Annotated in this window: 106 protein-coding genes, 1 tRNA gene and 2 pseudogenes (1 of these 109 only partly in view); 45 read left to right on the plus strand and 64 right to left on the minus strand. The window is 66.6% G+C overall.

From position 1 onward, the window contains the following. On the plus strand, positions 1–560 hold a 560-nt coding region (locus tag ABD301_RS12985; RefSeq protein ID WP_344310206.1), incomplete at its 5' end, for an AAA family ATPase. 258 nt (positions 561–818) lie between these two features. Further along, a complete protein-coding gene (locus ABD301_RS12990; protein WP_163568623.1) occupies positions 819–1007 on the plus strand; it encodes a DUF3073 domain-containing protein in 189 nt (62 codons plus the stop codon). A gap of 136 nt (positions 1008–1143) precedes the next feature. On the opposite strand, the gene ABD301_RS12995 is transcribed toward ABD301_RS12990, so the two are convergent. After that, on the minus strand, positions 1144–1335 hold the full coding sequence (locus tag ABD301_RS12995; protein ID WP_163568622.1) for a hypothetical protein: 192 nt from the start codon (positions 1333–1335) through the stop codon (positions 1144–1146). 90 nt (positions 1336–1425) lie between these two features. Between ABD301_RS12995 and ABD301_RS13000 the strand changes: the two are divergent. The 3 genes and pseudogenes from ABD301_RS13000 to ABD301_RS13010 form a co-directional block, all read left to right on the plus strand. After that, positions 1426–1842 (plus strand): annotated as a pseudogene (locus tag ABD301_RS13000) (Scr1 family TA system antitoxin-like transcriptional regulator); the annotation flags it as partial. A 107-nt stretch (positions 1843–1949) separates the two neighbouring features. Then, positions 1950–2069: pseudogene (locus ABD301_RS13005) on the plus strand (DUF397 domain-containing protein); the annotation flags it as partial. 158 nt (positions 2070–2227) lie between these two features. Next, complete coding sequence (locus tag ABD301_RS13010) at positions 2228–2866, plus strand: biliverdin-producing heme oxygenase (protein WP_344310208.1); 639 nt, start codon at positions 2228–2230, stop codon at positions 2864–2866. On the opposite strand, the gene ABD301_RS13015 is transcribed toward ABD301_RS13010, so the two are convergent. The 3 genes from ABD301_RS13015 to purF all read right to left on the minus strand — a co-directional run bounded on the left by ABD301_RS13015 (position 2863) and on the right by purF (position 6833). Continuing rightward, positions 2863–4071, minus strand: a complete 1209-nt coding sequence (locus ABD301_RS13015) for an alpha/beta hydrolase fold domain-containing protein (RefSeq protein WP_344310210.1) — start codon at positions 4069–4071, stop codon at positions 2863–2865. The two genes, ABD301_RS13010 and ABD301_RS13015, sit on opposite strands and share 4 nt — an antisense overlap. 177 nt (positions 4072–4248) lie before the next feature. Continuing rightward, on the minus strand, positions 4249–5313 hold the full coding sequence (gene purM / locus ABD301_RS13020) for a phosphoribosylformylglycinamidine cyclo-ligase (RefSeq protein WP_344310212.1): 1065 nt from the start codon (positions 5311–5313) through the stop codon (positions 4249–4251). After that, on the minus strand, positions 5310–6833 hold the full coding sequence (gene purF, locus ABD301_RS13025) for an amidophosphoribosyltransferase (protein WP_279580457.1): 1524 nt from the start codon (positions 6831–6833) through the stop codon (positions 5310–5312). The genes purM and purF overlap by 4 nt, the downstream gene beginning before the upstream one ends. Positions 6834–7323: 490 nt before the next feature. On the opposite strand from purF, the gene ABD301_RS13030 reads away from it, so the two are divergent. The 3 genes from ABD301_RS13030 to ABD301_RS13040 all read left to right on the plus strand — a co-directional run bounded on the left by ABD301_RS13030 (position 7324) and on the right by ABD301_RS13040 (position 9032). Next, complete coding sequence (locus ABD301_RS13030; RefSeq protein WP_163568619.1) at positions 7324–7863, plus strand: cupin domain-containing protein; 540 nt, start codon at positions 7324–7326, stop codon at positions 7861–7863. Beyond that, the gene (locus tag ABD301_RS13035) at positions 7860–8267 is read left to right on the plus strand and encodes a rhodanese-like domain-containing protein (protein WP_163568641.1); all 408 of its coding nucleotides are present in this window, start codon (positions 7860–7862) and stop codon (positions 8265–8267) included. Before ABD301_RS13030 ends, ABD301_RS13035 begins: the two co-directional genes overlap by 4 nt. Positions 8268–8672: 405 nt before the next feature. Beyond that, positions 8673–9032, plus strand: a complete 360-nt coding sequence (locus ABD301_RS13040; protein WP_163568618.1) for a hypothetical protein — start codon at positions 8673–8675, stop codon at positions 9030–9032. Here the strand turns inward: ABD301_RS13040 and ABD301_RS13045 are convergent. The 6 genes from ABD301_RS13045 to ABD301_RS13070 all read right to left on the minus strand — a co-directional run bounded on the left by ABD301_RS13045 (position 9029) and on the right by ABD301_RS13070 (position 17198). Continuing rightward, positions 9029–9691: an SCP2 sterol-binding domain-containing protein gene (locus ABD301_RS13045; protein ID WP_163568617.1), complete on the minus strand. Its 663-nt coding sequence runs from the start codon at positions 9689–9691 to the stop codon at positions 9029–9031. The two genes, ABD301_RS13040 and ABD301_RS13045, sit on opposite strands and share 4 nt — an antisense overlap. 73 nt (positions 9692–9764) lie before the next feature. Continuing rightward, positions 9765–10349, minus strand: a complete 585-nt coding sequence (locus tag ABD301_RS13050; protein ID WP_344310216.1) for an SIMPL domain-containing protein — start codon at positions 10347–10349, stop codon at positions 9765–9767. Between the two features lie 66 nt (positions 10350–10415). Then, positions 10416–12299 (minus strand): vWA domain-containing protein, encoded by a 1884-nt coding sequence (locus tag ABD301_RS13055; protein ID WP_344310218.1) that lies wholly within the window; start codon positions 12297–12299, stop codon positions 10416–10418. Continuing rightward, positions 12296–13363, minus strand: a complete 1068-nt coding sequence (locus ABD301_RS13060) for an AAA family ATPase (protein ID WP_344310220.1) — start codon at positions 13361–13363, stop codon at positions 12296–12298. Before ABD301_RS13060 ends, ABD301_RS13055 begins: the two co-directional genes overlap by 4 nt. A gap of 60 nt (positions 13364–13423) precedes the next feature. After that, positions 13424–15217 carry an APC family permease gene (locus ABD301_RS13065; RefSeq protein WP_344310222.1) on the minus strand — a complete coding sequence of 598 codons (1794 nt, stop codon included), beginning with the start codon at positions 15215–15217 and terminating at the stop codon, positions 13424–13426. Between the two features lie 73 nt (positions 15218–15290). Continuing rightward, the gene (locus ABD301_RS13070) at positions 15291–17198 is read right to left on the minus strand and encodes a metallophosphoesterase family protein (RefSeq protein ID WP_344310224.1); all 1908 of its coding nucleotides are present in this window, start codon (positions 17196–17198) and stop codon (positions 15291–15293) included. 341 nt (positions 17199–17539) lie between these two features. Here ABD301_RS13070 and ABD301_RS13075 point away from each other — a divergent pair, with 341 nt between their 5' ends. Then, positions 17540–18418 (plus strand): methyltransferase domain-containing protein, encoded by an 879-nt coding sequence (locus tag ABD301_RS13075; protein WP_344310225.1) that lies wholly within the window; start codon positions 17540–17542, stop codon positions 18416–18418. Between the two features lie 44 nt (positions 18419–18462). Here ABD301_RS13075 and ABD301_RS13080 read toward each other — a convergent pair whose 3' ends face one another. Continuing rightward, positions 18463–18891, minus strand: coding sequence for a nitroreductase family deazaflavin-dependent oxidoreductase (locus ABD301_RS13080; protein ID WP_163568611.1), 429 nt, complete (start codon positions 18889–18891; stop codon positions 18463–18465). Positions 18892–19014: 123 nt separating this feature from the next. On the opposite strand from ABD301_RS13080, the gene ABD301_RS13085 reads away from it, so the two are divergent. Further along, a complete protein-coding gene (locus ABD301_RS13085) occupies positions 19015–20220 on the plus strand; it encodes a cytochrome P450 family protein (RefSeq protein WP_344310227.1) in 1206 nt (401 codons plus the stop codon). Here ABD301_RS13085 and ABD301_RS13090 read toward each other — a convergent pair. From ABD301_RS13090 to purS, 7 genes are all read right to left on the minus strand, one after another. After that, a complete protein-coding gene (locus tag ABD301_RS13090) occupies positions 20198–20521 on the minus strand; it encodes a sterol carrier family protein (protein ID WP_313885677.1) in 324 nt (107 codons plus the stop codon). The genes ABD301_RS13085 and ABD301_RS13090 overlap by 23 nt on opposite strands. Positions 20522–20553: 32 nt before the next feature. Then, positions 20554–21237, minus strand: a complete 684-nt coding sequence (locus tag ABD301_RS13095) for an aquaporin (protein WP_163568609.1) — start codon at positions 21235–21237, stop codon at positions 20554–20556. Continuing rightward, complete coding sequence (locus ABD301_RS13100; protein WP_279580433.1) at positions 21234–22334, minus strand: GTP-binding protein; 1101 nt, start codon at positions 22332–22334, stop codon at positions 21234–21236. The genes ABD301_RS13095 and ABD301_RS13100 overlap by 4 nt, the downstream gene beginning before the upstream one ends. Before the next feature lie 569 nt (positions 22335–22903). After that, positions 22904–24709 (minus strand): DEAD/DEAH box helicase, encoded by a 1806-nt coding sequence (locus ABD301_RS13105; RefSeq protein ID WP_344310230.1) that lies wholly within the window; start codon positions 24707–24709, stop codon positions 22904–22906. A 296-nt stretch (positions 24710–25005) separates the two neighbouring features. Beyond that, positions 25006–27270 carry a phosphoribosylformylglycinamidine synthase subunit PurL gene (purL, locus tag ABD301_RS13110; protein WP_344310231.1) on the minus strand — a complete coding sequence of 755 codons (2265 nt, stop codon included), beginning with the start codon at positions 27268–27270 and terminating at the stop codon, positions 25006–25008. After that, positions 27267–27944, minus strand: a complete 678-nt coding sequence (gene purQ / locus ABD301_RS13115) for a phosphoribosylformylglycinamidine synthase subunit PurQ (RefSeq protein ID WP_344310233.1) — start codon at positions 27942–27944, stop codon at positions 27267–27269. The genes purL and purQ overlap by 4 nt, the downstream gene beginning before the upstream one ends. After that, on the minus strand, positions 27941–28192 hold the full coding sequence (gene purS, locus ABD301_RS13120; protein WP_163568606.1) for a phosphoribosylformylglycinamidine synthase subunit PurS: 252 nt from the start codon (positions 28190–28192) through the stop codon (positions 27941–27943). Before purS ends, purQ begins: the two co-directional genes overlap by 4 nt. Before the next feature lie 155 nt (positions 28193–28347). On the opposite strand from purS, the gene ABD301_RS13125 reads away from it, so the two are divergent. Further along, a complete protein-coding gene (locus ABD301_RS13125; protein ID WP_344310235.1) occupies positions 28348–29739 on the plus strand; it encodes a S28 family serine protease in 1392 nt (463 codons plus the stop codon). 252 nt (positions 29740–29991) lie between these two features. On the opposite strand, the gene purD is transcribed toward ABD301_RS13125, so the two are convergent. Next, positions 29992–31221 (minus strand): phosphoribosylamine--glycine ligase, encoded by a 1230-nt coding sequence (gene purD, locus ABD301_RS13130; RefSeq protein ID WP_344310236.1) that lies wholly within the window; start codon positions 31219–31221, stop codon positions 29992–29994. Between the two features lie 244 nt (positions 31222–31465). Here purD and ABD301_RS13135 point away from each other — a divergent pair, with 244 nt between their 5' ends. Then, complete coding sequence (locus ABD301_RS13135; RefSeq protein ID WP_163568605.1) at positions 31466–32509, plus strand: glycerophosphodiester phosphodiesterase family protein; 1044 nt, start codon at positions 31466–31468, stop codon at positions 32507–32509. A gap of 2 nt (positions 32510–32511) precedes the next feature. Here the strand turns inward: ABD301_RS13135 and ABD301_RS13140 are convergent, their stop codons facing one another. From ABD301_RS13140 to ABD301_RS13150, 3 genes are all read right to left on the minus strand, one after another. Then, positions 32512–33450 carry an FAD-dependent oxidoreductase gene (locus ABD301_RS13140; RefSeq protein WP_344310237.1) on the minus strand — a complete coding sequence of 313 codons (939 nt, stop codon included), beginning with the start codon at positions 33448–33450 and terminating at the stop codon, positions 32512–32514. 720 nt (positions 33451–34170) lie between these two features. Then, the gene (locus ABD301_RS13145; protein WP_344310238.1) at positions 34171–34983 is read right to left on the minus strand and encodes a lipase family alpha/beta hydrolase; all 813 of its coding nucleotides are present in this window, start codon (positions 34981–34983) and stop codon (positions 34171–34173) included. Positions 34984–35105: 122 nt separating this feature from the next. Further along, positions 35106–36395 (minus strand): adenylosuccinate synthase, encoded by a 1290-nt coding sequence (locus ABD301_RS13150; protein ID WP_344310240.1) that lies wholly within the window; start codon positions 36393–36395, stop codon positions 35106–35108. A gap of 80 nt (positions 36396–36475) precedes the next feature. On the opposite strand from ABD301_RS13150, the gene ABD301_RS13155 reads away from it, so the two are divergent. Both ABD301_RS13155 and ABD301_RS13160 read left to right on the plus strand, forming a co-directional pair. Continuing rightward, entirely contained in the window at positions 36476–37369 is an 894-nt protein-coding gene (locus ABD301_RS13155) for a diacylglycerol/lipid kinase family protein (RefSeq protein ID WP_344310243.1), read from the plus strand. A 93-nt stretch (positions 37370–37462) separates the two neighbouring features. Next, the gene (locus ABD301_RS13160) at positions 37463–39787 is read left to right on the plus strand and encodes a MinD/ParA family ATP-binding protein (RefSeq protein ID WP_344310245.1); all 2325 of its coding nucleotides are present in this window, start codon (positions 37463–37465) and stop codon (positions 39785–39787) included. 405 nt (positions 39788–40192) lie between these two features. Here the strand turns inward: ABD301_RS13160 and ABD301_RS13165 are convergent, their stop codons facing one another. The 3 genes from ABD301_RS13165 to ABD301_RS13175 are packed head-to-tail and all read right to left on the minus strand — an operon-like array spanning position 40193 to position 42633. Continuing rightward, positions 40193–40510, minus strand: a complete 318-nt coding sequence (locus tag ABD301_RS13165) for a thiamine-binding protein (protein ID WP_163568596.1) — start codon at positions 40508–40510, stop codon at positions 40193–40195. A gap of 39 nt (positions 40511–40549) precedes the next feature. Then, on the minus strand, positions 40550–42064 hold the full coding sequence (locus ABD301_RS13170; protein WP_344310247.1) for a glycerol-3-phosphate dehydrogenase/oxidase: 1515 nt from the start codon (positions 42062–42064) through the stop codon (positions 40550–40552). Next, positions 42061–42633 (minus strand): TetR/AcrR family transcriptional regulator, encoded by a 573-nt coding sequence (locus tag ABD301_RS13175; protein WP_344310249.1) that lies wholly within the window; start codon positions 42631–42633, stop codon positions 42061–42063. The genes ABD301_RS13170 and ABD301_RS13175 overlap by 4 nt, the downstream gene beginning before the upstream one ends. A gap of 17 nt (positions 42634–42650) precedes the next feature. Between ABD301_RS13175 and ABD301_RS13180 the strand changes: the two genes are divergently transcribed. Both ABD301_RS13180 and ABD301_RS13185 read left to right on the plus strand, forming a co-directional pair. Beyond that, positions 42651–44204: an FAD-binding oxidoreductase gene (locus ABD301_RS13180; protein WP_279580424.1), complete on the plus strand. Its 1554-nt coding sequence runs from the start codon at positions 42651–42653 to the stop codon at positions 44202–44204. A gap of 34 nt (positions 44205–44238) precedes the next feature. Further along, positions 44239–45111, plus strand: coding sequence for a diacylglycerol/lipid kinase family protein (locus tag ABD301_RS13185; protein WP_344310252.1), 873 nt, complete (start codon positions 44239–44241; stop codon positions 45109–45111). Here ABD301_RS13185 and ABD301_RS13190 read toward each other — a convergent pair. Further along, a complete protein-coding gene (locus ABD301_RS13190) occupies positions 45108–45770 on the minus strand; it encodes a tetratricopeptide repeat protein (RefSeq protein WP_344310254.1) in 663 nt (220 codons plus the stop codon). The genes ABD301_RS13185 and ABD301_RS13190 overlap by 4 nt on opposite strands. 67 nt (positions 45771–45837) lie before the next feature. On the opposite strand from ABD301_RS13190, the gene ABD301_RS13195 reads away from it, so the two are divergent. Then, complete coding sequence (locus ABD301_RS13195; protein WP_163568595.1) at positions 45838–46338, plus strand: MarR family winged helix-turn-helix transcriptional regulator; 501 nt, start codon at positions 45838–45840, stop codon at positions 46336–46338. A gap of 38 nt (positions 46339–46376) precedes the next feature. On the opposite strand, the gene ABD301_RS13200 is transcribed toward ABD301_RS13195, so the two are convergent. Beyond that, complete coding sequence (locus ABD301_RS13200) at positions 46377–46586, minus strand: hypothetical protein (protein ID WP_279580421.1); 210 nt, start codon at positions 46584–46586, stop codon at positions 46377–46379. Between the two features lie 96 nt (positions 46587–46682). Then, positions 46683–47081, minus strand: a complete 399-nt coding sequence (locus ABD301_RS13205) for a nitroreductase/quinone reductase family protein (protein ID WP_344310256.1) — start codon at positions 47079–47081, stop codon at positions 46683–46685. A 76-nt stretch (positions 47082–47157) separates the two neighbouring features. On the opposite strand from ABD301_RS13205, the gene ABD301_RS13210 reads away from it, so the two are divergent. After that, on the plus strand, positions 47158–47769 hold the full coding sequence (locus ABD301_RS13210; protein WP_163568592.1) for a TetR/AcrR family transcriptional regulator: 612 nt from the start codon (positions 47158–47160) through the stop codon (positions 47767–47769). 29 nt (positions 47770–47798) lie between these two features. Here the strand turns inward: ABD301_RS13210 and ABD301_RS13215 are convergent, their stop codons facing one another. The 4 genes from ABD301_RS13215 to ABD301_RS13230 form a co-directional block, all read right to left on the minus strand. Next, the gene (locus ABD301_RS13215; RefSeq protein ID WP_163568639.1) at positions 47799–48338 is read right to left on the minus strand and encodes a mycothiol transferase; all 540 of its coding nucleotides are present in this window, start codon (positions 48336–48338) and stop codon (positions 47799–47801) included. A gap of 122 nt (positions 48339–48460) precedes the next feature. Continuing rightward, positions 48461–49312 (minus strand): NAD-dependent epimerase/dehydratase family protein, encoded by an 852-nt coding sequence (locus tag ABD301_RS13220; RefSeq protein WP_344310259.1) that lies wholly within the window; start codon positions 49310–49312, stop codon positions 48461–48463. A gap of 15 nt (positions 49313–49327) precedes the next feature. Next, the gene (locus ABD301_RS13225) at positions 49328–49453 is read right to left on the minus strand and encodes a hypothetical protein (protein ID WP_279580419.1); all 126 of its coding nucleotides are present in this window, start codon (positions 49451–49453) and stop codon (positions 49328–49330) included. 244 nt (positions 49454–49697) lie between these two features. Continuing rightward, complete coding sequence (locus ABD301_RS13230) at positions 49698–49898, minus strand: hypothetical protein (RefSeq protein WP_344310262.1); 201 nt, start codon at positions 49896–49898, stop codon at positions 49698–49700. Positions 49899–50302: 404 nt separating this feature from the next. Between ABD301_RS13230 and ABD301_RS13235 the strand changes: the two genes are divergently transcribed. The 3 genes from ABD301_RS13235 to ABD301_RS13245 all read left to right on the plus strand — a co-directional run bounded on the left by ABD301_RS13235 (position 50303) and on the right by ABD301_RS13245 (position 52395). Continuing rightward, positions 50303–50524, plus strand: a complete 222-nt coding sequence (locus ABD301_RS13235) for a hypothetical protein (protein ID WP_163568590.1) — start codon at positions 50303–50305, stop codon at positions 50522–50524. A gap of 119 nt (positions 50525–50643) precedes the next feature. Beyond that, positions 50644–51768 carry a hypothetical protein gene (locus ABD301_RS13240; protein WP_344310264.1) on the plus strand — a complete coding sequence of 375 codons (1125 nt, stop codon included), beginning with the start codon at positions 50644–50646 and terminating at the stop codon, positions 51766–51768. A 54-nt stretch (positions 51769–51822) separates the two neighbouring features. Further along, positions 51823–52395, plus strand: a complete 573-nt coding sequence (locus ABD301_RS13245; RefSeq protein ID WP_344310266.1) for an NUDIX hydrolase — start codon at positions 51823–51825, stop codon at positions 52393–52395. A 239-nt stretch (positions 52396–52634) separates the two neighbouring features. Here the strand turns inward: ABD301_RS13245 and ABD301_RS13250 are convergent. Both ABD301_RS13250 and ABD301_RS13255 read right to left on the minus strand, forming a co-directional pair. Then, a tRNA-Ser gene (locus ABD301_RS13250) sits at positions 52635–52723 on the minus strand. A gap of 122 nt (positions 52724–52845) precedes the next feature. Next, positions 52846–53259, minus strand: coding sequence for a MarR family winged helix-turn-helix transcriptional regulator (locus ABD301_RS13255; RefSeq protein ID WP_279580417.1), 414 nt, complete (start codon positions 53257–53259; stop codon positions 52846–52848). A 61-nt stretch (positions 53260–53320) separates the two neighbouring features. Between ABD301_RS13255 and ABD301_RS13260 the strand changes: the two genes are divergently transcribed. The 10 genes from ABD301_RS13260 to mgrA all read left to right on the plus strand — a co-directional run bounded on the left by ABD301_RS13260 (position 53321) and on the right by mgrA (position 61523). Further along, complete coding sequence (locus ABD301_RS13260; RefSeq protein WP_163568585.1) at positions 53321–53767, plus strand: MarR family winged helix-turn-helix transcriptional regulator; 447 nt, start codon at positions 53321–53323, stop codon at positions 53765–53767. Then, a complete protein-coding gene (locus ABD301_RS13265) occupies positions 53764–54267 on the plus strand; it encodes a GNAT family N-acetyltransferase (RefSeq protein ID WP_344310269.1) in 504 nt (167 codons plus the stop codon). The genes ABD301_RS13260 and ABD301_RS13265 overlap by 4 nt, the downstream gene beginning before the upstream one ends. Positions 54268–54355: 88 nt before the next feature. Continuing rightward, entirely contained in the window at positions 54356–55168 is an 813-nt protein-coding gene (locus ABD301_RS13270) for a CoA transferase subunit A (protein ID WP_344310271.1), read from the plus strand. Further along, entirely contained in the window at positions 55165–55914 is a 750-nt protein-coding gene (locus tag ABD301_RS13275) for a CoA-transferase subunit beta (protein WP_344310273.1), read from the plus strand. Before ABD301_RS13270 ends, ABD301_RS13275 begins: the two co-directional genes overlap by 4 nt. Positions 55915–55925: 11 nt before the next feature. After that, positions 55926–56651, plus strand: a complete 726-nt coding sequence (pcaH, locus tag ABD301_RS13280; RefSeq protein WP_279580413.1) for a protocatechuate 3,4-dioxygenase subunit beta — start codon at positions 55926–55928, stop codon at positions 56649–56651. Continuing rightward, positions 56641–57207: a protocatechuate 3,4-dioxygenase subunit alpha gene (gene pcaG, locus ABD301_RS13285; protein ID WP_344310275.1), complete on the plus strand. Its 567-nt coding sequence runs from the start codon at positions 56641–56643 to the stop codon at positions 57205–57207. Before pcaH ends, pcaG begins: the two co-directional genes overlap by 11 nt. After that, the gene (pcaB, locus tag ABD301_RS13290) at positions 57182–58531 is read left to right on the plus strand and encodes a 3-carboxy-cis,cis-muconate cycloisomerase (RefSeq protein WP_344310277.1); all 1350 of its coding nucleotides are present in this window, start codon (positions 57182–57184) and stop codon (positions 58529–58531) included. The genes pcaG and pcaB overlap by 26 nt, the downstream gene beginning before the upstream one ends. Beyond that, positions 58524–59657, plus strand: a complete 1134-nt coding sequence (gene pcaDC, locus ABD301_RS13295) for a bifunctional 3-oxoadipate enol-lactonase/4-carboxymuconolactone decarboxylase PcaDC (protein WP_163568583.1) — start codon at positions 58524–58526, stop codon at positions 59655–59657. The genes pcaB and pcaDC overlap by 8 nt, the downstream gene beginning before the upstream one ends. Beyond that, on the plus strand, positions 59650–60429 hold the full coding sequence (locus ABD301_RS13300; protein WP_163568582.1) for an IclR family transcriptional regulator domain-containing protein: 780 nt from the start codon (positions 59650–59652) through the stop codon (positions 60427–60429). Before pcaDC ends, ABD301_RS13300 begins: the two co-directional genes overlap by 8 nt. A 53-nt stretch (positions 60430–60482) precedes the next feature. Next, entirely contained in the window at positions 60483–61523 is a 1041-nt protein-coding gene (gene mgrA / locus ABD301_RS13305; protein WP_344310281.1) for an L-glyceraldehyde 3-phosphate reductase, read from the plus strand. A 43-nt stretch (positions 61524–61566) separates the two neighbouring features. Here mgrA and ABD301_RS13310 read toward each other — a convergent pair whose 3' ends face one another. The 4 genes from ABD301_RS13310 to ABD301_RS13325 are packed head-to-tail and all read right to left on the minus strand — an operon-like array spanning position 61567 to position 65380. Further along, positions 61567–63171: an amidohydrolase gene (locus tag ABD301_RS13310; RefSeq protein ID WP_344310283.1), complete on the minus strand. Its 1605-nt coding sequence runs from the start codon at positions 63169–63171 to the stop codon at positions 61567–61569. Then, positions 63168–64595, minus strand: a complete 1428-nt coding sequence (locus tag ABD301_RS13315; protein ID WP_344310285.1) for a sodium:solute symporter family protein — start codon at positions 64593–64595, stop codon at positions 63168–63170. Before ABD301_RS13315 ends, ABD301_RS13310 begins: the two co-directional genes overlap by 4 nt. Beyond that, entirely contained in the window at positions 64592–64840 is a 249-nt protein-coding gene (locus ABD301_RS13320; RefSeq protein ID WP_344310287.1) for a DUF3311 domain-containing protein, read from the minus strand. The genes ABD301_RS13315 and ABD301_RS13320 overlap by 4 nt, the downstream gene beginning before the upstream one ends. A 54-nt stretch (positions 64841–64894) precedes the next feature. Continuing rightward, positions 64895–65380, minus strand: coding sequence for a MarR family winged helix-turn-helix transcriptional regulator (locus ABD301_RS13325; protein ID WP_163568579.1), 486 nt, complete (start codon positions 65378–65380; stop codon positions 64895–64897). 210 nt (positions 65381–65590) lie between these two features. Here ABD301_RS13325 and ABD301_RS13330 point away from each other — a divergent pair, with 210 nt between their 5' ends. Beyond that, entirely contained in the window at positions 65591–66223 is a 633-nt protein-coding gene (locus ABD301_RS13330; RefSeq protein ID WP_344310290.1) for an MBL fold metallo-hydrolase, read from the plus strand. Positions 66224–66262: 39 nt separating this feature from the next. Here the strand turns inward: ABD301_RS13330 and ABD301_RS13335 are convergent, their stop codons facing one another. From ABD301_RS13335 to ABD301_RS13350, 4 genes are all read right to left on the minus strand, one after another. Continuing rightward, positions 66263–67237: an aldo/keto reductase gene (locus ABD301_RS13335; RefSeq protein WP_163568578.1), complete on the minus strand. Its 975-nt coding sequence runs from the start codon at positions 67235–67237 to the stop codon at positions 66263–66265. A gap of 34 nt (positions 67238–67271) precedes the next feature. Next, complete coding sequence (locus ABD301_RS13340) at positions 67272–68135, minus strand: SGNH/GDSL hydrolase family protein (protein ID WP_344310292.1); 864 nt, start codon at positions 68133–68135, stop codon at positions 67272–67274. 111 nt (positions 68136–68246) lie between these two features. Then, a complete protein-coding gene (locus ABD301_RS13345) occupies positions 68247–69014 on the minus strand; it encodes a CPBP family intramembrane glutamic endopeptidase (protein ID WP_344310294.1) in 768 nt (255 codons plus the stop codon). A gap of 17 nt (positions 69015–69031) precedes the next feature. Further along, positions 69032–71017 carry a putative bifunctional diguanylate cyclase/phosphodiesterase gene (locus ABD301_RS13350; RefSeq protein ID WP_344310296.1) on the minus strand — a complete coding sequence of 662 codons (1986 nt, stop codon included), beginning with the start codon at positions 71015–71017 and terminating at the stop codon, positions 69032–69034. Positions 71018–72370: 1353 nt separating this feature from the next. Here ABD301_RS13350 and ABD301_RS13355 point away from each other — a divergent pair. Both ABD301_RS13355 and ABD301_RS13360 read left to right on the plus strand, forming a co-directional pair. Further along, a complete protein-coding gene (locus tag ABD301_RS13355) occupies positions 72371–73345 on the plus strand; it encodes an NAD(P)H-quinone oxidoreductase (protein ID WP_344310298.1) in 975 nt (324 codons plus the stop codon). Between the two features lie 268 nt (positions 73346–73613). Beyond that, positions 73614–75008 (plus strand): MFS transporter, encoded by a 1395-nt coding sequence (locus ABD301_RS13360; RefSeq protein WP_279580406.1) that lies wholly within the window; start codon positions 73614–73616, stop codon positions 75006–75008. Between the two features lie 59 nt (positions 75009–75067). Here the strand turns inward: ABD301_RS13360 and ABD301_RS13365 are convergent, their stop codons facing one another. The 4 genes from ABD301_RS13365 to nadA form a co-directional block, all read right to left on the minus strand. Beyond that, positions 75068–78313, minus strand: coding sequence for an AfsR/SARP family transcriptional regulator (locus tag ABD301_RS13365; protein WP_344310301.1), 3246 nt, complete (start codon positions 78311–78313; stop codon positions 75068–75070). 211 nt (positions 78314–78524) lie between these two features. Then, a complete protein-coding gene (gene nadC / locus ABD301_RS13370; RefSeq protein ID WP_163568570.1) occupies positions 78525–79391 on the minus strand; it encodes a carboxylating nicotinate-nucleotide diphosphorylase in 867 nt (288 codons plus the stop codon). Then, positions 79388–80962 carry an L-aspartate oxidase gene (locus ABD301_RS13375; protein ID WP_163568569.1) on the minus strand — a complete coding sequence of 525 codons (1575 nt, stop codon included), beginning with the start codon at positions 80960–80962 and terminating at the stop codon, positions 79388–79390. The genes nadC and ABD301_RS13375 overlap by 4 nt, the downstream gene beginning before the upstream one ends. Further along, entirely contained in the window at positions 80959–81984 is a 1026-nt protein-coding gene (gene nadA, locus ABD301_RS13380; RefSeq protein ID WP_425551933.1) for a quinolinate synthase NadA, read from the minus strand. The genes ABD301_RS13375 and nadA overlap by 4 nt, the downstream gene beginning before the upstream one ends. Positions 81985–82041: 57 nt before the next feature. Here nadA and ABD301_RS13385 point away from each other — a divergent pair, with 57 nt between their 5' ends. Together ABD301_RS13385 and ABD301_RS13390 are read left to right on the plus strand one after the other, a co-directional pair. Next, positions 82042–82740 carry an NUDIX hydrolase gene (locus tag ABD301_RS13385; RefSeq protein WP_425551944.1) on the plus strand — a complete coding sequence of 233 codons (699 nt, stop codon included), beginning with the start codon at positions 82042–82044 and terminating at the stop codon, positions 82738–82740. 186 nt (positions 82741–82926) lie between these two features. Next, positions 82927–86214 carry a GH92 family glycosyl hydrolase gene (locus ABD301_RS13390; protein ID WP_344310308.1) on the plus strand — a complete coding sequence of 1096 codons (3288 nt, stop codon included), beginning with the start codon at positions 82927–82929 and terminating at the stop codon, positions 86212–86214. A 57-nt stretch (positions 86215–86271) separates the two neighbouring features. Here ABD301_RS13390 and ABD301_RS13395 read toward each other — a convergent pair whose 3' ends face one another. Next, positions 86272–87186 carry a serine hydrolase gene (locus tag ABD301_RS13395; RefSeq protein ID WP_344310310.1) on the minus strand — a complete coding sequence of 305 codons (915 nt, stop codon included), beginning with the start codon at positions 87184–87186 and terminating at the stop codon, positions 86272–86274. Positions 87187–87270: 84 nt separating this feature from the next. Between ABD301_RS13395 and ABD301_RS13400 the strand changes: the two genes are divergently transcribed. Beyond that, complete coding sequence (locus ABD301_RS13400) at positions 87271–87858, plus strand: bacterial proteasome activator family protein (RefSeq protein ID WP_163568561.1); 588 nt, start codon at positions 87271–87273, stop codon at positions 87856–87858. Here ABD301_RS13400 and ABD301_RS13405 read toward each other — a convergent pair. Then, positions 87855–88643, minus strand: a complete 789-nt coding sequence (locus tag ABD301_RS13405; RefSeq protein WP_344310312.1) for an HAD family hydrolase — start codon at positions 88641–88643, stop codon at positions 87855–87857. The genes ABD301_RS13400 and ABD301_RS13405 overlap by 4 nt on opposite strands. Positions 88644–88694: 51 nt before the next feature. Here ABD301_RS13405 and ABD301_RS13410 point away from each other — a divergent pair, with 51 nt between their 5' ends. Both ABD301_RS13410 and ABD301_RS13415 read left to right on the plus strand, forming a co-directional pair. Continuing rightward, entirely contained in the window at positions 88695–89597 is a 903-nt protein-coding gene (locus tag ABD301_RS13410; RefSeq protein ID WP_163568560.1) for an LLM class flavin-dependent oxidoreductase, read from the plus strand. Then, the gene (locus ABD301_RS13415; RefSeq protein WP_344310315.1) at positions 89582–90493 is read left to right on the plus strand and encodes an LLM class flavin-dependent oxidoreductase; all 912 of its coding nucleotides are present in this window, start codon (positions 89582–89584) and stop codon (positions 90491–90493) included. Before ABD301_RS13410 ends, ABD301_RS13415 begins: the two co-directional genes overlap by 16 nt. A gap of 86 nt (positions 90494–90579) precedes the next feature. Here the strand turns inward: ABD301_RS13415 and ABD301_RS13420 are convergent, their stop codons facing one another. The 8 genes from ABD301_RS13420 to ABD301_RS13455 all read right to left on the minus strand — a co-directional run bounded on the left by ABD301_RS13420 (position 90580) and on the right by ABD301_RS13455 (position 99216). Continuing rightward, complete coding sequence (locus tag ABD301_RS13420; protein ID WP_425551945.1) at positions 90580–92073, minus strand: potassium/proton antiporter; 1494 nt, start codon at positions 92071–92073, stop codon at positions 90580–90582. 198 nt (positions 92074–92271) lie between these two features. Further along, on the minus strand, positions 92272–93099 hold the full coding sequence (locus ABD301_RS13425) for an LLM class flavin-dependent oxidoreductase (RefSeq protein ID WP_344310319.1): 828 nt from the start codon (positions 93097–93099) through the stop codon (positions 92272–92274). Between the two features lie 71 nt (positions 93100–93170). Next, positions 93171–93992, minus strand: a complete 822-nt coding sequence (locus ABD301_RS13430; protein ID WP_163568558.1) for an LLM class flavin-dependent oxidoreductase — start codon at positions 93990–93992, stop codon at positions 93171–93173. A gap of 1 nt (position 93993) precedes the next feature. Continuing rightward, entirely contained in the window at positions 93994–94815 is an 822-nt protein-coding gene (locus ABD301_RS13435) for an LLM class flavin-dependent oxidoreductase (protein ID WP_344310322.1), read from the minus strand. A gap of 51 nt (positions 94816–94866) precedes the next feature. Then, positions 94867–95724, minus strand: a complete 858-nt coding sequence (locus tag ABD301_RS13440; protein ID WP_344310324.1) for an HAD family hydrolase — start codon at positions 95722–95724, stop codon at positions 94867–94869. Then, positions 95721–96986: a serine--tRNA ligase gene (gene serS, locus ABD301_RS13445; protein WP_344310326.1), complete on the minus strand. Its 1266-nt coding sequence runs from the start codon at positions 96984–96986 to the stop codon at positions 95721–95723. The genes ABD301_RS13440 and serS overlap by 4 nt, the downstream gene beginning before the upstream one ends. Positions 96987–96988: 2 nt before the next feature. Beyond that, positions 96989–97654 (minus strand): hypothetical protein, encoded by a 666-nt coding sequence (locus ABD301_RS13450; protein WP_344310328.1) that lies wholly within the window; start codon positions 97652–97654, stop codon positions 96989–96991. Next, the gene (locus tag ABD301_RS13455) at positions 97651–99216 is read right to left on the minus strand and encodes an FAD-dependent monooxygenase (protein ID WP_344310330.1); all 1566 of its coding nucleotides are present in this window, start codon (positions 99214–99216) and stop codon (positions 97651–97653) included. Before ABD301_RS13455 ends, ABD301_RS13450 begins: the two co-directional genes overlap by 4 nt. Positions 99217–99297: 81 nt before the next feature. Here ABD301_RS13455 and ABD301_RS13460 point away from each other — a divergent pair, with 81 nt between their 5' ends. Then, the gene (locus ABD301_RS13460; RefSeq protein ID WP_163568551.1) at positions 99298–100014 is read left to right on the plus strand and encodes a TetR/AcrR family transcriptional regulator; all 717 of its coding nucleotides are present in this window, start codon (positions 99298–99300) and stop codon (positions 100012–100014) included. On the opposite strand, the gene ABD301_RS13465 is transcribed toward ABD301_RS13460, so the two are convergent. The 4 genes from ABD301_RS13465 to ABD301_RS13480 all read right to left on the minus strand — a co-directional run bounded on the left by ABD301_RS13465 (position 99968) and on the right by ABD301_RS13480 (position 105329). Further along, positions 99968–101020 (minus strand): alpha/beta hydrolase, encoded by a 1053-nt coding sequence (locus ABD301_RS13465; protein WP_344310334.1) that lies wholly within the window; start codon positions 101018–101020, stop codon positions 99968–99970. The genes ABD301_RS13460 and ABD301_RS13465 overlap by 47 nt on opposite strands. A gap of 5 nt (positions 101021–101025) precedes the next feature. Beyond that, positions 101026–102021, minus strand: a complete 996-nt coding sequence (locus tag ABD301_RS13470) for an LLM class F420-dependent oxidoreductase (RefSeq protein WP_344310336.1) — start codon at positions 102019–102021, stop codon at positions 101026–101028. Further along, on the minus strand, positions 102018–103691 hold the full coding sequence (locus ABD301_RS13475) for a class I adenylate-forming enzyme family protein (RefSeq protein WP_344310338.1): 1674 nt from the start codon (positions 103689–103691) through the stop codon (positions 102018–102020). The genes ABD301_RS13470 and ABD301_RS13475 overlap by 4 nt, the downstream gene beginning before the upstream one ends. Before the next feature lie 690 nt (positions 103692–104381). Continuing rightward, entirely contained in the window at positions 104382–105329 is a 948-nt protein-coding gene (locus ABD301_RS13480) for a TerD family protein (RefSeq protein WP_344310340.1), read from the minus strand. Between the two features lie 284 nt (positions 105330–105613). On the opposite strand from ABD301_RS13480, the gene ABD301_RS13485 reads away from it, so the two are divergent. From ABD301_RS13485 to ABD301_RS13505, 5 genes are all read left to right on the plus strand, one after another. Next, positions 105614–107050, plus strand: coding sequence for a GuaB1 family IMP dehydrogenase-related protein (locus ABD301_RS13485; RefSeq protein WP_163568545.1), 1437 nt, complete (start codon positions 105614–105616; stop codon positions 107048–107050). Further along, on the plus strand, positions 107050–107745 hold the full coding sequence (locus ABD301_RS13490) for a DNA alkylation repair protein (protein ID WP_344310343.1): 696 nt from the start codon (positions 107050–107052) through the stop codon (positions 107743–107745). Before ABD301_RS13485 ends, ABD301_RS13490 begins: the two co-directional genes overlap by 1 nt. A gap of 3 nt (positions 107746–107748) precedes the next feature. Next, complete coding sequence (locus ABD301_RS13495) at positions 107749–108099, plus strand: metallopeptidase family protein (RefSeq protein ID WP_163568544.1); 351 nt, start codon at positions 107749–107751, stop codon at positions 108097–108099. Positions 108100–108160: 61 nt separating this feature from the next. After that, complete coding sequence (locus tag ABD301_RS13500) at positions 108161–108889, plus strand: AIM24 family protein (protein ID WP_163568543.1); 729 nt, start codon at positions 108161–108163, stop codon at positions 108887–108889. A 102-nt stretch (positions 108890–108991) separates the two neighbouring features. Next, positions 108992–111550, plus strand: a complete 2559-nt coding sequence (locus ABD301_RS13505; RefSeq protein WP_344310346.1) for a protein kinase domain-containing protein — start codon at positions 108992–108994, stop codon at positions 111548–111550. On the opposite strand, the gene ABD301_RS13510 is transcribed toward ABD301_RS13505, so the two are convergent. From ABD301_RS13510 to ABD301_RS13525, 4 genes are all read right to left on the minus strand, one after another. Next, positions 111547–112161, minus strand: a complete 615-nt coding sequence (locus ABD301_RS13510) for a histidine phosphatase family protein (RefSeq protein ID WP_344310348.1) — start codon at positions 112159–112161, stop codon at positions 111547–111549. The genes ABD301_RS13505 and ABD301_RS13510 overlap by 4 nt on opposite strands. Then, positions 112158–113105: a prephenate dehydratase gene (gene pheA / locus ABD301_RS13515; protein ID WP_344310350.1), complete on the minus strand. Its 948-nt coding sequence runs from the start codon at positions 113103–113105 to the stop codon at positions 112158–112160. Before pheA ends, ABD301_RS13510 begins: the two co-directional genes overlap by 4 nt. A 130-nt stretch (positions 113106–113235) precedes the next feature. Then, positions 113236–113874 (minus strand): sortase domain-containing protein, encoded by a 639-nt coding sequence (locus ABD301_RS13520; RefSeq protein ID WP_344310351.1) that lies wholly within the window; start codon positions 113872–113874, stop codon positions 113236–113238. Further along, positions 113871–115343, minus strand: the 3' portion of a protein-coding gene (locus ABD301_RS13525) for a hypothetical protein (RefSeq protein WP_344310353.1). The gene runs 657 nt beyond the window's last position; the window shows 1473 of its 2130 coding nt (coding positions 658–2130); its start codon lies beyond the right edge, outside the window; it ends in the stop codon at positions 113871–113873. Before ABD301_RS13525 ends, ABD301_RS13520 begins: the two co-directional genes overlap by 4 nt.

The raw sequence follows: 115343 nt of genomic DNA on the forward strand, positions 1-115343 counted from the left end.
CGCTCGACGGGGTGTCGCGCCGCCGTCAGAATCAGCCAGCCATGAGCGTATATCTGGTGACAGGCGTGTCCGGGTCTGGCAAGTCGACCCTCGCGCAGGCCCTCAACGACCGCGGCATCGCGGCAATCGACACCGACGAGGACCAGGAACTGGCCCGCTTCGTCGACGCGGCGGGTGCCGTCGTACGCCGTCCTGACGAACCTGATCGCGAGTGGCTGGCCGCGCACCACTGGGCCTGGAACCCCGCGCGGCTCGACGAGTTGCTCGCCGCGCACCGCGACGAGACGCTGTTCCTGTGCGGCAACGCGGACAACGCGACCGACTTCGGGGACCGCTACGCCCAGGTGTTCCTGCTGGCGGTCGACGAGGTCACGATGCTGCGGCGGCTGGCCGATCCGAGCCGTACGAACGACTACGGGCTGGTCGGCGACACCGGGGAGCTGGTGAAGCGGTGGCGGCCCGGGTTCCAGCGCCGGCTGCTCGCGGTTGGCGCGATCCCGATCGACGCCAACGCTCCACTGCCCACCGTGATCGACAGCCTTCTCGGGCATATTTATTAACTCAGTAACATTGTTGTACGAGTCAGTGGCCGCCCGAGGACGAGAAGCGGGCTGGGTGAACTCGCCCGGATCTGAGGTTTCCGCCGGTCACCCCAGGCCCGTACGGGCGGATTCGAAGGTGACCACCGTCGCTTCGGACCCTAAGCGGCCAGTCGGGATGTCAACGCGCGCGCGCTCGGGGTACGGTATAGACACGAGTGATGCCATCTGAAAGGGGCCGCTGGTCGGCCCCATACTTCTGTTTGAGGGGGTCGAGCCATGGGGCGCGGCCGAGCAAAGGCCAAGCAGACGAAAGTCGCGCGAGAGCTGAAATATAGCTCGCCGAACACCGATCTTGAGGCGTTGCAGCGTGAGCTGTCCAACGGTGACGACGGTGGCGGGCGTGGCGGGTCCCAAGACGAGTCGGATGACGCCGACGACGATCGATGGGCCTCCTCAGACCGTTGAGTGACTGACCGGTTCCGGCCGGTCAAGAATGCTGAACGGGTTCACTGATGGATGAAAAGACGACAGGCGCAGTGCTTCACGGCGATGCACCTGTCGTCTCTTCTGCCATGTCACAACGGCAGTGTCTGCGTTCGTACTAGTCGACGGCGTCGTCGCCCAACTCACTCAGGGCGACGGTCGCCGTCTCGACGAGCCTGCGTAGCGCCACAGAGCTGGCGCACAGGTCGAATCCGTCGGTGCCACCGAACCGGATCTCGACCTCGTCGCTGTACCTGTGAACGAGACACTCGATGCTGGTCTCGTCGTGTCGCATCGCCCAGGCGCTCACGTATACAAACGTGTCATCGTGCTGCCCTCCCCCGGCTCACCAGGTTTCCCAGTGGTGGTGGTCGGCAAGGACCGGCCGCGGCTGGTGAAGGTGCTGGAGGGCCGATCCAGCCTGTCCACCGAGGAGCTGGAGGCGCTGGTCGACTTCCTCGGCGCCCAACCGGACCGCCGCGCCGAGATCCTGCTGCTGGGCATCGACGCCCGCAAGCGCTCCGGCCCCAGCCCGTACACCGACCTCGCCCCAGGCTCCTTCCAACGCCTCGCCCAACGAGAAGCCCTCGCCAGCGACATCTGGGCGTACGAGCGCGGAGTCTTCCCGGCTTACCTCCAGTCACCTGACTACGTCGAGGCACTTATGGACGCGGCGGACGGGATCTGGTGGGAGTCATCGGACTCCGAACGGGCGAAGCGGGTCGCCTTCCGACTCGAGCGGCAACGAACCGTCTTCCATCCGGAGCGGCCAAAGCAGGTCGACGTCTTCTTCAGTGACGACACGCTGATCGCCGAGGTCGGTGGGCCTGACGTGATGCGGCGGCAACTGCGACACGTCCTGACGGCTGGTTCAAGAACACTCGCAGCAGCGGCGGAAGCGACAACTGCGTCGAGGTTCGGCTCGCCACCGACGAGGTCGGCGTACGCGACTCAAAGAACCGGACGGCCGGCGCCCTGCACGTCACCCTCAGCTCCTGGGGGCACTTCACCACGGCCCTGAAATCCAACCGCCTGACCGCCTGACATTCAGTGCGGCACGGCCGTCGACTCCGTCTCCTGGCTGACCCGGCTCATTCACGTCACGACCCTCGGCTTGGCCGCGGTCCGCCAACAGAAGTAAGGCTACCCTTATCGAGCGGCGGGCCTTACGATGACGAGGCGGACAACGTCGGGAGGCTGTTATGCCGGAGCGTTTTTCCGAGGTGTTGCGGGCAGCGATCAGGCAGGTGCACGAGCAGGCCAACGGGGCCGCGTACATTGGAAAACTGCTGTCCGGAGAATTGGCGTTGGCCGACTTCGCGGAGCTGGCTACGCAGCACTATTTCCTTTACACCGCACTGGAAGAAGTGGCCGATTCGATGCGGCACGACCCTGTGGTCGGACCGTTCGTCATCGACGGGCTACGGCGCGTACCAGCATTGGCCGAGGATTTGGACTTCTTACTCGGCCCGCACTGGGCAACGACCATAGAACCCAACGCTGCCACCAAAAACTACTGCCAGCGGTTGCGTACGGTAGCGCGGCGCTGGCCGGGCGGATTCGTCGCTCATCACTACACCCGCTATCTCGGCGACATCGCCGGCGGCCAGGTTATCCGGGCCAAACTCCGGACGCAGCACGGGATCACCGGCGCTGGCGCGAAGTTCTATGCTTTCGACACTATTGGAAACACGGTGTTGTTTCGCCGGCATTATCGGACCCTGTTGGATTCCACCGGCTGGGACGAGCTCGAACGCGCCCAGGTGATCGCCGAGACGAAATACGCTTTCGCGTTGAACGAAGCCGTTTTCGCCGAGCTGGACCGGGACCTGGCCGGCTAGCCGACTCGCTCCGCCGGCGACTTTTCCCGCGAGCGTACGAATGCACCCGCACTGCGCAGCGCAGTCGCGGCTTCCGGGAGAAACGACCAAAAGAAGTGAAAAGTGTGCGTCGGCACCGGATAAAGCTCCAGGCGTACGTCCACACCACACTCGGTCGCCCGGTCGGTCAGCATGCGGGCATCTTGCAGCATAGTGTCGCCCGTCGCGGCCTGGACGAGCATGGGCGGCAAACCGGTCAAGTTGGCGTGCAGCGGACTCACCCGCGGATCGTCGATGGGCACACCGCCCAAATAGGAGTCGACATAGCCGGTCACCAACTCCCGGATAGGGACCGCTGTTCGCGCTGACGATGGCATTCGGCTGGGCATGGTCAGGTCGAGCCACGGACACAGCAAAACAGCGGCCGACGGCAGCGGGATTCCCTCGTCGCGCAGCCGGATCATCAACAACAGAGCCAAACATGCGCCTGCGGAATCCGCGGCGACGACGAGCTGGTCTGGCTTATGGCTGGTCAGAAGCCAGCGATAGACCGAAACCGCGTCATCCAGTGCGGCCGGGAAGGGATGCTCCGGCGCAAGCCGGTAGTCGGGAATCACAGCGGTCGTCCCGGTTTCGGCGATCAATGCCGCCACCAGCGCCCGATAGCCAAAAGCCGATCCCAGCACGAAACCGCCGCCATGCAGGAAAAGCAGCTCGGTCGTGCCGGCCGGCAGCGCCGGGGTGAGGCGCAGGCCGGGCACGCCACCGGCGCTGACCGGCAGCACTTCCACGTCGGAGGACAACGGAAACTGCGCGTGCATCCGCTCGTTTGCCGCTCGTACGGCGCAAAGATCGCCGGCGTCCCGGCCAGCGGCGACGATCGGGTCGAGCAGAGTGACCATCCGGGCGTCCAGCTCGCCGCCAACCGCACGAGTCGCTTTCAGACCGCGATCAAGCTCGGCGAGCACGGTGCGCGCGGAGTCCAGGAGCGCCTCACCGGCCAGTGTCAGCTCGACGCGGTGGGTCGAGCGATGGAAAAGCTGACAGCCCACCACCCGCTCCAGCGACCGGATCTGCCGGCTGAGCGCGGGCGCCGACACGTACAAACGCTCGGCGGCGCGGGCGAAATTGAGATTGTCGGCGACCGCGACAAACGCCCGCAGGTGCTTCAGGTCGACGGCGTCGGCGCCGGGCGCGAAGGGCAGGACAGCGGGCGGCTCTGGCATGGGAGCCAGTATCGCCCATCGCGCGGCCGGCCGGTCTTGCGTTTCCGGTACGACTGCCGTGCCATCGACACCTTAAGGGAACACGTGTCCCGTCGTTACAATCGGAATCCGATTGTCACAATAGGAGGCGGCTGACCTGCGGTGATGGGGCTGGCGGTGACAGTCGGGCAAAAGCACCTAAGGTGCGTACGAGCGGACCATCCGGGCTTCGCCGGTGCCGGCGACGATCTCGCCGCACGCCCATGCCGGCACGTGCCGGGCGGTGAGCACCGCGAGCGCGCGGTCGGCCTCGTCGGCGGAGACCACCGCGACCATGCCAACGCCCATGTTGAACGTACGCTCCATCTCGTCCTGCTCCACCCGGCCGCGACCGGCGACCAGTTGGAAGACCGACGGGACCTGCCATGTCGAGCGATCCACCACAGCGTCCACGGTGGGCGGAAGCACCCTTACGAGGTTGCCGGCGAGGCCGCCGCCGGTGATGTGGGCGAGCACCCGCACCTGCGTCTCGACGATCAGCTCGAGGCAGTCCTTCGTATAGATCCTGGTCGGCGTCAACAGAACTTCGCCGAGCGGGCGGTCGTCGTCGAGATCGTCCACCGTGGAGTCCAACGGCATTTCCGCGCCGCTCAACAAAACATGCCGGACCATCGAGAATCCGTTGGAATGCAAGCCAGACGAACCCATCGCGATGACCACGTCGCCAACCCGCACCGAGTCGGGCTTCAACACGTTGTCCGCGTCGACCACGCCGACCGCGGTGGCGGCCAAGTCGTACTCGTCCGGCTTCATCAGCCCGCCGTGCTCGGCCGTCTCGCCGCCGACCAGCGCGCAACCTGCCTGCTGGCAGCCTTCGGCGATGCCCGCGACGATGGCGGCGATCCGCTCCGGCACGACCTTGCCGCAGGCGATGTAGTCCTGAAGGAAAAGCGGCTCGGCGCCGCACGCGACCAGGTCGTCGGTGACCATCGCGACCAGGTCGATCCCGACGGTGTCGTGCAAACCGGTCTGCTGCGCGATGGCGAGCTTCGTCCCCACCCCGTCGGTCGAGGAAGCGAGCAGCGGCTTGCGGTAGCGGCTGGTGTCGAAGGCGAACAGGCCGGCAAATCCACCCAGGTCACCGACCACCTCGGGGCGGTGGGTGCGACGCACGGCCGAGCGCATCAGCTCGACCGCGCGGTCGCCGGCGTCGATATCGACACCGGCCTGCGCGTACGTGGCGCCCTGCTCCGGCCCGCTCACGGCCGGCGGAGCGCGTCGGCGCCACCGGGACTCGCGGTCAGGGTCGGCAGCGCTTGGCCATGCGGCGCCGGCTGCACCCTGCTGCCGATGCCCTCCAGCAGGTGTTTGCCGATCATGTTGTCCTCCGGCAGCGGAATGGGATAGTTGCCGTCGAAACACGCCATGCACAGCCGGTTCGCCGGCTGCTCGCTCGCGGCCACCAGGCCGGCCAGCGACACATAGCCGAGCGAGTCCGCGCCAATCGAGGCGCGGATGCCGTCGTTGTCGAGGCCGTTGGCGACCAGCTCAGCGCGGCTCGCGAAGTCGATGCCGTAGAAGCACGGCCAGGTGACGGGCGGGGACGAGATGCGTACGTGCACCTCCAGCGCGCCGGCCTCGCGAAGCATCCGTACGAGCGCGCGCTGGGTGTTGCCGCGGACGATCGAGTCGTCGACGACCACCAGCCGCTTGCCGCGGATCACGTCCCGCAGCGGGTTCAGCTTCAGCCGGATGCCGAGCTGGCGGATCGACTGGGACGGTTGGATGAACGTCCGGCCGACATACGAGTTCTTCACCAGGCCGAGGCCATAGGGAATTCCGGAAGCTTCGGCGTATCCGACCGCCGCCGGGGTGCCGGACTCCGGAACCGGGATCACCAGGTCAGCTTCGACCGGGTGCTCTTTTGCCAGCGTACGGCCCACTTCGACGCGGGTGGCGTGCACTCCGCGGCCGGCGATGGTGGTGTCCGGGCGGGCCAGATACACGTACTCGAACAGGCAGCCCTTGGGCTTGGGGTTGGCGAACCGCTCGGACCGCAGGCCGTGCTCGTCGACGGCGATCAGCTCGCCCGGCTCGACCTCACGCACCACGCTCGCGCCAACGATGTCCAGCGCGGCGGTCTCGCTCGCGACCACCCAACCGTTCTCCAGCCGGCCCAGGACGAGCGGGCGCACACCCTGCGGGTCACGTGCCGCGTACAGCGTCTGCTCGTCCATAAAGACCAGGCTGAAAGCGCCTCTGACAGTGGGGAGGACCTTCAGCGCGGCGGCCTCGACGGACAGGTCCGGGTCGCCGCACAGCAGGGTCGCGAGGATCGCGGTGTCGCTGGTCGCGTCCGGGCCGCTCATCTGGACGCCGCTCATCTCGACCGCTTTCGCGGCCAGCTCAGCGGTGTTGACGAGGTTGCCATTGTGCGCGAGGGCGACCGTTGTTCCGGTCGTGGTCGAGCGCAGGGTCGGTTGCGAGTTCTCCCAGGTGGGGCCGCCGGTGGTGGAATACCGGTTGTGGCCCACTGCCAGGTAGCCGTTGAGGCTGGTCAGAGTCGTCTCGTCGAAGACCTGCGAGACCAGCCCAAGCTCCTTGTAGACGACGACTCGGGACCCGTCGCTGACCGCCATGCCGGCGGCCTCCTGGCCGCGGTGCTGCAACGCGTACAGGGCGAAATAAGTGAGCTTGGAGACCTCTTCGCCGGGTGCCCACACCCCGAAGACGCCACACGCGTCCTGAGGGCCGCGCTCCTGGGGGTCTAGATCGTTGGTCAGCCGGCCATCGCCCCTTTTGCGGGCGCCACTGCCTGTGGCCACGAACGCGCTCCTGACTGGATTTGTGGCGGGGGAAGCGTGCGAGATCAAGTCTACGCTGCCGGCCTCTTCCGGTCGTATCGGCGCAGCTACACCCCCCGCCACTCGCTGTGACGTTGTGTTGTCCGCATTGCCGCGATGCGTGCGTTGGACGCACGCATCGCGCCGATGCGGACAACCTGGGCGTACGGAGGGTGACGGGTTTGGGTGTCCCGGAATGTGGGCTGACCGTACGGCCGCTGGACGGCGGGAGGTCGGCGGTGCTTTCATGGGAACGTGACCAGTTGGCCAACCACCCCGCAGGCAGTGCGCAGGCTGCCCCGCGAGTTCTGGGTGTCGCGCCGCGGCCACCTCTTCGACGAGTGCTGTCCCTGACGAGGACCACGCCGTCCACCTGAGGTCATCGGACCCGGTGGTGGCACCCTTTTCGTCAGTCCTGGAGCAAACCGTCGTGTCCCCCGTGCATCTTGAGCCCTATCTGCTCTCTCCCTCCGTCCTCACCCGTACGGCCATCAACCAGCGAGTCGCGGCGCTCGCCGCGGACACCGACCGGTGGCAGTCGCTGCTGCACTACTCGACCGACGAGCGGTGGTACGCACAGCTGGAAAGCAACCCGTACTACGACGCGTGGCTGCTGTCATGGACTCCTGGCCAGACCACCGAACTGCACGACCACGGCGGCTCCTCCGGCGCGTTTACCGTGCTCACCGGCAGTTTGCGGGAGGTCGTACTGGCCGCCGGACTGCCCCGGCACGTGGACCGGCCGGCCGGCTCGACGGTCACCTTCGGGTCGAAATACATCCATGACGTCGGACACGCTGGCCACGGTCCAGCGGCCAGTCTGCACGTCTACTCGCCGCCGCTGTCGACGATGAACTACTACGCGATCGACCGCGGCGAAGTCCTGCGTACGCGTACCGAGGCCACCGAAACGCCCGAACGCGGCTGGCCGCGGCACCCGGCGCTGGCCACGCTCACGGCGGTGTCCTGACCGTGACCCGTACGATCGACGACCTGCTCGCCGAGTCGAGAGCCCGGCTGGACCGGCTGTCCCCGGATGAGACCTTCACGGCGGCCGCCCACGGCGCGATCCTGGTCGACATCCGACCCGCCGCCCAACGGCTGGTCTCCGGCGAGGTGCCGGGTGCGCTGATCGTCGAGCGGAACGTGCTGGAATGGCGTTTCGACCCGGCCTGCGACGCGCGGCTGCCGGTGGCCGTCGACCACGACATTCAGGTGATCGTGCTCTGCGAAGAGGGCTACACGTCAAGTCTCGCGGCGGCCGCCCTTAAGGACATCGGTTTGCACCGCGCGACCGACGTGGACGGCGGTTTCGTGGCGTGGAAGGCAGCCGGACTGCCGACTCAGATGTCGTCCCAGCGGGTCGCCTCGTAAATCTTCGCGAGCAGTTCCATCGCACGGTCATCGATCGGCAACGTCAGATCGTCCACTCTAGGCCAGCCGCGCGGACCCCATGCGGCGCGAAACTGTCGTACCCCTTGGGCAGATTTGCCCCCACCCAGTGACGGGTGGGGGGCGGGTTCGAGGACCAATGTTCAACTAAAAATTACAGTTTGCCTCTCGACCCACCCCCCGCCCGTTCAAAGGGAGGGGGAAAGAAAAACAGACACGTACGACAATTTGGCGCCCCATCGGCGTGTCGGGGACTGCGCGGGGCGAGCGCCCACCCAAATTCTGACGCGCGTAGGGGCCGCGTCTGCCACCATCGTCGGTGTTGTGTCGTGCAGGCGAGTTTCACTGGACCACGGCGTTGGCCAGGTCCTTCACAGAGGAGGGTCGATGGCACTCGGGCCGGTGTTGGTGTTTGGTGTCGATCCCGCAAAGATTCCGGGCGACTGGGATCCTGAGCCGGTCATAGCGGCCATCGCCCGCGGTCACGCCCGTTTCGCCGACCACGCCATCGAGGCCGACCTGTGTTTGGTGGCAGTCGACGAGGACTCCGAGGCAGCGGTCGTTCGAGCACTGGCCGACAAGGAATACACCTGCGTGGTGATCGGCGGCGGGATCCGCAAACACGAGCCATATCTTGAGTTCTTCGAGAAGGTGGTCAACCTGGTTCGGCTGCATAAGCCCGGCGCCGCCATCGCTTTCAACAGCAGCCCCGAAGACACCGTCGACGCGGCACTGCGGTGGCTTTAGGTTCGGGGTGAGGGCAGGTCGAAGTAGGTCATCATGCCGGCGGCGAAGCCCAGGTCGCCCCTGACTTTCAGTTTGCCGGTCATGAAGAGCACCGGTGCGGACGCATTCTTGGTGATGAGCTTGAGAAAATCGGCCGGGCCGATGGTGATGGTGACGCGCGGGTCGGCCGTACGGCCACGGGCGGCATGGCAGGTGCCGGCGCTGATGACGCTTTCATAGCGGTCGTAGCCGTCATCTTCGGTTGGACTGCCAGCGAACCGGAAATGCACCACGGCGCGCGCCTCACCGGCGCGGTCGGGGCGAAAATGTGACTGCATCCGGCGGAAGATCTCGTCCAGCACCCGGCCGCGCAGCAGCGGGTGGGACATCACCGAGTCGACCTGCCCCTTGGACGCATGCGCGATCAGGTCGGCGAAAATCTCCGGGTCCATAGTGGACAGCTCCAGGTCCGCGCCACCGGCGGCCAGCCGGTCGAGCTGGCTGAGGGCACGGACGAAGTCGGCCCGGGTCAGCCCGCGCGGGTCGATGCCGGCGGCCAGCGCGTTCAGGTCCAGCTGGGCGATCCGCTCGTCTGCCGGGTCCAAGCCCGCCAGCAAGTCGACCAGCTGGGTCGGGGTCAGGCCCGCGAGCGCCGCCGCGGTGAGGTCGGTGCCGGCCATCTACGTCTCCGTACGCAAGAGTGTGAAACAGCGCACAACCGAACTTACTCAAGAGTAGATAAGCCCGCAAGATCTAAAGGAGGTGCCAGGTCGTCTCGCAGGTCGCGGACACGCTGACCAGCTCCGGCTCCAGGCTGAGGTTGCTCACGTCCACCGCCTGACCGCCGCCGTAGGCCATCATCCGCGGCTGGAACCCGCCGCCTTGGTCCACCAGCTTCACCAGCGGACCGAGCTGGGCGCCGAGCGATGTCGCATAACCCTCGGCCGTGACCCGGGCGTCGGTGAGCGCCGCGCCCTGAGCCTCCCGCCGAGCGTCGGTCGAGTCGGCCAGCAGCCAGTGCGGCCCGTCCAGCTCGGCCGGCTCCAGCGCCGCCAACCGACCCACCAAGTCAGGCAACTGAGTCAGATCACGGAACACCAACACATACCGCTGTTGGGCGACACTGCCGACCCGACGATTTTCCTCCCACTGCTCAGAAACGCTCAGTAGCCGACTGGCCACTCGTACGCCGACCACCTGCATCGCCGGTTCCACGTCGCCCAGCCGGGCGTTGAGTGCGGTCACCGCCTCCGCCCGGGTGGTGCCCGCACCCTGGAAACTCACCGTCAGCCTGGCCCGGTCGGCGAGTCGCTCCACCTGACCGGTCCCCGTCGTCACGATTTCCGCCATCCGACCAGCCAACCGTGCCGCCGGTACCGCCCGCAACCCGGCCCGAGGTTTTCGTCAGCGGACGCGAAAGACCGGGCCACGAGGGGTGAAGGGGAGGCCGACGCCTGCTGGTACGAGGAAAGCGTGCTCGCGTCTTACCCGTACGACATCGCATTCGCCGTCGGTGATGACCAGAATCGGACCGTCTGCGGGAAAATCCGGTGCGTGCTCCAGCAAGTTGACGCCAGGCTGCAGCACTGTGCCGCCCCGACCTCGCACCTTGACCCGGCCGGCGATGTCCTCGACCGGCAAGTAGCCGGCGTCGTACGCGACCGCGTCACAAAAGACGACACGAGCCGCCGGCACGTCCCGGCTCATCGCGTACGAGGCGATGGCGCCCAGCGCCTTGCCGAGCAACTGGGTGTCCATCGACCCGGAAGTGTCCAGCACGACACCGAAAGTCGGCCGTTTGGCGAGTTCCTCCGGGCGGCGCCGGCCGGGTCGCGGGATGTCCGGGGTGGACGCCTGGCGGCGGGAGGCGCGGGCGTACGAACGGACCGGCAGCGGTGGGCGTACATGCTCGTCGAACCAGCGAGCCAATCGGGCATCCCAGGCCAGCGGCGGATGTTCCAGTGCCCGAATTTCCTGTTCCAGCCCAGCTGGCAGCAGCCCCCGACCGTTGGTGTGGTGATATTCCAACCCGGTCGCCAAAGCTCGTCGATAGAAGTCGTCGAGGTTCGTCGCTCGAACCCGATCCGTGCGCTGCCAAGGCAGTGGCGCCGACACGTCCCGGCGCGACCCGCGCCGCTGGGCGGCCTCCGGCGCGGAAAGCCAATCCCCTAGGACATCTCCGGCCTTCCGGCCGCCGAAAGTCGTCAGTTTGCGGGCCCTGCGCAAGTCGGTCGCGAGCGTGTCGTAGACAGATTCCGCTGACAGGCCAGCCAAACTCGGGTCATAAAGCGACTGTTCCGGAATATGCCCGACAGCCATTTCCACCAACCAGCCGTTGATGACATAGTCGCAGGCCACATTCCACAAATAATGATCGCGGCCATCGGCACGATCACCATGCCGCAGTGCCGCGTGCAACATTTCGTGTGCCAGCACGAAACGCCATTCCTCCGCCGACAAAGCCGCACGCGGATTGATATAGACCTCGCCATATTCGGCATTCACCGCGGCCACCGTGATGTCCCACGACCGGGCGATTTCCGGGTCGTCGACCAACGTCAACCCAGCCGCGACGGCACCCAGCAACGGGTACGACGACACGAACCAATTAAGCGCGCGATCCCATTCCCGCATGGTCTTGCGGCGTACCGCCGATCCGCGCTGCTCAGCGGCCTGCTCGACGGCGGCCGCGACCGCATCGGCCAGGCCTGCTGCGAAAAGGTCCGGGTACGAGACAGGGCGCCAGGCCGACGGCGTCGGCGGACGGTGATAGTCGTCGGCGACTTCCAAGCAGGGCCGCGCACCCGCGGTGCCACAGCTGCGAAACTCGCTCGGAATGCCGGAGACTCGCCACTGCTCCAACAGAGTTGTCTCGTCTCCTCCCGGAAAAGCCGGCAGCCAGACCAGCGGCCGGCCGATCCGGGCCGCGTCGGCAAATCGGTTGACCGCCACATCGCAGGCGGCCGCATAAGCGGCGTCGACGGTGTCGTCAGGCTGGACCACGGCTGATTCGGTCAGCCTCGAGCGGTCCAGGTGACCGAGCCCGAGATGCAGCAGCAGGTGGGTGAAAACCCAGGCCCACTCGGCCGGCTCGCCGTCGATTTCGGTGTTGCGGCTGATACACCCGGCCGTGTCGACAATCGCGAATCCGCGCCGCAGCGAATCGCTTTCACGAACCGTGACGTACCGCGCGAGCCGGGCCAACGCCGGATTTCCGGTCGCCTGCTTCCATCCGTCGTCGGCGGCCTTCGCCCGGCGCTTGGCCGCTGCGGTCTGGTTGGTTGTCACGCCCGAGCGGCGACCAGCCGCGGCAGGTCGCGCGCGGCCTCCAGCAGGAACCAGGACGGCAACGCCGGGCTGCCATCTTCCGCGTTCGCGTTCGCGATCGCGAGTTGCGCTATCTCCAGCGAAATCTCGGCCAGCTCCACCAGCAATGTCTTGGCGCGAAAGGCGAACCGATGCGCGGTCGGCGACGCGTGCCTTTTGTCGGCCGGAAGTTCCCGGGCCAGCCGAGCCCGAAAAGTCTCGGCCAGGAAATAGAGCAGATCCCGGTCCTGCGGCGCGGCCGGCCAGCGGGCGTCACCCTTGAGGATCGCCTCGAAGTCGTACGCGTGCCGGACAGTCTTGAGATAGGCCCGAAAAGCCGCCGCGTGGGTGGGCGTCAGCGTCGCGTAACCGAGCATCGCGATGGTCTCGTCGGACACCTCCGGCCCGTACGAGTGCAGGGTGTCGGACAGCATGTGCCACGACCGTGGCGTGGAGAACGGTTCCTCGGTTTTGGGTGGTGCACTCCACAAATGGTCCGGCCGCTGGGTGAGGTAGTCGACGATCCATGCGTGAATGCCGTTGTTGGCCGCCCACTTGAGCCAATCCGCCGCATCGGCCCGCAAATGGACGTGCACCAGCCGGTTCACCAGCGCGGACGCCATTGGCCGAGCCAACGCCTGGTCAGTAGCCCGGTTGCCGGCACCTATCACGATCGACCCGGCCGGCAGCTCGTACGAACCGATGCGGCGATCCAGGATCAGCGAATAGAACGCTTTCTGGACATCCGGCGAAGCGGCGTTCAGCTCGTCCAGGAAAAGGCAGTACGGCTCGTCCCGGGCGATCTGCTCGGGCGGACAGAACCGGCTCTTCCCGTCCACGATCTGCGGCACGCCGATCAAATCCTCCGGCGCGAGCTGCGTTCCCAACAGCGACACGCATTCCAGATCGAGTGAGGCGGCGAATTGGCGTACCAATGAGGATTTCCCGATTCCGGGAGCTCCCCACAGAAACACCGGACGGACCACGGCGACGTTCACCAGCACCTCCGGCAACTGGGCCGGGGTGACGGTCGTTACGGACTGCACGGGGTCTGACTGGGGTCGCTCATACGTCCATGATCCCGCAGCCGTGCAACTTGATTTCAGTTAGGTTAGCCGGAACCGCAGACGGCACACGACCGCACACGTACGGCGACCGACCGCGCGAGCCACCACCGCACCGCGCCGGTTGCGCAGGATCCGCTCCCAGAGCCGCGTCGGCTCGATTTCCCCGATCAGCACGACAACGCGCCCTTCGGGCAGTGACTTCACATATCGTACGATCGGTTCGTCGATGGTCCGATGCGCGGAGTCGAGCATCACCAACGGCACGTCCGGCCGCCATTGCTGCCACCGCTCGGCAAATTTCCGGTTGGCTTCGGTCTCATCGTCGAAAGCGACATGCAAAGCCACCACGCGGTCACCCATCGACATCGCGGTGGACAGACTTTCGGCCGCCAGCCGGGTAATCGACACCACTGGCACGACCACCACACAGCCGGTCCGGCGCGGCTGCGCCGGCATCGCATCGACATCGATCGCCGCGCCAATCCGCTGGTACGCGCGACGGACAACGGTGAAGCCGACCACCAGCAGCGGCAACACGAGGACGATCAGCCAGCCGCCTTCCAGGAATTTCGAGGCGGTCACGACAAGAAGCGCGGCCGCGGTCATCGCCGCACCGAACACCGAGAAGGCCGCTTTCCACCGCCAGGCGCGGCCGCGGACCTCCCGCCAGTGCCGGAACATCCCCACCTGACACAGCAGGAATCCGACGAAAACCCCGATCGCGAACAGTGGTACCAAAATGTTGACGTTTCCGGCGGTGCCGATCAGCAGTGCGCCGCTCAGCGCGGCCAACACGAACACACCGTACCTATGCACCATCCGGTCCGCGCGCAGCCCGAAGACATGTGGCAGGAAGTCATCAGCGGCGAGTTTCGCGGCTAGTACGGGCAAACCACCGTACGAAGTGTTGGCGGCAAGCGCCAGCAAGACCACTGTGGACAGTTGGACGACGACGTAACCGACGCCGTTTCCCAGCGATCCCTCGGTGACCAGCGACAGGATCGTACGACCCGCGACCGGTCGGGCGCCGTACCGGTCGATCACCACAGCGAGGCTGATCAACAGCACGCCAAGCAGCAGACCCAGGCCGGCCTCGGCCGTACGTGCCCGGCGCTGCCGCGGTTTGCGGAAGGACGGCGTCGCGTTGGCGATCGCCTCCACCCCGGTCAGCGCCGCGCAGCCGTTGCCGAATGCGGCCAGTACGAGCAGAATGCCGACCGATCCGACCGTCACCGGCTGGGTCGGCGCCGGTAGCGGATGCACCGGACCACCATGAATCAGCCCGATCCCCACAACAATCAGGACCGCCACCACGAAAACCGCCGCAGGGAGCGCGAAAAGTCGAGCACTCATGGCGATTCCGCGCAGGTTGATCGCGGCGATGACCAACAAAACGACCACACACAACTCAGGCGTCCATGCCAGCAATGCTGGGAAAGCCGAGGTCAGCGCGGCCACGCCGGCGGCCACCGAGACGGCGACGTTCAGCACGTAGTCGATCACCAGCGAAGCGGCCGCCACCAGGCCCGCCGAGCGGCCGAGGTGCCGGGTAGCGACGGTGTACGCGCCGCCGCCGTCCGGAAAGGCCGCGATCACCTGCCGGTAAGTGGCGACCAGCAACAAAAGCAGCAGAACGATGGCGATCGTCACCGGGATGGTGGCGCCCATGCCGACCGAGCCGGCGGCCGCCAGCACCAGCACGATCGCCTCCGGCCCGTACGCGACCGAGGCAATCGCGTCGAGCCCCAACCCGGCGATGCCGGTGACCGAGGTCAGCCGGTGTTTCTCGTGGTCCCGCACCTGCTCGGCAGGCTTGGTCAAAATGGCCGTCACCAGGTCATGGTCGGTCGTTCCCGGCCGCTCTCAGCAGGGCCTTGACGGATTCTTTACGGCGGCGCGGATTTCCTTACGGGTTCCTGACATCCGATGTGGGCGCGCTCACCCGCTGGTTGGGCAACACGTCGTACGGATCCTCGATCAGACCAGTCTTCACCGAATAACCGTCGAAGGCATTCTTCGCCAGCCGGCCGCCAGGCAGCAGCAGGAACTTGGACGGTTTGTCGATGCACACCGGGAAAATCGTCAACACGCCGTCGGCGGCGATCCGGAGCCGGAGGAAGTTCTTGTACGACGGCATGCGCAGCGCGCAGAACAGTTCGTTGTAGTTGGCACCGAAACCGGTCGCCGTCAGGAAGTAAATCGCACAGCAAGCCAATCCGGCGACGAAGCCTGCGACGGTCACCCAGGCCAGATAGGCGGTGACGAAAAACGCGCCGGAGGAGTGCGGCGCCACCATCCCGGCGACCCACTGGAAAGCGCCTTGCACGGCGAAAAACGCCGCAGCCTGTAGCACGGAATGCAGGATTGTCAGGACCAGCCGTACCGGCCATCGCTGGTCGACTGGCACGGTCCAGCAACAGAACAGCAAAATGGCCACGATGATCCAGACGCCCGGCGAAGTCGCCAGCGCGCCGGCGAATTCGAGCACCCCGTACGCCGGGCCAGCCCCCGCTCTGGGCGGCGGACAGGACGCCGTGTTGGGCGCACACAGCGGCGCGATCCTCGCCAACACCTGGCCGAAACTCACCTCGAAGGCGGCCGCGGCACGCAGGGCATGCCCTTCGATCAGGGTCGCCAGCAAGTAGATCCCGCAGAAGAACAGGCCGAGCGGCCAGTTGGTGAACATTCGCCAGAGCACCTGGATGCTCAGGTTTCGGGACACTTTCCGGGACGGATACGTGTGAAGGAGGTTCGCGTATTCGGCACCTGGCGGCGCGGCTGGCTCGGCAGGAGCCTGCGCGGCCGTCCACTGTGGACGACGCTTGCTCATCCGGCGGAACGAGCCGGACAGGTCCAGCCGCGGCCAGAACCGCCATAGGTCATGAGTGGACAGCAAATACGCGCCGCCACCACCGGCCGTCACGTACTGCACCTGTTCCTCGGGTTTGTCCACCTCGTCGATATACCGGCTGTAGTGGTGTAAATCTCCCGAAAGGCACAGCCGCAGCCGGCCGCCACCGCACACCTGCTCGCGGAAAAACCGCAGCACCGACAGCTGTTCCTGGTCAGACATACGCGCCGCCAGCACCCAGAACGGCGACGGAAGCACCAGGATGACGCTGTCCGTCGGCTGGATCTGCGGCGCGACCACGGTGGCGAAGAAATCCCGCTGCGCGAAATCCAGCCGGCCGTCCAGCGCGGTGTCGGCGCCAAGCACCCACCAACCGCGCGGCAGCCGGCGGGCGAAATAGGAATGCCGCTGGTTCATCGTGCGGGCGCCGAGCCAGTGGCCGGGGCTGAACAGCTCACTGAACGCGTCGAGCCCGTCGTACCAGTCGTGGTTGCCCGGGATCGCCACCACTTCGAGGTTCGGATCGACCTCGTCGGTGTGCTCCGCGAGTGCGTACGGGCGGAGGGTGCGGTCGAGATACTGCGTCTGCGACGGCGTCGGATAGACCTCGTCGCCGCCGAGCACCAACAGCTGGCCGCGCGGACAGTCCTGCCCGGCGAGCGGCAGCGTCGGCTCGGCGAGGGCGTACGCGACCGCGTACGTGGCGTCGAAGCCGTCACCGATGTCGGCGGCGAAATCCAGCCAGTACGGATCGTCGCCGGCCGGCTCGACCGGCGGCGTATCCCAGTCGTCGGCCGGCGGGAACAACGCGGCCTGGGTCACGCGGCGATCCGAATAGCCGCGCATCAGCGCTGTCACACCGGCCGCGAAGCCGGACTTGGCCAGCACGATCGGGTCGGCCCACGACACTGGGGCGCGCGGTCGGAACTCTGGGGCGATCTCGTCTACCGAGCGGGACGGCACGTCCTCATCCTGCCATTTTGGTGGCGAGTTCGTGCGCCCCGGCGTCCCAGATCCGCACAATCGGATTCCGATTGTCACAGTCCCGCAGGTTTGCCCAGCTCAGGGCCCTGCTCTTGGGACAATCGGAGTCCGATTGCGCAGTCAGAACTGAGCGCGCGCTTACTTACGTGACGTCCAAAACCCACGTACCCACCCCCCGCCCTTCAAAGGGAGGGGGCCAAGAATTCCACCCCGGTACGACAATTTCACGCCGTAGCACGTACTGGACGCCACCCAGCCACACCTTCGCGCCGCCGCAGGCACTGCGACAATAGACTCAGCGGCGACAGGGAGGTCTGGGCGTGACGGAGGATGCGGGACAGCGACGGCGTGGACGGCACTCGGCGGCGCCGGTGAAGACCAGCCGGCACTCAGCTCCGGCTCTGGCTCAGGTCCCAGCTCCGCAGCCGCAGTTGCCGCAGCAGCAGCGGTCTGACGAGCGCTACACACCAGGCCTCGCTTCTCGGGCGGTGGCCTTCATGGCCGGCCGGCGGGCCGAGACGCACGCGCGCTTCTTCCTACCGCATCTCGCGCCTGGGCTGAATGTGCTGGACCTCGGCTGCGGACCGGGCACGATCACCCTTGGGCTGGCCGCCGCGGTGGCGCCAGGCGCGGTTCTGGGCATCGACGCGGGGTCTGAACAGCTGGAACTCGGGCAGCGGGCAGCGACCGCGGAGGGCGTCACGAACGTACGGTTCGACCAGGCGTCGGCGTACGCCGTTCCGCTCGCCAACGACTCTGTGGACCGGGTCTTCTCGCACGCACTTTTGGAGCATCTGGCCGAGCCCGAGCGAGCGATGGCCGAGGCCTACCGGGTGCTCGCTCCCGGCGGCGTCATAGGGGTCTGCTGCCCGGCCTGGGACGGCTTCCTGCTGGCGCCTGGATCAGAGGAGGTCGACGCCGCGATCGCGCGTTATCGGAAGTTACAAGCCGCCAACGGCGGAGATCCGCTGATCGGGCGGCGGCTCGGGACGCTGCTGGGTGGGGCCGGGTTCACCCAGGTGCGGCTGGACGCGCGCTACGAAAGATACGTCGACGCGTACCGGATCTCGGAATATCTGGCCGAGCAGCTGGACACCGAGGGCGAGTCGTCGCATGCCGACACGCTCCGCCAGTGGGCCACCCAGCCGGCGGCCATGTTCGCGCAGGCCTGGGTGTCCGCCACCGCCCGCAAACCGTAGGCCATCCGATTGGGACGCTGAACGTCCCAACCGGAAAGCTGAACCTACTTGCGGGTGAGGATGACGACCGGAATGTCGCGGTCGGTCTTGGTCTGGTAGTTGTCGTAGTCCGGCCAGATCTTCGCCAGGCTGGGCCAGAGCCGCTTCTTCTCCTCCGGGTTGGCCGTCCGCGCCGTCGCCTCGAAGACCTCGTCCTTGACCTGCAGCTCCACGTCCGGGTTGGCCACCAGGTTGTCGTACCAGAGCGGGTTCTTCGGCGCGCCGCCCTTGGAAGCGACCAGCGTGTAGTCGTCGCCATCGCGGCCGTAGATGAGCGCCGTACGACGCCGTACGCCGGACTTGCGCCCGACCACCGTCAGCAACAGCGTCGGCACGCCCTGCCAGTCGTGGCCCTGCTCGCCGTTGCTGTCCACGTACTGCTTGATGTGATCCGCCACCCAGCCACTCGGGCTGTCAACGACTTCTTCGGCCATGGAGGTGTCCTTTCTGGGGCGTTTGATCCTTCGTCCAGAAAGTAACCAACATCTGGGCCTACCGCTTTATGCCGGCGCCCGGGCAAGATTGGTGACGCTTCGTAACATATAGAGGGGACCGTCGTGGCTCAGCCGGTAACACAGGAACAGCTCATCCAGGATCCGCACCCGATCTACGCGAAGCTTCGCGAGGACGCTCCGGTGAGCCCGATGCAGATGATGACCTTCAGCGGGCGTGGCTGGGTGGTCACCGGATACGCGGAGGCCCGCGAGGCGTTCACCCATCCGGCGCTGTCCCGGGACGGCAACAAGTATTTCGGTGCCCTGGACACCGGGCTGGACGAGCGCGTACGCGCCGCGATGAACCACCACATGCTCAACTCCGACCCGCCGGACCACACCCGGTTGCGCCGAATGGTCGTCAAGGTCTTCACCGCCCGGCGGATCGCCGCGCTGGCGCCGCGGATCACCGAGATCGCCACCGAACTGCTGGACGCCGTCAAACCCGGCGAGCCTGTCGACATCATCGACGCTTTTGGTTTCCCACTGCCGATCCGGGTCATCTGCGAGCTGCTCGGCATCCCGTCGCGGGATCAGGACGCCTTCCGCGAATGGTCGAACGTCATCGTCGCCGGAGCCTTCGCCGGCGACAAGCTGCCGGTCGCGGCCAAGGCGATGACCGACTACATCCACGAACTACTGGCCCGCAAGCGTACGAACCCGGCCGATGACCTGCTGTCCGACCTGATCGCGGTACGCGACGAGGGCGACGCGCTCACCGAGGACGAGCTGACCTCGATGGTGTTCCTGCTGCTGATCGCCGGCCACGAGACCACCGTCAACCTGATTGGCAACGGCCTCTACCTGCTGCTCACCCACCCGGACCAGCTGGACCGGCTACGCGCCGACCGCGACCTGGTGCCGTCGGCGATCGAGGAGGTGCTGCGCTACGAGGGTCCGCTGCGCTCGGCGCTACCCCGGTTCGCCACCGCCGACCTCGAGCTCGGCGGCGTCACCATCAGCCATGGCGACATCGTGATGATCTCGCCGCTGGCCGCCAACCGTGACTCGGACCGGTTCGACGACGCCGAGACCTTTGACGTCGGCCGCGGCCACACCCAGCATGTCGCCTTCGGGCACGGTCTGCACTTCTGCCTCGGCGCGCCGCTGGCCCGGTTGGAGGGGAAAATCGCGCTGGAGCTGATCCTCGAACGGTTCGGCACGCTGGAGCTCGCGACCGAACTCGATCAGCTGGTCTGGCGGCCCAGCGGGCTGATGCGTGGGCTGGCCGCGCTGCCGGTCTCGGTCACACTGGCAGCCAGTCGCTGAGGTCCGCCCGGTTCCCGCTGGCCGACACCTTGCCCTGGGCGTAGCCGTCGGCGAAGGTCAGCCGCCCGGTGGCCATCAACAGCCAGGTCACCGGGTCGGTCTCGACCACGTTCGGCGGGGTGCCGCGGGTGTGCCGCGGCCCCTCGCCGCACTGGATCGCGCCGTACGGCGGCACTCGTACCTCCACCGCGTGCCCTGGCACCTTCTCCGCGAGTACGGCCAGCAGGTGCCGGGTGGCCCGCCGCTGAACGTCCTTGTCCGGCGTTTCGTCCCGGTCGAAGGCGGCTTCCGTTTCGGTCACGGATTCCGGGTCTACGGGACGACGAGGTGGCATCAGACCAGACTATCGACCCGCTCTTTGGCAGGGAAAAGTGCGCGCGTCAACACCACCGCCAACGCAGCGCCGATGAGCTGGGCGATCACGAAGCCGGGCACCGAGGCCGGCGAGATGCCGGCGAAGCTGTCGCTGAAGACTCGGCCGATCGTCACCGCCGGGTTGGCGAAACTCGTGGAGGCCGTGAAGAAATAGGCCGATCCGATGTAAGCACCGACAGCTGGCGCGGCGAGGTTCAGCCGGTTCGTACGCGCCAGCGCCGCGATCAGGAGCAGCAGGCCGGCGGTTGCGACAATTTCGGAAAGCCACAGCGACGGTGACAGTCGTACTTTTGTGGAGATGCTGACGGGCGCCGCTCCGAACATCGAATTCGCCAGAATCGCACCGAAAATCGCGCCGGGAACCTGGACTGTGACGTACGCGGCCACCTCCGACCATTTCAGACCACCGCCACAGGCGTCCACAATAGACACAACCGGATTGAAGTGAGCGCCTGACACCGGGCCGAAAATCAGAATCAACACGAAGAGGCCAGCTGCCGTTGCCGCCGCGTTTTCCAGCAGTTGCAGACCAACGTCAGACGGGCTGAGTTTGGCGGCCATGATACCGGAGCCCACGACGACCGCGACCAGAAGTGCCGTTCCCAGGAATTCGGCCAGCAACCTGCGCTGCAGCGTGGTCATCCGGCGGTTGCCGGCATGCGATGAATCGGTCGCGGGTAGCCTGGTTTGAAGGCGTACGACTCGCGTATGAGGTTGGCGGAAGTCGAAAACGTGGCGTCCGCGGAGGCGACGGCCGCTGCCACCGCGGCATCGAGTTCGGCTGGCTCGCAGGCGACTCTCGCGTTCACCAAAGCGGTCGCCGCGACTTCGGAATGCGTACGCGCGGCTCTCGCGTCGACTTCTGGTTTGTCGTCCGCGCTGATGAGGCTGAGTTTGCTGAACGCGTCCCCAGCCGTCACCGACACCTTCACATGACCGATTGTCCAGCCGCCTTTTTCGGCCCGGCCGGAGAGATCACGCAGGACCGCGTCGGCCCAGTCAGCGGAGCCGAATCCAGCCGGCATGCGCAGCTGGAAACTTTGGTTCAGCCAGGCAAGTTGAGCTTCGGCATTGGCATACCGGTCGTAATCGACATCGAGGTCGATCGCCGAATCGCTGGTCCCCGCGAGCTGGTTGATCAGTTCGTCGAGACCTTCGCCCGTACGAGCCGAGTAGAACACGATCGGCTTGCCTGGATAGAGCTTCGTCAACTCGTTTCGGAGTTCTTCTTTGCTTTCCAGCAAATCAGATTTGTTGACGGCGATGACGTCCGCCTCGACGAGCTGCTGGCGGAACAGGTACGCGAGATCGGACTCACTGTCACTGAGCGCCACCGACCGACGGATTTCGGCGTAGCGGAACGGATCCAGCACCGTCACCAGCGGCGCGACGCGGAACCGGTCGCCATGCAGCTGTTTCATCGGGCGTACAACGGTGGCCTGCAGGTCCGTGCAGCTGCCGACCGCTTCGGCCAGGACCGTGTCCGGTTTCGCTTGTTCCACCACGGCGTTCATGACGTCGAGCAGGTCATCGAAGCGGCAGCAGAAACAGCCGCCGGTGACCTCGCCGATGCCGGTCGCGGCCGGGCCGGCCACCTGAGTGTCGACCAGGTCGGTGCCCTGGTCGTTGGTGATGATCGCGACCCGCCGGCCCTGGTCCTCCCAGCGCCGGGCGAGTGCCGCCAAAGTCGTCGTCTTGCCAGCCCCAAGGAAGCCAGTCACCGCTGCGAACGTCAACATGCTCTGAGACCGTACTGGCAATCTGTGCAGAAGAAAACGATTTCTCACGACCTTGACCGGCCACCTGGCCTGGCTACGGCAACGGCCCGTCGACTGCCTGGGGCCAGCGAACCGCACGCAGAACATAGGTGCGGCGCGAAACTGTCGTACCCCTCCGGCAGATTTGCCCCCACCCAGTGACGGGTGGGGGGCGGGTTCGAGGACCAATGTTCAACTAAAAATCAAGGTCCACCTCTCAACCCACCCCCCGCCCGTTCAAAGGGAGGGGGAAAGAAAAACAGACACGTACGACAATTTCGCGCCGTCAAGCGCCCTTGACACCAAACCCAACCCACGCCAGCCCAGCCACACCAATCCCCACCACGTCCGCGCGGCGACCGGAGGTCGCCCAGGTTCGTGGCGGTGGGGTGCCCGCTCTTTGGGCGCCCCGGCGACGCGAACCGGACGCGCCGCCGCAGGAACTGCGGCCAGAGGCACTGCGGTGGGGTGCCCGCTCTTTGGGCGGCCCGGCGACGCGAACCGGACGCGCCGCCGCAGGCACTGCGGCCAACAGCACTGCGGCCATCCAACTAGTGGGTTTTCTTGTGGCGTGGCTTCTTCACCCGGGTGGTGGGCGCTGGGCCACTGTCGCGGCGCCGGGAGTCGGAGCCACGGGAGTCGGAGCCACGGGATGGGCCGGACGGACGGGCGGACCGTACGCCGGGGCTGATCCGCAGTTGGCGGCTGCCGATCCGGGCCGTACCCAGGCGGCGAAGCATCTCGGCGGGCAGGCCGGCGGGCAGGTCGACGAGGCTGTGGTCGGACATGATCTCGATCCGGCCGATCTGGTTGCCGGACAGGCCGGTCTCACCGGTGATCGCGCCGACGATGTTGCCCGGCTTGACGCGGTGGGTGTGACCGATGGCGATCCGGTACGTCTCAGTGTCCCCGCTCGACATTTCGCGGCGGGCCGGTTCGGCGGCTGGTTCCGGGTCCTCGGCCAGCAGCAGCGGCGCGTCGCCGTGCACCATCCGGGCCAGCGCGGCCGCGATCCGGGCCGGTGGCACGTCGTGTTCGGCCTGGTAGTCGGTGATCAGCGCCTCGTACGCGGTGAGGTCCTGGCCATCGAGCACCTCGGTGATCCGGGCCGCGAACTTGGCCTGCCGGCTCGCGTTGACCTCGGCCACCGTCGGCAGCGTCATCGGCTCCAGCGGCTGCCGGGTGGTCCGCTCGATCGAGCGCAGCATGTGCCGCTCGCGCTGCGCGACGAACAGGATCGCCTCGCCGGAGCGGCCGGCCCGGCCGGTGCGGCCGATCCGGTGCACGTACGACTCGGTGTCGTGCGGGATGTCGTAGTTCAGTACATGGCTGATCCGGTCCACGTCCAGACCGCGGGCGGCCACGTCGGTGGCGATCAGGATGTTCAACCGGCCTTCACGCAGCGACGCGATGGTCTGCTCGCGTACCGGCTGTGACATGTCACCGTTGATCGCGGAGGCCGCGAAACCACGGGTACGCAGCTTCTGCGCCAGGTCCTCGGTGGCCTGCTTGGTGCGGACGAAGACGATCATGCCGTCGTACGGCTCGACCTCGAGGATCCGGGTCAGCGCGTCCAGCTTGTGCATCCGGCTGACGGTCCAGTACCGCTGCCGAGTGGTGGTCAGCGTGGAGGTCTTCGACTTGATCGCGATGTCCGCCGGGTCGTTCAGGTGCTCGGCGGCGATCTTGCGGATCATCGACGGCATGGTGGCCGAGAACAGCGCCACCTGCCGGGTCGGCGGGGTCGCCGACAGGACTTTCTCCACGTCCTCGTGGAAACCCATCCGGAGCATCTCGTCGGCCTCGTCCAGGACCAGGCAGTCCAGGTTGGACAGGTCCAGCGAGCCACGCTCCATGTGGTCCATCACGCGACCGGGCGTACCGACCACAACGTGGACACCCCGGCGCAGGCCCTGCAGTTGCGGCGGATACGGCGCGCCGCCGTAGATCGGCAGCACGCTGAAGCCGGGCAGCTGGGCAGCGTACTTCCCGAACGCCTCGGCGACCTGGATGGCCAGCTCGCGGGTCGGTGTGAGGACCAGCGCGAGCGGCGCGCACCTGCCGGCGCGCTCGCCGGCGAGGCGGGTCAGGATCGGCAGCGCGAACGCGGCCGTCTTGCCGGTGCCGGTCTGGGCCAGCCCAAGCACGTCGCGGCCAGCCAGCATCGGCGCGATGGTGGCGGCCTGGATCGGGGTGGGCGTCTCGTAACCGACAGCGGTCAGCGCCGCCAGCACCGACGGGTGCAACCCGAATTCGGCGAAGGCGGGCTCATTCGACGCGCTGGTGTCGGCTTCGGTGAGGTCGGCGGGGATCGTGTCGGGCACAGTGAGGGACAACTCAGAAATAGCGGAGGGCATGCACTTTCCATACGGAATGCGCCCAACACAAGAGTGGGCGCGGGCGGAAGGATGGTCGGTTTCCTGGTCAGCCGCGAAATCGTGATTCCGGTGAGTCCACCGGTTTCACCCACAGACTGAGGTATCCGCATCCCTGTCTAGCGCGCGTTCACCGTATCTGCCGTTGCCATTGCAGCCAATCAGCTCGTCACAGCATCCCACAATCGGCACCCGATTGTCACAACGGCCGCTGTTGTCCCTGGTCACACTCGGACCGGCCGCACAATCGGATTCCGATTGTGCAGCCGGTCGCAGGGCTAACCGAAGAGCTTGGGCAAGGTGCCCCGATGGGCGGTCGCCAGCTCGTCCAGCGAGACATGGAACACGTGCTCGATCACCAGCTCGCCGCTGTCGGCCTCGACAGTGCCAATTTCGGCGTACGGAACGCCGTGTGTCGCGGCCAGCGTTCGCAGCGCGTCCAGCTGCTCTGGAGCCACCGACAGCAACGCCCGGTGCGCCGACTCGGACAGCAGCCAGCCAAAGGGACTGACGCCGGCCGGTACGTCGACGCGCGCACCCGCGCCATGCCGCAGCGCGGACTCGACCAGGGCGATCGCAAGGCCGCCCTCGGACAGGTCGTGCGCGGAAGTCGCCAGCCCCCGGTCGGAAACCGCGATCAGCACTTCGCCGAGGGCCTGTTCGGCCGCGAGATCCACCGCCGGCGGGCGACCGCCGAGGTGCTGGTGCACGACCCAGGCCCACTCGGAGCAGTCCAGCTCCTCGCGGGTGGTGCCCAGCAGGACGAGGCGATCGCCGTCGGCTGTGAAGCCCATCCGCGTCCGCTTGGTCACGTCGTCCATAAGGCCCAGCACGCCGACCACCGGTGTCGGGTGGATCGCGGTCTGCCCGGTCTGGTTGTAGAAGCTGACGTTGCCGCCGGTCACCGGCGTGCCGAGCTGTTGGCAAGCGTCCGCGATGCCGCGTACGGCCTCGGAGAACTGCCACATCACCGCCGGGTCCTCCGGGCTGCCGAAGTTCAGACAGTCACTGACCGCGATCGGCCGCGCGCCGGTGACGGTGACGTTTCGGTACGCCTCCGCATAAGCGAGCTGCGCGCCGACGTACGGATCCATCGCGCAATACCGGCCGTTGGCGTCGGTGGCGATCGCGACGCCGAGGTTGGACTCCTCGTCCAGCCGGATCATCCCGGCGTCCTCGGGCTGGAACAGCACCGAGTTGCCCTGTACGTAACTGTCGTACTGCTCGACGATCCACGTCTTGTCAGCCAGGTTCGGGCTGGCCAGCAGCTTGAGCAGCGTGCTGCGCAGCTCCGCGCCGGTGGCCGGCCGGGGCAGCACGCTGGCCGGGTCGGCCTGCCGGATCGACAGGTCGGCGGGCCGCTCGTACGGGCGGTGGTAGACCGGGCCCTCGTCCGCGAGACTCGCCGGCGGCACGTCCACCACGGTCTGCCCGTGCCAACTGATCACCAGCCGGTCGCCCTCGGTGACCTCGCCGATCGCGGTCGCCAACACACCCCACTTGTCGGCCAGCGCCAGCACCTCACCGAGGTTTTCCGGCGTGACGATGGCCAACATCCGCTCCTGCGACTCGCTGGCGAGGATCTCGTGCGGCGCCATGCTCGGCTCGCGCAGCGGCACCCGCTCCAGGTAGACCCGCATGCCGGACTTGCCCATCGCGGCGGTTTCGGTGGTCGCGCAGGTCAGCCCGGCACCGCCGAGATCCTGGATCCCGGTGACCAGCTTCCGGTCGTACAGCTCCAGGCAGGACTCGATCAGCAGCTTTTCCGCGAACGGGTCCCCGACCTGCACACTCGGCCGGCGGGCCGGGCCGTCGTCGTCGAAGGTCGCCGACGCCAGCACGCTGACTCCGCCAATGCCGTCTCGGCCCGTTTTGGCGCCCAGGAGCACGACGAGGTTGCCAACCCCGGTCGCCGCCGAGAGCTGGATCCGATCAGTCGGCATAACGCCCACACAAAGCGCGTTGACGAGCGGATTTCCTTGGTAACACGGGTCAAAGACGACCTCGCCGCCGATATTCGGCAGGCCCAGGCAGTTTCCGTAGCCGCCGACGCCGGCCACCACCCCAGGCAGCACGCGAGCGGTGTCCGGATGGTCGGCGGCACCGAAACGCAGCGAGTCCATGACCGCGATCGGCCGGGCGCCCATCGTCAGGATGTCCCGTACGATCCCACCGACACCGGTCGCCGCGCCCTGATACGGCTCGACATAACTCGGGTGGTTATGGCTTTCGATCTTGAAAGTGATCGCGAGGGTGTCACTTACCTGCACGACACCGGCGTTCTCCCCCATCCCGACCAGCATCCGGTCGGATTTCGGGGCCTTCTCACCAAACTGCCGCAGATGGACCTTCGACGACTTGTACGAGCAGTGTTCGCTCCACATCACCGAATACATCGCGAGCTCGGTCTGGGTCGGCCGGCGGCCGAGGATTTCCCTGATCTGGCTGTATTCATCGGACTTCAGACCCAGCTCTTCGTACGGCTGGACTTCCTGCGGGGTCGCGGTCGCGTTGGTGACCGTGTCGGCGGTTGGTACGGTCACGCGGCCACCAGCTTTCGCAGTACCGAAGTGAAAAGTCCGAGCCCGTCGACGGACGCTCCGGTGAGCTCCTCGACCGCGTGCTCGGGATGCGGCATCATGCCAACCACATTTCCGGCAGCATTGCTGACCCCGGCAATGTCCCGCATCGAGCCGTTCGGATTTCCGTTCGTATAACGGAAAACCACTTGGCCGTGGGATTCGATGTCGTCCAGCGTACGGTCATCGGCGACAAACCGGCCGTCGATGTTCTTGATCGGGATGACGATTTTCTGGCCGGCGGCGAAATCGCTCGTCCAAGCGGTTTCGGTGCTCTCGACGATCATCGACTGAGCGCGGTTACGGAAATGCAGGTGCGCATTGCGGGTCAGCGCGCCAGGGAGCAAATGCGACTCGCAGAGCACCTGGAATCCGTTGCAGATCCCCAAAACTGGCATTCCCGCACGGGCACCGGCGATGATCGACTCCATAATGGGCGCGAACCTGGCGATCGCACCGGCTCGCAGATAGTCGCCGTACGAGAAGCCGCCGGGCAGCACCACCGCGTCGACGTCCTTCAAGCCGCTGTCGCCGTGCCAGAGCGAAACCGGTTCGCCGCCGGCCAGCTTGACCGCGCGGGCCGCGTCCCGGTCGTCCAGTGACCCGGGAAAGGTCACCACGCCGATCCGGGTGCTCATACGGCCGACTCCACCCGGACGTCGAAGTCCTCGATCACCGGGTTCGCGAGCAGCGTGCCGGCGGCCTGCCGGACCTCGTCGAGGCGGGCGTCGGTGAGCTCACCGTCCACCTCCACCTCGAACCGCTTGCCCTGCCGGACGGCGGTGATCGAGTCGAAGCCAAGCCGGGCCAGCGCGGCCACCACGGCCTGGCCCTGCGGATCGAGGATTTCGGGTTTCAACATGACGTCGACGACGACGCGGGCCACAGCCACTCCTAGCGTGGTGAAAAGAAAGCGAATTCCCTGCTCAGCCTAACTGCGCGGAAGCAAGTTCCGGCTTCCGGGTACGGTCACGTCCCTTGTGCTGGCGGGATCTGCCTGTGAGAATCCGGTGCCGGTCACAACGCCTGCGGGGGATGCCGATGCGTACCGTCCTGTTCCGACTGCTGGTCGCGCTCACGACCCTGGCCGGCCTGCTGACCGTCACGCCAGCCGTCCAAGCGGCTCCTCCGGACATCGCTGACCAGCTGAAGCAGCTGCCCGGAGTGGTGTCCGTCACCGAACAGTCCACCGCCGCGCCGTACCGGTATTTCCAACTCGTGTTCCGACAGCTGGTGGACCACAACAACCCGCGCAAGGGCTATTTCGAGCAGCGGGTCGGGCTGATGCACCGGGACGCGAGCGCCCCGATGGTGATGTACACGACCGGCTACAACTACCGCGGAATCCCGTTCCGCAGCGAGCCGACGCAGATCGTCAACGGCAACCAGATCGACGTCGAATACCGCTACTTCGTGCCGTCCCGGCCAGCGCCAGCGGACTGGTCGAAGCTGACCATCTGGCAGGCCGCCACCGACCAGCACGTCATCGTCCAGGCGCTTAAGCGGATCTATAAGGCGCGCTGGCTGTCGACCGGCGGCAGCAAGGGCGGAATGACCGCCACGTACCACCGCCGCTTCTACCCCAATGACGTCTACGCGACCATCCCGTACGTCGCGCCGAACGACGTGATCGACCCAGTCGACTCGTACGGACAGTTCATCGCCCACGACGGCACCGACCCGGTCTGTCGCGCCAACCTGAACCGGATCCAGCGGGAGTCGCTGCAGCGGCGGAACGAGCTGGAGGCGATCGCACAGTCGAACGCCACCCAGACCGGCGGCACGTTCACCCTGGTCGGCACGCTGGATCACGCGGTCGAGCTGGCGGTGGTCGACTCGATTTTCGCGTTCTGGCAGTACGGCAGCCCCAGCGACTGCGCGACCATCCCGCCGGCCGGCGCGCCGGCGCAGCAGATCTATGACTGGTACGAGGGCGTCGAGAGCCTGCTCACGTACACAGACCAGGGCATCGAGCCGTACGTGCCGTACTACTACCAGGCCGGCACCCAGCTGGGGTCGCCGCTCGCGGACGAGAGCTACCTGAAGGACCTACTGCGCTATCCCGGCACCGACGTGCCCCGGTCGTTCGTACCGAGGTCGATCAAGATGCCCTTCGACTACACGGCGATGCCCGACGTGGACACGTGGGTGCGCTACCAGGGACAGCGGCTGCTTTACATCTACGGCGAATACGACCCGTGGAGCGCGGAGCCGTTCCGGCTCGGGCCGGGCAGCCGCGACTCGTACGTCTACTACGTCCCCAAGGGCAACCACGGCTCGAAGATCGCGATGCTGCCGGCCGCGCAGGCCGCCGCCGCGACCGCGACGATCCAGCGCTGGGCCGGCATCACACCGTCGCCACAGTTGCGCAGGGCGAGCGCTCTCCCGTCTGTCGACTTCGACCCGATGCTCAGCCAGCGCCCGCCGCTGTAGGAGCGCTGCTGAGCCACCTGACCCGTTGTGGAGCCAGTCAGGCCGTCGTGGGGTGCTCTAACTGCTACGGGCACTGCGGGTCGTTCGCAAAATTTTCTCGCGCGCGCGTCCTCAAACCCACCCCCCACCCGATCACTGGGTGGGGGCAAGAAAACAGTGTGGGTACGACAGTTTCGCGCCCTAGTGCCCATTGCGTGCACCAACCAAAATGGTCGGACCTGGCTGGCAAGCTCGAGTTCGGGGGGCCAAAATTCAGCGGTCGGCAGCGATATCGGTACGGTTTTGGGCGCCGTCGAAGGTGATCTTGTCGATCTTCTGGTAGGCGTCGGCCCGCGCGGCCGGCACATCGGGGCCGGTGCCCACGACAGACAACACTCGGCCGCCGGCGGTGACGAGAGCGCCGTCATCGCGCCGAGCCGTGCCAGCGTGCAGGACGCCCTCGACCCCGTCCGCGCCGGTGATCACATCGCCGCTGCGGGAGGAAGCCGGGTAGCCGGCCGAGGCCAGAACAACGGTGACAGCGGCCGCTGAGCGCCAGAGCAATGACTCGTAAGAGCCGAGGGTCCCAGTGGCGGCCGCGTTCAGCAGCGCTCCGAAGGGCGTGTCGAGCAAAGCGAGCACCGACTGCGTTTCCGGGTCGCCGAAGCGGCAGTTGAACTCCACCACCCGCGGGCCCTTCGCGGTCATCGCGAGGCCGACGTAGAGCAACCCCGAGAACGGCGTTCCGCGCTCGGCCATGGTCACCAGCGTGGGACGTACGACGGTGGCCATGATCGTGCTGACCGTGCCGCTGGGCAGCCAGGTCAGTGGTGCGTACGCGCCCATGCCACCGGTGTTGGGCCCGGTGTCGCCGTCGCCGATCCGCTTGAAATCCTGCGCGGGCAGCAGCGGGAAAGCGGCCGTGCCGTCGGTGACGACGAACAGCGACACTTCCGGGCCGTCCAGAAACTCCTCGATGACCACTCGTTCGCAGCCGGCCGCGTGCGCGAGCGCCGCGTCCCGGTCTGAGGTGACGACAACGCCCTTGCCGGCGGCCAGGCCGTCGTCCTTCACGACGTAAGGAGCGCCGAACTCGTCGAGTGCGGCGGCCGCCTCGTCCACGGTCGTACACACCCGGGCAGCGGCCGTCGGCACCCCAGCGGCCGCCATCACGTCCTTGGCGAAGGCCTTGGAGCCTTCCAACTGAGCGGCGGCCGCAGTCGGCCCGAAGCAGGCGAAACCGGCTGCTCGTACGGCATCGGCGACGCCAGCAACCAGCGGCGCCTCCGGGCCGATCACCACGAGATCCGCTAGGAAAACCTGGGCGGCCGCCACGACTGACGGGCCGGTGACCGCACCGCCATCGAGCGGCACCAACGCACAGGTGTCGGCTATACCGGCGTTGCCGGGCGCGCAGGCGACCGCCGACACACCGGGGTCGCGAAGGAGCGCCGTGCACAGAGCGTGCTCCCGGGCGCCGGTTCCGATGACGAGTACGCGCACCCGCAGACCCTATCCAAACGGCCGTGGCCAGCGACGAGGTGTCGAGGCTCACAACATTCGGGCACCCCCGGGAGAGCACCGAGGCGGGGCGTGCGTTCATACTTTCCTCATCGACTTAACAGCTGCCGAGTTGTTTCAGCGAGGTTGCAAGACGCGTTAGACACCTCAAACGGTCCAGTGCCAGATGACCGGATGTCGGCCTCCGTTTCCCTACCCGTCTAATAGGACAGGTCTGATCAATCCCGTGAACAAAAGCCAGAGTGCTGACGTGCCACTGGTCATCGGTCACCGCGGTAGCTGCGGTTACCGACCGGAAAACACCCTCATCTCGTTCGCGCTCGCGGTCGAGCTCGGTGCCGACTTCGTGGAAATGGACGTGGTGCCGAGCGCGGACGGTGTGCTGGTCGTACGCCACGACGCCGACCTCTCGGACAGCACAGACGTGGCCGCCCGGCCAGAATTCGCGGAGCGTCGGCGGACCGCGACCATTGATGGCGCGGATGTCGACGGCTGGTTCGCGGACGACTTCACGGTCGCCGAAATCCGCACCCTGCGGGCGGTCGAGCGCCATCCGGACTTGCGCCGACACAGCGCGCGATATGACGGCCAGCCGGTGCCGACCTTCGCCGAGACGCTGACCTGGCTGGCCCAGCTGGCCACCGAGGCCGGCCGTCCGATCGGGGTCTACGTCGAGCCCAAGCATCCGACGTACTACCGCTCGATCGGCAAGCCCGTCGAAGACCTGCTGGTCAAGGACCTCGCGGCGGCCGGCCGCGATCGCGCCGACTCGCCCACCTTCGTGCAGTCGTTCGAGATCGACCCGCTGCACCGGGTCGCCAGCATGACCGAGGTGCGGCGGGTCCAGCTGATGGGCAGTGGGCACGGTCCGTACGACCGCACCGCCGCCGGCGACCCGCTGCTCTACAGCGAGATGACGACGCCGTCGGGGTTGCGCCGGATCGCCGAATACGCCGTCGGAATCGGCCCGAACAAGGAAATGGTGCTGGCCACCGACCGGACCGGGCAGCTCGCCGGCCTGACCGGCCTGGTGCCGGCCGCCCACGAAGCCGGGCTTTTCGTTCACCCGTACACCTTCCGCGACGAGAACAAATACCTCGCCGAGCCGTATCGACGTGGCACCGACCCATCCGCCCGCGGCGACGGCGCGGCCGAATGCGAGGCATTCCTGCGGGCCGGGGTGGATGGCTTGTTCACCGACTTCGTCGACTCGGCGATGGCGGCCCGAGCGGCCTGGCTGCGGCCCGAGCGGGTGCTCACCTCGGTTTAGTACTACAGGGCCAGCGCGAGTTCGGCGGTTTCCTGGGCACATCCCCACGACTGCAGAACTCCGCTGCCGCCATGCCCGTAATTGTGGACAATCCGGTTCCGGCCGACCGTTTCGGCTTCCAGCCGTACTTTCGGCCGCCCAGGTCGCAGCCCCGCGCGGTGCCCGAGCACCCGGGCGTTGGCGAATTTCGGCTCCAGTTTGACGCAGCGCTCCAGAATGCGGTTGCCGACCTCCATGGACGGCGCCGGATCCCAGCTGCCTTCCAGCGTGACACCGCCAAGCAGGACATGCCGGCCGAAGGTGTGATAGCTGGCATATTCGTGTTCTAACGTGACTGCCATGAAAAACCCGTCCAGGCCGGGATTTTCCACCACCACCTGCTGACCTTTTATCGGCCGTACGGACGGATCGGCGGCCAGCCGACGAGCGCCGACCCCGGCGCAGTTCACCACAATCGGCGCATCCAACGCGAGCGACTCAACGCGACGCTGCTCGATCACGCCGCCATTCGCGGTAAATCGGCCAACCAGATATTCGAGATAGACCGGAATGTCGACCAGCGGAACTCTCATCCACAACCCACTGGTGAACCCGGTCGGCACTTCATCCCCAGTCGCCGGCCGTACCAACGCACTCGCGTCCGCGAACGGCGGCGCCGCCCCCATCGCCGCCGTCGACGCCCCGAGACCGGTCGCCATCCGTACACCCGCGGTTTCGTCGAGAGTTTTCAGCTCCCGCGTGGTGGCGAGCTCCCAACCCACGGTCCGCGGATCAGGCCCGTGGAAAACCGGCCCAGCCATCCCAGTCGCGGCCGCCGAGGTAGTGTCGGCGGTCAGCTCGGCCGCGAGAATGCGTACATCGGCCCCAGCCTCCAGCAGCCGGATGCCCGTGGTCAGGCCAATCACACCCGCACCGACCACAATAACTTCTGCGTTCTTCATGCTGATGGACGTTAGGCGCGCGCGGCCGTGCGCTCTTGTATTTTTCTGCCTTCTCGAGGGGGTGCGGCGCGAAATTGTCGTACGTGTCTGTTTTTCTTTCCCCCTCCCTTTGAACGGGCGGGGGGTGGGTTGTGAGGTGGACTCTAATTTTTAGTTGAACATTGGTCCTCAAACCCGCCCCCCACCCGTCACTGGGTGGGGGCAAATCTGCCGGAGGGGTACGACAGTTTCGCGCCGCACCCTGTGTAGAGCTGCACAATCGGAATCCGATTGTGCAGCGGGTGGGTGGGTTGGTTGCCCTTCGGGCGAAGCCTCAAGGAAGAACGGGCTTGGCGGGTGGGGTGTGGTTTTGGGTACGGGGAGAACGAACCCGCGTCACGTTTGTGGGGTGGGTGACCTGGTACTGGGTGGGGGTATGTCCGATTGTAAGGCTGTTGGCCATTCTGGGGTTCTGGATGGCCAACAACGTTACAAACGGACATGGTGGGTGGCGGTGTTCGCGAGAATTGGTCACTGGCGGTGAAAGTTGATCCCACCAGTCCCAATGAGAACAGCGGAATGTGCCTGACCGGACTAATTCCCATATTTTGAGATTGGCGTCCCGTATGCCGGACCGACGGTTACCCCTGCGACTCAAGTGACTCCTGAACACTCGAGCACCCCGCGAATGTGACGAAACGGTTCGCAAAACGGACTTCGGCGAACCCTTGCCCGGTGGAATCAGCTGTCGAAGGCGGCGGCTTCGCGGAGGTGGTTGCAGTCTGGGGCAGTGGGTTTGATGGGTGGATCGAGGGCGATCGAGCCGAGCACGATGCCGATGACGAGTGGGTCGTTCGGGAGTTGGGTGTGCCGGACGGTGTCGTCGGCGCAGACGGACTGGAGTTCGGTGTTCACAGCACCCCTGAGCTGCCCGGATGAGGCTGGTACGACGGTGTCGTCGACCTTTGTCCACATGGTTGTCCACAACGGTCCGGGCGGGGTTTCGGTGGGGCTGTTGAGAGCGGTGATGAGCCTGGAGTGGTCGGCGAGCTGTTGGCAGGCGGTCGGGCAACTGTCGGCGGCGACCGCGAAGGCGAGGCCGGCGAGTTGGGTGCCGTGGTTGGGCGAACCGATGGTGACGACCCGGCGAGTGACCGCGGCGCCGCCGTAGTCCTTCAGCCACAGACGGGCCGCCACGCCACCGGCGGAGTAGCCAATGACGTCGATGCTGGGCGCCTTGCCGCGCAGCTTGCTGGCGGCAGCGGCCACTAGCTGGGCTTGTACGCGCAGGTCGCCGCGGCCGTTGTCAGGAAGTGAGAGCACCTGGACCGTACGGCCGGTGTCCCGGATCCGGTCCGCGAGCCGGGTCAGCACCGAGACGTCTCCGCCGAAACCGGGCACGATCAGCACCGGGCCGAGCTGGTCCTGTGGTGCGGCGATGAATTTTGTCTTCATTTCCGGCTGGTCTGGAACCGGCCAGTAAAGATAGCCGGCGACCGCCATCACGACCACGGCGAGCACCGAAACGGGCAGCCACCATCGCAGACGTGCCAACGAAAATCCCCCCTTGGGTCAATGCCGCTGGTGAAAATCAGCCAACCACAAGCGACATTGCTCCTCGGCTCGCTACAGCCTAGGTCGGGACCGTCTAACAGGTGAGCGGAAACGCCAAAGAATCAGTCGAGCAGATCTCGTACGACGACGTTCTCCTCGCGGCCGGGACCGACGCCGATAACGCTGATCGGCGCGCCGGACAACTCCTCCAGCCGCTCCACGTAGACCCGCGCGTTGGTCGGCAGGTCGGCCATCGTACGAGCGCCGGAGATGTCCTCCCACCAGCCATCCAAGTACTCGTACACCGGCTTGGCGTGGTGGAAACCGGTCTGCGTGGTCGGCACCGTGTCGACCCGCTCACCGTCCACGTCGTACGCGACGCAGACGGGCACTTTGTCCAAGCCGGACAGAATGTCCAACTTGGTTAGAAAGATGTCTGTGAGCCCATTCACCATCGTCGCGTAGCGGGCGATGACCGCGTCGAACCAGCCACAGCGGCGGTCCCGTCCGGTGTTGACACCGACCTCGCCGCCGACCTTGCGGAGCATCTCGCCGTACTCGTCGAACAGCTCGGTCGGGAAGGGCCCGGAGCCGACCCTGGTCGTGTACGCCTTCAGGATGCCGATGACCCGGGTGATCCGGGTCGGCCCAATGCCGCTGCCCACCGCGGCGCCGCCGCCGGTGGGGTTCGACGAGGTCACGAACGGGTACGTGCCGTGGTCGACGTCGAGCAGGGTGCCCTGCGAGCCCTCCAGCAGCACGTTGTCGCCGCGGTCCAGCGCGTCCCGCAGCAGCACCCGAGTGTCGGTGATCATCGGCTTGATCCGCTCACCGTGCACGAGCAGCTCGTCGACCACCGCGTGCGGGTCCAGCGCCTTGCGGTTGTAGATCTTGGTGAGGATCTGGTTCTTCAGATCCAGCGCCGACTCGACCTTCTGGCGCAGGATGCTCTCGTCGAACAGGTCCTGCGTACGAACCCCCAGCCGGGCGACTTTGTCCTGGTAGGCGGGGCCGATGCCGCGACCGGTGGTACCGATCTTGGCCTTGCCCAGGTAGCGCTCGGCGACCTTATCGATGGCCACGTGGTAGGGCATGATCAGGTGCGCGTCGGCGGAGATCACGATCCGCGACACGTCCACGCCACGGGCGGACAGCCCGTCCATTTCCTCGAGCAGGACACCCGGGTCGATCACCACGCCGTTGCCGATCACGCAGGTGGCGTCCGGGGCAAGGACGCCCGACGGAATCAGTCGCAGCGCGTACTTCTCGCCGTCCGGTGTGACCACGGTGTGGCCGGCATTGTTACCACCCTGGTAACGGACCACATACTGAACGCGACCACCGAGCAGGTCGGTCGCCTTGCCCTTTCCCTCATCGCCCCATTGGGCGCCAATCAGGACAACAGCGGGCATAAGAGCTCCTCAACAGGCAACAAGGCCGTGATTGAGGCTAACTGCCACGCGCATCCTTCGTTTAGCTAGGGTCAACGCCCGTGACCAGCGAAACTCCGGTGATGATCGTGGCTCCGGGCGCCGGCAACGGGACCCGGGTGCCGGTGCTGCGCTGCGCCGACGCGCTGCGTCCCGCCGAGGTGACGGTCCGCGAGGTCGACTCCCCGGCGGAGGCCAACCAGGCGCTGGCCGAGGCGGCCGACGGCGGCCATCGGCTGGTGGTGGCCGGTGGCGACGACGAGATCCGGGCGATCCTGCGGCAGCTGGTACGGCGGGTGCTGCCCAAGGGTGGCGACCGGACCGGCCTGCGGGACGACCGAACCATTCCCGACCTGCCGGCGCTGGGCCTGCTCCCACTGGACGCGAGCGCCGACGACGACCTGTGCGCGGTGCTCGGGCTGCCCCGCCAGCCCGAGGCGGTGGCCGCGGCCGTACGAGCCGGCACCAGCCGGCGGTTGGACCTGCTCCGGCACGACGGCGGCTCGGTGACCATGCACGCGGCGCTGCTGGGCGGCCGCTCCGAGAACGGCTTGCCGGCGCCCTGGACAGCCTCGGTGACGGTCGACGACACGGTGCTGTGCGCGCCGGACGAGCTGCTGCTCGCGGTTGGCGTGACCAACGCGGGCCGGCTGGACGCGCTGCCCGGGCTCGCGCTGACCACCCAGGCGGACCCCACCGACGGAGCTCTCGACGTGGCGGTGGCGGTGCCCGTACGACACGGTCGCTGGCCACGCAAGCCGCGGACCGAGGTGGAAGTACGCCGGTTGCGCGGCCGGGCGGTGGCCATCACGCCGGTACGCCTACCCGGCGCTGAGGCCGAACAAAACGGCTCCGACCTGCGGATTCCGACCATCGACGACGGCGCCGCCAGCACCGTGAACCGCAAACGCACCTGGTGGGTCGAGCCTGGCGCGTGGGCGGTATACACAGGCTGAACCCGCTCTTGATGCACGGGCGTGCGTCGATGGCGCAGAATCAACGTCAGACCGCCACCACGGTAAGCAAGGAACGACTGGGGGACCTCGCTCGTGCAGGACAACACTGACCGCGATCCACACGCACCTGAGCGCGACGGTCAGCTGCCCGAAGCGGCCGACCCGGGAGCGGCGAACACGTCCTCGCCCTGGGCGCCGCGCGGCGGCGCCTGGTCCGACCAGCACTTCGCCGGCTCCCCCAGCACTGAACCGCCGAACACCGAGCCACTGAGCCCCCAACTACCGGGCACCCCACCACCGGGCACCGAGGCAGTGAACGCCGAACCAGCGAGCGGCGAGCCGCCCACCAACGTGGACCCGGCCGGATGGCCCGCGCAGCCCTCGTACGAAGGGCAGCACTCATCGCCGCCGGCCGTCGGCGCTTCGGCGTACGGGACACAGGGCCCGTCACCGTACGAGCCACATCCGGCCGGGCCGGATCCGCAGCAGCCCAACGGCTGGCCGTCCTGGCCGCAGGCCGGCTGGCCGGAGCAGCCGCAGCAGATCAACCCGGCCGGCGGCTCACCGGCCGATCCCGCCGCTGGTCACGAGGCCATCGACCAGGGCGACTTCCACCCGACCACGCAGTTCCCGATCCTGCCGGAGCCGACTCCCGAGCAACCAGCGGCCGAAGCGACATCGGATGGTTCGAACGACAGCCCGGACGACGGCACCCAGCAGCCGGACCAGCCAGCCGCTGAGCAACCAGCTGCTGACCAGCCGGCCAGCGGGCAGCCAGCCGCGGCGCCGGTGGCGGACCACGGTGGCTGGCCAACGCCCGAGTGGCAGCCAGCCCAGGCCGACTCCCAGCCCGCGTCCCCGGCCGGGCCACCGCCGCAGTGGCAGCCGACCTGGCCACCGGCTCAGCCGGCGCAGGACGAGCTGACGGCCCTGGGAGGCCAGCAGGTCCAGCCCGAAGGCCAGCCGGGCATCGACCCGCATCCGGAGATGCCGCCGACGTACGTCCCGACCGAGTTCGCCAGCGGCCACTTCCAGGACGGCCAGTTCTATCCGGGGCACTTCCAGCCTGGCCAGCAGCAGCCGTCTTATGGACAGCCCGCCCAACCCGAGCAAGCCGGGTATGGGCAAGCCGCCCAACAGCAGCCGCCAGCGCAGCCTCAGCAGCCCGCGGAGCAGGTCGGCTGGGGCCAACCGGCCGGACCGCAGAACTGGGGGCAGCCCGGCACCACGTACGGGCAGCCCGCCGAGCCGGTGCAGCCGCCGTACGACCAGCGGGGCCTGGAGCAGTACGGCCAGCAGCCTGCACAACCGCCAGCCCAGGCGGCTCAGTACGACCAATATGGTCAGCCGCAGCAGCCCGACTTCGGCCAGCAGGCGTACGGCCAGCCGGGCTTCCAGCAGCCCACGCCGGAGCAGACGGCCGCGCAGCAACAACAACACCAGTACCAACTCGGTCAGGCGCAGCAGCCCAACGCGGGTCCGGCCGGCACCCCGACGGCCGCCGACTTCGCGGCCCGCCGCGCGCACCGGCCGGAGGCGCCCAAAGCCAGCCTCGGCCTGCAGGGCCTGGTCCGGCGGGCGTCCTTCGGGCTGGTCAAGCCGCCGCCGGGCCGCCGTGAGGTGGAAAGCCGGAACTCGATCGCCATGGTGCGGCGGAATTTCGGCGGCCTGCGCCAGGTGACGGTCGTCAACCCCAAGGGTGGCGCCGGAAAGACCGTGGCCGTCCTGATGGTCGCGATGACTTTCGGCCAGCAGCGCGGCGGATATGTGCTGTCGTGGGACAACAACGAAACCCAGGGCACCCTCGGCATGCGCGCGCAGCAGGATTTCCACGCACGTACGGTCCGGGACCTGCTCGGCGAGCTCGGCTCCTTTATCGGACCGACCGGTCGGGTCGGGGACCTTTCCAAGTTCGTCCGGTCGCAGGGCGAGGCGATGTTCGACGTGCTGGCCTCCGATGAGTCGGCGACCGCAGGTGAAATGCTGACCGCGCAGGCGTTCGGGCAGATCCGAAATGTGGTCAGCCGCTTTTACAAACTCATCATTGTGGATACCGGGAACAACGTGCGCGCGGCGAACTGGCAGGCCTCGATCGAGGCGACCGACCAGTTGGTCGTACCGATGTCGGCGCGTGGCGACTCAGCCGAGACGGCGTCCCGAATGCTGGATCACCTCGACCAGAACGGCCGGCACGATCTGGTTCGCCGCGCGGTGTCGGTGATCTCCATGCCGGCCAGCACCAAGGGTGTTGATTTGCCTGCGATTCGTGCGCATTTCGCGGCTCGCACCCGTGCGGTGCTGACCGCGCCGTACGAACCGCTGCTGGACTCCGGCGAGCCGATCCGCTACGGCGAGCTCAGCCAGCGCAGCCGGCTGGCGTGGCTGCGGATCGCGGCCGCGATTGCCGAAGGTCTGTAGGCGCCACCGCTCTATGACAGCGCTTGCAGACGTTGTAGATCACCGACAAGGTTGCCTCCCCAACCTTAAACTTTGCTGAATTTGAAAAAAGGTGCCCGAAGGCCCTGCCAAACCGGGGATGGACGTGGCACTCTCATTGCAAGGTCCTCACCGACTTCCCCCGTGGTCGGTGAGGGCCTCCTTGTTTTCCGGGGTATGGCAGCGATCGTCCTACCTCTCGCCACCCCCGCGCCGCTTTCCGGTATGGACCCATTGGCGGGGCCAGACCATTAACAGCGCCGCGCGCTCTCAGCGTTTTTGCAGCTGGCTGGCAATAACACCGAGAGCGACCGCGTGCTTTCTACTGTGGACAGTCTGTGGAAATGACCATTCGACTGGACGAGCAGGGCCCAAAGGCCCTATAACCTATGCCTCTTTGTCGGCCAGTCGCGCCAGCTGTTCTTCCACTCGCTGGACTTTCGCCGCGAGCTGCCCGGTGAAGCCCGGCCGAATATCGGCCTTCAGCACCAGACCGACCCGCGGCGACCGGGCCGCGACCACGTCGACAGCGGCCTTGATGACCGGCATGATCTCGTCCCACTCCCCTTCGATGTTGGTGAACATGGCGTTGGTCTCGTTAGGCAGCCCCGAAGCGCGGACGACTTCGATGGCCTCGGCGACGGCTGCGCTGACACTGCCTTCGTCATCACTGGCGGCCGGGCTGATGCTGAATGCGACAATCATGGCTCCAGCCTGCCAATATCCCGGCCAGTTAGCGAGCGCTCAGACAGTGGCCTTCAGCGCCCTTTCGGCGGCCTCCTCGGCGGCGGCCCGGTCGGCCGGGACCAGGCCGATACGAGTACGCCGGTCGAGCAGGTCGCCGGCCGTCATGGCGCCCTCGTAGCGAACGGCGAAAACGAATTCCGCCAGCGTGGTGGACATCCCGTCAGCGACCGGCTCAGCGGCGTCGAGCGCCACCACGGCGGCCGCCTCGGTGCCATAGCGGTCAACCAGCCGGCGGGGCGCCGGCAACGCCTCCAGCCGCCGCCGGGGCGCGGCACCAACCAGCGGCAGCCGGTGCGTACGACACGGCCCGGCCGCCAACGCGGTGGCCCGTAGGACCGCGTCGACGGTGTCCTGCGCCATCCGTCGGTAGGTGGTCAACTTGCCGCCCACGACGGTGATCACCCCGCTGGCGCCGACGATGACCGCGTGCCGCCGCGACAGGTCGGCCGTGCGACCAGTGCCGCTGTCCAGCAACGGCCGGAGCCCCGCGTACGCGCCGAGCACCTGCTCCGGTCGTACGTCCCGGTCCAGCGCCCGGTTGACGGTGGCCAGCAGGAACGCCCGCTCGGCGTCGGTCGGCTCGGGCACGTCCGGGATCGGCCCGTCCACCTGCTCGTCCGTCAGCCCGACGAAGACCCGCCCATCCACCTGCGGCAACGCCAGCACATAGCGGTTGCGCTCGGTCGGCACCGGGACGGTCAGCGCGGCTCGCAGGCCGCCGAAAGCGGTGTCGGGCAGCACCAGGTGGGTGCCCCGACTCGGCCGCAGCCGCACGTCCGGCGCGTTCTGCGCGGCCCAGACGCCGGTGGCGTTGACCACCGCGCGAGCCCGCAACGCGAGGGTGTCGCCGGTGCGGGTGTCCCGCAGCGTCGCGCCGCCGCCAGTGAGGTCCTCGGCGGCGCACCGAGTGAGCACGCGTACGCCCTGGCCAGCGGCCGTACGAGCGATGGCCACCACCAGCCGCGCATCGTCGGTCAGCTGCCCATCCCAGGACAGGATCGCGCTCCGCAGGCCGTCCCGGCGCAGCGCCGGCACCAGCCGGACCGCCTCGGCCGGCGGGATCCGGCGCGACCGGGGCAGCTCGTGGGCCGGCGTACCAGCCGCCATCCGCAACACATCTCCCAGCGCCACTCCGGTCCGTACGATCGCGTGCGCACTCGCCGGAGTGTCGTGAAAAATGGGCACTACCTGCGGCAACGCGTGGGCCAGGTGAGGGGCGAGGCGGCGTAGCAGCAGATCCCGTTCGGCGGCACTCTCGTACGCGACGCCAACCTGGCCACTGGCCAGGTAGCGCAGGCCGCCGTGCACCAGCTTCGAGCTCCACCGACTCGTACCGAACGCCAGGTCGTGCCGCTCGACGAGCGCCACCGACAGGCCGCGGCTGGCCGCGTCCAGGGCGACCCCGGCGCCGGTCACCCCGCCGCCCACCACCAGCACGTCGACCTGCGGATCCGCGGCGAGCGCGGCCCAGTCGGCGGCCCGGCGAGTGGCGTTGAGTGCGGTGCCGGTCATGGTTTGAGGTATCCGTCCAGGAGCAGGCTGAGCTCGTCGACCAGTTGGTCATAGTCGAGCCGGTCGGTGACCAGCCGGTGCGAGAGCACCGCGGACTGGCCGGTCAGCAGCAACATCCGGGCCAGCGCGTCCGGCTTGCCCGACCGGATCGAGCCGTCCGCCTGGCCGTCCGTGACCGCCGTTTCCAGCACCGCGAGGACGGCCAGCTGGCTGGTCCCCATCCGGTAGAAGAGATACGGGATCAGCAGCTCCGGGTCGGAGTCCAGGATCTTGACCATCAGCGGGTCGACGATCACCGCGGCGGCCGACTGGACGGCCCGATTGACCAGGCGTTCCCGGCCGTGCCGGCCGTCGACGGCGGCGGTTTCGGCGGCGATCCCGGCCAGCTCGGTGGTGATCAGGTCCGCGAGCAGGGCGCGTACGTCCGGCCAGTGGCTGTAAACGGTCGGACGACTCACGCCGGCCTTGCGAGCCACCTCGGTGAGGGTGGTGCGCTGGGCCCCGTACGCCAGCACACAATCACGGGCCGCGGCCAAAATATCCTCAGGGCTTTTACGTTTTTGCGGCATGTGTAAAACTGTAACTCATGCGCACCGATCCCGACATGCTCTGGTACGGCTGGGGCGACCCGGCCGCCCGCACCGAACTGCCGGAGTCCGCTCAACAGCTGCTCGCCTCGGCGCTGCGGTTGCCCGAGCGGATCCTGCCGCCACCAGCGGAGGAGGACGTCAAGCTGCCGGCCACCGAACTGCCGGTCGACTTCGCCGCGGTGGTCGGCGAGGCGTACGTGCTGACCGACCCGCACTCGCGGCTGCTGCACAGCGCCGGCAAGAGCACGATCGACCTGCTCCGGCTGCGGTCCGGCGAAGTCCGCGAAGCCCCGGACGCGGTGCTGCTGCCGGCCGACCACGACGAGATCCTCACGTTGTTGCGGATCTGCACCGAAAACAACATCACGGTGGTGCCGTTCGGCGGCGGGACCAGTGTGGTTGGTGGCGTACAACCGTCCGGCCAGCGGCCGGTAGTGGCGCTGGACCTGCGGCGCCTCGACAAACTCGTGTCGGTGGACGAGATTTCGCAGACCGCGGTGCTGCAGGCGGGCCTGCGCGCGCCGGCGGCCGAGCGGCTGCTCGGCGAACACGGTTTCACCCTCGGACACCTGCCGCAGAGCTTCGAATACGCGACCATTGGCGGGTTCGCCGCGACCCGGTCGTCCGGCCAGGCGTCGAACCGCTACGGCTCGTTCGCCGACCTGGTGACCGGCCTGCGAGTGGCCACCCCATCCGGTCCGCTGGAACTGGGACGAGCGCCCGGGTCGGCCGCCGGCCCGGATCTTTTGCAGCTGTTGCTGGGATCTGAGGGCGTCTTCGGGGTCATCACCGAGGTGACCGTACGCATCCGCCCGATACCGCCAAAACTGCTCGACGAGACCTGGACTTTCGCTGACTTCGCCAGCGGAGTCGCGGCCGTACGAGCACTCGCCCAAGCGGACGCGGCGCCCGCGGTGGCCCGACTCTCCGACGAGGCCGAGACCGGAATCAACCGCGCGCTCGGCGGCCAGGACCAGACCGGCGGCTGTGTGCTGGTCACCGGTTACGAGGGAACGGCCGCCGAAGTGGCCGCGGATCGTACGCGTGCGGCCGAAATCCTGGCCGCCCATGGCGGTTCCGACCTGGCCGGCGCGAGCGACTGGCGAGCCCACCGGTTCCGCGCGCCCTACCTGCGCGATGCCCTGCTCGGCGTCGGCGCTTTGGCCGAGACACTGGAAACCGCGGCCACCTACTCAGCGCTGCCGGGGCTATACGAGGGCGTACGCACCGCGGTGGCGGCCGCACTCGGCGGACCAGCAGTGGTGATGTGCCATGTGTCGCACCTCTACCCGACCGGTGCCTCGCTCTATTTCACTGTCGTGTGTGGACAGTCCGACGACCCGGTTTCGCAGTGGCAGCGGGCCAAAACCGCGGCCGGGGACGCGATCGTGGCGGCCGGCGGCACCATCACTCACCACCACGCGGTCGGCGCCGACCACCGGCCGTGGATGGCCGCCGAGGTCGGCGACCTTGGCGTCGCCATCCTGCGAGCGGTCAAGGACCGGCTGGACCCGGCCGGGATTCTCAACCCTGGCAAGCTCATCCCGTGACCTTCACCGGCTTGGTCCCTGGCAGGCTGACCTCATGACCTTCGTCAGTGTGGTGGTGAATCCGGCCGCGGCCGCCGGCACCGGCGCCGCCGCGGCCGACGCGGCGATCGCCGAACTTCGGTCCGGTGGCGGGAAAGTCACCGTCCGGCAGACCGACGGGCCGGACGTGACTGCCGTACTGGCCGCCGCCATCGCCGACCAGCCGGACGTGCTCGTCGTCTGCGGCGGCGATGGGATGGTGCACGCGGCTCTGCAGGTAGTCGCCGAAAAATCGGTGCCGCTGGGTGTCGTACCAGCCGGCACCGGCAACGATTTCGCCCGCTCACTGGGAATTCCGCTGCATGACCCGGCCGCCGCCAGCCGGCTGATCCGGACCGGCACGGCCCGGCCGCTGGACCTCGCCCGGGTCGGCCAGACCTGGTTCGGATCGGTGCTGGCCTGCGGCTTCGACTCGCGAGTCAACGCCCGTACGAACCGCATGCGGTGGCCGCGCGGACGCTCCCGCTACACCCTCGCGACCTTCGCCGAACTGGCCGGTTTCCGCCCGTTGGATTTCGTCGTCGAGGTCGACGGCGTTTCGCACGACCTGACCGGAATGTTCGTCGCCGTCGGCAACACCGCCAGCTACGGCGGCGGAATGCGGATCTGCCCGGACGCGGTCCCAGACGACGGCCACCTCGACCTGACGCTGGTCTCGGCCGTCCCCCGGCTGGAGATGCTGCGGATGTTTTCGGCTGTCTACAAGGGAACCCATGTCCATCATCCGGCGGTCCGCACGCTGCGCGGCCAGACGATCCGGATCAGCTCCACCACCGACATCGTCGCCTACGCCGACGGTGAACCGCTCAACGCACTCCCCTTGACGATCACCCTGCACCCAGCCGCAGCCCAGGTTTTCACTCCTTAGGCCATTTCCTGCTCGGATTCCAGAATCCATCGAAGGATCCCATGAGCGCCGCATTCCTCGGCGACCGAACGTGCTTCTTCGATGTATTTCCTGGCTTCCTCGGGTCGCTCGGCCTGGAAAGCGCAGTCCGCGAGCGCCAACAAACCGGCCGCGACTCCAGGCCGTAGGCCGATCTCGCGGCGCAGTCGTACGGACTCCTCGAAATGCTGACGAGCGTCATCCAGCTGGCCGGCGGCCATTTCGGCGAAACCGAAATGCCGGACCACGTACGACTGCGTCAACCGATCGCCAGCCTCGATGGCCAACCCATGCGCGCGCTCGTAGAACGGCATCGAGGCCAGGTTGTCGCCGCGTACGACCTGATGGACGATGCCGACCCAGAACAGCGCCTCGCCTTCGGCTCGCCCATCGCCCAGCTGGTGATAGAGATCCGCGGCCCGCTCGAACAGCTCCAGCTCGCGCGGATCCTCGTTGGTGCGATCCGCCAGGAAGCGTACGTGGATCACCCGGCCACGAGCCAACGCGAGATCGGCTTCCACCCGGTCGAGCTCGATGTCCGAGATCGCCAGCGCTTCGGTGTCATTGTTGAAAATGGCCCGTTCGTACAGCTCCTGGGCCCAGCTCAACCGGTCCGTGTTTTTCCCGATCACGTTCGTCATGCCGGCCACCGTACTTCACTGGAGAATATTTCACCAGCGAAATATCTACTACAGTATCCTTCGCTAGGTGAAAGACAGCGTCGATCGGCATATCGAGTACTGGCGGCACGAGCTGGCCGGCTACGACGCACTCGCGGAGGCGATCGCCGGCCGGATCCAACTGCTGGCCCGACATATGGAGAAGCCGAAGAAGGACTCACTGGCCGAGCACGGAGTCCAGCTGTGGGAATTCCAGACGCTCAAGAACCTGCGTCGGCGCGGGCAGCCGTACGAGGCGACCCCGGGTGAGCTCGCCACCGCACTGGGCATGTCGCCGGCGGCGATGACCAAGCGGCTGGACGCGCTGGAGAGGTCCGGTTATGTGGTACGCGAACACGACACCCAGGACCGCCGCAAGGTGACCGTGCGGCTGACCGTTGCCGGCATGCGTACGTGGGCGCGGACCGTGGACGATCAGGGCCTGGTGGAGCGCCGACTGGTCGGGGCGTTGACGCTGACCGAACAGGACCAGTTGGCGGATCTGCTTCGGAAGATGATGCTGGTCGCCGAGCAAAACGACCGAACCTGAGGCGGACGCCGAGTCGGCGCCCGCCCCCAAGCAGGTGACTACTCTTCGGCGTCCGCGAGGGCGACCAGGGCGGCGGCGCTCTTGGCGTACTTCCAGTTGCCCAGGTCGCGGATGGTCTTGATCTTGAAGCCGGCGAGGATCTCGTCGTGCTTCGGGGTGAGGCCTTCCAGCGCGGACGGCGGGGCGTCCAGGATCTCGGCGAGGCTCTTGGTCTCGAACTCCTTGTCGAGCAGTTTGTTGAGGTTCATGCCCATTTGTTGACCCCCTACAGAAAAGTGGTAAGGCTCTGTACGGGGGAAGCGTGCCCTGGATCACCCCGCTCGGCAAATCCGAACGCCGATCGTTCAGTCGAGATCCACCCGTACAGTCAACAAGTCCGTGCCCAGCATCCGGACCATGGCGCTGTTGTACGCCGGCAGTTTGCGCAGCCGCCGCTTCGGGTCGTCGTGGGGCAGCAAATGTGCCGTACCAGCCCGCCAGCGGCCGCGGATCTGCACGCGTACGCGCGGATTGGCGACGATATTGCGGACGTACTGAGAATGCTCGCCATGGTTGCTGACCAGCCAAAAGCTGCCGTCCGCCAGCCGCCCGCCGACCGGGGTGCGGCGGGGCTGGCCACTGACCCTGCCAACGGTCTCCACCACCGCCTGGCCCGGCATCCAACCGGCCATTGCGCGCGACATCGGGTTCGCGAGGTGCCGGTGAAACCAGGTCACCCGGCGTCGTTTTGCTTCATCTGCCATGTTCGCTCCTTGCCGAGACTAAGCGTCTCGTCAAGACTTGCCGAGACTCATAGTTTCGTCAAGTACGCTGGTGGGCATGGCCCCAGACCCTCGCCGGCCGCACACCGGCCGTCGCCGCAACGAAGCCGCCCGGCAGGCGATCCTGGACGCCACGTCCGAGCTGCTCGGCCAACCGAATGGGGCGGCGCTGACGATCGACATGATCGCCGCGGCGGCCGGGGTCGGGAAGCAGACGATCTATCGCTGGTGGCCGTCCAAGGGGGCCGTCCTGTTGGAGGCGATGACCGACCTCGCGCGTACCAGCGCGCCCACCCCGGACACCGGCGCACTGGCCTCTGACCTGCACACATTCCTCGCGTCAACGTTCCACGCGGCGGGCAGCGAGCCGGCCGCGTCCCGGCTGCGGACGGTGATGGCCGAGGCGCAACGCGACCCACACGCTGGCGAGTTGATGCGCATTTTCGCCGACCGGCGGCGCCAGGAACTACGACAAATCCTCATCCGCGCACAGGATCGCGGTGAGCTGCTGGCGCCCGTCGACCTGGATTTGGTCACGGACCAGGTTTACGGCGTGCTCTGGTATCGGCTGCTCATCGGACATTCGCCGCTGAGTCCAGCGGCCGCGGCTGAGCTGTCGGCGGCTCTGTTGAAACAACTGCTTTGCGTCGAGACGCCGGAAGCGCGGTGACCGTGACCATGGCGATGGCATGGGAACTATTAGTGGCCGACCGCTCCGTCGATGCGCTCCCGCAGCAGGTCGGCGTGGCCGTTATGCCGGGCGTATTCCGCGATCATCTTCACCAGAATCACCCTTAGCGACACCGGCTTGCCCGTCCGAATCTCGGTGCCGGTCTGGTCGAGGTCGGCCTCGGCGACAATGTCCCGGGACAGCTGACATTCCTGTTTCCACCGAGCCAATGCCTCCTCGACATCGCCGGCCAGGTCATCGAAATCCTGCTCGGGATCCTCGTCGGAGTAGTAGATCATCGGCACGTCCTGCCCGGCGAACTGCAGCCGGAACCACCACCGCTCGGCGCCGGTGAGGTGCCGGATCAAGCCGTGCAGACTCATCGTCGAAGGCGGGACGCCGAGGTCCGAGAGCCGCTCCGGCGCGATGCCGGAGCACTTCATTTCAAGCGTTTTCCGCTGCCAGTCCAGGAAAGATGTCAGGACTTCACGCTCGTCACCGACCTTGGGCAGCTCCGGCCGGTCGCCGGCGAACACAGCGGAGTAGTTCTCTTCCGGGATCTTCGTCATGGGCCGGAGCATGCCACCCACCACCGACAGTTTCAGAGGGCACGTACCAGCATTTTTCCGACGTTGTCCCCACGCAACCTGCCCAGAAATGCCTCGACGAAAGTCCTTGGCCGTACCGGAACTTATCCGCGAGCTTTCCAGGCGTCGCTGACTATGCGTTCCAGCGCCGAGAATTCCGGCCGCCACCCGAGCGCCGAACGGGCTTTGGTGATGTCCGCGATCAGACTGTGCGGCTCGGGCTTAGGCGGATTGTGTTGCACCTCGACCGTACGCCCAGTGATCCTTTCGACCGCTTGAATGAGGTCTATAACGCTGACACCCTCGCCCGTACCGATGTTGTAGATGCCTTTCGGGCCTTCCAAGGACCTCACCACCGCCACGGCCACGTCTCGTACGTGCACAAAGTCCCGTACCGCGATGCCGTCACCGTTGACCGCGATCGGCTGTCCATCGGCCGCCGCCGTCAGAATGCGCGGCAGGATCCGGGTCGGATCTGTGTCGTACGGGCCGGCGATGTTGAATATTCTGAGTGTGACCGCGTCATAGCCGTCCACGATCTGCTCAGCAGCCAACTTTGCCGCTGCGTAAGGACTTTCCGGGTGCGTGGACCGATCCTCACTAAGCCGTCCGTCGTGGGCCGAACCGTACACCGCGTTCGTCGAGGCAAAGACGATTCTCGGCTGGCCGCCCGCCGCTGCCAGCAGATTTCGAGTGCCACCAACGATAACGTCGAAGAACGTGAGGGGATCCACGAACGACTCCCGCGCACTCGGCGGCGCCGCCAAATGCGCGATCGCGTCGTACTTTCCCGCTATCGGTCCCATCGCCTCACGCAGGTCCGCCCGTACCGTCCCGGCGCCCTCGACCCCGTCACTTCCCCGAGTCAGAACGTCAACGTCGTACCCACGCGCCAGCAGCTCCCGAGTCACCACCCTGCCCAAAAAGCCACACCCACCGGTGACCAGGACCCTCACGCCACTCCTTGCCCGTCAACGGCGAGCCTTCCCGAGGTAGAAGACCAGCATCACCAGCGACACTACGGACATCGCAGCTCCGACGCCGAACAGCACAACATGGTGTTGACTCCAAGTGCCCAGGTCGAGGTTCGCGAACATGATGCAAATGCCTGACAGCAGACCACAGACAGAACCAATTATTTGGCGCTTTCCCAACGATGTCATGCCAACGACGATATGGCGACCTCGCCAGGAAAGCGGCGAATCTGCCCTCGCCACCCGGCGACCCGGCCCAGAGAGGCAGCTATTCGACTGCCGGAATCCGGGCGATAGGCGACAGCTCTGACTCGGTCCGGGAACCGATTGCAAACTCGGCCACCTCACTGGACCACATCAGGCCCGGCTAGCCGGAGTCGTCTTTGTCCAGCTCAAATTCGATATCGATCATGTCGATGATCGATTGGAACGCCAACGTCATGCCCGAGTAGTGGTCGATTCGTCGCTTGTCTCCGTACGTACGAGCGGATTGCAGCATCTGGGCGGCATCTACCGTGGCTTGCGCGACCTGCCGCCGCAGTGACAAGACCTGCTGGAGCCTGCTCACCGTGTGGCCCGATGCGGAGCAGGACGCCTGCGAGGCATCGGCGGGGAATCGTCGTACGCCCGCGGATTCATCCCGGCTGCTACCAGCACTGATTCCGCGACCGCTCGCACGTCACACGGCCACAGGTCGTCACACGCCCGACACGACACACGATCGCGTCGTACTCGCGGCTGATGTGCACTCGACAGGTCTCGCGCCGTCAGTGCCAGTATCGAATCAGCGCGTACCAGAACCACGATGCCTCGATGCCTCCTGGAGCGAAGGAAGGGCTCCAGCTCGGCGGCCGTGAGGGCGATGGGGTCGCAGATCCCACGGATGCCGAGCTGGAGTCCATTGAACGGCCAAACGGGTCCGACCTCCGACTCGGTACGATCCATGATGTTGATCGCAACGAGGGTGGAGCAATGAGCCGCGAGGCACTGGACCTTGTGATCCGGCACAACGGCTGGAAGTTTCAGGAGCGCACTGTCTCGGCTGATCCGAACGATTCTGACGACTTGCGGCAAGTACTGCTGGACGCAATCAAGCGGGACGGTTGGGACGAGCGCCGGATCGACGAGTTCGAGATGGACGTACGGTATGCGAACGACCGCCGACTCGTCACAACCTTCGCCGTGACCAGCTGACTTCTCGTCAACAGCTCAGCAAACCAGTCTGGACATCCGCCCCACGATCGAGCAACTTAGTCTCGACGACAGGCTGCGATGCCACATACCTGCCCGCTGGCCCGGGTAACCTCAGTGATGTGGACACCGACGGGTCCGAAATGCCTGCCCTCGACGAGCGAGAGGCTTGCTTTAACTACGGCTACTACATGCGCTGCGAATGCGGCCGAAACTCGTATATCTCGGCGGACGACTATCAGGCTAACTCGTGCTGGTCTCCGGCAGGCTCTCGCTCGATGTCGTCCGTTGACGCCCATATGCCGTGCAACCACTGCGATAAATCTATCCATTTCGGTCCCGGAGCTACAACATTACGAGACCAGAATGATCGCGCGCTCGACAGCGCCCAGATTAGTCAGCTGGCCTGGTATCACACATGCACAGATTCCAACTGGCCGTCGACGACCTATGCAGATAATCGTATGGCCAAGCTACTCGCGGACCCGATCTGGTCCTCTCAAGCGGATAACACTAACGTCGATATCAAGCGCTTGCCTGATAAAGCACTACACGTCGGCACGTACGAGGCCGCGATCGAGAACATGCTGCGACGGATGTCCGACCAGGACGATGGGGCAGCGCAGTTCTACTTACACAGAGTCGCACTTAGCATTGATCCAGACCGAGTTAATGCCCGATATCGCGACGAGAACCACGAGGCAGCCGCACAACTTACGGCCGCGGACCTTCACGATGCCGGCTTTGTCGCCATCCGATACATCAATGTTCGTGAGTCGGCTGGCTCGCTCTCGCTCGCTCTCCTTCCCGAAGCGATCAGCTGCGTACAGACGATTCCTCTTCCAGCAGCTGCTGCTGCAGTTACACTCAAAGACCCACTTCTCGCTCTCTTGAAACAAACCCAAGGCCAGCTAGATGACCTTGCCGCAGCTGCACCTGACACCTCACCATTCTCGTCAAATCAACTCGGAATGATGCAGCTCACAGGCGACGAACATGACGGACTGTGGTCCGGAATCATGACAGCGCTGATACAGCATCATCTTGTCAACATTTCGCCTGTCATCCAGGAACAATTCGAAGATGCGATGAACGCTTGGCTTCACGCAAAGGAAGCACCAACCGTTCGGCAGTTTGCTGACTTCTTCGAAGCAAACGCGGCTGCATTGACGCATTCCACTGCGGTGAAAGGCTTGTTCGCAACGCGGAAGCCACGTGTGATCACGAATGGCATGTCGACGCAATAGCGGGTGTTCGGCTGAACACATCCCTCCTGGCCAACATCCAGGTAAGGTCCGAACGTGGCGACTGATGAGCAGACGACGGACGGCAGTCAGTGGATCGTGCACGGCGAGCGGCCGGTATACGAGAGCGAGTGGGTACGGGTCAACCTGACCGATGTGGAGCTGCCGGACGGCGATCGGTTCGAGCATCACGCCCTCTGGTTGCCGCCCGCCGCCATGATCGCGCTGCTCAACGACGCAGGCACGCACGTCCTCCTGATGTGGCGGCACCGCTTCGTGTCCAACGTTTGGAACTGGGAACTGCCGGGCGGTCTCATTGACGACGGCGAAGATCCGGCGACAACAGCAGAGCGGGAAATCCTGGAGGAGACCGGCTACAAGCCGCGGGAGCTGCGTCACCTCGTCACGTTCGAGCCGATGATCGGCATGGTCAAGAATCCTCACCACGTCTACCTCGGACTTGGAGCCGTGCAGGTAGCGGAGCCGACCGAGGTCACCGAGATGCAGCGCTTGGAGTGGGTGCCGCTTACCGAGATTCCGCAGCTCATCGCGGACGGCAAGATCAAAAATTCCGGCACCCTGGTCGCGCTTCTGCATGTACTGGCGATAAGCGGCCCGGCGGCGTGCTGATCAAGATCTGGCTACTCGCCGCCCATTAGCTTCGCGATCCACTTCCACTGCCGAATCGAGGCTGCGCTTCTCGCGACCGACGAAGACAGCGACGACCAAGCGGCGTAGCCGACAACGTCACCGCGCATTCACCGCAAGCACCCGTAGAGAGCCGTATCTAGCCGGACACCATCGGACAACGCATGACAGCCCCTGGTCGGTCATCGTGGCTGGTCAGGGGCTGTTTTGTGTGGTGGGAGCGGAGGGCGTGGGATTCGAACCCACGATGCCGGTCACCCGACATAGCGGTTTTCAAGACCGCCGCACTAGGCCACTATGCGAGCCCTCCTGACAGGGTCAGCCTACCCGTACGGCCTCGGCGCTCGTACGGGCTGTGGCCAAAGTCCGTAGATGTGCGGGCAGTTCGCGCCGAACAAGCCCAAACGGCGCACCGCGGCGAAGGCTGGGGTGTCAGCTGGCAATAGGCTCCAGGTTGTGGGCCATCTGCGCGAGGATGTCGACCGTACGGCCGTAGTCCTCGTCGGAAATGCCGGCGACGATGGTGCGTCGAACTTGGCGCGTACGCTCGCTGACGCTGGCGAATCCAGCGCGGCCGGCGGCGGTCAGGGTGAGTGGCCGCGCGTCTTCGATCCAGCCGCGTACGACCAGGTCATCGACCGCGTGTTGACCGGCCAGCGGTTCGTCGGCGAGGAAAGGGGCGAGCAGCGTGTCGAGCTGCGTACGGCTGACCGAGCCGTTGGCAACGCTGTTCAGCACCTGCCAATGGCGACGGGTCAGGTCGTCGGCCTCCAGGGCTCGGTCAAAGGTGGACTCGATCAGCAGGTGGAGCTGCTTGAGCCAGTAGCCAATCGGACGACGTTCCATCATAATCTCCAAGTAGTTGTCAATAGACATGTAGATGTCAATAAGTATGTAGGCTGAGAGCATGGAGAGCAAGAGTCCGACTGTGGCCGTCGAGCTGGCAATGGTGGCGATTCGACGCCGGCAGAACAGGCGGTCGATCGCCAAGGCGGCCGGGAGCACGGCGGAGAACACCGCGCTTAGCGACGTGATCGATGTGATCGACAGCGCGCAGGGGCGGTGTTCGGTGGCGACCATTGCCGAGCGGCTGTCCGTCGACCAGCCTCGGGCCAGCAAGTTGGTGGCGCGGGCGGTCGCCGACGGTCTCGTACGCCGTGAGTCCGACCAGGCCGACGGCCGGCGGTCGCTGCTGGCGTTGACCGAAGCCGGGCAAGAGGCCGTCGAGGCGATGCATAAGTTCCGCCGTTCCCTTTTTGGGCAGGCGATGGCCGACTGGAGCGCCGGCGAGCGTATGGAGTTCGCGCGGTTACTGAGCGATTTCGTCGCGAGGATGCAAGAGTTGTCCCCGTGAAGATCCGACCCGGCGGGCCCGGCGATCTCGCCGAAGTGCTCGCCATCGTCGACGACGCGGTCGACTGGCTCGTACTGCGCGGCTCCGGCGCGCAGTGGGGCACCGAACCGTGGTCGGAGCGGCAGAACAACATCGACCGGATCGAGAAGATGGCGGCCGACGGTGGCATGTGGATCGCCGAGATCGACGGTGTCCCGACCGGGATGTTGCATGTCAGCGAGGCGCCGCCGCAATACGCCCCGCCCGTCCAGGAACGCGAGCTTTACGTGCACTTCCTGGTCGCCTCCCGCGACTACGCCGGCCGTGGCATCGGTCGCCAGCTCCTGGACTTCGCCCGCGAGCAGGCCCGTCAGCGCGGCATCCAACTGGTACGCGTCGACTGCTGGGCCGGCGGCGACGGCGCCTTGGTGCGCTACTACATGAGCGCCGGGTTCGCGCGTACGACCGAATTCACCCTCGGCGAGTGGCAGGGCCAGGTCTTCGAACAACGTCTCCCCTGAGCGGAAGACCACATTGACGCAACGACTGGCATCCTCGTATCGTTCGCATTGAGAACGGTTGTTCGCAGTGCGAACGCAAGGAGGGGACGTGGCGCAGATCCTCAGCTTGTCGGAGGCCGTCTCCGCGGTGGTCCACGACGGCGACACGGTGGCGATGGAGGGCTTCACGCACCTGATTCCAGTGGCGGCCGGCCACGAGGTCATCCGGCAGCGCAAGCGCGACATGACGCTGGTGCGGATGACCCCCGACATCATCTACGACCAGCTGATCGGCGCCGGCTGCGGGCGAAAACTCATATTTTCCTGGGGTGGCAACCCGGGAGTCGGCTCGTTGCACCGATTCCGGGACGCGGTCCAACACGGCTGGCCGCTACCGCTGGAAATCGAGGAACATTCCCACGCGGGCATGGCGAACCGCTATGTGGCCGGCGCCGCCGGGCTTCCTTTCGGAGTGCTGCGCGGCTATTCCGGCACCGGTCTGGTCGACCAGACCGACACCATCGAGATGATCACTTGTCCTTTCACAGGAGAAAAACTCACCGCCGTACGAGCACTCAATCCCGACTCGGCGGTCATTCACGCGCAGCGCGCGGACCGAGCCGGGAACGTCCAGTTGTGGGGCCTGTCAGGAGTCCAGAAAGAGGCCGTGCTGGCCGCGAAACGCTCGCTGGTGACGGTCGAGGAGATCGTTGACGAACTTACTCCGAAGGCTGACCAGGTCATGCTGCCAACGTGGGCGATCACGGCTGTCGCGGAGGTGCCGCACGGCGCGCATCCGTCGTACGCGCTGGGATATTACGACCGCGACAACCGCGCGTACGCGGACTGGGACGCGATCAGCCGGGATCGAGACACGTTCACGAAATGGCTCGACGAAACAGTTTTCGGGGGCCGGAAATGAGCAACTGGACGACCGACGAAATGATGACCATCGCGGCATCCCGGGCGCTCACCGGCGTCACCGCGTGTTTCGTGGGTATTGGACTGCCCAGCCAGGCCGCGAACCTCGCTCGGCGTACGTCCTCGCCTGATCTCGTACTGATTTACGAGTCCGGCGCGATCGGCGCCAAACCCACCCGGCTGCCACTGTCCATCGGCGATGGCATTCTGGCCGAGACCGCGGACGCGGTGGTCAGCGTACCGGAGATTTTCAACTACTGGCTGCAACCCAGGCGGATCGATGTCGGTTTCCTCGGAGCTGCCCAGCTGGACAAATACGCGAACATCAACACCACGGTGATCGGCACCGACTACCACCACGCGAAAGTGCGGTTGCCGGGCGCTGGCGGAGCTCCGGAAATCGCGGCGTCCTGCGGAGAAGTTATTGTGATCGTACGACAAAGCCGGCGGACTTTTGTGGAGAAGGTTGACTTCATTACGTCCGTCGGGCACGGCGAGGGTGGGGATTCTCGGGAAAAGCTGGGATTGCGCGGCAAAGGACCAACCAGGGTCATCACCGACCTGGCTGTGTTGGAACCCGATCCCACCACCCGCGAGCTGACGGTGACCCAGTTGCACCCCGGTGTCACACCGGAGCAAGTGCGTGAAGCGACCGGTTGGGAGATCGCCTTCGCCGCCGACGTCAGCCGTACGCCCGAACCGACCACTGACGAAATCAGTACGCTTCGCGCGCTGATCGCCGCGTGATGGAGGCGAAAATGACCCACTTGATCCTGCCGCGGTACGTACGCGATGACGGGGTCCATCCACCGCTGAACAGCCCCGACTATCGAAGTTCAGCCTTGCGTTACCCGAAAAAGCCGCTGCAACTGCTCCCCCATGGGCTCACTGAAATCACCGGTCCGGCGCTCGGTCACCAACAAGTCGGTGAGCTGGACAACGACCTCACTCGCCAACACGAAGCCGAGCCGATTGGCCAGCGGATCATCGTGCAGGGGCGGGTGTTGGACAGCGACGGCCGATCCGTGCCGGACACGCTTATCGAGCTGTGGCAAGCAAACGCGGGCGGCCGCTATCGACACGTACGGGACACGTGGCCAGCACCGCTGGATCCGAACTTCACCGGCGTCGGCCGTACGGTGACGGACTCCGAGGGCCGTTTTCGTTTCGTCACCATCAAACCTGGTGCGTATCCGTGGAAGAACCACCACAACGCCTGGCGACCCGCGCACATTCATTTCTCGCTTTTCGGACGGGCATTCACCCAGCGGCTGGTCACTCAGATGTATTTCCCGGAAGACCCGCTGTTTGGCCAGGACCCGATCTTCAAATCCGTACCGGATCCCAAAGGGCGGCAACGGATGATCTGCCAGTTCGACCTGGACTCCACCGAACCGGAGTGGGCACTGACCTACACCTGGGACATTGTCTTGCGTGGCACCCAAGCCACCCCGTTCGAGGGTGATGACAATAATGATGACTGATCCCGGCACCACGCCGTCGCAGACGGTCGGCCCGTTCCTGTCGATCGGGATGGAATGGCTCCATGATCCTTATGTCGTGCCAAAAGGCACGCCAGGCGCGTTCTGGATCCGTGGACTGCTGGTCGACGGCGCCGGGACTCCCGTACCAGATGGAATAGTCGAGACCTGGCAGGCCGATCCGCAGGGCCGGTTCGACCATCCGGACGATCCGCGCGGTGCGGTGGCTCGTACGGACGGGTTCCGCGGGTTCGCGCGCAGCATGACCAACGCGGCTGGCGAGTGGGGGGTTTTCACCGTACGACCGGGATCTCTGCCGGCTCTGGACGGCGGCACCGAGGCGCCGCATCTCGACGTGACCGTGATGGCCCGCGGCATGCTGCAACGAGTAGTCACCCGGATCTACTTCGCCGGCGACGACCGCAACGCGGCCGACCCGGCACTGTCTACTGTGGACCCCAGCCGCCGAGCCACCTTGATCGCGCAACCGGCCGACGACGGCTACCGATTCGACATCTACCTGCAGGGCGACAGTGAAACCGCATTCTTCGCAGTCTGAAACCGGTCTTTTCGACGGGGTGCTGGCCGCCGGCGGCGTTGCGGCTGCGGTCAGCGACGCCAGCTGGCTGCAGGCGATGCTCGACGCCGAGGCGGCGCTGGCCGGCGCGCTGGCCGACGTGGGCCTGATCAGTGCGGCCGGCGCGGCGGCGATTTCGGCTTGTTGCAAGGCAGATCTCTTTGACATCGGGGAGCTTGGCCGAGCGGCCACCGGCAGCGGGAATCCGGTCGTACCGCTGGTCAAGGCGCTGACCAACGCCGTGCCGGAGCCGGCGAACCGGCACGTTCACCGAGGCGCCACCAGCCAGGACATCCTGGACACCGCCTCCATGTTGGTCGCCTCGCGGGCCCTCCTTCCGTTGCTTGACGATCTGTCCGCCGCCGCCAGCATGTGCGCGGATCTTGCCCAAAAGCACCAGCACACCACGATGGCGGGTCGTACGCTTCTGCAGCAAGCGCTGCCGACCACCTTTGGCCTGCTGGCGGCCACCTGGCTGCACGGCCTGGACACCGCTGTCGACGGGTTGGTACGACTGCGAAAAACCCGGCTTGCCATCCAGTTCGGTGGGGCGGCGGGCACCTTGGCGTCACTCGGAGAGGACGGCGTACGGGTGGCAGCGGCGATGGCTCGGCGGCTGGAGCTGGCCGAGCCGGTGCTGCCGTGGCACACCGAGCGGACCCGGATCGCCGACCTCGCGAGCGCGACCGCCACCGCGGCAGGTGCCGTGGGCACCATCGCGAAAGACATCACGTTGCTGGCCCAGACCGAGGTTGGTGAGGTGTCGGAAGCGGCCGGCGGCGGTTCTTCGACCTTGCCGCACAAGCAAAATCCGATCGCCGCAATCGCCGCGTTGGCTGGCGCCGCGCAGGCACCTGGACTGGCGAGCACACTGTTGGCGACGATGCCCCAGGAATACGAGCGAGCCGCCGGCAACTGGCATGCCCAGTGGCGCCCGCTCACCGACCTGCTCCGGGTGACCGGCTCGGCCGCATTCTGGCTGCGTACCAGCCTCTCCGGCCTCAACGTCCACTCGGAACGAATGAGGTCCAATGTGGACATCACCGGCGGGCTGCTGATGGCCGAGCGGGTCACGTCGGCGTTGACCGAGGAACTTGGCCGACAGGTTGCACATCAGCTCGTCACAGCCGCCTGCCAGCGGACTCTCCATAGTGGACAGTCGCTGGCCGCGGAGCTGACTGCCGACGACAAGATTCCCTTAACGGGGGAACAAGTCGACAAATTGCTGCGCCCAGAGGATTACCTCGGCTCCACTCAGACCTTTATAGATCGATCCCTCGCCGCCCATCGGAGAGCTGATGACTGACCAACTGACCACTGTGGACGGTCCAGCCGACGCGCCGGTGCTGGTGCTGTCGAATTCCCTGGGCACCACCAGACATCTGTGGCACCGGCAACTCCCGGAGCTGAGCAGGCATTTCCGGGTGATCCGCTATGACCTGCCTGGGCACGACGGATCCGCCGCGGCGGCCGGACCGTACACAGTGGACGATCTGGGCCGGAACCTGTTGGCGTTGTTGGACAAGCTCGGCATCGAACGTGCGCACCTGGCTGGTGTCTCGCTCGGCGGCATGCTGTCGATGTGGGTCGCGAGCCACGCGCCCGAACGGGTCGACCGGCTCGCCCTGATCTGTACGTCCGCATATTTGCCGCCAGCGCAGGGCTGGCACGACCGAGCCGCCGCCGTACGAGCGAACGGCACCGGCCCGCTGGTCGAGGCCAGCCTGGGCCGCTGGTTCACGCCCGCATTCCACCAGCGCGATCCTGAACTGATGAAGCGCATCGGCATCGAACTGTCCAATGTGGACAGTGCCGGCTACGCGGGCTGCTGCGAGGCGATCGCGGCAATGGACCAGCGAGACTCGCTCCCGCTGATCACCGCGCCCACGTTGGTGATCGCCGGCGCCGACGATCCGGCGGCACCACCCGAACACGGGCAGGACATCGCCGCCCGGATTCCCGGCGCGAACCTCTGGGTGCTGGACCAAGCCTCCCATCTCGCCGTGCTGGAGCAGGCCGAGACGATCACCCGGCTGCTGATCGAGCACCTAGCGGGCCCGACCCATCCGCACCTTCGAGGCATGATCACCCGGCGCGCTGTCCTGGGCGACGCGCACGTCGACCGTACGGTGGCCGCCACCACCGACTTTACCGCTGATTTCCAGGATTTCCTGACCCGATACGCGTGGGGCGAGGTGTGGAACAGGCCCGGGCTCGACCGGAAAACCCGTAGCTGTGTCACGCTCGCGGTCCTCACCGCACTGCACTGCGACAACGAGATCGCGATGCACGTCCGCGGTGCGATCCACAATGGACTGACAAAGGCCGAGATCGCCGAAGTCCTGCACCACACCGCGATTTATGCGGGGCTGCCGGCCGCGAACGCCGCCTTCGCGATTGCGAAGAAGACCTTGGAAGAAATGGATGACTGACACCCGCGGCGCACATTTCGTCCAGTCGCTGGAACGCGGGCTGGCGGTGATCCGCGCCTTCGACGCCGACCACGTCCAACTGACGTTGTCCGATGTGGCCAGGGCCACCGAGCTGACCCGAGCCGCGGCCCGGCGTTTCCTGCTGACGCTGGTCGACCTCGGATACGTACGGTTCGATGGCCGGCTTTTTTCTTTGACACCAAGGGTGTTGGAACTCGGCTATTCGTACCTGTCCGCGCTCACCCTGCCCGAAGTGGCGGCCCCACACCTGGAAAGGCTGGCCGCCGAGGTCCGCGAGTCGTCGTCGGTTTCGGTCCTGGACGGTGACGAAGTCGTTTACGTGGCACGCATTCCGACCTCGCGGATCATGACGGTCGCGATCAGCGTCGGCACCCGCTTCCCGGCGTACGCGACCTCCATGGGCCGCGTTTTGTTGGCCGGCAAACCAGATACCGACGATTGGGCCGACCGACTGCGACCGTTGACTGGCCGTACGATCACCAGCCCGGCAGCCTTACAGGCCGAACTCATTCGGGTCCGAACGCAGGGCTGGGCGTTGGTCGACCAGGAGCTGGAAGAGGGCCTGCGGTCGATCGCCGCACCCATCCACGATCGGGCCGGCAAGGTCATCGCCGCGGTCAACGTCTCCGCGCATGCCAGCCGCGTCCCACTGGACGACATGCTCACGCGGCTGCTGCCCGCCCTGCTGGCCACCGCCGCCCGCATCGAGTCGGACCTGCGGGCCGGCCAGCCCACCGCCCAGGCCCGCTGACGAAGTCCGGCCGCAGAAGAGCAGATCGACGGTCGGTGTACGAAGATGGGCTCATGACAAATGGCTATCTCGCTGACGACGGCCGGTACGACGGCCGGATGCCCTATCGCCCGAGCGGTGCCAGCGGGCTGGTGCTGCCGGCTGTTTCGCTGGGTTTCTGGTACAACTTCGGCGGAGTCGACCCATTCGAGCGGCAGCGCGCGGTCACCCGGCGCGCCTTCGATCTGGGCGTCACGCATTTCGACCTGGCCAACAACTATGGGCCACCGCCGGGTTCCGCTGAACAGAACATGGGCCGCCTGCTCGCCACCGATTTCAAGCCGTACCGGGACGAGCTGGTGATTTCGTCCAAGGCCGGCTACGAGATGTGGCCCGGCCCGTACGGTGACGGCGGCTCGCGGAAATACCTGCTGGCCAGCCTGGACCAGTCGCTGAAACGGCTCGGGCTGGATTACGTGGACATTTTCTATTCACACCGAATGAGTCCTGAAACGCCGCTGGAGGAGACCGTCGGCGCGCTGGTTTCCGCTGTTCAGCAGGGAAAGGCGCTCTACGTCGGCATCTCGTCCTATACCGGCCAGCGGTCCCGGGAGGCGGCCCAGCTGTTGCGGGAGGCGGGCGTGCCACTGCTGATCCACCAGCCGTCGTACTCGATTCTCAACCGCTGGGTGGAAACCGACCTGCTCGACTCGTTGGATGAGCTCGGGGTCGGCTGCATCGCGTTCTCGCCGCTGTCGCAGGGCCTGCTCACGTCGAAATACCTGGACGGCGTGCCGGCCGGCACCCGGGCCTCGGACGCGGAAAAGGACGCGCTGTCAGCGGCCGCGCTGACCGAGCCGGTGGTGGCGGGCCTGCGCGGGCTGAACGACCTGGCGGCCGAACGTGACCAGACGCTCGCGCAAATGGCGTTGGCGTGGATTCTGCGCGACCCGCGTGTCACGTCCGCTCTCATCGGCGCACGTACGGTCGAGCAGCTCGAAGACAGCGTCGCCGCGGTGCGGAAACTCACCTTCACCGACTCGGAGCTGGCCACCATCGACGACTGCACCAAAGCCACCGGCCTCGACCTCTTCGCGCACACACCGCAAGGCTGACCCTCCATCGGGCCTGACGTTTTCGCTGTCTGGAGCGAAAACGTCAGGCTTCGAATACCGGTGAGCCGCCGACGTAGGTGGCCAGAACCGCAATGGCCGCTATCTCGTCCGCCGCGGTGGCCAGTGGATCCGAGGCGAGGACCACGAAATCGGCCAACGAGCCAGGAGTGAGGCGGCCAGTCGGATCGGTGTCGCCGACCGTGGCGGCCGCGTTCGTGGTGTACATCGCGAGCGCCTCGGTGGCCGAAATTCGTTGCGACGGGCCGATTTCGACGCCGTCGTAGCCGCGCCGGGTCACCATCGACTGAATGCCGAGCAGCGGCTCGTACGGGCCGCAGGGATAGTCGGACGACCCGGCGACCGTCACCCCCGCATCCAGGAAAGAGCGGTGGGCGAACATCGACGAGACCCGCTCAGGGCCGTACCATTCGAGCAGTTTTCCACCGTGGTAGTGGACGTAACTGCCGAAGGGCAGTGCCATCGCTCCGAGCGCCCGCATCCGGGCCAAAATATCGGCGTCGACGACGCTGCAATGCTCGATCCGATGCCGTAGCCCCGGTTTCGGGTCCGCTGCCTGCGCTTGTTCGTACGCGTCGAGCACGATGCGAATAGCCTTGTCACCATTGGCGTGGACGCCGATCCGATTGCCGTCACCGTGCACCGTACGAACGATTTCGGTCAGATCCTTGGTGGAAGTCGCCTGGATGCCGTGGATGTGCTCGCCCGGATCGTCGAGCAGGCAGGTACGACCGCCTATCGCGCCATCCAGGAACGCTTTGATGCCAACGAAACGCAACCGTTCGTCTCCGAAGCCGGTCCTCAAGCCGAGGCGGTGGACCAGGTCGTAGTGCTCGGCTCCCAGCATGAAGCCTGTACGCATGGTGAGCAGCCCGCTTTCGCGGGCAGCGCCGAAAAGCGCGACCTCGTCCGGCCCGCACAGGGCGTCACAGATCGACGTGAGACCGGCCGCGTGCCAGCGGTCCAACGCCCGGCGCAGGCCCAGCAGCTTGTCCGCCTGGGTGCTCGCCGGCACCACCGTGGTTCCGGTCCGGCTCGAGGCCGCGTACGCCACATCGAAAAGCGCTCGCTCGTAAAGGATCCCGTTAACCCGCCCGGTGCCATCCCGGCCGAAATCCCCGCCGGCCGGCGGTTCGCTGTCGTCGACAATGCCCGCCAAGGCAAGCCCGACCGAATTCAGCACTCCCCAGTGGCCGGCCACTTGCACCACCAACACCGGATGATCCGGTGCCACCTCATCCAGGTCCCACCGGTCCAACACCCGACCTTCCGGCATTTTCGCGTCGTCATAGCGACTTCCGCGCACCCAGTCGCCCGGCGGTGTTTTCGCCGCCTCGGTGCCAATCGTGGCCACCAACGCACTCAGACTCGGGGTGGCATCCGGCGAAAGGTCCAGATGCAGCATGTCGTCGGCCGCCATCCCGAGGTGGATGTGGGCGTCATGAAAGCCGGGAACGACGACCGCGCCGGGAAAATCCAGCACCTGGGCGGCCGGATAGCGACTTCGCAACATGTCCAGCTGGCCAGTCCCGACGACCCGGCCGTCGGCGATCGCCAGCGCCTGCACGTACGCACCAGGCTCGGTCATCACCGTCGAAGCGGTGACCAGCGTCGGCGTCAGCTCGTTCACGCCTTCGCTCCCGTCAGCGCCGGCCGCCGGTCCGCCAGCGACACGGCCACATTGACGGCCAGGTTGATCACCAGCCCGACAATCCCCGCGTTGATCCCGAAAACCGGGTCGTTGCCGGTGCCGACCAGGGCCACCACAACCACCGTCCCGCTGAACAAACCGGCGACCGCACCGAGGGCGGTCATGTCCCGCCACCACAGGCCCAGGATCACCAGCGGCGCGAGCTGGGCCATTCCTTCGTACGACAGCACCGAAAGCCGTACCAACGCCTCAGGCACCAGCAGACTGCCGGCCAGCGCGATTACCCCGGCGATCAGGGTGACGAGCTGCGAACGCCGTTTCTTGGTGGCGTCAGGGGTTTCCGTACGCGTCAGCACGCTCTTTCCCCACATCGAACCAATAGTCAGCATATAGACGCTCATCGGCACGATCGCCGACAGAGCGCCGGCCACCCCGACAATGCCCAGCAGCCAACCAGGCATCGCCCTGGATGCCAGCGTGAACAGCGCGAGGTCACCGTTCTTCAAGCCAGGCACGGCGAAAAGCGCTGTCAGACCGATCGCCATCGGGACGAACAGCAGGATCGAATACCACGGCAGCAGCATCGCCGACCGGCGCAGGTTGTTCGCACTCTTCGCACCGAGATAGCCGGAGACGGCGTTCGGGAAAATGGCGAAGGTGACACCGTTGAGCACAACCGTACTGACGAACCAGCCGACACCCAGGCCTGGCGACTGGTGACCGGGCAGCGTGAGCCACTCCGGTTTCTCAGTCACCAGCCGGCTCAGCAGTTCTCCATAGCCACCCAGGAAGTGCACTGGAAGGTAGATCGCCATGAAGACCACAACGGCGATCACCAGGGCGTCCTTCAGGACACTTACCCAGGCCGAGCCGCGAAGACCGGACACGAGCACGAAACCCTCGGCGACCAGGAACGCGACCACATAAGCGATCTGCAGACTGACATCGCCACCAGAGATGGTGGACACCACCACGCCCAAACCCTGGATTTGCAGCTGGATATAAGGCAACAGGAAGACAGTCGCCGCCACGGCGACGATGACTCCGACCGTACGACTGGAAAACCGGTGCTCAGCGATGTCCGCGATCGAGATCAGACCGTGTTTTCGTCCGTACGTCCACAACAATGGTCCGACAAGATAGGCGACGGTATAGCCGACACCGAGATAGGCGACGAGGTAGAAGATCGGTGCGCCGTACTTGTACGACCAGCCCGCCGCGCCCAGAAAGGAATAGCTGGTGTACGACTCGCCAGCGAGCAGCAACCAGACGAAAACGGTGCCGAGGCCGCGACTGGACACCGACCACTCGTCGAGGCCCTTTCCTCGGCCGCGGGCGCTATAGAGCCCGAGCGCGATGGTGGCGATCATCGCCACCGCGAAAATAGCGACGGCGGCGTTCACTTCTGCGCCTCGTCAGCCTTGCGGCGACCGAAAAGCAACGCCGGTTCCTCGGAGTCTTCCCGGTAGCGATGGTCGCCGCGGGCGGCCAACCAGATCGCCACTGGCGTCACGATGACCGACAACAGCGTCCAGAACAACAGGAACGGCAGCCCGGCGACCAGCGGCGTGATCCGGTTGGCGAACGGAATCGCGACCGCGAACATCACCACGGGCACCAGCAACCACAACAGCGAGCGTCGGCGCATCAGGCCTCCCAGTCCAGCGACGGCCCGCGGCCGCCGGCAGCGGGCCCGCGGGCGTCAGGGTCTGCGGGACCGGTCGGGATCATCCTCGATCAACAACTCCAGAATCGGCAACGCGGCGCCGAGACTGAGGACCTGGTCCGAGGTGAGGCGGCGCAGCCGCGCGGCCAGCATCGCGGTGTGTGCGGACCGTACGGCCGCGAGCGCCTGGGTGCCCTGCACGGTCAGCGCCACCAACACCGACCGGGCGTCGCCCGGATCGTGCCGTCGGATCACCAGCTTGCGCTCCTCCAACGCCGCCAACACCCGACTGATGGTGGGCGCCGTCACACCCTCACGCTGCGCCAACTCGCCCAGCCGGAGGGGACCATAGAGCTCGATCGTGGCCAGCGCGGCGTGCTGCAACGGCGGCAGCCCCGGCTCGGTATCCAGCCGGATCCGACGGGCCAGCCGGCCAATCGCGAGCCGCAGCCGGGCGGCCACCTCGGCATCCAGCTCGGCGCTGTGGTCGGGCACAGCGGGAGCGGGCAGACGCGTGTCCATCGGCACATGGTGACCGATATTGGCCGGCCACGACACCAGAACGGAGTTTGTGGCGCGAAGAACTCGCGCAATAGACACTGTGACATTCCTCCTTATGCATGTGAGATGGTGCGCTCCCGCCGGCCGGACTCGGGCGTGAAGACTAGGGTTGAGCGCACTCCGGAAGGCCTGTACGGTTTTTTCGGAATCGGTCAAGGTATGGAGGTTCCGGTGCGCGTACGCAAGTTCGGCCACTCTTGTCTGTTGGTGGAAGAGGCCGACGCGAAGATTCTCGTGGACCCGGGAGTGTTCTCGCCAGGCTGGGAGGAACTCGAGGGCCTCGACGGCGTACTGGTCACCCATCAGCATCCTGACCACCTCGATTTGGAGCGGCTGCCGGCGCTGCTGAAGGCGAACCCGGACGCGGCGCTCTATCTGGACGCGGGTAGCGCGCCGCAGGTCAGCGGGCATGGCTTCAACGTGGTGGTGGTCACCGATGGCGATAAATTCGACATCAATGGGCTGTCGGTCGAGGTGATCGGGCGCAACCACGCGGTGATTCACCCGGATATTGCGCAGGTGCCCAACGTCGGCTACCTGATCGGCGAACGGCTTTTCCACCCGGGCGACGCATTGACGGTGCCGGACCGGGAAATCGAGGTTCTTGCCTGCCCTTGCACGGCGCCGTGGGGAAAGATCGCCGATTTCGTCGACTACCTGCGAAAGGTCGCGCCGCGGGTGGCCATCCCGATCCACGAGGCGGTCTACGCCCGACCGCAGATGGCTTACCAGATGTTGGAAAAACTCAAGCCCGAGACGACCACCCTGAAAATCATCGACGACGGCACGCCGTACCAGTTCTAGAGCGAAAAGGCCTCCGCGAACGGAGGCCTTTTCGTTGCTCTAGCGAGAGAACGGGATATTCACTCCGGGCGGCGCGATCTTGTCCAGCTCGGCGAGGTCTTCCAGCGTCGGCTCCCAGTCCGCGGCGGCCGCGTTCTGCCGGACCTGCTCCGGGCTGGTGGCGCCGGCGATCACCGAGCCCACCGCCGGCTGTGCCGCGAGCCCGCCAACAGCCACCTCCAGCAACGAAAGATCACGCGCTTTCGCGTACGCGCCGAGGCCGTCGACCAGGTCGAACGCCTCGTCGGTGAGCCAACCGGCGAAATTGCCCTCCAGCCTGGATCCCTTCGGCGCCTTGCGGTCTCGCCCGACCTTGCCCGTCAGCACCCCGCTGGCGAGCGGGAAATACGGCAGGATGTCGACGCCGAAACGCTCCGCCGCCGGCACCACTTCGCGCTCGATTTCGCGGCGGGCCAGCGAATACTCCGACTGCTCGGAAATGAACGAGGTGAGACCGGAGGTTTCCGCCGTCCAAGCCGCGTCGGCGACCTGCCAGCCGCTGAAGTTCGACGAGCCGATGTAACGAATTTTGCCTTCCTGCACCAATTCATGCAGTGCGGCCAGGGTTTCCGCGATCGGCGTGATGTTGTCCGGTCGGTGATACTGGTAAAGGTCGATGTAGTCGGTTTGCAGCCGCTGCAGCGATCCTTCGACCGCCCGTCGAATATATCGGCGAGAGCCGCGGGCGCCGAAGTCGTTGCCGTTGAGGCCGCTCATGTTGCTGCCGAATTTGGTCGCCAGCACGAAATCGTCGCGGCGGCCCTTCAGCACCTCGCCGACAATGCGCTCGGACGCACCCGGACCAGCGCTGAAGCCGTAGCTGTCAGCGGTGTCCAGCAGCGTGATGCCCACCTCGGCAGCGGTGTCCAACACCGCCCTGGTCTGCTCGCGATCGATGCGGTAGCCGACATTGTTGAGGCCAAGCCCGACAGCCGAAACCATCAGCCCGGAATCCCCAAGGGTTTGATAGCGCATACGGTCAACCCTATGCCGATCCGGCTCGTACGCGTCAGCCCGAGGCCGGCTCCGGCAGCGGTTCCGGCTCGGTCAACAAAATCGGTTCTGTGAGCAGCATCGGCAGGGACGGCCACGTCGGCGCCGCCGGCATCGGCACGGGCGCGAGCTCAGGACGTTTGGCCGTCACGTCGTCACCGGACGACCGCCCAGCCAGCCGCCGGCCCATCCAGGGCGCGAGGTGCCGGCGCGCCCAGGCGAGGTCGGAGCGACGGGCCGCCAGCCAGCCGGGCCAGTCGGCGGCTGGCAGCGGCTTGAGCCATTGCGGGTCGTACGACAGGCCCAACGCGGCCAGCGCCTGACCGGCCACCCGCTGGTGCCCAGCCGCCGACAAGTGCAGCCGGTCGACGCTGAAATAGTGCTGGTTGCCCTGCTCTTCGCCATCCCACGGATCGACCAGAATGCAGCCGTACTCGTGTGCCACCGCCCGGATGACCTCATTCATGCCATCCGACCGGCTGGCCACCAGCTTGGCCAGCGGAAGCCGCTGCGCGAACGTCGTTCCAGTGCAGACCAGCACGGTCGCGCCGGCGTCGATCAGGGTTTTGACGCCACCAGCCAGCTTCGCGTGCAGCTCGGAAAAGGTCACCCGCGCCCGCAGTACGTCGTTGCCGCCGCCGACGAAGGCCACCAGGTCAGGTTTCATGGTGGCCGCCACCGGGACCTGCTCGGTGACGATGTCGTCCAGCCGCTTGCCGCGAATGGCGAGATTGGCGTAGCGGAAATCGGTCGTCAGGATCGCGAGCTGTTCGGCCAGTCGATCAGCCCACCCTGCGTAACCGCCGTCGCGCGGATCGTCGAGCCCCTCGGTGAAACTGTCCCCCAGCGCAACGAAACTGCGCCACTGCCGGGTCTGCACGCACGTACCTCCACCGCTCTTACTGGATCGGGCCTGTTTTACCAGCCCGCCTGAAGGCCAGAAACAGCACCTCACGGAGTTGTCTGCAGGTCCCGGGCTGACCACTGTGCGTCAGGATAACCACGACAGATACGGCTTAAGCGCCGCATAGCCGACAAATGCCACCGTGTCGAGGATCGTGTGTGCGACCACCAGCGGCGCGACTCGGCGAATACGCAGGAAAACAAGGGCAAACACCAGTCCCATCACCAGGTTCCCGGCGAATCCGCCGAAGCCCTGATAAAGGTGATACGTGCCGCGCAATATCGCGCTCGCGGCGAGCATCAGCGGCAACGAAACCCGCATTCGCTCCAGCCGTACGAGCAAATAGCCCACCACCACTACCTCTTCGAGCACCGCATTCTGCCCTGCTGAGAGAAGCAGGACCGGGACCGTCCACCAGTGCTGCCCCAGCGCCGCCGGCACCACCGTCGTATTGACGCCGATCGCCCGTGCGACCAGGTAGAGACCGAGACCGGGAATGCCGATAAGCGCGGCCAACCCGGCGCCCTGGCCCAGATCCCAGCCCGCCCGACCGCGGGTAAGACCGATCGTCTTTAGTGCCGGCGCGTCCGTACGGTCCAACAGGTAGATCGCCAGCAGCGCCGGCACCACGCCGAGGCCGATAGAGACCAGCTGATACGCGAGATCCAGCCAGGGGCGGTCCGGCGTGATCGACTGGTTCAGGGTCGCCTGCTGCTGCGACAGGGCCTTGACCGCGGTCAGCCGGGAAATGATGTCCAGGATCGAGTTGATCGCCGAGGCGCCCAACGAAACACCCAACACCAACAGGACTTCGGTGCCCAACAGCCGCCGGCTGAGCGGCTGGTCATCGATCATGGGATCCGAGCGTAGGCCTACCGTCTGCGACGGACCGAAGCCAGGCGTACGACATCGGCGGCCTGCCGGCGCTGGGCAGCCTTGTTGGCCTCGGCGAGCAGCACGCCGGCCGCGTCCGCGTCCACCGGGCCGGAGTAGAAGTGACCCTGCACCGCGTCACAGCCGAGCTCCCGGAGCGAGCGGTCCAGGGTCGCGTTGCCGACCCCTACGCCGACCGTACGCAGCCGCAACGAATGCGCCAGGTCGACGGTCGCTCGTACGATCGCCTCCGAGGTGGCGCTGCGGTTCATCTCGGTGATGAAGGACCGGTCGATCTTGACCTCGTCCACCGGCAGCCGGGCCAGCATCGTCAGCGGCGCACCGCCGGTGCCGAAGTCGTCGAGCGAGATCTGTACGCCCAGGTTGTGCAATGCCGTAAGGACCGTCGCGACCGCGTCGAGGTCGGTGGTCGCGACGGTCTCCGGCAGCTCCAGCACCAGCCGGTCCGCGGTGGTTCGGTGATGGCGCAGGTGGCGGGCGATCTGGTCGGGCAACGTACGGTCCAGGACACTGCGCGGCGCCAGGTTGACCGCCACTCGTACGTCCACGCCGTACTTGTCGAGCCAGTGGTTTCGGGCCTGCAGCGCGCGCTCCAGGACAGTCATCGTCAGACGTGTGTCGAGGCCGGCGCGGGCCACCGCGGGGATGACGACGTCCGCATTGAGGACGCCGTAAACCGGGTGACGCCAGCGTACGAGCGCTTCCGCCCCAGTCGGGGCGCCGGTGGTCGCGTCCAGCTGGGGCTGGAACTCGACCACGATCTGCTCGGGATCTTCGAGGGCGGTGCGCAGCTCCGGCTCCAGCAGCAACCGCTGCAGGCTCGTCGGGTCGCTGTTCGGGTCGTAGTGGTCAATGCCGCCGCCGGCGCCCTTGGCCCTGTACATGGCCACGTCCGCGCGCCGCAGCAGCTCGGTCGCGTCGACCTTCTCGCCAGGCCCGGTGAGCATGGAGGCGGCCGGCGCGGCCACCGCCTTGGCGACGCCGATGCTGCCGAAAACCGTGACTGCCACGGGCGACGCCATGCCGATGTCGAGGCGTACGGGCACGGCCAGCCGCTGAACCATCCGGTCCGCGATGCTCACCAGCTGGCGAGGCGTCACACCTGGTACGAGGATGGCGAACTCGTCACCGCCCAGTCGGTAGACCTGCCCGTCGGCTGCCACCGCCAACGTCAGGCGCTCACTGACCTCCTGCAGGAGGCGGTCGCCGGCCGCGTGGCCAAGGGTGTCGTTGACGTCCTTGAACCGGTCGAGGTCGACCAGCAGGAGGGAGACCGTGTCGGGGTGCTCGGCGAGGGCCAGATTGATGGCGACCATGAGGGCACGTCGGTTCGGCAGATTGGTCAGCGGATCGAGGATCGCGTCTTGGCGCGTCTGCTCGTGCTGGCGCGCGTTCGCTATCGATACCCCCGCGATCGCGGCCAATGTCGAGAAGGTGCGCTGTTCAGCGTCCGTCAGCGTGACCTGCGACGCGAACCTCAGCCTGATCTCGCCGAGATGCTCTCCCGCTGCCTGCAACGGCCGATGGACGATTACGGGCAGCGCATCCGCTGCGGCTAGTTGCTCGTTGCCGCGACCAGTTCCAGAGACCACGGTGCCGTTCCCCAGCACCACTTCGACCGCCTCGGCACGAAACAGTCGAGCGGAGCCAGCGACTAACTCCTCCAGAACGGCAGCTTCGTCAAGCTGGTTCAGCGCATTGGTCACTTCTTCCAGCCGCTTAAAAGCATCTTCGTGTTGTTGAAGCCGAACACTCGACGAATAGACGTATCTCAAGGCCCCGATGGCCAGGGGAACCAGAAACGCTGTCCACACTGCCCAAGAGGTCAGGGACGCCATGAAGACACCGACCGCCAGGTTGGCCACGAGCACCACTTGGTCACGACCGCGCGACCCGGCGAGCACTTGCCAGACGGTCTGGCCCTGGGCGAACACCAACGCTGCGGTAGTCAGTGCCTCGTTCACTACCTGAAGGGCTAGGCCGGCGAGGAGAAGACCCAGTAGGTCCGGAATGGACCCCACCTGCAGCGGGCCTCCGACCAACGTATGGAAGACAATCCATCCGACAAAGCCTGAGATCGCCGCTTGCCCAGCTTGAAAGACAATTTTGATCGGCTCTCGACTCACGGTCGCCCGAGCCAGAAGTGCACCTAGAGTGATCGCAGTCACAAGTAGTGGGCCAGAGTCGACGGCAATCGCCGTCATGATGGCGACGTCGCTCCAGAGGTACACAAGCTCGTGGCTACGGATCCGCACCGGAACCCACCAACGCCAGACGCAGAAGGCCACTAAGACGACAAGGCCAAATCGCCACAGTGCGCCGAACTCCATCGACGGTCGAGCAAGTGCGATCACCGCGACGTTGACCGCAAGCCCGAGTACGACGGTAAGCCCCACCACAAGGTGGAGTCCTGTCAGTTGGGAGCCCGCGGTCCTGTTAGACCGATTCACGATCACCCAATGCCACTTCACCCATGCCCCTAGCGTAGCTGCTCCACTGCCCTAAGTGAGCCGGAGTTAGCAGGACCATTCCGCTAGCGGGAAGAGCAACGTCGCTGACGTTGCGAATCTGTTCAGTTCCAGGTCGTCGTGAACGACATTGCACGCCTCCTTCGTCAACCCCGCTCGAAGACACCAAGCAAGCCGCTTCAGTTCCAGGTCGTCGTGAATGACATCCCGCACCCCCTAGATCCGGCCGCTTGATCCAAACCGACCATTCAGAAAACCTCAAAGCTCCACGCATCCGAAATTGAATGGCGGCACATCATCTAGAATAGACGAGACAGAATTGAACGATCCTGCTTCAATCTCCCAGGATCGCAATTCGCCATCGACAACCGATCGCGACAATGGGAACCCTACGTTCTCATAAGTCAGTGACACCAATCGCCGGACAATCGAGGCGGCCGTCGGCCGGATATCGGCCTAATAGAACGACTTTCGGCCGTAGCGGCCGGATCGTCACGCTCTCGCGCTGGCGCGATGAAGACTCATCGAGCGCTGAGATTTCGGGCCGCTATTCACATCGTTGTGGTCCAGAATGGCACCGATGGTCAACAGCATCACCGAAAGCTCCCGCCATTGTCGCGCGTTTTGGCTCGTCAGGTAATGCGCGGAGAGTATTCTTTAGGCGACTGTGATCGCCACTTGTCACACTGCGATTGGCGCCCAGTCACCCAGAGTCCACAATGGATAGTCCCCCAAGCGCCCCAGGGGTCCTCGTCCAATCGGCCAGCTGACCGCCTACCCGACCGGACGGGGTGCGAGCGTTTCGGCGGCAGATCGGGGCGCGTACAACGGATCCCGTAGGCTCGGCATATGTATGCGATCGAGATTCGCGAACCCGGCGGTCCGGAGACGTTGCGATGGTCTGAAGTGGACGACCCGCAGCCCGGCGCCGGCGAGGTCATCGTCGATGTGGTCGCGTCCGCTGTTAACCGTGCCGATATCCAGCAGCGGCTCGGCTTCTATCCCCCGCCGGCCGGCGCGCCGCCGTACCCAGGGCTGGAGTGCTCCGGGCGGATCGCCGCGCTTGGCGACGGAGTCACCGACTGGAAGGTCGGCGACGAGGTCTGCGCGCTGCTGGCCGGCGGCGGGTACGCCGAGAAGGTACGGGTGCCAGCCGGCCAACTGTTGCCGATCCCGGCCGGCGTGAGCCTCGAAGAAGCTGCCGCATTGCCCGAAGTTGCCTGCACCGTATGGGCAAACCTGTTCATGACCGCACATCTGAGCCCCGGCGAGATTTTGCTCGTACACGGCGGCGGATCGGGCATCGGCACTTTCGCGCTGCAGCTGGCGAGCGCGTACGGCGTCCGCGTCTTCTGCACGGCGAGCGCGAAGAAACTCGAGAAGTGCCTGCTTTACGGTGCGGAGCGCGCGATTGATTACAACGATGAAGACTTCGTACAAGTCGTCAAACAAGACACCGAAGGTCACGGCGCCGACGTCGTACTCGACACCATCGGCGCGAAGTACCTTGCCGGCAATGTCGACGTGCTGGCCACCGGCGGCCGGATCGTCACCATCGGACTGCTCGGCGGCGCCAAGGCCGAGCTCAATCTCGGCCTGCTTTTGGTCAAGCGAGCAAGTATTACCGGTACGACGTTGCGCGCTCGGCCGATCGACGAGAAGGCGATCATCGTCGAGGACGTACGCGAACACGTCTGGCCGCTGATCGAGGCTGGCCGGGTTCGGCCAGTGATCGACCGGGCGATCGCGATGCAGGACGCCGCCGAAGCACACCGAGTTGTCGAGGCCAGCGACCATATTGGCAAGGTGCTGCTCGTCCGCTAGTGGCCATACCGTCGCGCCCACTATGTGGGCAATAGTTACCGCGAGATGTCAGCCGGGTTGCCAATAATTGCCAGCCGTCTAATGTCAGCGTCCGGGCATCGGTAACCACCAGACTGGCGCACACTGAGTGTGACCAGTGCAACTCGCGGCGCAACAGGTGCAGGGGAGGCCGGATATGGCTGAATTTGTACAAGGCGGGAAGATCACTACCAATCGAACACTCGTTCCCGTTCGCTTGGACAACATGCCCTGGGCGAAATTCCACTGGATGGTGCTGATAACACTCGGCGTCAGCTGGATCCTCGACGGACTCGAGATTCAGTTCGCCGGTGCCATCGCCACCACCCTCGAACTTCCCACCACGCTGCATCTGCATCCCGGCCAATTCGGCATCACCACGTCGATCTACCTGGCCGGCGAGGTCGTCGGCGCCCTCGTCTTCGGCCGGCTCGCCGACAGCCTGGGCCGCCGAAGACTGTTCCTCATCACCCTCGGCCTCTACCTGGTGTTCAACGGTCTCGCCGGGTTCTCGTTCGACTTCTGGTCCCTGGCCGTTCTCCGGTTCATCGCCGGCATGGGCATCGGCGGTGAATACGCGGCGATCAACTCGGCCATCGACGAGCTGATACCCGCCAGATTCCGCGGCAGAGTGGACATCGCCGTCAACGGCACCTACTGGGCCGGCGCCGCCATCGCCTCGGCGGCCAGCCTCGCGCTGCTGGACGAGAAGATCATCCCAGTCAACGTCGGTTGGCGGATCGGGCTGTTCATCGGACCGCTCATCGGTGTCGTCGTCTGGATGCTGCGGCGGCGGATCCCGGAGAGCCCGCGCTGGCTGATCTCGCACGGACGCGCTGAGGAAGCGGCCAAGATCGTCGACGACATCGAGCAGGGCGTACGGGCAGCTGGCAAGGAAATCCCGAAAGTCGACGAGAGCAAGGCCATCGAAGTCCGCAACTACCCACCGGTGACCTATCTCGAGATCACCAAGATCATGCTGGGAAAATACCGAAAGCGATCTGTACTGGGTTTCACTCTCATGACGACCCAGTCGTTTCTCTACAACGCGATCTTCTTCACCCAGGGCCAGGTCCTCGGTAAATTCTTCGGTGTTGCTCCTGACGCACTCGGTTTCTTCTTCTTTCCCTTCGCAGTAGGCAATTTACTTGGCCCCCTCCTGCTCGGGCCGTTCTTCGACACCATAGGCCGTCGAAAACTCATCAGCAGCACGTACATAGTCTCCGGCGTGCTGCTCGTCGCCAGCGGTTACCTGTTCTGGATTGGCGCGCTGAACGCCACCACGCAGGCCATCTTCTGGTCGGTGATCTTCTTCATCGCCTCGGCCGGCGCCTCTAGCGGCTACCTGACCGTCAGCGAAATCTTCCCGCTCGAGCTGCGGGGCCAGGCGATCTCGTACTTCTTCGCAATCTCACAGCTCTGCGGCGGTGTTGTCGCGCCCGTTCTCTTCGGCTACCTCATCGAGCTGGGGACTAAGGACGTTCACCATCTCGACCGAACACCGTTATTCTGGGGCTTCATGATCGGAGCCATTCTGATGATCATCGGCGGAGTCGTCGAGGCCTTCATCGGAGTGGATGCCGAGGGCAAGTCCCTGGAGGAACTCGCCACCCCGCTGTCCGCGGTCACAGCTGCTAGCACTTAAGCGCGGCTATTGCTCGACCGTACGGCCGGTTCCGACACTTTCGGGACCGGCCGTACGAGTTACGGCATTCGTGAGTCAAGCAGGCGATCTATGCCAGATTCTCCACTAGTCGGCGCGGGCAGCCAGTCAATCTCCTTCAGCAGAATGGCTGCCTGTCGATCGCAGTTGGCCGCCGTGGACTCCCTACCAGCGCGCCGATGGAGCTCGGCAAGCGTGGACAGGACGGACACCTGGCCAGGTCGATGGTCCGTCGGCGCGTACAAGGTCTCGGCCGTCTCGGCCGCCGCGACTGCTTCAGCGAACTGGCCATCACCCAGGTAGAGCGCCGCAAGAAGTCCGTACGCCTTTCCTTCAATGACCCGGTAGCCACGGCCCGCAAGAAGCTCAAGGACCTCACTCACCACCGCTGGCTCTCGCAGAACGGCTGCCACCCCAAGCATCGCCGATGTATAGACCGAGAAATCGACGACATCGTCGCCGTGCTGCAGGATGGTCTGATAGGCATCCATCGCCTTACTTTCGTCCCCTAGCAGATGGTGCGCTCGTCCTAATGCGAGTGACACGTAGTCTTCCAGCCCCCGGTCCTTGATCTCCCGAGCCAGCTGACGCGCCGCCTGTGCAGTAGCTCGTGCCGACTCGGCACGACCGCTGTCGGAGTAGACGAGTGAGAGGGTGGCAAGGCTGCGCGTTTCATGATAGCGACTCGCCACCGACCTACTCGCCTCGATACTGGCAACCAGGTCCTCGAGCGCGCGATCAAAGAATCCAAGGTTGCGGTAGGCGTCACCCCTGGTCTCCAGAAGAAGCTCGAGCGGACTAATTGCTGACCCGTGACATTGATCAATAGTCCGCGTCAATTGGCTGACCGCCTGCCGCAGTCGGCCCTGGTCGATATATGCGAATGCCAAATTGTTCCGAGCGATGACCTCTGTCGTCCATCGCGGCCCTGTCCGCACAACGCGCAATGCTTGAGTCAGTTTGGCAACGCAGGCACCAAGATCACCTCTGATCTGGTCCACCAAAGCCTGGCTGAGCAGCGCGACCGCCGCACCGGCTCGCCAATCGGAAAGTTGCGCATTCTCGGCCGCACGGCGAAAACCGTTCGCAGCCCCAGTGATGTCGTGTGCGGCATAGAGCGCCAGCCCACCCTGGCTGAGGTACATCGCTGCCCGGCCGGCAGGGTCGGCCGCGCGCTCGGCCGCAGCGAAACCGGCTTGTACGGCTACATCCCACTCCGGCACCAGACGGTGGTAGACGAAATGCCCTCGCAATACGTCGGCGAGCAGCCAACTGTTGGGAAGGTCACGAACATTTGCCTCCTGTGCGAGCGAAACAATGTTCGCGAATTCCTTTTGCAGCCAACTCGACGCCACCTCGGGCTCGTCGAATGCGGGTATCTCCACGGGTTCAACCCCGGACGGCAGCCTGGTCATCGCATAAATCAGGTCGGAGGCACTACCCGCACGGCCGAGATACCAGTTGAACAGCCGTACCACCGCGGCCTGCTGTTCTTCGGGTATTTCCGCTCTATTCAGATAGCCACGGGCATGGGCCGTGAGCAGGTCGTGCATCGAAAATCGGTCGGGCCTGTGTTCGCTCACCAAATAGGCAGCGGTGAGCGTGCGCAGCAGGCTGCGAACCTCCGCCAGAGGTCTGGCAATCAGTGCCCCGACCGCCGGAGCGGAGATATCCGCGCCAGGAACGAGAGCGAGGAGACGATAGCAGCGTTGGGCCTCCAGCGAAACTCGTGAATACGACAGGTCGAAAGCGGTCGCGACCGTCGCCTGTTCGTCACCGTCGACGATCAGGGCATTCAGCGGGCCGAGATAGGCCATCTCCTGAAGGTAGCCTCCGACCGTCATATTCGGGCTACGGCACAGGTGTGCGGCGGCAACCCTGAGGGCCAACGGGAGATATCCACAAGTACGGGCCAACACCTGCACTTCTTCATGCTGTCCGGCAATCTGGGTGGTGCCGATCGAATTTTCGAGGAGGACGTGGGCTTCCTCAGGGGACAGCACCTCAAGATCCAGGCGCAGAGCCCCATCCCGCGCGGTCAGTCCGTCCAGGCGCTCACGGCTGGTGATGACAACGGTGCAACCACCAGCACCCGGAAGGAGCTGACGGACCTGGTCGGCGGACTGGGCGTTGTCCAAAACGATAAGAATCCGGCGGCCCGCAAGCATCGAACGATAGAGCGCGGACGCCTCGTCGCGATCCGCCGGAATCTCGTCCGGCGGACATCCGAGCGCTCGTACGAACCGGTGCAACGCCTCCACCACCGTAACCGGCGTTTCCCTGGAATATCCTCGTAGGTCAACGAAGAGCTGACCGTCCGGATAGTCTTTCACCACCTGATAAGCCCAATGCACCGCAAGGCTGGTTTTGCCCACTCCTCCTGGGCCGGACATCACCAGGACCGGAGAAAATGTCGGAAGAGCCTGGGACGGCAACGCGTAGAGAGTTTTCAGTTGTTTCGCGCGGCCGGTAAAGGCAATGACGTCCGCTGGCAACTGCGCCGGTACGGCAGTAGCCAGCCGCAGCTGCCTCGCCGCGGCTGGAACTGCACCCCGCAGAATCTTCACCAGGCACTCGGTGAGAACCGAACCGGGATCGACTCCGAGCTCCGTCCGCAAATGTTTGCGGACGCGCTCGTAGGCCTCCAGTGCGTCAGCCTGACGTCCGCTGGCCGCAAGAGCCTGCATCCAGGCGGCTTGCAGTGGCTCGTCGAGGAAATATTCGTCTATCAGCGGATCGAGAACCCTGACCGCATGATCGGCTTCTCGGGAGCGGATCAATGCCTGAGCACAGGCGTTCGCCGCATCGAGGCGCTGCCGCACCAAACGTGCGACCACAATTGGATCCTGGCTGTCCGGCGGCACATCCGCCAAGGCCCGCCCGCGCCACAAACCCAGCGCCTCCAAAAGCTGGTCCGCCTGATCATGCGGATAGTCGGCAGTCAGCTCCCAAAAACGGGCAACGTCAATCACGCCGGTCACTTCAAGGACATAGGTCGAGCTGGAGCGCTCCAGTCGTACGGTGTCGCCGACGGAATCGCGGAGCCATTGGCGGATGCGGTGGATGGTGACCGTGACGGTTGAGCGCTCGGCGGTGGCCGCGCGGGAACCCCAGACCGTGGTGAAGAGTTCAGAAGACGAAAGGCCAGCGGGACCCGCCAGCGCCAACGCGGCTAAAACAGCACGAAACACACCAGATGGCGGCGAAAGAAATTCGCCGCCGCGCTGAAGGCCGACCGGGCCGAGGACGAGAACATCCACGCCCGGGTCAGGTTGTCCCACCGTCATACCTGGCCCCGTCTGTAGCCGCCCTGCGGCCCCAGTTTGTCCCACTATTTCACACTCGGCAACAAGATGTAGCCGAAATGTAGCTGACCTCAGGCCACCATAGGCACGGCACGTTTGCAATGGGAAACGGGGGCAAACGTGCCAGAGACCCCGGGGCCGGCGTTCGGGTAGCAGACACCACCACCTGCCAAGACCTGAACGCCGGCTCCGGCTATCCCACCGGGCGCAGGTCCAGACCGAGGTCGATAGCGGGTGCGGAATGCGTCAGCGCGCCGACCGACACGTAGTCCACGCCGGTTTCCGCGTACGAACGGACCACATCGAGGGTCAGACCACCGGAAGCTTCCAATCGAGTCGACGAGCCGCTGTCGTTGCGGCGGCGAACGGCGGTCGCGCATTCGGAAGCGGTGAAGTTATCCAACAAAACCAATTCGGCGTCAGCGGCCAACGCCTCGTCGAGCTGCTCCAATGAGTCGACTTCCACTTCGCAGGAAAGCCGCGGGGCATGTGCCCGTACGGCTTCCAGCGCGGCCGTCACCGAGCCGGCGGCCACAATGTGGTTGTCCTTGATGAGAATCGCATCGCCGAGGCCGAACCGGAGATTCAGACCGCCACCGCACCGCACCGCATATTTTTGCAGAATGCGCAGCCCCGGAACAGTCTTGCGGGTGTCTCGGACGGCACAGCCGGTGCCCGCCACGGCGGCGACCCAAGCGGCTGTCAGGGAAGCGACGCCGGAGAGCTGGCAGACCAGGTTCAGCATTGTTCGCTCAGCGATCAGCAGTGCACGAATTTCGGCCTCAACGACCAGGACGGGTTTACCAGGTTCCAACTGGCTGCCGTCGGTCTCCGCGGAGAGTACGGAGAATCCGCCGCCAGCGACCTCGGAAAGCACCGCCAGCGCGACCGGAATACCGGCCAGCACACCGGGCACCCGCGGGGTTAGTTCGGCGATTCCCTTGACACCTGCCGGCACGGTCGCCTCGGTGGTCGCATCGCCACCGTACGCCAAATCCTCCGCCAACGCGGTCCGTACGACCCGATCCACCTCAGCCAGGTCCACCCCAGACGCGGTCATCCCACTCCCTCCAAAAGCCGATTTTCGGCCGGTACGACAAACCCAGCCGGGTCCATTACGAATTCCAGGCTGTGCCGCCAACTTTCGCTGCTGCCCGGATAGTCGGTACGCAGGTGGCAGCCGCGACTTTCGGTACGGGCAAGGGCCGCGGTGACAATGGCGCGGGCCGTCAGTGTCATGCCGGCATCTCCGTCCACTGTGGACTGGCCCAACGCATCCACGGCGGTTGCCAGCCCAGTGGCGTCGCGCCCAATGCCGACGTAGCGGCTCATGGTCGTACGCAACTTGTCAACGGCCACACCGAAAACGTCACGATCGTCGGCTACATATGAACGTAACGACAAAGCAGGAAGATCGGCATGCACTGCGCGCGCTACCCGCTCGCCGACCACCAGTCCTTCCAACAAACTGTTGGAAGCCAACCGGTTCGCGCCATGCAGTCCCGTACGCGCGACTTCGCCGGCCGCATAAAGACCGACCACGTCCGTACGACCGTCCACTGTGGTCACCACGCCACCGCAGCTGAAATGCGCGGCCGGCGCGACCGGAATGGGCTCGATCACCGGATCGATGCCAGCGGCTCGACAGGACGCATAGACAGTGGGAAACCGCCGGACGAAATGGTCGCGGTCCAAATGTGTGGCGTCCAGAAGCACGTGCTCCGCCGAAAGTTCGGCGAGCCGACGAACAATCCGACCGGACACCACGTCTCGCGGCGCGAGATCGCCCAACGGGTGAACGCCGGCCATCACCAGTTCACCAGCAGTATCAACCAAAACAGCGCCCTCACCGCGCATCGCCTCGGTGATCAGCGGAGCCCGACCGGTCGCGCCAGTGTGCAGCGCGGTCGGATGGAACTGGACGAATTCCAGGTCCGCCACCCGGGCTCCAGCCCGCAGCGCGAGCCCGATGCCGTCGCCGGTGGCCTGCTCCGGATTCGAGGTGACGCTGTAGAGCTGCCCCAATCCGCCGGTGGCAAGCAAAACAGCAGGAGCCGACACGACACCCGGCCGACCGGAGCCGTCCGACACCGCGAGGCCGGCAACGCGGCCAACAGCGTCGGTCAGTACGGACGTGACCAGGTGCCGTTCCAACACCGGCACCGAAGCCTTCCCAGCGGCCTCTACGAGCGCGCGCTCCACCTCGGCACCGGTCGCATCGCCGCCCGCGTGGACGACCCGGAAGGCCCGGTGACCGCCCTCGCGCGTACGCGCCCAGGTGCCGTCGGAGGCGAGGTCGAAGCGGGCGCCGGAAGCGAACAGACCGCGTACGGCCGCCGGCCCGTCGGCGAGGATCGCCGCGGTGGCGGCCTGCTCGGCCAGGCCGGCGGCCGCGGTCATGGTGTCCGCGACGTGCGCGGCGACCGAGTCCTCGGGCGTACGCGCGCCGAGATCGTCCGGCAACACGACCGCGACGCCGCCCTGGGCCCACCCGGTGCTGCCGTCGGCAATGCCCGCCTTGGTGACCACCAGCACTCTTACGCCCAGCTCCTGCGCGGCGATAGCGGCTGTCAAGCCGGCCACCCCGCTGCCGACGACCACCAGGTCGGCGGACGCCTCCCAGCCGGTCATTCGGCACCACCGGGCTGGCCGATTTCGATCATCCGCTGGACGGCCGTACGTGCCGCCGCCGCTGTCTCCGGATCCACGAGCACCTCGTCACGGCGTTCGCGCAGGCAGCGAAGCAGTTTCTCGGGCGTGATCATCTTCATGTACCGGCAGCTGGCCTGCGCGTTCACCGGCTGGAAGTCGACGCTCGGGGACGCCTGCCGGAGCTGGTGCAGCATGCCGATCTCGGTGGCCACCAACACCGTGCCACCGGTCGTACGCCGAGCCGCGTCGAGCATTCCGCCGGTGGACAGGATCTTGACCCGCTCAGCCGGCACCAGGCCCTCGCCGGCCAGGTAGAGCGCGGAGGTCGCGCAGCCGCATTCGGGGTGGACGAACAGCTCGGCGTCCGGGTTGGCGGCCGCGCGCGCGGCCAGCTCGTCGCCGTTGATGCCGGCATGTACGTGGCATTCGCCCATCCAGATGTGCAGATTCTTCCGACCGGTGACCCGTCGTACGTGCGCGCCGAGGAACTGGTCCGGCAGGAACAGCACCTCGCGGTCAGCCGGGATCGACTCGACGACCTCGACCGCGTTCGAAGACGTACAACAGATGTCCGTGAGCGCCTTCACCGCAGCGGTGGTGTTCACGTACGACACGACGACCGCGTCCGGATGCTCGGACTTCCAGTCCCGCAGCTGGTCAGCGGTGATCGAGTCGGCCAGCGAGCAACCGGCGTTCGCGTCCGGGATCAGCACGGTACGTTCCGGAGCCAGGATCTTCGCGGTCTCGGCCATGAAATGGACGCCGCAGAACACGATCACGTCGGCGTCGCTGGCGGCCGCGATCCGGCTGAGCGCGAGCGAGTCGCCGGTATGGTGCGCGATGTCCTGAATCTCCGGCACCTGGTAGTTGTGCGCCAGGATCACCGCGTTCGCCTGTCTTGCTAGCTCCCGTACTTCATCACCCCAGGTCGTCGGAATTCGACTGAGAGTCGATAACTGTGCCGACACGTGCGCCTCCTCGAAGATGCCCGGCGAGGCCATTGCGCGTTAACGTCCGCCGGGGTTTTCGACTACTAAGCGAAAACTGTGAGCGATAGTATCACCGCCGTGGAACATGAGGTACTGGCCGCGGTGCTCCAGGTCCGTACCCACGTGCTGCAGGTGCTGCTCTGGCAGCGGGCCCGAAAACCGGACGCCGGCCGGTGGTCGCTGCCCGGTGGGCGGCTCGGTCCGGACGAGGACGTGGAGCACTCGATTCGCCGTCAACTGGCCGAAAAAGTGGACGTACGACAGCTCAGCCACGTCGAGCAGCTGTCCGTTTTCAGCGCCCCGGATCGCCGCCCGGACACCCGGATGGTGGCCACCGCGTTCCTCGGTCTGGTGCCTTCGCACGTCGACCCGGCTGTGCCCGAAGACACATCCTGGCACCCCGTCGACCGGCTGCCGGAGACCGCTTTCGACCATCGCGCGATCGTCGAGCGAGCCCGCGGCCGGCTGCGCGCGAAGCTCTCGTACACGAACATCGGCTTCGCCATCGCGCCGCCGGAGTTCACGATTTCCGAGCTGCGTACGCACTATTCGGCCGCGCTGGGCTACACCGTGTCGGCCACCAACCTGCAGCGCGTACTAGCCCGTCGTGGCGTGCTGGAGCCGACCGGCGAGACGGCCCCGCCGGGACGGGCCGGCGGACGGCCGGCCGCACTGTTCCGGTTCGCCGCCGGCGGCCTCGAGGTGACAGACCAGTTCGCCGTTCTGCGACCGCCGGCCGGACCGTACGCGCATAGCAGCGTTCGCTAGCAAAAGCCCTGATGATCACTCGGTAAATCGTTATATCGGCCGATGTAGGTCAGAGTGCTTTTGAAACCTTGATTGGCATTGCGTAGCTGCCTAGGCTCTCGTCGGTTAAGCCGCGAAGAAGCGGGAATTTTCCGGGTTGTCGTCACCACTTCTGACAACGTTGTCATATCGGGAAAAGGATCACCGATGTCGAGACGTAGCAGTTTGGCAAGACTCTCCATGGCCGCGGCGGTGGTGCTGGCCACCGCCACGCTGGCCCCGACCGCCGCGAGCGCGGCCGCCCCCAAGCCCGTCACCGACCCCGCCTCGCTGGTCAACCCGCTGATCGGCACCTCAGGGGCGGTCAACACCTTCCCCGGCGCCGACATGCCGGTCGGGATGCTGCAGTGGAGTCCGGACACCTCGCCGCACCGCACCCAGGGCGGCGGGTACGAGTACAACGACAGCCAGACCCGCGGCTTCAGCCTCACGCACATCTCCGGCCCAGGCTGCGACGCGTACGGCGACCTGCCCATTTTGCCGACTATTGGCGCGATTGGCGACAATCCGGGCGCCGCGACCGCGAGTTTCTCGCACATCAGCGAGACCGCGCAGGCCGGCTACTACGCAGTGAGCCTCGGTTCGGGCGTACGCACCGAACTGACCGCGGCCACCCGGTCCGGCATCGGCAAGTTCACCTTCCCGCGTACGTCCCAGGCGAACCTGCTGCTGAAGGCGCGGGACAGCGCGAGCACGGTGGACGGCGCGCAGATCCAGGCGGTCAGCGACCACGAGGTCACCGGCTCGGTCACGTCCGGTCATTTCTGCGGCCAGGGCACCGACATGGAAACCGACTACACCCTGCATTTCGACATTGTTTTCGATCACCCCTTCAAGAGCGCCGCGACTTGGGACCAGGCCGCCACCGCCGCCTCCACCGACGCGGCTCCGGTGGCCGCGGGCGCTGCCACCAAGCCCTTCCACAGCGGCGCGGCCACCCCTCGTACGTCCATCCCGGCCACGCCCGCGCCGCGCGCACACAACGTCAAGGCAGCCCCGAAAGCGGCCGCGGCCGGCCCCGGCGGGCTGGCGTTGTCCTGGGACGCGACCAAGACCCCGACGATCACCGCCCGGGTCGGGATCTCCTTCACCAGCGACAAAAATGCTTCCGCGAACCTCGCGTCGGAAATCCCGAAGTTTACTTTCGACGCGGTACGCAAGGCCAACCACGCGGCCTGGAACAAATACCTGAACAAGATCCAGATCAGCGGTGGAACAGTCGCTCAGCAGGAGCAGTTCTACACCGCGCTTTACCACGCTTTGCTGCATCCCAACGTGTTCAGCGATGTCAACGGCGAATATCTGGGCTTTGACGGCAAAGTCCACAAAGCCGCCAAGGGCCACGCGCAGTATGCCAACTATTCCGGTTGGGACATCTACCGCTCGCAGGTCCAGCTCGCGGCCGTGGTCGCACCACAGGAAGCCAGCGACTGGGTGACCTCAGCGCTGAATGACTACGACCAGTCCGGCCGGCTGCCCAAGTGGTCACTGGCCAACGGCGAGTCGTACGTGATGGTCGGCGACCCGGCGGACGGCATCATCGCCGGCGCGTACGCCTTCGGGGCCCGCGACTTCGACAAGAAGCACGCGCTCGACGCGATGGTGGCCGAAGCCACCCAGCCGAACCAGATCCGGCCCGCACAGTCCACTTTGGACAGCAAGGGCTACATCCCGTACGACGGCCAATACGCCTGCTGCAACTTCTACGGCCCGGTTTCCACCCAGCAGGAGTACGACATCGCGGACTACGCGATCGCGTCGTACGCGAAATCGCTCGGCGACACCGCGACGTACCAGAAACTCGCCACCCGCTCGCAGAACTGGCAGAACGTTTTCAACGTCGGCTCCGGATATCTGCAGGCCCGCTACGGTGACGGCCAGCTTGTCCCGGGCTTCTCGCCGGGCACCGGCAGCGGTTTCGTGGAAGGCACCTCGGCGCAGTACACGCCGATGGTCAACCACAACCTGAAGGCGCTTATCGAGGCACACGGCGGAAACGACTCGTACAACAAGTATCTCGACAGCCTGCTCACGAATCTGAGCAACCCGAGCGCGACCTCCGCGGACCTCAGCAACGAGCCGAGCATCGAGATTCCGTGGGAATACGCGTACACCGGCGCGCCCTGGAAGACGCAGGCGGCCGTACGCGCGGCGCAGCAGGAACTCTATTTCGACGCTCCGGTGGGATCTTTCGGCAACGACGACCTGGGCGCGATGAGTTCCTGGTACGTGTGGTCCGAGCTCGGTTTCTACCCGGAGACCCCGGGCACCTCGACCCTGGTGCTGGGCAGCCCGGTCTTCCAGAAGGCCGTGATCACCCTCGCCAACAACAAAAAAGTCACCATCACCGCGCCGAACGCGGCGGTTGACGCGCCGTACGTGAACGGTGTGACGGTGAACGGCAAGAAGTCGGACAAGCCGTGGCTGGACTTCTCGTCCCTCACCGGTGGCGCCACCATCAACTACGACCTTTCCACCATCCCCAACAAAGTCTGGGGCTCGGCGCCGGCGGACGCGCCGCCATCGGACGGCACCGGACAGCGCGGCCTGTTCACCGCCGCGTCGCCGGCCGGGAACCTGATCGTCCAACCGGGTGCCACCGGCACCGCGAACGTGCGGGCCACCAACATCACCGACAAGGCGATCACGGTGAACTGGACCGGATCGGCGGCTTCCGGGCTGACGGTCACCCCGGCCAGCGGCACGTTGACGGTCGCCGCACACTCGTCCGCCAAACAGGATGTGACGGTCACCGCCGGCGCATCCGAGGGACGATTCCCGGTCAGCTTCGCGATGACCTCCAGTGACAACCAGCCGGTGCTGCCGTCCAGCGTGGCGGTCGCGGTCGCCAAACCCGGCTCGATTTGGCCCTACTTCAGCAACTCCGGTCGTACGAACGACGGCCAGAAGGTCGGCGGCAGCTACGACTCCAGCGGCTGGGCGTATTCGGCGACGGCCCTGGCGGCGGCCGGCGTGACCGGCGGCGCGACCGTGACCGCCGGCGGGGTCAGCTTCCTGTTCCCGGACCAGCCGGTCGGGCAGCCGGACAACATCGAGGCGGCCGGCCAGACCATCGCGGTCAACGCCCCGGCCGGCGCGAAGTCGATCGGGCTGATCGGGTCGGCGACCAACGCTGGCAGCGCCGGCGCGACCGGCACGATGACCGTCACCTTCACCGACGGCAGCACGCAGCAAGTCGCGGTCGGGTTCAGCGACTGGACACTGGGCGCCAACAGCTACCCGCCGCTGGCGGGGAACCTGACGATCGCGAAGACGCCGTACCGGAACGGCACGGACGGTGGCCGGCAGAACATCAACACGTACCTGTTCGCCGTCACCAACCCGCTGACCGCCGGCAAGACCGTCGCCAGCGTCACGCTGCCGATGGCCACCGGCGGCAACATGCACGTCTTCTCCATCGGCTTCGGCCAGTAACAGAGCCCAAAGAGAGGGACCCGTTGGGGCGGTCAGCCGCCCCAACGGGTCCCTTTTCTAACGCTTGCCGGCGAGGAGAACTTTGGCGACATGGGTGACGGCCGCGACGCCTCCGTCGTACGTACCGGAAGGGGTCAGGCGATACATGATCGCGACCTGCCACCGCTCGTCCTTGCCGGCAAACCCGACGCTGTTGATGACCCAGTGCAGGGTCCCGGCGTCGTGTTCCTGCGACCAGCCGTCCTTGTTGCCGGGGCTGGCCGCCTGGTCAGCGCCACCCCAGACACCCCACTGCTGGTTCTCGCCGACCGACCTGAGCTTGCCGACCAAGTACGCGCGGATGTCCGGCGAGGTCTTGTCCAGCACGTACGCCATCAGGTGGTCGAGGTCGTTCGGCGCGCACTTCATGTAGCCCCAGTAGCGGTCGAAACCGTCCACGAAGGTGGCGCCGGTCATCCCGTACTTCTCCCGCCACGTCGGCAGCTGCGCCGCCCCGCCCGCGCGCTTCCACAGCACGTCGGCCGCGTGGTCGTCGGACACCCGCAGCATCGACGACATCAGGGACTTGTCGCTGCTGGACAGGGTGATCTTGCCGGCGGCCTGCTCCTCCAGCAGGTACGTGGCGATGGCGAGCTTGACGGTGGAAGCCGTCCACAGCTTGTACGCGGCGTTGACGCTGTGGAAGACCGCGCCGGTCTGCCGGTCGCGCACCACGAAGCCGATCACGCCCGGCTGAGCTTTGATGTACGTCTCCGCGGCCGCGAACCGGTTGCGGTCATCGCAGGAGAAACCCTCTCCTGGGCCCGCACAACTCGGCGACGGGGTCGGCGAGGCGGACGGGGACGGCGGCGTCGTCGGTGCGACCGAACTGGCCTTGGCCGACGGCGTCGGCGACGCCTGCGCGGCGGAGTGGCCACACCCCGTACAAGCGGCGGCGACCGTGACCAGCGCAACGGGGACTGCAAGCGCCATCAGCGCACGTCGTATCACCACAGAAGGGAACGGTACGCCGCCCCGTACTCGCCCCTCGCGCGCTGGTGCGTGAGGATGGACGTCATGAGCGAAGAGCAGGGTGAGACCCGCGAGCCACACCAGGTCGTGGTGATTGGACCGAACGGCCAGCCGGTCGCGGTGGCGACCACCGGCGACGGTGACAGCGAGGAGCTGGACCCGACCCAGCTGATCGAGCAGCCGGCCAAGGTCATGCGGATCGGCACCATGATCAAGCAGCTGCTGGAGGAAGTTCGGGCGGCCCCGCTGGACGAGGCGAGCAGGTCCCGGCTGAAGGAAATCCACAGCCGCTCGATCAAGGAGTTGGAGGACGGCCTCGCGCCAGAGCTCAAGGAAGAGCTGGAACGGCTGTCCCTGCCACTGGCCGAAGGCACCCCGAGCGAGTCCGAGCTGCGGATCGCGCAGGCCCAGCTGGTCGGCTGGCTGGAGGGCCTCTTCCACGGCATTCAGGCGGCGCTGGTCGCGCAGCAGATGGCGGCGAGGATGCAGCTGGATCAGATGCGTGGCGGCGGCGGTGGCCGGCCCGCGCTGCCACCGGGCATCGGCCTGATGGGCGGCCCCGGCGGCCCGGGCATGCCGGGTCCGGAGCGCGGCGATTCCGGACACTCCCCTGGTACGGGGCAGTATCTCTAGCTGAGAAGTCGCTCCAGGACGACAGCCACGCCGTCGTCATCGTTGCTCTTCGTGACTTCGGTGGCGGCGGCTTTGGCGTCCGGGTGGGCATCGGCGACCGCCACTGAGTGGCCGGCCCAGCGCAGCATCGAGATGTCGTTGGGCATGTCGCCGAATGCGACGACATCCTCGGCTCGTACGCCATGGCGCGCGGCCAGCCAGTCCAGCGCAGCCGCCTTGGTGACCCCGTCGGCGGAGATCTCGATCAGCCCGGCGGCGAGGCTGGAATGGGTCGGGGTCGCCACCCCGGCCAGCAGTTCCGTACAGCGGGCCAGCAGCTCGTCGCCGTCCGCCTCATAGACCCGGGCGAGCAGTTTGAGCGCCGGCTCGGTGACCAGCTCGGCGAGCTCCAGCTCGCGGGGCTGCGCGAGATCGGCCCGTACCCGATAGCCAGCCTCCTTGACCATCCCGGTGTGCCGCTCGACCGCGAAGTGGACGGTGCCGAGCTCATCGCGCAGCCGCCGGGTCGCCTCGGCCAGGTTCGCGGGACTGATCGGCCAGGTGATCAGGTCGGTGCCGTCCACGTCCAGGACGCGGGCGCCGTTGCTGCAGATCACCTCGGCGTACCGGCCGATCCGGTCCAGCACCACCGCCAGCCACCGCACCGGCCGGCCGGTCACCACCACGAAGGGCACGCCGGCCGTACGGGCCGCGGCGAGGGCGGCGATCGTCCGCTCGGAGATGGTCAGGTCGCTGCGGAGCAGGGTGCCGTCCAGGTCGCAGGCGATCATGCCGGGCAGGGTCATCCTCCTATCCTCGCCCGGCACTGTCGGGGTGCGCAGGTACGGTCGGGGATTGTGAGAATTGGAGTGCTGTGCCTGCCCACCGATGACTGGCCGACGTGGCTCGCTCGGGCCCGCCACCTGGACAGTCTCGGCTATGCGCATCTCTGGACCTTCGACCACCTGTCGTGGCGGGAGTATGCCGGGCGGCCGTGGATGTCGGCGCTCCCGCTACTGACCGCCACCGCCGCCACGACCAACCGCATCCGCCTCGGCACCATGGTCGCCTCGCCGAACTTCCGGCACCCGGTGCCCTTCGCGCATGAGCTGATGACCCTCGACCAAATCTCCGCCGGCCGCTTCATCCTCGGCATCGGCGCTGGTGGCACCGGCTGGGACGCCACCGCGTTGGGCCTGCCGGCCTGGTCCACACCCGAACGCGTCAGCCGGTTCGGCGAATTTCTGTCCACATTGGACACTCTGCTGACCCAGCCGGAAACGACGCTTTCCGGCACGTACTACAGCGCCTCCCAGGTCAGGATTGTGCCTGGTTGCGCGCAAAAACCACGGTTGCCGTTCGGCATAGCCGCGGTCGGACGTAAAGCGCTGGCGCTGACCGCCCGCTATGGCGACGCCTGGGTGACGACCGGCGCGAGCCCGACCAGGCCGGTCGAGGAATGGCGGCTCAGCATCGCCGAACAGTGGCGAACCATCGAGGAGGAGTGCGCGAAAATCGATCGCGATCCAGGCTCGATCGACAAGATTTTCGTCGCTGGCGGCACTCCGGAGCGCTTCACCTCCACTGTGGACACCTTCGCCAATCTCGTCGACGAACTCGGCAAGGCCGACTTCACCGACCTGGTCTTCCAGCATCCGCGCGAAGACGACGAACGGTGGAACGACCCGATCGAGGTTGTCGAGCAGATCGCCCAACGTTTTCTTCACGGATCAGCGGAAAATTCATGCGTATCGGAGTGATGCAGCTCCCAACCGACGACTGGCCGACCTGGATCGCCCGGGCCCGCCGACTGGAAAGCCTCGGGTTCCACCATCTCTGGATGCCCGATCATCTGTCGTGGCGCGAATACGCCGGCCGACCGTGGCTTTCCGCCCTCCCGCTGCTGACGGCGACGGCCGCGGCCACCAGCAGGATCCGGCTGGGCACCATGGTCGCTTCTCCCAGCTTCCGGCACCCGGTCCCTTTCGCGCATGAGCTGATGACCCTCGACCAGATCTCCGCCGGCCGCTTCATCCTCGGCATCGGCGCCGGCGCGATGGGTGGCTGGGACGAGTCCGCACTAGGCCGCCCGGCGTGGCCCGCAGCCGAACGCGTCGGCCGGTTCGGCGAATTCCTGTCCACATTGGACACTCTGCTGACCCAGCCGGAAACGACATTTTCCGGCACGTACTACAGCGCCTCCCAGGTCAGAATTGTCCCCGGCTGCGTACAAAAACCCCGCATCCCCTTCGCCATCGCCGCAACCGGCCGGAAGGCCCTCGCGCTGGCCGCCCGGCACGCCGACGCCTGGGTCACCACCGGAGGCGGCAAGGACTTCGCGCAATGGCGCCTCAACATCGCCTCGCAATGGCGGATCATCGAGGACGAATGCGGGAAAATCAACCGGGATCCCAGCACCATCGACAAAATCTTCACCGCCGGCTTCATCCCGGAACACGTGACGGCCTCACTGACCGCTTTCACCGACTTCACCGGCGAATTGACCGAAGCCGGTTTCACCGACACGATCTTCCATTACCCACGCCCCGACGACGACCGCTGGAACGACCCCGTCGAGGTCGTCGACCAGATCGCCGCCCACTTCCACCTCGCCCCAGATTCCGGCGAACCACCATCCAGGCACCCGCGAATGTAACGGAACGGCTCAGTTTTTGTGAAGGGGGAAAGAAAAACAGACACGTACGACACTTTCGCGCCGTCAAGCGCCCTTGACACCAAACCCTAGCGGCCGGATTCGCCGAACCAGCGGGCGAGTGGGCCGGCTCGGCCGACGGCGCGGAGGCGGCGTTCGGCTTCTTCGCGTACGCCGTCGGCGGCGACGACGAGCAGGGTGTCGCCGACGGCGAGTCGGGTGTGCAGGCTGGGCACCGAGGTGTCGTCGCCGCGGGTTACCAAGGAGACCACCGCGCCTTCGGGGAGCCGCAGGTCCAGCACGTACGAGCCGTGCAGGCGTGAATGCGGTGGCACGGTGACGCTGAGCAGGTCGGCGTTGATCTGGTCCAGCGGCGCGACTTCCACGTCGACGTCGCGCACCTCGGTGTCGGCGACCACCCCGAGCCGCCGCGCCACCCACGGCAGAGTGGGCGCCTGAATCAACGTGAAAACGAAGACCAGCACGAAAACGATGTCGAAGATGAGCTCGCCGTTGACACTGTGGGTGGCCAGCGGGATGGTCGCGAGCACGATCGGTACGGCTCCGCGCAGGCCCGCCCACGACAGGAATGCCTGATCCCGTAACGGAATCCGGAACGGCAACGACGAGGCGAGCACCGACAACGGCCGGGCGAGCAGAAGCAATCCGGTGCCGATCACCAAAGCCGGGACGATCGCGGCCGGCAGCCGCAGCGGGCTCGCGAGCAGGCCGAGCAACACGAACATGCCAATCTGCGCCAGCCACGCAAGCGCCTCGACGAAACCGATGCTGGCGTGTCGGTGCGGCAGGTGGGAATTGCCGAGCCACAGACCAGTCAGATAGATGGCGAGGAAGCCGGAGGCGTGCAGCAGGGTCGTCCCGGTGTACGACAACATCGCGAAAGCCATTATCGCGAGCGGATAGAGCCCGGCGACCGGCAGCGACACCCGGCTGAGCACCTGCTGCCCGATCCATCCGGCGAGCAGCCCGATCGCGATGCCGACGGCCAACTCGTAGCCCATGGTGCCGAGCGCACCCCACAGTCCCGACTGCGACCAGGCATTGGACACCACAAGTGTGACCAGCAGGACGACTGGCGCGTCGTTGAAACCGGACTCGGCCTCCAGGATCGCCGCCAGCCGCCCGCGCAGCGGCAGTCGGCGCAGTACGGAGAAGACCGCGGCCGCGTCGGTGCCACTCACCACCGCACCCAGCAGCAACGCCGTACGCCAGTCCGTCGCCAGCACCCAGTGCGCGATCACCGCGGTCACCACGACGCTGACCAGCACCCCAACGGTGGCCAGCAGCGCGGCCGGGCCGAGCGCCGGCCGAATAGTGTCCCAACGGGCGGTCAGCCCGCCTTCGGCGAGGATCACCGCCAACGCGATCAGCCCGAGACTCTGGGTGAGCTCGGCGTCGGAGAACCGGATCCCCAGGCCCGCGTCGCCGATGGCCAGCCCGATGCCCAGATAGATCAGCAGGCTGGGCAGCCCTGTTCGTACGGCCGCACGCACCGCGACCACGGCCAGCAGCAGGATGACGCTGCCAGCCAGCAGCACGAGAGTGAGGTGTTCGCTGATCACAGCGGCCCGGAAAGTACGGCCATCGGCGTACCCCTTCCGCCGCACGACGCCTTCGGTAAAGCCAAGTTTACTTGATGGGGCGGTGCCCACCAAAACGCACAATACGCGCAGTCCACTGAGGACAGTCCGGCGAAACCCTGGGCGGGACAAAGAAAATCCCCCTGTACGCGCGAACGTACAGGGGGATTTGGGGAGAGACTATTTTCCGGTGAGCTGCGCCACTACCGGCGCGAGGTCGTCCATGAAGACCGAGTTGACGGTGACGTACGAAGTCCCGAAAGCGTCCCGCCGGCGCTGCAGTTCGTCGACCATCTGCTGGGGGCTGCCGGGCAACAGTGCCAGCGAGTCACGCTCGACCAGGGTGGCCCGGTCCGCGCCGACGAAACCCTTCACCCACTCCGGCATGTCCGCATCACCAACCACGAAGAGGTTCATCGAGAACTCGATGTCGTCAGCCCGCGAGCCGGCCGCGGCCCGCACCTCGGCGACCCGCTCAGCAGTCTCGTCACGAGTGACGAAGGCGCCGCCGGCGAGCGCCGCGATGTCCGCCTTCTGCCCGGCCAGCTCGCGCGCTTTCGGTCCGCCGGCGGCGATCATGACGGGCGTGTGCGCATCACCGTCGAGCTTGCGTACGTGATCGATGGTGTCGGAGATCTGCCGCAGCCGGCCGCCGGCCGACTCGTACGACAGGCCGAGCTCGGCGGCCTGGTCTTTCATGACCGGCAGCCCGGTGCCCAGACCCAGCTCGAACCGACCTTCGGTCATGCTGCTCAGACTGTGCGCGTCCCAGGCCGCGGCCCGGGGCGTACGCAGCGGGCTGGCCAGCACGAACGTGCCCACCCGCAGGCTGGTGGTGACGCTCGCGGCGATCGCCAGCGACACGGTTGGCGCCGCGAAATGCAGGTTGTCCGGGGTCAGCAGGGTGGAAAAGCCCTGCTCTTCGGCTCGTACGGCCAGATCCCGCCACTGTTTCGCGCCGCCCTGCGGCGCCGCCACCACCCCGAACCGGAAAGCCCTGCCAGCCATCACGCCACCTTCTCAATTGAGTGCACTACGAAATGATTCTACAGTGGAATCATTCTGAGAGCTAAGCACTCTCAGTGACCGCTCAGCTTCTCCAGCACCGGCGCGAACTGCTCCTTCGAGTCGCCGTTGAGGACGAAGTACGAGACGCCGAGGGCCTTACGCCGGCGTTCCAGCTCGTCGGCCATCTCCTGAGTGCTGCCCCACAGGCCGGCCGCCGACTGGGTGTCCCGGATCGTCTTCGCGTCCGTACCGATGAAGCTCTCGCTACGCGGCGACAGGTCGCCGTTCACCGTCCAGATGTTCATCGCGATCTCGATCCGGTCGGCCCGGTCGCCGGCCGCTTCCCGGATTCGCCCGGTGATGGCCGCGATCTCGTCGTCCGGCGTGAGCGCGCCTATCGCGAGATGCACGATGTCGGCCTCGGCGGCGGCGAGCGCGGTGCCCTTCGGTCCGCCACCAATCGCGATCATGATGGGCGTACGAGCCTCGCCATCCAGCTCCCGCACGTGCTTGATCGTCTCGGCAACCTGTTCCAGTCGCCGCGCCGCGGAGCCGTAGGGCATGCCCAAGATGGCGGACTCGTCCTTCATCGACGGCCGCCCAGAGCCCAGCCCTAGATCGAACCGGCCGTTCGTCAAGACCGTCAACGTGTGTGCGTCCCAGGCCGCTGACCTGGGCGTACGCAGCGGACTCGCGAGCACGAACGAGCCCACCCGCAGAGTGCTGGTCGCGGTCGCCGCGACCGCGAGACTGGGCACCGTCGACAGCAGGAAAACGCCGTCCGGCATCAGCAGGGTCGAATAGCCGAGTTCCTCGACCCGCACCGCGGCGGCTCGCCACTGCTCGCCGTCACCGATCGGGACCTGCGTCACCCCGAACCTGAATGCGGGCATCTCAGCGACCCGCCAGTTTTTCCAGCACCGGCGCGAAATCTTCGTAGCAATGCACAGTGAAGTACGAGAGTCCAGTTGCCTCCCGGCGCCGTTCCAGCTCGTCCGCCATCTCCGAAACGTCACCGCGCAAATACGACACCGAGTTGTGCTCGATCAGGGCTTTCGTGGTCGTACCGAGGAAGTTCTCCATCTCCGGCGGCAGCTCGGAATTCACCGCGAAAATGTTAGCGCCGATTTCAATCTGATCGGCACGGTCGCCGGCCGCCTCCCGAATGCCGGCGACGACCTCGGCCAGCTCGGCCTCGGGCAGCACCGGGTTGACCGCCAACTGGATGCTGTCGGCCTCAGCGGCCGCGAGCGCCCTGGCCTTGGGCGCGCCACTGATCGCCATCATGACCGGGGTACGCGCGTCGCCATCCAGTTCGCGTACGTGCCGGATGGCCTGCGCGACCTGCTCCAACCGTTCGCCGCCGGTCCCGTACGGCATCCCGAGAACCGCCGACTCCTCTTTCATCGACGGCCGGCCGACGCCGATACCGAAGTCGAAGCGGCCATCGGTAACAACCGTCATCGTGTGCGCGTCCCAGGCCGCTGACCTGGGCGTCCGCAGTGAGGCCGCGAGCACGAACGTACCCACCCGCAGCGTCGTGGTCGCGCCGGCGGCGACCGCGAGACTGGGGATCGGGGAAAGCCAGTGCACCCCGTCCGGCATCAGCAGGGTCGAATAGCCGAGCTGCTCAACCTGCTGCCCGGTGGCCCGCCACTGCGCGCCGTCCCCTCGCGGTGAACGGACGGCGGCAAAACGGAAAGGCCTGGTCGTCATGTCGGTTCCTCCTGCGGATCAATTCATGTCGTGAACGATCCTAAGTCGGAACTATCCGAACCAGCGCTCCAATTCCACCGCTACGCCGTCCTCGTCGACAGTCGCGGTCACCACATCGGCGACCGCCTTGACCTTGTCCGGGGCCTGGCCCATCGCGACCGACCTGCCGGCCCACCGCAACATCGGCATGTCGTTGCTGCCGTCGCCGATGGCCAGCACGTCGGCCACGTCCACGCCCAGATCCGCGGCCAGCATCGCGGCGCCGGTCGCCTTGTTCACATTCGGACCGGACACGTCGATCCAGCCGGTGTAGCCGGTTTCCCAGCTGTTCTTCGCCGGGTCGAGGACCGAAGCGACCAGTTCCTCGGCCCACCGCGCGGCCGCGCCATGCCACTCCTCACCACGAGTGTCACCGTCCGACGGACGAGCCACCAGCCGGGTGGTCGGCTGGGACAACAGCTCGGGCAGGTCGGCGACGCCGAAGAACTTCGACGGAAAGTCGAGGTGGAAGTCAGCGGTGTGCAGGAAGCCGGACAGCCCGCGCTCCACCGCGAAAGCGAGGTGTACGTCCGCGGACAGCAGCGCCTGCGCGGCCGGGGTCGGGTCGAAGGTGACCTCGTGCCGAACCTGCCTAGCGTCCGCGTCAAAGACCACCGCGCCGTTGCTGCAAACCAGCTGGATGCCGTGTAGGCCCAGGTCAGCGGCGGTAGGCAGGGCACTCCACACGGCCCGGCCAGTGGCGATGGTGACCGGTACGCCAGCCGCCAGCGTCGCCGCGACGGCGTCCCTTACCCGCTGGTTGGGCAGCGCCCGCTCCTGGTAATACGGCACCACCGTGCCGTCGAGGTCCAGGACAACCAGCTTCGGCCGCCAGCCCTGGTCCGGATTCGCGCCCGCCCGCTGGCTCATCCAGCCACCGGGGTGAGGACCTCGCGACCACCCAGATACGACTGCAACGCCTTCGGTACGCGTACCGACCCGTCCGGCTGCTGGTGGTTCTCCAGGATCGCGACGATCCACCGGGTGGTGGCGAGCGTGCCGTTCAGGGTCGCCGCGGTCTGCGGTTTGCCGTTCTCGTCGCGATAGCGGATGTTCAGCCGGCGGGCCTGGAAGGTCGTGCAGTTCGACGTGGAGGTGAGCTCCAGCCAGCGGTTCTGCGACGGCAGCCAGGCCTCGCAGTCGTACTTGCGCGCCGCCGACGAGCCGAGGTCACCGGCCGCCGTGTCGATCACCCGGTAGGGCAGCTCGACCTTGCTGAGCATCTCCTCTTCCCAGGCCACCAGCCGGTCGTGCTCGGCGGCTGCCTCCTCGGGTCGTGCGTACGAGAACATCTCCAGCTTGTCGAACTGGTGCACCCGGATGATGCCGCGGGTGTCCTTGCCGTACGAGCCGGCCTCCCGGCGATAGCACGACGACCAGCCGGCATACCGGACTGGACCCTTCGACAGGTCGATGATCTCGTCGCTGTGATAGCCGGCGAGCGCCACCTCGGACGTCCCGACCAGGTAGAGGTCGTCGGCTTCCAGCTTGTAGACCTCAGGCGCGTGCGAGCCCAGGAACCCGGTGCCGGCCATGATCTCCGGGCGTACGACCGATGGCGTGGTCATCAGTGTGAAGCCGTGGTCGATCGCCTGGTCGGCGGCCATCGTCAGCAGCGCCAGCTGCAGCTGCGCGCCGATCCCGGTGAGGAAGTAGAACCGGGCGCCAGAGACCTTGGCGCCGCGTTCCATATCGATGGCCCGCAGGCCCTCGCCGAGCTCCAGGTGGTCGCGCACCTTCTCCAGCTCCGGCTTCTCGCCGACTTCGCGCAGCACCACGTAGTCGTCCTCGCCGCCCGGCGGCACGTCCGGCTGGACCACGTTCGGGATGGCCAGCTGGGCCTGCTGCAGGGTGGTCTCGGCTTCGGCCACCGCGCTCTCGGCCCGTTTGACCTCGGCGGCCAACTCCTTCGTACGCGCCATCAACTGCTCGCGCTCGGGGCCGGTCGCTTTCGGAATTCGCTTGCCCAGCGACTTCTGCTCGGACCGCAGCTGCTCGAAGCGCAGCACCACCGAACGCCTGGACTCGTCGGCGGCCCGCAACGTGTCCACCGCTTCGGCGGACTCGCCGCGGGCTCGCTGGCTTGCTCTGACGGTGTCCGGGTCTTCACGGATAAGGCGCAGGTCAATCACACCTACGAGGGTACCGACACCGCCCTGGACGCCCGAACGCTTATCCGCCCGACCGGCGCCGGCAGGAACGTGATCGCGACGAACAGCACAATCGTCAGCCCGTCCACCGCCATCCGCATCCAGTCGATGCTCAGCCAGCCGCCCACCTGCTGGACCAGCTCGGCCGACTTCTGACTGCCTTGCCAGCGCAGCACGGCCGGCGCGAAGTACAGGTAAGTCGCGACCCGCTCCAGGTAGTAGAGGACGGCAGCAACGATCGCGATTTTGCGCCGTACCGGCGACCGCCAGTTGAAGAACAGCGCCAACGGCACCAGGATCCATTCGGTCAGCGGATTGAAAGTCGCGTAGAAACCCACTGTTCCGTTGCCGGCGGTCTGGATCATGCTCAGATACGCGTCAGGGTTGGGAAACATCATCAGTTCCAGCAGGATTCCCGGCGTCAGCAACATGGTCGCGCACAGCGCCACCGCGATCGCCGACGCGTTCGAGGCATTGCGCGGATTCTCCCTGAAACGCTCCAGCAGACGGCTGACTCCGTACGCGATCGCGGTCCAGACCAAGCCGAGCGATACGCCCAGCCCGAGTTCGACAAAGATCGGCCCATTGAATATCCGTGCTTCGAGAAACCCCAGCGTCGAGGCGAAAAGTGCGATGAGAACGTACGTCATCGGGCCAGCACCGTCCGCATTGCCGCCTCCAGATCCGCCGCCGTACCAGCGCCGACGGACCGCCAGGCGATGAACCGGTCTGGGCGTACGAGCGTGGCACCTTCCGCCCCGATGCCGTATTTCTCGCGCCAACCCGGAGCGTCCAGCAGGACAGGCTTGACCGTCACGCCCAGCCGCTCACCAACCTCACCCGCCGCCTGCACCCAGGCCTGCGATTCGGTCAGCAGTACGAAACTCCGGCCGAACAGATCGATTGTCGACGACTTGTCCGGCAGCCACACGTGCGGCGCATGTGACCCCGGCCGACCGGTCGGATGGGCCGGATCCTCGACGCCTGCACCGTCCTCGTCCGGCTCTGGTACGACCGCGCCGCCCGGATAGCGATAGCCGAGCAACGCCTGTTCCGGCGGAATAATCGGGTCTTCCTTACCGTCGGCCAACTGCGGTGCGGAGCGGAAGATCATGTTCGAATACTGCTGCCCAGCGACCAAATCCCCGTACGGCCGGCGCTCGATGTCGTAACTGTCCAGCAGCTGTTGACCGGCTTGGCCGTTGACCACCGCGGCCAGTTTCCAGGCCAGGTAAAAGCCGTCCATCACCGCCGTGTTGCCACCCTGACCGCCGTGCGGCGGCATGGTGTGGGCAGCGTCTCCGACCAGGAACACGCGCCCCTGGCTGAACCGGTCGGCGATTCGGTGCGCGATCCCGGTCGCCGCGCGATCGACGATTTTCACTTCCAGATCAGCGATTCCAACCGCGATGCGCACCTTTTCCACCAGCTCCGCTTCGGAATAGCTGTCCCAGCCGCGGATTTCCGGGTCGTACGCGAAAACCACCACCCACCGGCCGGGCGTGTCCGTGCTGACGAAGCTGCCGGTCCCCTCGACCTCACTCAGCTCTCGGTTCTGCAGGTAGAACAAAGCAAACTCTCGGCCCTTGACGACCTCGTCGAGATCGGCGTCAAAGAGAATGACCATCGCGTGGCCGAGATCGCCGCGACCGTGCCAGCCGATGCCCAGACGGGCCCGGATCTCGCCGCGCCAGCCGTCGGCAGCGACCAGATAATCCGCGGTGACAGAGGAGATCTCGCCGGTCTTCAGGTCTTTCAGTTCGGCGGTAACGCCGTTCGCGTCCTGACTGAAGGACTCCAGTCGCGTACCAAACCTCAGCTCGGCGCCCAGCTCGCGGGCCCGGTCGGCCAGAATCGGCTCGGCCCGCTCCTGGCTGGCCATCGCCATGGTCGCCGGCGAGAGATGCGACCAGTCCGGCCACTCCTCGCCGAGGATCTCGTGGATCGGCGGGCCGGTCACCGTCTGGGCGATCACGATCGGCATGCCGAGGCTGATGTCATAGCCGGCAGCTGTCATCTTCTCCGCTACTCCGGCGTACGACAGCGCCTCCATCGTGTGCCAGGACTGGCCTCGCGCCTTGGGCTGGTTGGACGTGCTCGGATGCCTCTCCACCAGCAGAGATGGCACTCCGTGCAGGCCCAGGAACAGCGCCGTCGAAGTGCCGGCGAGACCGGCGCCGACGATCAGGACGGGCACATGGTTATTGGTCATGATTCCTCGTTTCGAACGGTGTTCGTCTGACGAACACCGTTCTATCAACGAACACTGTTCGAGTCAAGTACACTGTTCGGCATGGCCACTGATCTGCCTGAACCACCGTGGCGCCGAACGACGTCCCGACCAGTCAAACGACAGCTCTCCACCGAGCTGATCGTGAGCACGGCACTGGACGTGATGGCCAAGGACGGCCTCGACGCGGTCAGCATGCGGCGGGTGGCGCAGCAGCTCGACACCGGTGCGGCGTCGCTTTATGCGCACGTACGCAACAAAAGCGAGCTGCATGAGCTGATGTACGACCAGATCATGAGCACCATCGAGGTGCCCGAGATCGACCCGGCGCGGTGGCAGGAGCAGCTCAAGGAGCTGGCCCGCACGCTGACCAAGGTGATGCTGGACAACCCGGGGGTGGCCCGGATCGCGATGCACACACTGATCCCGACCAGCCCGCAGATGCTGATGGGGATGGACCGGATCCTCGGGTTGCTGGCCGCCGGTGGGCTGCCAGCCAAGGTCGCTTCCTACGTCGCCGACGCGGTCGCGCTCTATACGACGGCGATCGCGTACGAGGCCAGTCTGTGGTCAGACGCCGAGGGTGGCGTGGAAGAGGCTCAGCGGCGGATGGGGCAGATCGACGACTATCTGAGCGCACTGCCGCCCGACCAGCTCGTCCACCTGCGCGCAATGGCGCCGGTGATGGCGGCCGACGACGCGGCCGAGCGCTTCGAGTTCGCGCTCGACCTGCTTATCGGCGGCCTGGATCGCTATGCGCAGAAGCCAGCCACTGATTGACCGCACTGAACAACAGTGGCGCGTTGCGGTGCAGATCCGCCGAATGACCGGCACCCGGCAACACAAAAGTGGTGATGGGCACCGAAAAATACAGCTGCTCGCGGGACTTGACCGTTCTCGCGTCCGTGCAAGGGGTCAGCGGTCCGCAGAAAATCGAGTCGTATTGGCCGGTGCCGAGGAAAACCGGAATGCGAATCGGCAGCGTGACGGTCGGCAGAATGGTCGGCACGATGGTGACCTCCTCGGTGGGCGTGCCGTACGTCTTCACCGACTCGTCGTACGCGATCATCGCCGGATCGGCGTCCGCGGTCGAAAAGAAGACCGCCCGGTGCCCGCCCTGGAGCGCGGTCAGGTAACCCAGCGGCGCGCTTGCCAACCGTGGATCCAAAATCGCCGGCACGGACGTGACCACGACACCGGGCGTACCCACCCACAGGGGATAGTGCAGCCAGTCGGTCAGCACCAGCGAGTCGGCGTCGTTGTAGATGCCGGACTCCGACTGCGCGATCGCGGCGCCCATCGAATGGCCGACCAGCACCACCTTCCTGGCCGCACTGCCGGTGATCTTTCCTTTGCGCAGGCCAGAAATCAGTTGATGCACGGTCCACACGTGGGTGGGCACGCTGACCGAGGTGACCAACGGTTTGGTGGACAGGCCGCTCCCGAGCCGGTCGAAGGACACCGTCACGTAGCCGGCCCGAGTGGCCGAGCGGACCCACGAAGAGCGATCCGGGTCAATCGCCGGATCCCAGTAATGGTGGTCGTACGTGTAGCCGGCCACCAACAGTTGCACAGGCTTTCCCACCACTGGGCCGATCGCACAGACCCATGCGGCGATCGTCTGGTTGACGGCCGCGCCAGGCGCCAGTGACACCGGTACGGTTTCCCGCTGGCACGTCGGAACCGCGGAGGTGACGGCTGGTCTGGGGTCAGCCAACACCCGCGCCGTGGAGAAAACGCCCATGAAGAGCAGCACGGCGATCCCCGCCACGAACAGCTTGCGCATCGACTTCACCCCGATGTAGCAACGGAAAACTGGTCACTGATCTCGCTCATCGCGGCGAGCGTACGCGCGCCACCCTCATCGTCCACTGTGGACGACGGCACCACCACCAACTCGTCGATCCCGGCCGCCTGGTAGTCGGCGGCCTTGGCGGCGAGCGTGGCCCGGTCCCCGACCAGGCCCACCGCGGCCGGCACGTTGGTGCCGACTTTTCCCAGTATTTCGCGGGGATGGGCACCGGAACGAGCCAGCGCGACCAGCTCGCCAAAGCCCTCGCGCTCGAACATCTCGGCATAGCCGGGTGCGGCCAGATAGCCGACCAGGCCAGCCCGCAACTGGGCCCACGCGGCCTCCCCCGGGTCGAGGGCGGCGGGTGCCCAGAGCGCCACTCGTGGCCGCGGCCGACCCGCCACAGCGGCCTCTTTTTCCACCAAAGCAACGAGATCAGCGGCGGTAGCTGGGCCAACCAAGTTGAGGACCATCCGCTCGGCATGCCGAGCCGCGACCCGTACGGACGCGGGCCCGAAAGCCGCGATGGTCAAGTCGCCACCGGGTGCGGGCGTACGCAACCGGAAACCACTGGTGCTGACGACCTCGCCGTCCAGGTGCGGTTTTTCGCCGGCCAGCAACGCTTTCACCGCTGTCGCGGACTCTTGGAGGGCCTTCGCCGCCCGGGCCCGGGACCGGCCGTGCCAGCGCTCGACGACCAGCGGGCTGGACGTACCGAGCGCGACCGAGGCCAGCCGACCGGTCAGCGAGGCCACGCTCGCCACACCCATCGCGATCATCATCGGGTCGCGGACGGTGACCGGCAGCGGACCGAGCACCAGCGGGATCCGCTGAGTGGCAGCGGCGACCGCGGTGGCCAGCGCGAACACGTCGTAGGTAGCCATCTCGCCGATCCACAGCTCAGCGAAGGAGCCGGCGTCGGCCAGTCGAGCCGTCTGGACCACCTCGGTGGGCGGCCGGTCCTGCCACAACCCGAGCGAGACGGAAATCCTCAAGCCCGCACCGGCTCTGGCTGGATCTGCGCCCTGACCGCCCATTTCAACATCTTGCCGGCCGGGGTGCGGGGCAGACTCTCCACGATCGCCAGCCGCTCAGGCAGCTTGTACGACGAGATTTTCTTGCGCCGCAGGAATTCCACCAGGTCATCCAGCGTCGGGGTGGTGCCGGCGGTCGGGACGACGACCGCGCACGTACGCTCCCCCATCACCTCGTCCGGCACGCCGACCACCGCCACGTCGGCCACGCTTGGATGTGCCGCCAGCATGTTCTCGATCTCGGCCGGCGCGATGTTGATGCCACCGCGGATGATGATGTCCTTGACCCGGTCAACATAGCGCAGAAAATCGCTGTTTTCGCCGGCTATCTCGAAAAGATCGCCGGTGCGAAAGAAGCCCTCGGCGTCGAAGAAGGTCGCCGAGGTGCCGACCTGGTAACCGGCGAACAGCGTCGGACCTTTCAACCGCAGCTCACCGCGCCGCCCGCTCTCGGTGATGACCTCGCCGGTGTCGGTGTCCACCAGCCTGAGCTCCATCGCCTCGGCGATGACACCCCGCGCGACTCCGTTGCGCGGGAAATACCGCGAGCGGTCATGTGCGTCCGGGATTTGTTTCGGGGTGGACACCAGGCAGGTGCCTTCGTTGGAGCCGAAGAAGTTGATGACCTCGACCTTGGTCGCCGTCTCCCACGCCGCCACCACGTCACCCGCCAGCGGCGCCGCGCCGGAGCCGATCAGCCGCAACGACGTGAGGTCGAACGACTCGCGCAGCTGCTCCTCGTTCATCATCCTGGCCAGCAGGGCCGGCGCGACGATCGTGTAGGTGGCGCGCTCGTCCTGGATCTGCCGCAAGTAGACGTCGGCTTCGAACGGCTGGTGCTGGACCAGCACGCAACCGGACATCAGCCACGGCAGCATCAGCCCGCCAAAGCCGGCCATGTTCACCATCGGGAACGGGTTGAGCATCACGTCCGCACTGGTCAGCTCGGCCGCGTCGTGGCAGACCCGGGCGATCGCCAGCCAGTCGTAATGACACCTCGGCACACCTTTGGGCGGCGCCTCCGTGCCCGAGGTCCAGCAGATCGAGACGCTGTCATTGGGGTCGACGGTGAGGTCGGCGAGATAGTTCCGCAAATGCGCCCGGGCCGGTGCGGACGGGCCAGCCGGCCCGTCGCCGCGTAGCACCAGCACCCGGCGCAGCGACGGCACCTGGGCGCTGATCGAGGACGCGACCTCCGCCAGCTTGCGGTCGCGCACCATCTCGCAGGTGATGAAGACATTCGCCTGAGTCGCCTGGCACATATGCACGAGCTCTCGCTCGCGATACTGCACCGGAAACGGCGTCAACACGGCCCCGATGCGTACCGTCGCGAGCACCGTCTGCACCAGATCCACCGAGTTGGGCAACTGCGCCGCGACCACGTCACCCTTGCCAATCCCCCGCCCGACCAACGCCGCCGCCAACCGGTCCACCGCGGCGTCCAGTTGCCGCCAGGTCCACCGCTGCGGCTTGCCGCCGGTCAGCTCGGCCTTGTTGGGAGGGTCGACCACCGCGATCCGGTCCGGCTGGGCCGCCACCTGCCGGCGGAACAGCTCGTCGATGGTGGTGTCGCCCCATGCGCCGCTCTCGCGATATCTCGCCACCAGCGCGGGTGGATGAAGGCCGGCCATCACCGGACCCCGCGGTCCGACGGTCTCTCCGGGTCCTCGGCCATCCCTGATCCGAGAACCGTCGACGGGCCGAAACCAGTCGACTCCTCGGCGGGCTGCGACACGACTGATTCCTCCCTGGAGTCCTCGACCAATGTCACCGGGCGCGTAGTTCCGCTCACCCTACGCGGCGAACTTCGATCGAGCGAGAGGCGGTCTCGGTTGGTTTCTACCCGATTGGCCGTGCTTCTGGCCGTGCTTCTGGCCGTGCTTCTGGCCGCAGTACCTGCGGCGGCGCATCCGGTCCGCGTCGCCGGGGCGCCCAAAAACCGGGCACCCCACCGCCACGAACCTGGGCGGCCTCCGGCCGCCGCGCGGGCGGGGTTGGGATGGGTGTGGTCGGCATGGCTGAGTTGATGGCCGCAGTTCCTGCGGCGGCGCATCCGGTCCGCGTCGCCGGGGCGCCCAAAAACCGGGCACCCCACCGCCACGAACCTGGGCGGCCTCCGGTCGCCGCGCGGGCGGGGTTGGGTTGGGATGGGTTGGGATGGGTGTGGTCGGCATGGCGTCGAAGTATCTGCTACGGCGCGAAAATGTCGTACCCACACTGTTTTCTGGCCCCCACCCAGATCGGGTGGGGGGTGGGTTTGAGGACGCGCGCGCGAGAAAAATTTGGAGCCGGCTCCAGCTTTGCCGCTCCAGACTTGCCGGTTAGGGGCGGCCTGGTGGGTAGGACTGTGGGGGTGGTGGCTGGCGGTGGGGCGCCGGGTGTCCGGGCGGTGGGGTTGCCGGGCGTACGCCGGGAGGTGGCTGCGGGTAGCGCCCGGGCGGTGGGTACGCGGCAGGCGGTGGCGGATATCCGGGCGGCGGACCGCCGAAGCGGCCCGGTTGCCGGCCGCCCGGCGGCGAGGGGTGCGGCGGGCTGCCCTGCGGTTGACGTTGCGGCTGACCCACCGGCGGCCGCTGTGGTTGGCCGTGCGGTTGACCAGACGGCGGACCACTCGGAGGCTGGCCCGCACCCGGAGGCTGCGGGCCGGCTGGTGCGGGGACGGCTGGGCGCTGGCTGCGGCTGGAGCGAGGTCGAGTCGGCGCCGGTTCCGACCGGGGCAACCGCGGCTCGGGCGGCGGCGGGCCGTCCTCGCGCGGAGTCAGGCCGAAGTCGTTGGCCAGCCCGGCGAGGCCGCTCCGGTAGCCCTGGCCCACCGCCCGGAACCGCCAGCCGGCGTCTCGCCGATAGAGCTCGCCGAGCACGAAGACCCGCTCGCGGCCGGCGTCCCGGGTGTCGAACCGGGCCAGTTCGGCGCCACCGGCGGCATTCACGATCTGGATGTAGAGATTCGACAACTGCCCGAAATAGCCGGCGATCGCCGTACCGACCAGCGCGATCCGCTGCACCGGCGGATCCATCCCGGCGAGTGCGATCAGCAGGTTGCCGGTAGCGATCCCGTCGATGGTGGTGCTGCCGGCGTACCGGACAGTGCCCGACCGGTGCATCTTGGTCTCGGGGGTCACGAAGTCGTCGTCCGAGCGGACCTTGTTCGGGCACAGCAGCAACGCCGAGACGTGCACGTCAGGTGCGAACTCGGTGTCCTTCCAGCCGACGATCACCCGGATCGCGGCGGCCTCGACCGGCACGTTCTGACCCTTCGCGATCAGCACCAAGACACACCTCCGTCGACCGATATGTACGACCGTGGATCATCCAACACCACTCGTTCCAGGCAGCACCAAACTGTCGCCCCCACCCGGAAGTCTCGAGTTCGGGGGCGCCAAAATCCTGTGACAGGAGTGGCGGGTGAGGCGGCGGCAGATGAGCTGCCCCCGAAATCGAGCCTTCCGCACCGCGCCGACACTTTCGCGCCCCATCACCGGCAGCTGCACTAGTACCGCGGCGGTGGGTGTACGCCGGAACACCACGGATAAAAACGCACTAGGCTCGCGACGTGCGCTTTCTGAATGACGTGGTTCCGCCGTACGACCTGACCTACAACGACGTGTTCATGGTCCCGTCGCGGTCCGCGATCACGTCCCGGTTGGACGTCGACCTGCGGACCGCCGACCGGATGGGGACGACCATCCCGCTGGTGGTCGCGAACATGACCGCGATCGCCGGCCGCCGGATGGCCGAGACGGTGGCTCGCCGCGGCGGGCTCGCGGTGCTGCCACAGGACATCCCGCTGGATATCGTCAGCGAGGTCATCGCCTGGGTGAAGACTCGCCACCCGGTGTACGACACGGCTCTGACGCTGGCGCCGACGGACACCGTGGCGGCCGCGGACGGGTTGATCACCAAGCGCGCGCATGGCGCGGTGATCGTCGTCGAGGGCGACTCGCCGGTCGGCATCGTGACCGCCAGCGACCTGCGGTCGGTGGACCGCTTCACCCAGCTGGGCGCGGTGATGAGCACCGATGTGTTGACGATCGCCGCCGGTGCACCACTGGACAAGGCGTATCAGGTCCTGCACGAAGGCCGCCGCAAGGTGGCGCCGGTGGTCGACGAGCACGGCCGGCTGGTCGGAGTGCTCACCCGCCTCGGCGCGCTCCGCTCGACGATCTACCAACCGGCTGTGGACGAGAACGGCCGGCTCCGGGTGGGCGCCGCGATCGGCATCAACGGCAACGTGCCGGCCAAGGCCGCCGCGCTGTTGCAGGCCGGCGCGGACGTGATCGTGGTGGACACCGCGCACGGCCACCAGGACAAGATGATCGCCGCGCTGAAGGCGGTCCGCGCTCTCGACCCGATCGTGCCGATCGTGGCCGGCAACGTGGTCTCGGCCGAGGGCGTCAGAGACCTCGTCGAGGCCGGCGCCGACGTGGTCAAAGTGGGGGTCGGACCAGGCGCCATGTGTACGACCCGGATGATGACCGGGGTCGGCCGGCCGCAGTTCTCCGCGGTCGCCGAGTGCGCCGCGCAGGCCCGTGAGCTGGGCAGCCACGTGTGGGCCGACGGCGGCGTGCGGCATCCTCGGGACGTGGCGCTCGCGCTGGCCGCCGGCGCGTCCAACGTGATGGTCGGCTCGTGGCTGGCCGGCACGTACGAGTCGGCCGGCGATTTGCAGACCGACTCCGACGGCCGGCTTTTCAAGGTCTCGTACGGAATGGCGTCCGCGCGGGCGGTGCAGGCCAGGAACCGCGCCGAAAACGCCTTCGAACGCTCCCGCAAGGAGCTGTTCAGCGAGGGCATCAGCTCCTCGAAAATGTACCTGGACAACCAACATCCGGGCGCCGAAGACGTCATCGACGCGATCGTCGCCGGACTGCGTTCGGCTTGTACGTACGCGGGCGCCGGCAGTTTGGAGGAGTTCACCGGGCGGGCGGTGATCGGCGTGCAGTCCTCCGCCGGGTACGAAGAGGGCCGCCCGATTCCGACGAACTGGTGATGGCCGCACACCGGGGCCTGATCAAGGCCGTCCGCGACGGCCTTGCCGCGGTCGCCGACCCGGAGAAAGCGCCCGGCATGCAGGCGTACATGAAATCGGTGATGCCCTATTACGGCGTCCAGTCGACACCGTTGAGACAGGTGTGCAAAGAGGTTTTCACCGAATACCCGCTCGCCGACCGTCCACAGTGGACGGAGACAGCACTTTCGCTGTGGCGCAAGGCGAAATTCCGCGAAGAAAGATATGCCGCCAGAGAACTGACCGGGTGGCGGCTTTATGCCAGCTGGCAGGACGTGCATGCGCTGCCGATGTACTTGGAAATGGTCAGCACCGGCGCGTGGTGGGACCACGTGGACGAGGTGGCGATCCGCCGGATCGGCCCGATCCACCGGGCCTACCGGGAAACGGTGACCCCGATGGTGCGGCGCTGGTCGACCGACGACGACATGTGGATCCGGCGTACGTCCATCATTTGCCAGATCGGCGCGAAAGCGAGCACCGACTACGACCTGCTCGCCGAGGTTATCGAGCCCAGCGTGGAAAGTCGGGAGTTCTTCCTGCCCAAGGCGATTGGCTGGGCGTTGCGCGACCTGGCCTGGCACGACCCGGACTGGGTGGTGTCCTATGTGGACTCGATGGGCGACCGGCTGTCCGGGCTGTCCCGCCGCGAGGCGCTGAAGAACGTGGACCGCTGAGCGATGCCCGTACGAATGAGCAGAGAGCGGTTCGAGGAACTGGTCAGCGACGCCCTCGACCAGGTGCCGGCCGAGCTGATGGACCGGCTGGAGAACGTGGTGGTGCTGGTCGAGGACGACTCGCCGGAAGGCGCCACGCTGCTCGGCCTCTACGAGGGCATCGACCTGACCCGGCGCGGCTGGGACTATGGCGCGGTGCTGCCGGACCGGATCCTGATCTTCCGCAACCCGATCCTGGCGATCAGCGACACCGAGGCGGACGTCATCAAAGAAGTCGCGATTACCGTCGTACACGAAATAGCCCATCATTTCGGCATCGACGACGCCCTGTTGCACGAGCTCGGGTGGGGCTGACTCGGTACGCCGGCGGCGCCGGTTAACGTATGGGCCAGCGAACGCCCACGGAGGAAGAACTATGCGCGGTGACATCTTCGGCAGCGACTACATGGCCCAGCCCGCCCAAGAGGCCGGGATGAGTGTCCAGAACCCGCGGTGCATCAAGTACGCCCTCAACGGTGAGTTGCTCGCCAAGCAGGGCGCAATGGTCGCCTACCGCGGCAACATCCAGATCGAGACCAAGACGCAGGGCTTCGGCAACCTGCTCAAGCGGACCCTGACCGGCGAGGGCCTGGCGTTGATGCGGTGCCACGGACAGGGCGAGATGTGGTTCGCCGACCTGGCGTACAACGTCTTCATCCTGGAGCTGGACCCGAACGACGCGCTCAGCATCAACGGCCGCAACATCCTGGTCTTCGACCCGAGCCTGCAGTACGAGATCAAGCTGATCAAGAACGCCGGCATGTTCGGCGGCGGCCTGTTCAACAGCGTCTTCACCGGCCAGGGCAAGGTCGCGGTGACCTGCCAGGGCCCGCCGGTGGTCATCCCGGTGGCGCCGAACTTCCCGGTCTTCGTGGACACCGACGCGATCATCGGCTGGTCGGCGAACCTGCAGACCAACCTGCACCGCTCGGAAAGCCTCAAGTCCTTCTTCACCGGCGGTTCGGGGGAGGCGTTCCAGTTGGTCTTCAACGGCCAGGGGTACGTGATCGTGCAGCCCTCCGAAGCACCGGACCTGCGCTCCTCGTCCGGCACCGGCAGCGGTGGCGGCGGTGCCCGCGGGATCCTGGGCAGCCTCGGCGGTTAGCCGCCGCTGTCCGGCGGGACAAGTCATCCGTACGACTGCCCAAAAGCGCGGGACTGCGCGAGAGATCTTCGACGCCGGCCGGCCAGCGGTTAAAGTGCCGAAGTGAGCGGTACACCGTTGGACATCGGGGCGTTAATCGGTGGCCGTTATCGGCTGGTCTCCCGGATCGGGGCTGGCGGGATGGGCACCGTCTGGCGTGCCCACGATGACGTACTCGACCGCGAGGTCGCCCTCAAAGAGGTGCACCTGCCGCCCGGGCTGTCCGAGTCCGAGCGGCAGGACAGCTTTCGCCGGCTGCTTCGGGAGGCCCGGCTCGGCGCCCGGCTGCACCATGCTGGGATTGTTCCGGTGCACGACGTACTCACCGCCGACGACCGGCCGTGGATCGTCATGGACCTGCTGTCCGGCCGGTCGCTGGAAGGCGTCATCAAGGAAGACGGTCCGCTGCCGCCGGATCTGGTGGCCCGGATCGGGCTGGCGCTGCTGGCCGCCCTCGAAGTGGCGCACGAAGCGGGCATCCTGCACCGTGACGTGAAACCCGCCAACGTCATCGTGGACAGCCGCGGCAACCCGACGCTGACCGACTTCGGCATCGCGTTCGAGATGAACAAGTCGTCCACCACCGCGACCGGCCATGTCATCGGCTCGCCGGCCTACATCGCGCCGGAGCGGGTACGCGGCGAGACCGCCGGCCCGCCGAGCGACCTCTACTCACTCGGCGCCACTCTCTACACCGCTGTCGAGGGCCGCCCGCCCTACACCCGGGACGGCCAGCTTGTCACGATGGCGGCCGCGGTCACCGAGGACCCGGACCCGATGCGGCTGGCCGGCTGGCTGACCCCGATCCTGCTCGGGCTGCTCGACAAGGACCCGCGGCGGCGCTGGAACGCCGATCGCTGCCGGCGCGCTTTTGAGTCGCACGGCCAGGACGGCGTCGATGGCGGCTCAGTCGGCGGCGCCATGCCCACCACTATGTCCCCGTACCCAACCCTGCCGGACGGCCGTACGCCCGGCGCCCCTCGCCCTTCGGACGCCGCGCCGGCCGGTTGGGCGCCGACCGGCCCACCGCCGCCTACTCCGTACCCCAGCGGCCAATACCCGAGCGGACAGTACGGGAGCGGCCAATATCCGAGCGATCAGTACGGGGCCGCGCCACTGTCTCCGGCACCGCAGTCCTCAGTTCCGCAGTCTCCTGGCCCCTACCCGTCGGGCCCGTATCCGGCGCCGTACCAGGCGGTGCCGCCGTACCGGCCGCCGGCGCCTCGGCGAAGGCGCCGCTGGATCGGCCGGACCATCGGCCTCACCATCGTGGCGGTGCTGGTCGCCGCGGACATCGGCGTCGGCTCGCACGTACCAGGATGGGTCCAGAGCCTGGGCAACATCGCCAGCGGCACCGGCCTGCAGTCGTTCTTCGTCGAATCCCCACCGGTCCCGGTGGCGGACCCGAAGTCGACCGACGTGTTCGCGATCGGCTACAGCAGTGGGGTCTCTGGTCAGACCATGTCAGTTCGCCGACTGAACCCCACCGATGGTTCGACGGTCTGGACCGGCGACAGCCTCGGCGAGATCGACCCTTATGCGGTGGTGGTGGCCGCGAACCCGGTCTCGGTCGCAGTCAGCAAGACAACGGTCCAGGCATTCAACCCGGCGACCGGCAAGGTGCTGTGGACGCAGACCCTCTCGGCCGACCTGGCTGGGTACGGTCAGAACGTCTGCGCGGCCATCGTCGGCAACCACGTCGTCGTACTCAGCAAGGATGGCAACGTCCAGGCCTTCGACCTGACCAGCGGCACCCCGACCTGGCACAAGCAGCTGTCGTCGACCCCCACCTACCTGCACGTGGCCAACGGCACGGTCGCGGTGGACGACACGGTCACCGGCGACAGCTACGGGCAGACGCTGCTGTTCTTCAACCCGGCCACCGGTGCGGCGACCCGGCTGGAACCCAAGTGTCAGCACTTCCCCGGCCAAGTCCGGCCGCAGGATGACGACTGGTTCTTCAGCGCGGACGGCAACTCGGTGATGGTGATGTTCGGGGTCAACGCCGACTGCGTCCAGGGCTACAACACCCATTCCCTTCGCAAGATCTGGGAGCACCAACCCCAACCGGTGATCGAGGCGGCCGGCCCGGACGACGTGATCGGCCGGCTCGGCGGCGTTCAGTGGGACGCCGCCGACCAGTTGTTCACCGCCGACCCCACCAGCGGCAACATCCAGTCGCTGGTCAGTCGCAAGAACGTGAAGTTCCTGCCCCGTGGCATCGTGAACGGGGTCGCGATGATCGAGGTCGCGCCGACGTACGACAGCAGCAAACCCACGCTCCTGGCCGTGGACGCCAAGACCAAAAAGGTGCTGTGGGAACAGCCGAGCCGCAACCACAAGACCGAGGACGCCCAGTTGGCCGGCTTCAGCGCCGGCAACGTGCTGGTCGTCTCGTGCTCGGGGTCCGAAAGCGGCGGCGGTCCGTGCAAGTACGACCTGCTTAACCCGAGGACAGGCGCGACCATCACGTCGTCCACCGGGACCGCCGGCAGCTCCAGCCCGCGGCTGGCCAGCATCACCGGAAACGGTCAGTTCACGTACATCCTGGACAAGGATGGACACCTGGTGACCCTGGACGCCAAGACGGCGGCGGTGAAGAGCTCAATCGGGGGACGCTAGACGGGTTTGACACCGTCCCACGTACGGCAGAACCAGTCGCCGGCGGTCACCTCGACCTCGACCAGCCCAGTGTTGGGCAGGTGGTGGCGTAGCGCGCGCAACGGCGAGATGCCCGGGCAGCGTTGCGGCACCGTCAGCCGGAGCGCGGCCGCATGGGACACCACGACAGCGGTCTGGCCGTCAGCCAGGCCAGCGACCACCTCGTCCAAGGCGCCGCCGAGCCGGTCCACGATCTCCCGGCCGGATTCCCCGCCGGGCCGTCGGAAATCCAGGTCGCCGTCCAGGAACCAGGTCACCGACATCTCGTCGAAGAGTTCGTGCGCTTCGTCGTCCCTACGGTCGTGCAGGTCTCCGACGAAGCCTTCCCTCAGGTCCGGGTGGACAGTGACGGAGAGGCCGTGGGACCGCGCGATCGGTTCGGCGGTCTGCTGGGCGCGGGTCATCCCGGACGCCCAGACCGCTGCGATGTCCGTACCGGCGAGCCGGTCCGCCAGCGCGGCGGCCTGCTCGCGGCCGTTGCTGGTGAGCGGCGGGCCGGGCACCGTGCAATGCAGGCTGCCGGTCACGTTGGCCTCGCTCTGCGCGTGCCGGAAGAGCAGCAGCTGCTTCACCCGCGATCCGTAGCGCCGTCTCGGATCTGCCGCAGCCAGCCGGCCGCGTCGGCGAAGTCGGCGTCTGAGGTGCCGGGGCGGCGCGTGTACGGCGGCGACGGCTCGGCCGCCGGATAGGAGCCGAGGAAGCGTACGTCCGCGCAGATTCGCCGCAGGCCCATCACGGCCTCGCCGACCCGGTCGTCGGCGATGTGGCCGGAGCAGTCCAGCAGGAAGCAGTAACGGCCGAGCCGCTCCTTGGTCGGCCGCGACTCGATCCGGGTCAGGTTGAGGCCGCGAACGGCGAACTCGGTCAGCACCTCCAGCAACGCGCCGGCCCGGTCGTGCGCGATAAACGCCACCAGCGAAGTCAGGTCGTCGCCGGTCCGCTCGGCCGGCCGGCCCGGCCGAGTGACCAGCACGAAACGGGTCACCGCGGTGGAGGAGTCGCCAATGTCGTCGGCCAGCAGCTCCAGCCGCTGCCGCTCACCAGCCACCGCCGCACAGGCCGCCGCGTCGAAGTCGCCGCGGGCCACCGCCACCGCGGCATCGGAGGTGGATGAGGTGGACCGCTGCTCGGCGTCGGGCAGATGCTTGCGCATCCAGGCGCGGACCTGGGCGAGACCATGCGGGTGGCTGGCCACCGTACGCACCGACTCCAGCTTGGTACCCGGTCGGCCGAACAGCCCGAACCGGACCTGCAACAGCAGTTCCCGGGTGATCAACAGCGGCGCCCCGTACGCGAGCTCATCCAGTGTCACGCCGACCGCGCCCTCGACCGAGTTCTCCAACGGCACCAGCGCCGCCCCCACCGCACCGGAACGAACCGCGTCCAGCGCCTCCGGCACCGTCGCGGACGGCTCGCGCACGCCGTTGCGGGCGGCTGGCAGGGTCAGCAACGCCTGCTCGGCGAACGTCCCCTCTGGACCGAGATACGTGAATCGCTGCGGCGGGACTCCAGGCACCGGATGAGCCTATCTGTTTTTCGCTCGTACGCCTGGATGCCCAGGCCGCGGTGAGCGCGCCAGCGCCACCGAAATGTCGGCGCCCCCGAGAAGGATCGACTCGGGGGCGCCACTTTCCGGTGCGAGCGGGTCAGCCGGTCCCTGTCATGTGGGCGTAGACGACCACGTTGCTGGCGGTCGACGCGTCATGCAGCGAGCCGCCGCAGGTGATGATCCGCAGTGTCGGAGCCGCGGTGGCGGCAAAGACCTTGTCGGTCGGCATCTGGTTGAGCGGATATTCGGTGATGCTGTCGACGGTGAAGACGACGGTCTTCGCGTCCGTACGGGTGACCCGGATCTCGCCGCCGGGCCGCAGCTCGGCCATCTTGGCGAACACGCCGGGTTTCTTCGCACCGGACGAGATGTAGCCGATGATGACCGTCGGGCCGGCCTGTCCGGGAGTCTTGGAGTTGCTGAACCACGCGGCTTGGGCCACTTTGGCCGGCAGCTGCAGGGTGTTCCGGGCGCTGTCGACGCCGACCTGCTGCAACGCGCCGTCCACTCCGATGGCCGCGATGGTCAGGTGCGTGGGGGGCGAGTACGACAGGGTCGTGACGGCAGCGGCGGTCGAGCCGCCGGCCGGCGTACCAGCATCGCTGGCCGCCGACCGGGAGCCTGATGTCCCCGCGAACAGGGACACCAGGCCATAGCCGAACGCCGCCACGACGGCGAAGACCACGAGGGCCGCCACCACCATGGCGAAGCGTCGCCTGCGATCTAAACCGCTCATGCCCGCCGGGTACGCCGGCGAAGCACCTCGGCCGCCGCGGCAGCCCCGATCAGCAGACCACCAGCGAGCAGTGCGCCCTCCATGCCACCGTTGGTGGCGTCACCGGCGAGCGCGGTCGAGCCGCCGCCGGTCTCCGGCGCACCGGTCGGCACCTGGCTGACCTGCGAGCCGGTCCCGTTGACCGGACCGGACTGCGGGACGGTCGTCGGGCTGGAAGGGGTGAAGACGCCGGAGACGCCGCCGACCATGGTGCCGGTGCCGTTCGTGCCGCCCTGGGTGGGCAGACTCGGCAGACCGGTGACCGGAGCGGTGTGCGCGCCGCCGACGCCGTGGCACATGGTGCCCAGGTCCTCGGTGCCGCCGCCGACCACGCCGCCGACCGTGCTGCCGAGGCCCGGCAGCGAGGTCTGGGTCTCGCCGCCGAGCAACGAGTTGGTCGTCTTGTCGAGCGTCTGGCCGAGGGTGTTCACGGTGTGGCCGAGGCCGGTCACCGTGTCACCCAACGTGCCAGCGACCTCCTGTACGGGATTCGCGTGCGACTGCTTGACCTGCGCCGGGGCGACCAGATGCGTGGTCGTCTCGGTCAAGGTGCCGGTCAGACCGCCCAGTAGGGACTTGACGCTGCCCAGGATGGGCAGGTCCTCCGCGCCGTGCAGGTCCGGGTGCATGGTGTTGCCACCCAGCAGGTCACCCACCACCGGAACACCGCCGAGCAGGTCACCCAGGCCGCCAAGGCTCGGCAGGCTGGGAGCTGTCGGGGCGTTCGGCAGGAAGCCCGCGGTGGGCAGCTCCGGGAGCGACGGCAGCGTGGGCAGCGCACCCAGGCTGGGCAGCTCGGACACCACACCGCCTACCACCGTGCCCGGGTCCGGCAACGCCGGCAGGCCGGTCGCCGGCAGGTCACCGAGGCTCGGAAGCGAACCAAGACTTGGCAGATCACCCAGACTCGGCAGGCCACCCAGGCTCGGCAGGCCACCGAGGCTGGGCAGCCCCGGCAGGCTCGGCGTGCTGGGCAATACACCGGTGCCGGGCAGGCTTGGCAGCGAACCCAGCGTCGGCAGGTCGCCCAGGCTCGGCAGCGACGGAGCGGACGGCAACGAGCCGAGCTCCGGCAGACCGGGCAGCGACGGTACGGCCGGCAGCGAACCAAGCTCCGGCAGACCGGCCGCCGGCAACGCTGGCAGGCCGGGCAGCGCGCCAAGGTCCGGCTGGCTGAGCGACGGCAGGCTCGGCAGTGCCGGCAGGCCGTTCAGGCTCGGCAGGCCGTCCAGACTCGGCAACCCCGGCAGGGGCGACGAGGCGGGGGCGCTCTGCAGGGTCGGCGCACTCGGCAGCACACCCGTACCCGGCAGGCTGGGCAGGCTGGGCAGCTCCCCCAAAGTGGGCAGCGTCGGAGCCGACGGCAACGAACCCAAACTCGGCAGACTCGGCAGGGTCGGCGCGCTCGGGAGAGCACCCGTGCCCGGCAG

The sequence above is a fragment of the Fodinicola feengrottensis genome, assembly GCF_039530045.1.
Classification (GTDB): Bacteria; Actinomycetota; Actinomycetes; order Mycobacteriales; family HKI-0501; genus Fodinicola; species Fodinicola feengrottensis.

Bases quoted from the DNA above. Each gene is read 5' to 3' on its own strand.
- ABD301_RS13045 (WP_163568617.1), bottom strand. From the start codon at position 9,691: ATGGCCGGCACCGACCTCACCGCGGCGGCGCTCGCGGGCCTGACCCCG.
- ABD301_RS13215 (WP_163568639.1), bottom strand. From the start codon at position 48,338: ATGACGAAGATCCCGGAAGAGAACTACTCCGCTGTGTTCGCCGGCGAC.
- ABD301_RS13175 (WP_344310249.1), bottom strand. From the start codon at position 42,633: ATGCCGCAAAAACGTAAAAGCCCTGAGGATATTTTGGCCGCGGCCCGT.
- ABD301_RS13490 (WP_344310343.1), top strand. From the start codon at position 107,050: ATGGCCGCACACCGGGGCCTGATCAAGGCCGTCCGCGACGGCCTTGCC.
- ABD301_RS13150 (WP_344310240.1), bottom strand. From the start codon at position 36,395: ATGCCCGCTGTTGTCCTGATTGGCGCCCAATGGGGCGATGAGGGAAAG.
- ABD301_RS13105 (WP_344310230.1), bottom strand. From the start codon at position 24,709: ATGCCCTCCGCTATTTCTGAGTTGTCCCTCACTGTGCCCGACACGATC.
- ABD301_RS13360 (WP_279580406.1), top strand. From the start codon at position 73,614: ATGGTGCTGATAACACTCGGCGTCAGCTGGATCCTCGACGGACTCGAG.
- ABD301_RS13170 (WP_344310247.1), bottom strand. From the start codon at position 42,064: ATGACCGGCACCGCACTCAACGCCACTCGCCGGGCCGCCGACTGGGCC.
- ABD301_RS13275 (WP_344310273.1), top strand. From the start codon at position 55,165: ATGAGCAACTGGACGACCGACGAAATGATGACCATCGCGGCATCCCGG.
- ABD301_RS13475 (WP_344310338.1), bottom strand. From the start codon at position 103,691: ATGGCCGGCCTTCATCCACCCGCGCTGGTGGCGAGATATCGCGAGAGC.
- ABD301_RS13395 (WP_344310310.1), bottom strand. From the start codon at position 87,186: ATGGCGCTTGCAGTCCCCGTTGCGCTGGTCACGGTCGCCGCCGCTTGT.
- ABD301_RS13455 (WP_344310330.1), bottom strand. From the start codon at position 99,216: ATGACCAATAACCATGTGCCCGTCCTGATCGTCGGCGCCGGTCTCGCC.
- ABD301_RS13405 (WP_344310312.1), bottom strand. From the start codon at position 88,643: ATGACCCTGCCCGGCATGATCGCCTGCGACCTGGACGGCACCCTGCTC.
- ABD301_RS13400 (WP_163568561.1), top strand. From the start codon at position 87,271: ATGAGCGAAGAGCAGGGTGAGACCCGCGAGCCACACCAGGTCGTGGTG.
- ABD301_RS13495 (WP_163568544.1), top strand. From the start codon at position 107,749: ATGCCCGTACGAATGAGCAGAGAGCGGTTCGAGGAACTGGTCAGCGAC.
- mgrA (WP_344310281.1), top strand. From the start codon at position 60,483: ATGACAAATGGCTATCTCGCTGACGACGGCCGGTACGACGGCCGGATG.
- ABD301_RS13185 (WP_344310252.1), top strand. From the start codon at position 44,239: ATGACCTTCGTCAGTGTGGTGGTGAATCCGGCCGCGGCCGCCGGCACC.
- ABD301_RS13225 (WP_279580419.1), bottom strand. From the start codon at position 49,453: ATGTTCGCGAACCTCGACCTGGGCACTTGGAGTCAACACCATGTTGTG.
- ABD301_RS13255 (WP_279580417.1), bottom strand. From the start codon at position 53,259: ATGGAACGTCGTCCGATTGGCTACTGGCTCAAGCAGCTCCACCTGCTG.
- nadA (WP_425551933.1), bottom strand. From the start codon at position 81,984: ATGGCCTCGCCGGGCATCTTCGAGGAGGCGCACGTGTCGGCACAGTTA.
- ABD301_RS12990 (WP_163568623.1), top strand. From the start codon at position 819: ATGGGGCGCGGCCGAGCAAAGGCCAAGCAGACGAAAGTCGCGCGAGAG.
- ABD301_RS13520 (WP_344310351.1), bottom strand. From the start codon at position 113,874: ATGAGCGGTTTAGATCGCAGGCGACGCTTCGCCATGGTGGTGGCGGCC.
- ABD301_RS13080 (WP_163568611.1), bottom strand. From the start codon at position 18,891: ATGGCCGAAGAAGTCGTTGACAGCCCGAGTGGCTGGGTGGCGGATCAC.
- ABD301_RS13205 (WP_344310256.1), bottom strand. From the start codon at position 47,081: ATGGCAGATGAAGCAAAACGACGCCGGGTGACCTGGTTTCACCGGCAC.
- ABD301_RS13010 (WP_344310208.1), top strand. From the start codon at position 2,228: ATGCCGGAGCGTTTTTCCGAGGTGTTGCGGGCAGCGATCAGGCAGGTG.
- ABD301_RS13015 (WP_344310210.1), bottom strand. From the start codon at position 4,071: ATGCCAGAGCCGCCCGCTGTCCTGCCCTTCGCGCCCGGCGCCGACGCC.
- ABD301_RS13100 (WP_279580433.1), bottom strand. From the start codon at position 22,334: ATGTTGACGTTCGCAGCGGTGACTGGCTTCCTTGGGGCTGGCAAGACG.
- pcaDC (WP_163568583.1), top strand. From the start codon at position 58,524: ATGACTGACCAACTGACCACTGTGGACGGTCCAGCCGACGCGCCGGTG.
- ABD301_RS13320 (WP_344310287.1), bottom strand. From the start codon at position 64,840: ATGCGCCGACGCTCGCTGTTGTGGTTGCTGGTGCCCGTGGTGATGTTC.
- ABD301_RS13325 (WP_163568579.1), bottom strand. From the start codon at position 65,380: ATGGACACGCGTCTGCCCGCTCCCGCTGTGCCCGACCACAGCGCCGAG.
- ABD301_RS13440 (WP_344310324.1), bottom strand. From the start codon at position 95,724: ATGAGCCAGCGGGCGGGCGCGAATCCGGACCAGGGCTGGCGGCCGAAG.
- ABD301_RS13355 (WP_344310298.1), top strand. From the start codon at position 72,371: ATGTATGCGATCGAGATTCGCGAACCCGGCGGTCCGGAGACGTTGCGA.
- ABD301_RS13125 (WP_344310235.1), top strand. From the start codon at position 28,348: ATGCGTACCGTCCTGTTCCGACTGCTGGTCGCGCTCACGACCCTGGCC.
- ABD301_RS13390 (WP_344310308.1), top strand. From the start codon at position 82,927: ATGTCGAGACGTAGCAGTTTGGCAAGACTCTCCATGGCCGCGGCGGTG.
- ABD301_RS13415 (WP_344310315.1), top strand. From the start codon at position 89,582: ATGCGTATCGGAGTGATGCAGCTCCCAACCGACGACTGGCCGACCTGG.
- ABD301_RS13140 (WP_344310237.1), bottom strand. From the start codon at position 33,450: ATGAAGAACGCAGAAGTTATTGTGGTCGGTGCGGGTGTGATTGGCCTG.
- ABD301_RS13335 (WP_163568578.1), bottom strand. From the start codon at position 67,237: ATGCGCTATCAAACCCTTGGGGATTCCGGGCTGATGGTTTCGGCTGTC.
- ABD301_RS13450 (WP_344310328.1), bottom strand. From the start codon at position 97,654: ATGACGTACGTTCTCATCGCACTTTTCGCCTCGACGCTGGGGTTTCTC.
- nadC (WP_163568570.1), bottom strand. From the start codon at position 79,391: ATGACCGCGTCTGGGGTGGACCTGGCTGAGGTGGATCGGGTCGTACGG.
- ABD301_RS13460 (WP_163568551.1), top strand. From the start codon at position 99,298: ATGGCCACTGATCTGCCTGAACCACCGTGGCGCCGAACGACGTCCCGA.
- ABD301_RS13430 (WP_163568558.1), bottom strand. From the start codon at position 93,992: ATGCCCGCATTCAGGTTCGGGGTGACGCAGGTCCCGATCGGTGACGGC.
- ABD301_RS13200 (WP_279580421.1), bottom strand. From the start codon at position 46,586: ATGAACCTCAACAAACTGCTCGACAAGGAGTTCGAGACCAAGAGCCTC.
- ABD301_RS13375 (WP_163568569.1), bottom strand. From the start codon at position 80,962: ATGACCGGCTGGGAGGCGTCCGCCGACCTGGTGGTCGTCGGCAGCGGG.
- pcaG (WP_344310275.1), top strand. From the start codon at position 56,641: ATGATGACTGATCCCGGCACCACGCCGTCGCAGACGGTCGGCCCGTTC.
- ABD301_RS13500 (WP_163568543.1), top strand. From the start codon at position 108,161: ATGCGCGGTGACATCTTCGGCAGCGACTACATGGCCCAGCCCGCCCAA.
- ABD301_RS13465 (WP_344310334.1), bottom strand. From the start codon at position 101,020: ATGCGCAAGCTGTTCGTGGCGGGGATCGCCGTGCTGCTCTTCATGGGC.
- purQ (WP_344310233.1), bottom strand. From the start codon at position 27,944: ATGAGCACCCGGATCGGCGTGGTGACCTTTCCCGGGTCACTGGACGAC.
- ABD301_RS13435 (WP_344310322.1), bottom strand. From the start codon at position 94,815: ATGACGACCAGGCCTTTCCGTTTTGCCGCCGTCCGTTCACCGCGAGGG.
- ABD301_RS13095 (WP_163568609.1), bottom strand. From the start codon at position 21,237: ATGACCACGCTGCAGCGCAGGTTGCTGGCCGAATTCCTGGGAACGGCA.
- ABD301_RS13300 (WP_163568582.1), top strand. From the start codon at position 59,650: ATGACTGACACCCGCGGCGCACATTTCGTCCAGTCGCTGGAACGCGGG.
- ABD301_RS13040 (WP_163568618.1), top strand. From the start codon at position 8,673: ATGGCACTCGGGCCGGTGTTGGTGTTTGGTGTCGATCCCGCAAAGATT.
- ABD301_RS13210 (WP_163568592.1), top strand. From the start codon at position 47,158: ATGGCCCCAGACCCTCGCCGGCCGCACACCGGCCGTCGCCGCAACGAA.
- ABD301_RS13365 (WP_344310301.1), bottom strand. From the start codon at position 78,313: ATGACGGTGGGACAACCTGACCCGGGCGTGGATGTTCTCGTCCTCGGC.
- ABD301_RS13180 (WP_279580424.1), top strand. From the start codon at position 42,651: ATGCGCACCGATCCCGACATGCTCTGGTACGGCTGGGGCGACCCGGCC.
- ABD301_RS13165 (WP_163568596.1), bottom strand. From the start codon at position 40,510: ATGATTGTCGCATTCAGCATCAGCCCGGCCGCCAGTGATGACGAAGGC.
- pcaH (WP_279580413.1), top strand. From the start codon at position 55,926: ATGACCCACTTGATCCTGCCGCGGTACGTACGCGATGACGGGGTCCAT.
- ABD301_RS13190 (WP_344310254.1), bottom strand. From the start codon at position 45,770: ATGACGAACGTGATCGGGAAAAACACGGACCGGTTGAGCTGGGCCCAG.
- ABD301_RS13260 (WP_163568585.1), top strand. From the start codon at position 53,321: ATGGAGAGCAAGAGTCCGACTGTGGCCGTCGAGCTGGCAATGGTGGCG.
- ABD301_RS13235 (WP_163568590.1), top strand. From the start codon at position 50,303: ATGAGCCGCGAGGCACTGGACCTTGTGATCCGGCACAACGGCTGGAAG.
- ABD301_RS13425 (WP_344310319.1), bottom strand. From the start codon at position 93,099: ATGGCTGGCAGGGCTTTCCGGTTCGGGGTGGTGGCGGCGCCGCAGGGC.
- ABD301_RS13345 (WP_344310294.1), bottom strand. From the start codon at position 69,014: ATGATCGATGACCAGCCGCTCAGCCGGCGGCTGTTGGGCACCGAAGTC.